Source organism: Tenacibaculum sp. IB213877 (genome assembly GCF_034043975.1).
Lineage (GTDB): Bacteria > Bacteroidota > Bacteroidia > Flavobacteriales > Flavobacteriaceae > Polaribacter.
This window is the reverse complement of record NZ_JAXCHH010000004.1, coordinates 403700-519042: the sequence shown is the minus strand read 5'-3', so window position 1 is coordinate 519042 and position 115343 is coordinate 403700. Positions and strand designations below refer to the sequence as shown.

Sequence of the window (115343 nt, the reverse complement as noted above, 5' to 3'; positions counted from 1 at the left end):
AAAGTTGTTGTTATACCTAACCTAGGTAAGGTAACTTTTAATAAGTTATAGGTGCCCCCGTATAAACTACTTGAAGCTACTATATGATCTCCTGATTTTAATAAAGTTAACAATCCGGTAGCAATAGCAGAAGTGCCAGAAGCAAAAACCACAGCTCCTATACCGCCTTCTAAAGCAGCCAAACGTTCTTGTAAAATTTGATTAGTAGGATTGTTTAAACGGGTGTAAATAAACCCTAACTCTTTTAAAGAGAATAAATTGGCTGCGTGTTCTGAATTGTTAAAAACATACGATGTTGTTTGGTAAATAGGAACAGCTCTTGTTCCGTTTGTTTGGGTTACATCATGCCCTGCGTGCAATGCGTCTGTTGCGAATTTTTGTGTACTCATTTTTCTTACATTTAGAATTAAACATTAAAGATTAAAACCAAAGTCAAATGCATTCATAACAGAATGTACTTAATAGAAAAATGTTAAAAAGAAATGCACAAAAACTTTTAGAAGTAAAAGTTTCAGTTGTGTTATCTATCCATATGCAAAAAAATGCTTGGTAGAATTTAGCACCTTCTTTATTTTTTTAAAAACAAAGGGTTGCTAAGGTTTCAACGGGTCTATTCCCTCCACCTTTCTTGATAACATAGTCAATAAGTAATTGATCTTCGTGTTTACAAATATTCAGTAAGAAAAAATTAAAATCCAAATTTTAACGTATTTTTTTTACAGACTAAATGATTAATTATAAATTTGCAAGCTGAAATAGAGGAGAGATTTGATCTGATTGCAACCTCATTAAAAAATGCTAAAGCGGTAATTTATTACTTCTTTTGCGTGCTATCATTTCAACATCTTACTAAATCAAATAATTAAAAGAAGTAAATATGTCATATTTTTTTACATCTGAAAGTGTATCAGAAGGACACCCTGATAAAGTTGCTGATCAAATTAGTGATGCATTAATTGATAATTTTTTAGCGTTTGATTCAGAATCAAAAGTAGCTTGTGAAACTCTTGTAACTACAGGTCAGGTTGTTTTAGCAGGAGAAGTAAAATCAAAAGTATACTTAGACGTTCAAAAAATTGCTCGTGATGTGATCAACAAAATTGGATATACTAAGAGTGAATATATGTTTGATGGAAACTCTTGTGGAGTTTTCTCTGCAATTCACGAACAATCTGATGATATCAATAGGGGAGTAGATAGAGATAAAAAAGAAGAGCAAGGTGCTGGTGACCAAGGAATGATGTTTGGTTATGCAACAAATGAAACTAAAAATTACATGCCTTTAGCGTTAGATTTATCACACTTGTTATTAAAAGAATTAGCAGCTCTACGTAGAGAAAATGATGCAATTTCGTATTTGCGACCAGATGCAAAAAGTCAAGTAACTATTGAGTATTCTGATGAGAATGTGCCACAACGCATTGAAGCTATAGTGATTTCTACACAACACGATGATTTTGGAACTGATGAAGAAATGTTAGATAAAATCAGAAAGGATATCAAAGAGATATTAATTCCTAGAGTAATTTCAAAATTAGCTCCAGAAACTCAAGCTTTGTTTAATGGAGAAATTAAATATCATATTAATCCAACAGGAAAATTTGTTATTGGGGGCCCACATGGCGATACAGGTTTAACTGGAAGAAAAATTATTGTTGATACATACGGAGGAAAAGGAGCACACGGTGGTGGAGCATTTTCAGGAAAAGACCCTAGTAAAGTAGATAGAAGTGCAGCTTATGCAACGCGTCATATAGCTAAAAATTTAGTAGCTGCTGGTGTAGCTGATGAGGTTTTAGTTCAGGTGTCGTATGCTATTGGTGTTGTAGAACCGATGGGAATTTTTGTGGATACATACGGGACTTCAAAAGTTAATTTAACTGATGGTGAAATTGCACAAAAAGTATCTGAAATTTTTGATATGCGTCCGCACGCAATTGAGAGTAGATTAAAATTACGTTCACCAATGTATAGTGAGACTGCTGCATATGGTCATATGGGGCGTGAGAATGAAGTAGTTTCAAAAACATTTACCCAACCTAATGGAGAAAGTAAAACTTTAGATGTGGAATTGTTTACTTGGGAAAAATTAGATTATGTTGATAAAGTAAAACAAGCTTTTGAATTGTAAACTTTATGTAGTTAAATATATTTAAAAAATGCTCAACTGATCAGTTGAGCATTTTTTTTCTTTATTGAATATTCATAATAAAAGGCATTCGAGCTTGAATTCCTTTTAAGTTTTTCATTTGGTTTATTTTGTTGTATAAACGATAATTTTCATCGCCTAAAGCATCTTTTAAAATTTCTTCTTTTTGTGATTTAGCAAACGGCATCATTTTAAAAGCATCCTTAAAATCTTTCTTGTAACTTGGATAATTTCTAATTCGATAATTATCAACTTCAGCTAGTTCTGCGGCAACTTTAATAGCATCTTCCAGTCCACCTAATTGGTCAACCAATCCTTTTTCAATAGCTTCTTTACCTGTCCAAACTCGTCCTTGAGCAACTGCATCTACTTGCTCAAAAGTCATTTTTCTACCGGTAGCAACCCTGTTTACAAAAGTGGTGTAAATTTGTTCTACTCCCTCTTTGGTCACATCGTAGAATTTTTTATCCATCGGCTCAAATAAGCTGTAATTTGCACTTTTGTTTGTGCTTACTTGCTCTGCATTGATGCCAATATCATTAGAGAATTCATGAATGTTAGGAATGGCGCCAAAAACTCCAATAGAACCTGTTATAGTGGTTGGTTCAGCAATAATTTTGTTGGCGTTACTTGCAATATAATAACCACCTGAAGCAGCTAAATTACCCATAGAAACTACTAAAGGTTTTTCTTTTTTAGCTAGTTCAAGTTCACGCCAAATAAGTTCTGAAGCTAAAGCGCTACCTCCTGGTGAGTTTACACGTAAAACAATGGCTTTTACTTTTTTGTCTTTTCTTGCTTTTTCAATGGCTTTGTTAATAATTCCTTGTCCGATTAAATTCTCATTTCCTTCACCATAAATAATTTCACCCTGCGCATAAATAACGGCAATTTTATCTTTAGCTATAGATGATTTTCTGCCTTTTCCTGATTTGATATAATCTTCAAGACTAATGATTTCTACTTTTGCATTGATAGCAGTTTTAAGTATTTCATCATATTGATCTGCATAAATAACGGCATCAATTAAATTTACTTCTTGCGCTATAGTAGCGTTTCTACCATCAGAATTATCAGCAATTTCATTTAATTTTTCAATAGAAATATTTCTGCTCTTGCTGATATCATTTGTCATTTCTGACCAAATTGATTGCAAGAAAGAAGTAATTTGCTCACGATTTTCATCACTCATTTTGTTGGTTAAAAATGGTTCAACAGCACTTTTATACTTACCGTGTCTTACCACTTCCATTTTAATACCATATTTATCTTCAAAATCTTTGTAGTATAAAATTTCAGAGGATAAACCTTTAAAATCGATAGCTCCTACAGGGTTTAAGAAAAGGCTGTCTGCAACAGAACTTAAGTAGTAATTTTTCTGTGTGTAAATATCATTATAGGCATAAATAAACTTCCCAGATTCTTTAAACTCTTCCAGCTTATTTCTTATAGCTTGTGTTTGAGCGACACCAGCATTTATTAAAGTAGATTTTATACTAATTCCTTTAATGTTTTCATCTGTTTTAGCATTATCAATAGCATTGATTATTTTATCTAAAGCTAATTTTTCTTCATCTAATTCTAAAGCTTGTGCTAATGGGTTTTGGTCTTTAGGAGCATAGTCTTTAATCGGGCTTGATAAATCTAATTCTAAAACTGAGTTAGGTTTTACTACAACAACATCATCAGAGCCAATTATAGCTCCAATGCCTAAAAAGAGTAAAAACAATAAAAAAATTGCGATAAAAAAGCCTAAAATAGCGGCCAATAAATTACGTAAAAAGTTCATTTTTCTTTTGTGAGTTTAAAAGACAAATATACATTTTTACAACAAGTAATTTATCAACGTAATCGCATTCGGTACTTTTGTTCAGCAAACTTAAAATAGTTAAAAAGTTTGTAGTTTACTTCGTACCCATAATCAATATTAGGACTGTAATCAATCACGTTTTCATATATGTTGGGATTGAACTGTAAAGGGTTGCTAGCTCTATAGTTCCAAACGGGAACATAAAAACGATTTTTGTTTTCTAAATAGGTTTGAGAATAAAAACCTTCGGGTTTAGCGATGGCATTTAAGTAATATGTAAATCCCGGATCAATGATTATAATTTCATACTCCAAACTATCATTAGCTATAACTACCGGTTCTTCATTTTTGTTATTGTAATCAATGTTTTTTGATGATGAACATGCCGCAATAAATAACCCTATTATAAAAGCAATAATAAAATGTAAACGTTTCATAATAAAATGGTTTTGTTCTTATAAAGATAAAAAAAAAGAAACGCCTTTTGGCGTTTCTAAATTGATTTTTATGCGAAGAAGGATTTAGTTAATTAAATCGGTAGTGTTAAATAAATTATCTAATGAGTTTCCTGCTTTTTCTTTACCGTCATTCAACCAATCAAGGTAAGCTTCTTCATTAGGTGTGTATCCAACAGGCTCATTTAAAATTTGTTTTCCGTCAGCACTCAATAAAACATAATAAGGTTGTGTATTTGTTTTAAAGAAAACCGTTTGGAAATGTGACCATTTATGTCCGTAATTAGTTAATTGACGAGTACCTCCGTTAATTCTATTCACTACTATTTGTTCTTCTTTAGGAAGTTCTTTTTTATCATCAACATATAAAGAAATTAAAACATAATCGTTACGCAGCACATCATCTACTTTTTTAATAGGCCATACATGTTCTTCCATTTTACGACAGTTTACACATGCATAACCGGTAAAATCTAACATAATAGGTTTGTTTACCTTTTTTGCGTAAGCTAATCCTTCTTTTAAGTCTTTAAAACACGTTAAGTTGTTTGGGCAACTGTTAGGATATACAAAACTATAACCAACAGGAGGTGCAAGACCGCTTAATAAAGAAAGAGGAGTAAATGTATTAGTTTCTTCTTTAACTCTAAATCCAGAAGCTAAATAAATGGTAAAAGCAGCCACTAAAACTCCGAAAGCAATTCTTGGGAAAGATATTTTTTGCAAAGGAGAATCATGCGGAAATTTGATAATTCCAAATAAATACCAGGCTAATCCAGCAAAAATTACAATCCAAAGAATTAAGAAAGGTTCAATTTTTAAGATGTTCCAGTGTGCTACTAAATCGGCATTTGATAAGAATTTAAACGCTAAAGCTAACTCTAAGAATCCTAAAACCACTTTAACCGTGTTCATCCATCCACCAGATTTAGGTAATGATTTTAACATATTAGGAAACATGGCAAAAAGAGTAAAGGGTAAACCTAAAGCAACTCCAAATCCTGCCATTCCAGAGGTTAATTGCCACGCACCACCATCAGAAGATAAAGATCCTGCTAATAACGACCCTAAAATAGGTCCTGTACATGAAAATGAAACGATGGCTAAAGTCAAGGCCATAAAAAATACTCCTAACAATCCGCCAGAGCTTTCTCCTTGCGTAGTTTTATTTGTCCAACTGCTTGGTAAGGTTAATTCATAAAAACCAAAGAAAGATCCTGCAAAAAATACAAACACAACAAAAAAGATAATGTTTAGCCAAATATTGGTTGATATTTCATTTAATATATCCGGATTGATAGAATCTAATAAATGGAAAGGAATACTTAATATTAAATACACTGCCAATATGAAAAGTCCGTATAAAACAGCCTTTGAAACTCCTGCTCCTTTCGTAGAATCTTTTTTAGTGAAAAAACTTACTGTTAACGGAATCATTGGGAACACACAAGGAGTAAGTAGAGCTAATAAACCTCCTAAAAAACCTAATCCGAAAATACTCCATAATGATGAAGATTCATTTTTGGTTTCAACATCTGCATTTACATCAATTTGTTCAATAGTCGCTACTAGATCAGCAATAGGTTGCTGTAAATCTTGTTCAGAAATTCCATATAACAGACGATTAGCTTCTACATTTGATACAGCTGTTGCTTCAGTAGTTGTTTTAGCTGTAGAAGCAGCACCTTTAGGTGCGGTAAAAGATAGCGTTTCTACACGTGGTGGTAAGCAGCGAACATCATCACAAACCATAAATTCTACTTCAGCATCAATAGTTGCTTTTTCATTTAAAAGCTTAATTTTTTGCTTAAAAGTAGCTTTTCCTGCGAAGTATTTAATTCGCATTTTAAAAGTTTTATCATCTTCTGTAATACCAATATCTTCAGTTGTTTCACCAACTAATTCATAGTTTTCATTGGGTTTAAAAGTGAAAACTGTAGGTCTTGGGCCGCCTTTCGGAACTTTTTGAGCATATAAATGCCAACCTCTATCAATAGTGGCTGTTGTAATTAAATTATATTCGGTTTCAGAAATTTTTTCAACGCCTGTTTTCCATGTTACAGGATCAAATACCTGAGAAAAAGAGGAGTAAGAAATAAGTAAAAGAAAGAGAAAAAGTATTTTTTTCATGGTTAAGAACTAAAATTTGTATTTGTTTCAGTAAGACGTAAATGTAAACTTTTTCATACAAAGTACTCTAATATATTTTTCCTAGGCTTGTTTTTTAACGTATAAAACCTAACTTTAACTCAAAATTAAGAGGGATGAAAAATCGTTGTTTTTGGGTGAGTAATGACCCTTTATATGTTGAATATCATGATACTGAATGGGGGGTGCCAGTATATGATGATGATAAATTGTTTGAATTTTTGATATTGGAGACTTTTCAGGCAGGATTAAGTTGGATTACCATTTTAAGAAAGCGAGAAAATTTTAGAAAAGCATTTGATAATTTCAACTACAAGAAAATTGCAAATTATTCGGATGAAAAATATGAAGAGCTGTTACAAAATGAAGGGATTATTAGAAATAGACTAAAAATAAAAGCTACTATTTCAAATGCTCAAGCATTTATGAGAGTGCAAGATGAATTTGGTTCTTTTTCAGAATATATTTGGGGTTTTACCCATGGAAAACCTATTAAAAATGCATTTGAAGATAGAAGTGATGTGCCTGCTACTACTGAACTGTCCGATAAAATATCAAAAGATCTTAAAAAGCGCGGATTCAAATTTGTAGGATCTACTGTAATTTATGCACATATGCAAGCTACCGGTATGGTAAATGATCATACCACCGATTGTTTCAGATACCACGAATGTGATTAATGTTTGATCAAGTATTTTGATAAAAACAAAAGGGCAATAACAGCAATAATACCAATAGCCACATAAAAAGCAGCATTTTGATAATGTTTTTGGTTGTTGGTAGCATCTTTTTTATAACTGTACACCATTAAAACAGTAAAAACAATTACAAAAAAAGCAGCAAAAATTATTCGACCGGTTGTAAACATAAAATAAAGTAAATTAACTCTGATTTAGTTGAGCAAAATTACAAATTAATATTCCATTTGATAGCTAAATGAAAAAACAAAACTTAATAGTTTTAGATATAGATGATACACTAACTAGTAGTGAAGAAAAGCATACAGATTCTTTTTTGTTTGCAATGAATGAAATAGGTATTACCAATGTTGATACCGATTGGAGAAACTACAAAAATGCTACCGATAGTTATATTTTAAAATTCAATTATGAAGCTACTTTTAAAAAAGCTTTTTCGTTGGATATTATCCCGGATTTTGAACAAATTATGACTGAAAAATTCTTAGAGATGCCATCTTCTAAAGAAGTAAAAGGAGCAAGTGCAATTGTAAATTTCTTTTTAAAAGAAACAGATTATGCACTATGTTTTGCAACAGGTTCACTTCAAAAGCCTGCTTATTTAAAATTAGAACAAGCAGACATTAATTTTATACCAGAAGTGTTGGAGGTTTCTAATGCTATTTATGCCAGAGAAGACATAGTAAAATCTGCAGTTGAAAAAGCAAAAAAATACTATAGAATCCAAAAATTTAAAAATATTATTTCTTTTGGTGATGGATTGTGGGATGCTAAAACAGCAAAAAACTTAGGCGTTCATTTTGTAGGAGTAAACCATAAAAATGTAGATGATTTTAAAAAGCAAAATGTAAAATATCACATTAATAATTGGGAAGAATTTGAGCTTGAAAAAGCTGAAGACATATTTAATATTAACTAACATAACATGAAAGAAAAAATTAAAGCAGTATTTGAATTTCACTCAGCTTTTGGCTTAGGAATTAATGAGCAACCTATTGCTAACATTGGAGAGCAAAGAAATTTACTTCGATATAATTTAATGAAAGAAGAAAATGAAGAATATTTAGAAGCTGTTAAAAACAATGACCTAATAGAAACTGCCGACGCTTTGGGAGATATGTTGTACATTCTTTGCGGAACTATTATTGAACACGGTATGCAGCATAAAATTGATGAGGTCTTTGAAGAAATTCAGCGAAGTAACATGAGTAAATTAGGCGAGGATGGAAAACCAATTTACAGAGAGGATGGTAAAGTTATGAAGGGACCAAATTACTTTAGACCAAATATAGAAGCAATATTAAAGAAATAAAAGGCAATGATTTAATTGTAAATCTCTCCACTGCTTTCTAAAAGTTCATCTAATGTAAAAATTAAAGAGTCAACATTATTTACCATTTTAAAAATTTTTCCATCTTGATTTAAAATAATATGTGTTGGGTATTGTTTTACGCCAATTTGATTGTTCATAAAATCCTTTTGTTCGGCAACAACCGGATATCTAAACTCTTTTTTTGCTAAGAATTTTTTTAATTTATCAGGAGTGTCAAATGCTAAACTAATAAAAATAACATTTTCATAACCCTCATATTTATCATATAAATCATTAAGTTGAGGAAATTCTTCTACGCAAACTTTACAATTGATAAACCAACACTTAATAACAGTAATTTTATCTTTGGTGTTTTTATTAGTGTAATTATTTCCATTTAAATCTACAAAATCAAACATAGGAAAATCTCTACCTTCTTTCATAAAATACACATATTGCAAACTAGCATTGCTTTTTATAGATTTGAGTATTTTAGAATTAACACTATTATCAGGTTTTTGCAACTGATACACTATTTCAATCTCGTCATTAATTTTTACAGGTATAAAATCTCCTGTTTTTAAAAAAGATAAAAATTGTTCCTTATCTATTTCTATTCCTTCTTGATTTAACGGAAGGAAATCGGTAGAAAGATCAATATTTTGTTTGTAATAATTTTCCCATGCCTCAGGACTGTTTGTAAAAGGTTTAATATCAACACTATTTTCAATTACTTTTTTTTCTTCTATAATTACATCTACATCATCAGCATCATTTTCTTCCATGTTATTAGTAGTAATGGTAACAGTGCTCTTTTTACTTATTTTTTCAATAATAAAAAAAGTACCTAAAAAAGAAACTGTAATTAATAATATGGATATTAAAATACTTTTCATAAGAATGGATTAAGGTTGATATTGATAGGGACAGAAGAAAGTATTTCGACAAATATATAAAAAAACTTCTCAAGTGTTATCTTGAGAAGTTTATATAGTTGTTTATAACAAGAGGTTATTTATATTTTTACTCTCCAATGGTATGGGTCTTCAGATATGTTGTATTGAATGTTTAGTAGTTTTTCTTTGAAAAAAGAAGCATAGCTTTGTTCAATTTTTGGTAATTTAAAATCTTCTCCTCCATGACCAAATCCAACAATAGGGTTGATAACTGCAGCTGTACCTGATCCAAATATTTCTTTTAATTCACCGTTTCTGGCAGCTTCTTTTATTTCAGCTACAGACACCCTTCTTACCTCAACATCTATGTTGTTGTCTTCAGCTAGGTGAATAATTGATTTTCGTGTTACACCATCTAAAATTCTATCATTATTAGGAGCGGTTATTAGCTTGTCTCCAATTCTAAAAAAGATATTCATGGTACCAGCTTCCTCTAAATATTCATGAGTATTAGCATCTGTCCAAATAATTTGTTGATATCCTTTTTCATTCGCTAATTTAGTTGGGTAAAATTGGGCAGCATAATTACCTGCAGCTTTAGCAAAACCAACACCTCCATTAGCAGATCTGCTATATTTCTCTGCAAAAATTACTTGTACTTCACCTGCATAATAAGATTGTGCAGGAGATAAGATAATCATGAATTTGTATTCATTTGCAGGAGAAGCTGAAATTGCAGGCTGTGTAGCAATAACAAACGGACGGATGTATAATGAATTTCCAACACCTTTTTTAATCCAATCTTTTTCTAAATGTAATAGTTTCTTTAAACCATCAAAAAAGAATTTTTCAGGAAAAGCTGGCATCGCCAAACGTTCTGCTGATTGATTTATTCTTTTAAAATTTTGATCTGGACGAAATAAGAAAATATCTTCATTCTCATCTTTGTAAGCTTTCATTCCTTCAAAAACAGCTTGTCCATAATGAAAAACTCTTGCTGAAGGTTCTAAACTAATAGGTCCGTAAGGTTTTATTACTGGGTTTTGCCATTCTCCATTCTTAAAATCACACTCAAACATATAATCAGAAAAAACAGTGCCAAATGCAAGATTGTTAAAATCTACAGTATTAATTTTTGATTGCTTGATCGGTGTAACTTGAATGTAAGATGTGTCCATTTAATTTTAAAGATTTGAAGTTTCAACAAAAGTAAGAAATCAATATTACTTTTTAAGTTTTAATTCTTACTTCATCCTACCTAATATTGTATCTTTGTTTTTGAATTTATAATTGATTAATAATGAAAAGAGTATTGGTAGTTTTGTTTGTTTTAGTATTAACGTCAATATCTTGTAAAAACAAACAAAAGGAAGATAAAGAACTGAAAACATATGTTTCTTTCGGAGACAAAATTAATGCTGATGGAGCCATAACCAAAACTGAAATGGCTAAAAAATTTGAAGGAATGCAAGTGGGAGATACTGTAGATGTAAAATTCGCTACCAAAATTGATGAGGTTTGTCAAAAGAAAGGTTGTTGGATCAAAGTACCATTAGAAGGTGAAAAACAATCATTTGTACGATTTAAAGATTACGCTTTCTTCATGCCATTTAATTCCGCAGGAAGCGAAGTGGTTTTAAACGGAAAAGCGTTTAAATCAGAAATTTCAGTAAAGCAATTACAACATTATGCTAAAGATGCCGGAAAATCTGACGAAGAAATAGCTAAAATTACTGAACCGAAAGTAACGTATTCGTTCTTAGCAGATGGTGTGTTGTTAGAGGCAAAAGAAGAAGAGCCAAAGGCAAATGAATAAATTACCCATCATATTTTTACTTACTTTTTTGCTGGTTAGTTGTCAAAATAAAAAACCAGCAAAAGAAATTAAAGTTGTTAACGAGGTTCCTGCTAGTTTTGATATGTACAAAACATCAGAAATGGCAGAATTAATGCGAACTATGTTAGCCAAAAACAAAGTGCTAAAAGAACAAATAGTAAACGGTGAAGATATTGGACATTTTAATGAAGCGTATTTAAAAATCCACACTGCAAAACTCACCGATAGTTCAGATTTAGACGAAACCTATCCTGCTTTCGCAAATCATTTTATTAAAGCTCAAAAAGAAATTTTTGCAGCTTCAGAAAAAGAAAGAGCAGAAAAATTTAATGATGTTGTAGATGCGTGTATTGCTTGTCATAAAGATAGATGTACAGGTCCTATACCAAGAATAGAGAAACTGAGAATACAATAATTTGAAACGTGAAATTATTATAACTTCAGATGGTTCAACAACTATTCACATACCAGAATGGAATGAACAATACCACTCAAAACATGGAGCTATTCAAGAAGCATATCATGTATACATTGAAAACGGATTAAAAAGCATTTCAAAAAAAGAGATTTCAATCTTAGAAATAGGTTTTGGCACAGGATTGAATTGTTTTATAACGCTTTTAGAATCAGATAGAGAGATTGATTTTGTTGGTGTTGAAGCTTATCCGGTTACTAAAGATGAAATAGAGAAATTGAATTATGTTTCCGAATTAAAAGTTAAAGATCAGCAAGAAGTTTTTGATAAAATTCATAGAGTTTCTTGGGAAGAAAAACATCAGATTAACAAAAATTTCACGTTAACAAAAAGAAAGCAGTTTTTCAACGAAATTACAGATGAAAATGCTTTTGATCTGATTTATTTCGATGCTTTTGCACCCGATGTTCAACCAGAATTATGGTCGGAAACTATTTTCAAAAAAATGTATACGGCTCTCAAAAAAGACGGAGTTTTGGTTACGTATGCAAGCAAAGGAGATGTAAAAAGGGTAATGAGGGCAGTTGGGTTTGATGTAAAACGTTTACTAGGGCCTATTGGAAAATGGCACATGTTAAGAGCTGCAAAAAAATAATTTAGATAATGAAATTTGAAAAAAAATTTGGCAACAGAAAACGTTCAAATCCTAAAAGAGGATTGTTCTTGGTTTTGTTACTAGCCATTGTATTGTACTTGTTTTTTAACGCTGAAAAAATCTTAGGGAAGTTTTTTTAATGAAGCCTTTTAAATTTAAAGAATTCACAGTTCATCAAGATAAAACTGCCATGAAAATTGGTACCGATGCTGTTTTACTCGGAGCTTGGTGTTCGGTTGATAAATATCCTGATACGATTTTAGATGTCGGCTCTGGAACAGGTGTGATTACCTTAATGTTAGCACAACGTTGTAATGCGATGACTGTTGATGCTGTTGAGGTTGAAGAAAATGCCTACGAACAAACTGTTGAGAATTTTGAGCAATCGGATTGGGGAGACAGATTGTTTTGTTACAATGCTTCGTTCCAAGAATTTGCTGATGAAATGGCAGAAGAGGAAGAAGAGTACGATTTAATTGTGTCGAATCCACCTTTTTACACTGCGGAATATGAAACAGAAAACGATGCTCGTAACAAAGCACGCTTCACCACATCATTATCTTTTGAAAATTTACTACAAGGTGTTTCTAAAATTTTAGCTGAAGAAGGATTGTTCGCAACTGTTATTCCGTATCAAGAAGAAGAAGGTTTTATTGAGCTAGCCGAAAAGCATAATTTACAACTTAACAGAGTTTGTAGGGTAAAAGGCACTCCAACTTCAGAAGTTAAACGTAGTTTACTAGAGTTTTCTTTTACAGCAGAAGAAGTTAAAGAAGAAGAACTTATTATAGAAACAAAAAGGCACCAATACACTGATCCTTATATACATTTAACGAAAGATTTTTATTTGAAAATGTAAATTTCCGCTATTATCTTTTGCATTCTAAGCTTTATTTTTTGGGCTCTATTGGTGCTTTTTTCAGTCTTCCCCAAGCAATAAATATCGCAGAAAGTAACATGAAGATATTGAATCCTATTTCATTTCCTTCACCTCTCATAATGTGAAATATACTTGCAGAAATCATAAGAGCAATAGTTCCGTAGGCTGCATATATTGTTATTTTTGGTTGAATTCGAAGTAGCGAAGGTAAGATCAATCCGAAGCCTGCTAATACATCTAAAATTCCTGTAATTGTTACTAGTTCAGGGTTTTCTTTTGTCCATAACCAAGGTAGTTCATTCGGTTGAAACAATTTCATTGCACCTGCCCAAATAAATGTTACTGCCAAAAGGATTTGAAATATCCATAAGGTAATGTTAAGCACTTTAGAATTTTTCTGATTTGTCATCGTTTTTATGTTTTTTGTTTATACGAAACAAAATTATGTACATTAGCTATCTGTTTGATATTACTTTCCCGTTGGATAGCACTATCCGTTAGGAAAGTAAAGCGTTTAAATTGAAGTTATGTTATCAAAAGGAGGTTGCCCAAAAACAATGTTATCTATCAAAGATGCTCTTGAGGTTCTTGAGGGAAAATGGAAATTATTGATTTTATTTTCTTTGTCTGGTGGTCCAAAACGGTTTAAAGAAATTAGTAGGGAAGTTGTTGGAATAACAGATAAAACGTTGTCTAAAGAATTAAAACATTTAGAAACAAATCAGTTAGTAAAAAGAGAGGTGTTTGATACGTTTCCTCCAAAAGTTCAATATTCAATTACGGAACACGGAATGTCGTTGGAAAAAGTTTTAGACGAATTACACTTTTGGGGCTTATTACATAGAAAACAAATAATTGGGAAATAGTTTTTTTAAATTTTAATCTTAAAAAGATTAGCTATATGATGTTTATAAGAACAATTATATATTTAGCTTAAGATTTAGTAAGAATAAATGACGCTCAAATTGTCTCATGGGTTTTATGGAGGTAGATCTATTATTGTTAATAATCTTTAAAACAAAGTATTAACAATAATAAAGATTAGTTATTTGATAGAAAAGATAATATTTTTTAGATTTGATTAGAATTCTTTCGCGAGAGTATAGACATGAACCTTGAGTGTCTTTAAAATGTTCAGGGATTTAATCAATTTAATTAAATCATTATTATGAAAAAACAAATTTTAAACTTAGGTAAAACACTAAACAGAAAAGAGCAACAAGAAGTTAAAGGGGGAAGGCTATTTTTTGATTGTGACGATTTTTGTAGATCTAGTTGGAGGGATAGAGATTATTATATACAAGACCAGTTAGAGAAATATGGTGTAGATTGGTCTCATTGTGTTTGTTAAGAAAGTTCTAGTATTGTAATTAATATATAGATACATAGGTTGACAGTCAGTGTTTTAAAGCGTTGACTGTCATTTTTTTAGTATATAAAACATCCTTTATTTTAGATATTTTAGATTCGAATTTCAATTATCAATAAAAAGGATATATTACTTCAACCCAAATTCATGAGTTTCATAATTAACTATTTAAAAGTTTAAAAGAAGTGTAAAGATTTAAAATGTTAATGATTATAAATTACAGAATCAAACCTACCCTTTCACACTCTCTGGGTTATACCCTAAATACGGTACTTCTTTTTCAACAAAGGTAATTCCGTAGTCTTCTAACTCTTTTAAAATAGGTTCGTACACTTCTTTGGTAATAGGTAATTGTACTCCAGGAGTAGTAATATCACCATTTAATATACGCAATGTTGCCATAGCTACAGGTAATCCAACCGTTTTTGCCATAGCAGTATACGTTTGGTCATCACCTTTAATTACCATACTACTTTCTATTTGGTGTTTACCAGATTCGTTTTGATAACCAAAAATATGATGCATTACTATCATATCTTTGTCTTCCGGTTGCAATGTCCAAGAATCCATTAATATTTTTTGCAAGATTTGTGCTGGCGTAGCATTTTTCAATCCTACTTTTTTATTCGGATTAAAAATATCTAACTCTACGAACTTATCCCACATCACATCATCTTGATCGATCTTTAAATACGAACGGAATTTTAATTCTACAGAATCAGAAGGAGAATACGCTAAAAACAAATTGGTAAAATCACGGTAACTCATGTTTTCAGAATCTTCAATAGTATAGGTGTCATCTGTCATTCCTAATTGAACAAACACATTCCACGCACGAGAGAAACCTACTTTTCTAATAGTACCACGATACATAGTAGGTATATCATCTAAACCGTAAATACTTCTGTATTTTAATGAATCGCGGTTTGCATAGGCTTCGAATTTTCCGCTACCGTTAATCGTTAAAAATTCAGTTCTTCTAAATAATTTATGATACGGAATGTATTTATACGTACCTTCTTGAATAAACATTGAGGCTCCACCTTGACCCGCTAATACCACGTTTCTAGGATTCCAAGTAAACTTGTAGTTCCAAAGATTTGTGTCGCTTTCTGGGGCTACTAATCCACCACAAAAAGATTCAAATAAAATCATTTTTGAACCATTTTCACGTATTCTATCAATGATTTGCATTGCACTCATATGATCAATTCCCGGGTCTAAACCAATCTCATTCATAAATACCAATCCTTTGTTTTTAACCTCTTTATCTAAAGCTTTCATTTCTTTAGAAATATAAGACGCGGTAACTAAGTGTTTATTGAATTCAACACAATTTTTAGCTACTTCTATATGTAAATGAGCCGGTAACATAGAAATAACTATATCAGCATTTTTAATAGCTTCTTTACGTTGTTTTTCATCAAAAACGTCTAATTCAATTGCAAATGCATTAGGATGATTGTTAGTCTTATCTTTTGCGTGTTGCAAAAAAACGTCTGCTATAGTAATATGTAATTTTTCTTCTGATGATTTGTCTAACAAGTATTTAATTAACGATGAGCTAGATCTTCCTGCGCCAATAATTAATATTTTTCTCATAAAATTATGATGTACTTTTGTTGTAAGTTTAGGTTTGACAATATCGTTAAAAAAGTTTGAAATTTAACAAAAACAATAAAAATGTATAAAAATTTAACAATTACTTCTTTGTTAGGAGCTTTAGGAATAATTTTAGGTGCCTTTGGCGCTCATGCTTTAAAAGGAAAACTTTCCGTCGAGGCTTTACAAAGCTTTGAAACTGCGGTTCGTTACCAAATGTATCATGTACTGGTATTGCTTATTGTGAATATCTATCAAGGATTTTCACCTAAAACAAAACAAGTACTTACTACTTTGTTTGGAGTTGGAATTTTATTTTTTTCAGGATCAATTTATGCTATTCATTTGTTAAAAATCCCTTCAAAATCAATTTGGTTTATAACTCCATTAGGAGGTGTTCTTTTTATTATTGGTTGGATAGTAATGCTTGTTAAATTTGCAAAGACCGAAGCTAAAAAGTAAATACATAACAAAATTTTTTTATGCAAAGGCTGTTTAAACAAAAAGACTTATTTTTGTCGAACATTTAACACAGCTAAAAAAATTAGAGATGACAAATCTTGAAACGAAAACGATTTCGTTGGAAAAATTAGGAATTAAAAATGCAACAGTTCATTACCAATTAACTCCTGATCAACTACAAAACGAAACCATTGAAAAAGGACAAGGAAAAGAAACAGAGTCTGGTGTGCTAGCCGTTAATACCGGTGAGTTTACAGGAAGATCGCCCATGGACAGATTCATAGTAAAAGATGAGGTTACAAAAGATGAAATTTGGTGGGGAAACATTAACATTCCTTTTGATTCAGAAAAATTTGATAAACTTTATGATAAGGTAACAGCATATCTTTCTGAAAAAGAAGTATTTGTTCGTGATAGTTATGCATGTGCAGATGATAATTACAAATTAAACATTAGAGTTGTAAATGAATATCCTTGGAGCAATATGTTTGCTTACAATATGTTCTTACGTCCTACAGAAGAAGAATTAAAAAACTTTTCTCCAGAATGGACTGTAATAAATGCTCCTGGCTTTATGGCAAATCCAGAAGCTGATGGTACACGTCAACATAACTTTGCTATTTTAAATTTTAGTCGAAAAATAGCTTTAATTGGAGGAACAGGATATACAGGTGAAATCAAAAAAGGAATTTTCTCTGCGTTAAACTTTATCTTACCAGTTTATAAAAACACCTTACCAATGCACTGTTCTGCAAATGTTGGTAAAGAGGGTGATACGGCAATTTTCTTCGGGTTATCGGGTACAGGTAAAACAACCTTATCAACCGATCCTAACCGTAGTTTAATTGGTGATGATGAACATGGTTGGACAGCTGAAAATACTGTTTTCAATTTTGAAGGTGGTTGTTACGCTAAAGTAATTAACTTATCTCAAGAAAACGAACCAGAAATTTACGGAGCTATTAAAAAAGGTGCAATTTTAGAAAATGTAATTTTAGATGATAAAGGAAATGTAGATTTTGCTGATACAAGTATTACACAAAATACACGTGTAAGTTATCCTATTTATCATATAGAAAATATTCAAACACCTTCAATAGGTAAAAATCCCAAGAATATATTTTTCTTAACAGCTGATGCTTTTGGAGTATTGCCTCCAATTTCTAAATTAACTCCAGGTCAAGCTGCTTATCACTTTATTTCTGGGTATACTGCAAAAGTAGCAGGAACAGAAGCAGGAGTTACTGAACCACAACCAAGCTTTTCTGCATGTTTTGGAGCGCCTTTTATGCCGTTGCATCCAACCCGTTATGCAGAAATGTTGAGTGAAAAAATTAAAGATACAGGAGTAAATGTTTGGTTAATTAATACCGGTTGGTTTGCAGGTCCTTACGGAGTTGGTAACAGAATGAAGTTAAAATACACTCGTGCTATGATTAGTGCTGTATTAGACGGGACTATTAATTTAGACGAGAGCAACTTTAGAATTCATTCAGTATTTGGATTGGCACAACCTAGAACATGTCCTGGAGTGCCAGATGATATGTTAAGTCAGCGTAAAGCATGGAACAATGATGAGGGGTATTATAAATCGGCTCATAAATTAGCAGAATCTTTTAGAAATAACTTTAAAAAGTTTGAAGAGTATGCAAATGAAGAGATTTTAGGAGGTGCACCTCCAGTAAAAGAATAAAAATTTAAAGCATCCGAAAGGATGCTTTTTTTTTGCTATGAAATGAAGTATTTTAGTTCAAAATTTTCACAGAATGATCATACAAGGAAATATAGTTGATATACAAAACAAACGAATTTTTAAAGGAGAAATTGAAATTGAAAACGGAAAAATCAAAGAAATCCGTGAGGGTAATCATTCTGTTGAAAACTATATTTTACCTGGATTTGTAGATGCACATATTCATATTGAAAGCTCAATGTTGGTTCCGTCTGAGTTTGCAAAAATTGCGGTGACCCATGGTACTGTGGCAACAGTTTCCGATCCGCATGAAATAGCCAATGTATTAGGAGTGAAAGGAGTAGATTTTATGATTGAAAACGGAAAGAAAGTTCCGTTAAAATTCAATTTTGGAGCGCCTTCTTGCGTGCCTGCAACTTCGTTTGAAAGTGCTGGAGCAATTATTAATGCTGATGATATTAAGTTGATGATGGAGAATACTGATATCAAGTATTTAGCAGAAATGATGAATTACCCAGGTGTTTTGTTTGATGATGAAGAAGTTCGGGCTAAAATTCAGCATGCAAAAAATAACAATAAACCTATAGATGGTCATGCTCCAGGATTAAGAGGAGATGCTATTACTAAATATATTTCAGCAGGAATTTCTACCGATCACGAGTGTTTTACGTATGAAGAAGCTCTAGAAAAGTTGCAAAAAGGCATGAAAGTAATTGTTCGAGAAGGTAGTGCAGCCAAAAATTTTGAAGCTTTGATAGATTTGTTGCCTGAACATTATGAAAATATGATGTTTTGTTCTGATGACAAGCATCCAGATGATTTGCTGTTAGGTCATATGAATCAGTTATGTGAGCGAGCCGTTGCTAAAGGGATGGATGTTTTTAAAGTATTACAAGCTGCTTGTATAAATCCTGTAAAACATTATAAATTAGATGTTGGTTTACTACAAAATGGAGATAACGCTGATTTTATTGTACTGGAAGATTTACAAAAATTCAAAGTGTTGCAAACCTATATAAATGGGGAATTAGTAGCAGAAAAAGGAAAATCATTTGTAAAACATGTAGATTTTGAAGTGTTGAATAATTTTAATACCGATAAAAAGAAAATTTCTGATTTTGAATTTCATTCTGCAGCTGAAAAAATAAGAGTTATTGAGGCGCTAGATGGTGAATTGGTAACCAATGAAATTGAAGCTGATTCGTTGATTAAAGAAGGCAATCTGGTTTCTAATACCAAAAATGATATTTTAAAAATGACGGTGGTAAATCGTTATCAAAATTCTGAACCGTCTATTGCTTTTATCAAAAACTTCGGATTAAAAGAAGGTGCTATAGCGAGTTCTGTGGGACACGACTCTCATAATATTATTGCAGTAGGAGTTTCCGATGAAATGATATGTAAAGCAGTTAATTTAATTATTGAAAACAAAGGTGGAGTGTGCGCTGTAAATGCATCCGAAGAAAAAATTGTTTCGTTACCAGTAGCTGGAATTATGAGTGATAAATCTGCTGTTGAAATTGGAAAATCGTATGCCGAATTAGATGCCATGGCAAAACAAATGGGAAGTAAATTAAGAGCGCCTTATATGACACTTTCTTTTATGGCCTTATTGGTAATACCAGCATTGAAGTTGTCAGACAAAGGATTGTTTGATGGAAATACCTTCCAGTTTACTTCAGTGGAAATAAAATAAGTTAGTTTAGAACAATACAAAGCGAGTAAATGTAGTTAATTTACTCGCTTTGTATTGTTGGGTTGTTGTCATTCAACAATTATCTCTCTGCTTTGAGATATGACTTTACCAAACTAGATAATTTCAGATTCCCTTAATTAATGTTGTTACTGTATTGTTTGGTATAATGAATGTTTTTTAATTATTATTGAAGTGTTTTTGAGTATTATGCTGAGGTATCAGCATCAAAGAATGATACTTCAAGGGTATTTACTTTAGCAGGATTTAAAGAAATCTGTACAACAGAAAAGCGATCTGAATACAACCAATTGCGCCAATATTAAATCCGACTAATAAATTACCAGTAATCCATCCGTACTACATCATTAGTAGGGTTTTGTTTAGCTCCTCGGTTTAGGGAGAGCATGATATTAGCTCCTTTGTTAAATTTTTATAGTTAACACACTTATGGTATGTAGTAGTTTGTTTAGTTAAATTAGTTGAGAAAAATAAGCTCTTTACTTTTTTAAAGAGCTTATTTTTGGTTTTATAATTTAAAAATGTCAGCTTTTATAGGAACGTTTTGTTCGTGTTGTCCAAGGAAAGAGAATCCTCCTTCACCATTCCAATCAGCTTTTAAAGCCATGTTTGCTTCAAAAGGTAAAAGAACATTTGAAAATTTATTATCAGTAGGAATATTTCCTTGAATGTTTAACACTCTTACGATATCACCTAATCCTGTTGAATAAACAGCTCCTGTTACTTTTCCAAAATATACTTTCTTATCAATTCCTACATTGATTTTTACGGTACCGCTTACAGTATGTTCTTCAGGATGTACTAGTAATGAAAAGTTAAAGATTGTTGCTAAAAGATTAGGAACGAACCCCATAGTTCCTTTATAGTAAATAGTTTCTACTGCTGTGTTTGCTGTTGTAGCCATAATAAATTTGTTTTAAAGTTTGGTTAGTAGCTTGTTGTTTTAAGCCAATTGAGGTTTTTTTAGAGATTCCGCTTTTGCAGCTTTATATTCTTGTTCGTTCTCTAATACTTTTACAAAAGGATCCCATTTAAAGTACCCTAAACTAGTTCCGTCTTGATTCATGACTTGGAAGACAACGTCGTATTGTGTAGTGCCAGCGCTTTGAACGTGAGAAACATAATCCATTTGTTGTACAACTTGATAGCCATATTGTCCTGCTTGCGTATAAATATGTCTAGTTGTTAGTATAGCTTGTGGAGCACTTAAAGAACCTGGATTTGATTGGTATCCTGGGTGTACTCCAGCAATAATTGCGTTAAATTGTAAACCAGAACCTGGGCAAGTAAGTTCCCATTGGATTGTATCGCCAACTCTGGCATCGATTGTTAATTCTGAGCTTGCTCTTCCTCTATTTTTTAAATCATTTGAATCAACAAATCCTTGAGCTGTAATCATGTATACGTAAGTGTCTGAAACTCCATTTGATCCTAAAGATGTTGCGGATTGTGGTGAGTCACCACCCTTAAGGTTATTGCTTAAAATAGTTTCAACGTCAATAACGCTTAAAATGTTAATTGTATTTGGCATAGTTAATAGTTTTAAGGTTTCCTACTCGTAAGGCTTTTCGGATTCCGCCTCGTTTTTTTAGTGGGGCTGCTCCACAAAAGGTTGGTTAGTTGAAATAAGTATGCTAGCGGTTATCTCTGATGTAAAACTACTGTAAATAAGAAGGTTAAGTTTTTAAAATGGAATAAGAAGGGGTTTCTTTTCCATAAAAACGGAAAAAAAAGGAATAGAAAAAATAGCGATTAGTAAACTAAATCTTATTTAAGCGTACGAACTTTTTTAATCAAATCTTTATAACGTTCGCTTAGGGTGATATGGTGATCGTTTTGTAGCATGATAAGATTATCTGAAGGAATGATTTCTGTAATCTTGTCAATATTGGCAATGTAGTTTCTATGGGTTCTACAGAAAGAATTTGGATTTAATAATTTTAAAATTTTAGTAAGTGATATTAATATCACAAACTTTTCTTTTGCAGTAATAATGTTGCAGTATTTTTCTTCAACTTCTATATAAATAATATCAGCAAGTAATACTTTTTTTAAAGATTTCCCTTTTTTAATGAAAAGATAATCGCTGCTAATAATAGTGTCTTCTTCATCAGTTATAAATACATCATTTTGATCGTAGAACTTTTCAATGGCCATTTCAATGGCGTATAAAACTTCTAATTCATTAAAAGGTTTCATTAAAAAGCTAAATGGCTGTGTTAGCTTAGCGCGTTCAAAAATTTTACGATCGGTAGAACTTGTGAGAAAAACAAACGGTTTAGAAGCATCAGGAACAGTGTTAATCGTTTCAGCAAAGGTAATTCCGTCAGGAACACCATTAAGGAAAATATCAATAATAACAATATCAACTTTTACTTTGTAGAATAAATCAAGAGCTTCTTTAAAGTTTCTTGCAACTCCTGAAATAGTATAATTATTTTCCGTTAAAACCTTAATAAGGTAATCACTTTCTTTAGGAGTGTCTTCAATAATTAAAATATTAACATTGTCCATTTAAAACTGTTTTTGAATAGTAAAAAAGACCATTAAACTTCGATTTTCACTGCGAAAAAACGAAATTATTTAGAGTATTGAGAGATTGTTTTTCTGAAAATTCTAACCCGTAATGATATTTTTTACTAATTGTGATTAACTAATATCGATTTTAGGTAAAGATACAATCATTTTTGTGCCTTTCCCTAATTCACTTTCAATATTGAATTTTCCGTTATTTTTTTTAATCATCGATTTTATCAATTGAATACCTAATCCTGTACCAATTATATCTTCATGTTCTTTTTTATTTAATAATACAGAATCGTCTAAAAGTTTTAATCGAGTAGTTTGACTCATCCCTAAACCTGAGTCTTCAACAATTAAATCGGTATAACCTTTTTGAGTATTGGTACTGTAAATTTTGATGAATCCGTTTGGTTGAGAAAATTTTATAGCATTATCAATAAGGTTTCTCAATACAATTTTTAAAGATTCTTGATCTGCTTGTACAATTTCTTTTTTAGAAATAGAATTTTCGAAACTTAACTCTTTTTTTAATAATAGTGGTTTGTAGTTATAAGCTACATGTTCGGTAATTATAAATAAATGCTGATTTTCAATGCTAAAATATTGCTGCTCTGTTTGTAGTAAGGCCCAGTTTAATAAATTATCCAATAAACCATAAGCTCCGTTTACAATGGTACTGTTTTTATGAAGTAAATTTTCTAACGCATCAAGGTTTTTAGAAGCTAAATTGTCAAGTAAAATTTTATTACTAGATTTTAATGCATTTACCGAAGAACGTAAATCGTGGCTTACAATAGAAAAAAGTTTGTCTTTGGTAGTATTTAGCTCATCTAAAGTTTCTTTTTGAGCTGCAATAATCTGATTAGACTTTACTTTTTCTCGATAAAAATAAACAGCAATAACTAATAGAGCTAACAAGCCTATAGCAGAATATAAGAAGATATTACGCTGAGTTTCTTTCAACTCATTTTGTACCTGTAAAATATCAACCTCATTTTGTTTTTGTTGTACCGCAAATTCTTTTTCTTTTTGGGCAACGGCGTAAATTTTATTTTGATTGTTTAAAGAATCTTTCCATATTTCAGCTTCTTTTCTATACTTTAAAGCTTTTTCAAAATCTTTCCGATTTTCTTCTACTACCGACATGTTTTTAGAAGTAGATCTTCTTAAATTAAAATTGTTTGTTTTTTTTGCTAATTGATAAGCTTTTTCAAAAAAAGGAATAGCTAAATCGTCTTTATATTGTTCGTAGTATAAAGTAGCCAAGTCTCCATAACAACCAACTAATTCTAGAGTGTCTTTTCTGTTTTTGTAAAACTCTAAGCTTTCTATTAAGTAAGATTCTGCTTCTTTAAATTTTTTTAGATGTAAATAAGATAACCCTAAATTATGAATAATTGAGTTTTTGTCAATTAGCTGTTCTTCTTTTGAGTTAGAAAACGTAAGAACTTCTTCAAAACCCATTACAGCTTTTTTAAATTGATTTTGTTCTAAAGCAATTTCTGCAAGAAACATCTTTTTTATTCCTTGATAATTAAAGTTTTTAGATATTAAATTGAACTCTTTTTCCGCTTCATTGAATATTTTTTTTTGTTTAAAGCTAAAACCTCTAAAAAAATGACAATAATCTACAATTATTGGATTTTGATTCTGTTTAGTAATTTGTTTTGCTGAATATACTAATACAGAATCCCAGTTTTTATTTTGAAAGAAAAATAAAACCTTTTTTAAATTTCTATCAGAACGAAAAGAATAAGTTTCCTTTTTAAAATTTAAATAAAATAAACTATCCTTTAAGTTCTCTTGAGAGAATGAAAAATAATTAAGAAAAAAAAATATTAGCGCTAAGTTTATTCTTAAAGATGTATTCATACAGACAGTTATATGAATACAAATATATTTAAAATAGCCAAATTGATAGATTGGCTATTTTAAATAAATCAATAAATTATTTTTCTCCTGCTCCTTGTTTTACAGTGGTTTCTGTTCCTCTAGAACCTTCAGGGTCTTCATCCCAATTAATCACTTCTACTGTTGTAAAATTATTGTTTAACCCAGGGATATCTTTTGGAGAAAAATGAATAGGTACAACGTAAGCGTAAAAAGTTTTAGAAGAGACATATTTATCATCTCTTGCAACATAAATAGTTACCTTACTTTCATTATCTACAAGATACGAAATGTTAAATTGAATATCTTTTGTGTAGTCATTTTCTCCATTGTCATTTTTAGGTATGTGTAAGTCACAAACATAAATAGTACACATAAGTTTGATTTTAGTCTCGTTACCAATTCCATTTGCAATAGCAGATACATTAGTTGGAGCTAAGGGTCTATGAGATGCTATTTCTAATACTTTTTTTGTGTCAGCACTAGTAGAGCTTGAAACATAGGCAAAATGTGTTCCTTTAATTACTTTTGTTTCCATAATAATATATTTTTTAAATGATTAGATAGTAGAAAAGTAGCAAATTAAAAAGAGTTGTTTATGAATTAATCAATAAGAATGAAAATAAATGGAATAAGAGTGGAAATTTGTGGAATAAAGCTAAAACCGAATAGCTAATTTTTTTAGTAAACGCAATACTTCTACATACAACCAAACAAGGGTGATTAAGAGTCCCCAAGTAGCTAACCATTCTCTTTCTTTAGGATATCTTCCTACTTGTCTGTCTATGTAATAAAAATCAAGAAGTAACGAAAAGGAAGCAACAATAGCAGCAAGCACATTAAACCCGATTGCAAACCAAGATGTTCCCCATACATACGGAACATCAATTTCTAAAAACCATAAAATCCAACCAATAAAATAAAACATAAAAATACTGGTAGCAGCAGTAATGATGATAGCTCTAAACTCGCGTGTAACTTTGATGATTTTCCATCGGTATAAAAAAAGCATCACAAAAAAAGTGATGATGGTAACTCCAATCGCTTGAAAAGGTAAATTAGGAAAACGGTTATGTGCCAACGCACTGATTCCTCCTAAAAAAAATCCTTTAGCCAATGCATAAATAGGCAACAAATATTTTGCAGAATTGTGTTTAAAGGATATAAATAGGCTACAAAAAACAGCTACTAACATACCAATAGATGTATACCATTTAATGTTGACTCCGCTAAAAAATAAGTGCCATGTATAGGTTGCTGTAGTAACCACTAAAACCAACATTAATAATGATTTAAAAATGATTCCCCCAATTGACATTTTAACTTTTGAATAACTTGATGATTTATTCCAGAAATAGCGATTAAAAGCAGGGTTTGAGGTTCTTAAACCAAATACACTCATTGATTTTAATTGATTAGATTTGTATTTGTACAAAGTACGATAAAATTTGAAGACAGAAAAAATCATATTAGGTATTGACCCCGGGACTTCTGTAATGGGATTTGGATTGATAAAGGTAGTAGGAAAGAAGATGGAATTCATTCAGATGAATGAATTACTATTGAAAAAATATGATGATCACTACCTAAAATTAAAACTGATTTTTGAACGTACTATTGAATTGATAGATACTTATAATCCAGATGAAATTGCGTTGGAAGCTCCTTTTTTTGGTAAAAATGTACAGTCGATGTTGAAGTTAGGTCGAGCTCAAGGAGTTGCTATGGCAGCAGGTTTGTCGCGTCAAATTCCGGTAACTGAATATGCGCCCAAAAAAATTAAAATGGCAATTACCGGTAAAGGAACTTCAAGTAAAGAACAAGTAGCTTTGATGTTAAAATCATTACTGAATTTAAAACAATTACCTAAAAATTTAGATGCGACCGATGGGTTAGCTGCTGCGGTTTGCCACTATTATAATTCAGGAACTAAAATAGGAGGGAAGAACTACACTGGTTGGGCAGCTTTTGTAAAACAGAATCCAAAGAAAATTAATTAAAGCTATGAATAATTACTGCAGAATGCTATTAATGTTTTTATTTTTATCTATTAAAACTTATGGGCAAATTGATAATAAAGAATGTTCCGATTTTGATATGAAATGGTTGTATAATACCACAACATCTCAAGTTTTTTGGAATTTAAATTCATCAAAAAAGAATAAAAATCTTAAAGCTCTTTTGTTGAAAAAAGATGAAATAAAAAGAATTAATATTAATTCTAGTGGATTAAAAAAAATACCTGAAGTTTTATTTGAATTTAAAAACCTAGAAGAACTTGATATATCTAACAATCGTTTTGAAAATATTGAGAGTTTAGTAGATGATTTAAGTAAGTTTAAAAAGTTAAAAGTACTTAATATTACTTTTTGTGGAATAAAAAGTTTGCCTGATAATTTATACAGGCTTAATAATATAGAAGCTATATCCTTTAAAGGAAATGAACTTGTCGATATAGAAAACATCGGGCTTTTGGATAATTTGAAATTTTTAATATTAAGAAAAAATAAAACACTTGTTAAATTACCTAACTCTATTAGCAAGCTTAGATGTTTGAAAATTTTAGATATTTCAGATACTAATATTGTTGAGCTTAGTGATGAATTATCTAATTGTAAAGAATTAATAAGTATAGTTGCAAATTATTCCAAAATAAGAAAAATAACCAATAAGATTGGAGATTTAATAAGTTTAAGAAATTTAAATCTTGGCGCAAATGAAATTAGAGAGTTACCTTTTACAATAGGACAATTAAAAAAACTTGAAGATTTGAAACTGGGGTCTAATGATATAGAGCGATTACCTAGTTCTATTTCTAATTTAAAACGATTAGATGCTTTAGGGTTGGAATATAATAGGTTTAAGGATTTTCCTAACAGTATTATGAATTTAGAAAATTTAAGACTATTAAAACTTCATAATAATAGTATACTTGAAATACCGACTGAACTTGGCAAACTACCTAAGCTCTCATTATTATATGTTGATCATGAGATAATTTCTCAAGAAAATATTGCGTTATTGAATAACATGAATTCTAAATTAAAAGTTAAGAGACATGATGCAATGAGAAGAGCACCAGAACTTCCGAAAAGAAAAAATTAATTGTGGTAGGAATTTATATCCATATACCGTTTTGTAAACAAGCGTGTCATTATTGCGATTTTCACTTTTCTACTTCCTTAAAAAGAAAAGATGAAATGCTTGAAGCATTAGTTTCTGAGCTAATTATGCGAAAAGAAGAATTTGCTGATGAAATCGTTGAAACTATCTATTTTGGAGGTGGAACTCCTTCAATTTTATCTACAGAAGAAATTCAGTTGTTGCTTAATACAATTTATCAAAATTATAAGGTTGCAGAAAATCCAGAAATAACGCTAGAAGCTAATCCTGATGATCTTTCCGAAGAAAAAATAAATGAGTTGGCTAAATCTCCTGTGAATAGATTAAGTATCGGAATTCAATCGTTTTTTGAAGAAGATTTACAACTAATGAATCGAGCGCATAATGCAGAAGAAGCAAAAAAATGTCTGTCTATGGCGACTCGCCATTTTGATAATATTACGGTTGATTTAATCTACGGAATTCCTGGAATGACCAATGAACGATGGAAAGAAAATATTGTAACTGCATTATCATTCGGAGTGCCACATATTTCTAGTTACGCATTAACAGTTGAGCCTAAAACAGCACTTGAAAAATTTATAGAAAAAGGAAAAGTGTCAGTACCAAAAGATGAAGTAGCGCAAGAGCATTTTACTATTCTAGTTGAAGAATTAGAGAACGTAGGATTTGTGCATTATGAAATATCTAATTTTGGTAAACCTAACTATTTTTCAAAACATAATACTTCGTATTGGCAAGGGAAAAAGTATTTAGGCATTGGTCCGTCAGCACATTCATTTAATGGAGAAGAACGTAGTTGGAATGTTTCTAATAACGCAAAATATATCAAAGCTATTCAGCAGGGAGAATTACCAAATGAAGTTGAAATTTTAACTAAAGAAGATGTGTTTAACGAATACGTTATGACAGGTTTGCGAACCATTTGGGGAGTTTCATTAGTAAAAATTCAGATGGATTTTGGACAAGATTTTGAAAGTTATTTACTGAAACAAGCAGAAAAATTTATTCAACAAGATTTATTGTATATTGAAAACCGAATGCTCAAAACCACCAAAAAAGGAAAGTTTTTAGCAGATGGAATAGCTTCAGATTTGTTTATCTTGAACTTAAAATAAAATGTCATTCCTGCGAAGGCAGGAATCTAATAAGAACAAAATTTAAAAAGATTCCGCAACAAGTGCGGAATGACAAAACAAATGATCGCAACTATAAAACACAACTCAAGAAAATACGAGATAGATTTATCAAAACCTATCGATATTTCTATATCAATTGATATTGACAAACAAAATGTAAATGCTTGGTATATTGATGATCCTAAAATTTTACCACAAGAGTTTGGGTCGCAAAAAATGAAGGTAAGTGAGGGTGCTTCGGTAAATTTTAATAATATTCAATTTAATCCACATTCTCATATTACACATACCGAATGTGCAGGTCATATCACGGAAAAAGTACATTCTGTAAATGAAAATCTAAATCAGTTTTTCTTTTTAGCTGAACTAGTAACGGTTGCTCCTGAACAATTAGAAAATGGCGATTTTGTAATTTCTAAAAAACAAATTCAAAGTTTACTAGGTAATAAAAAGCGAGATGCTGTCGTAATTAGAACGTTGCCAAATTTAGAAGAGAAAAAATCACATAGATACTCAAATACAAATCCGTCTTATTTGTTAGAAGAAGCAGCGGTTTTTTTACGAGAAAAAGGAATAAAACATTTGCTGATTGATTTGCCTTCGGTAGATAAAGAAAAAGATAATGGACAGTTGTTAGCACATAAAGCATTTTGGAATTTGGAAGGTGAATTACGATTAGATGCTACCATTACAGAATTTATTTATGTGCCTAATGAGGTGGAAGACGGAACATACTTTCTCAATTTAATGATTGCTCCGTTTGAAAATGATGCAACCCCAAGTAAGCCTGCTTTGTACAAGATTTTTTAATCGTCAAAAGAATCAGAATCAGGTTCAATATGGATTAAAATATGGCCAATATTCGGAATTTCTTTATGCAGATAATCTTTTAAATTGTGCGAAATTTCATGTCCGTCTTTAACGGAAATGGTACCATCAACAATTACATGTAAATCAACATGGTATCTCATCCCTGATTTTCTGATAAAACATTTTTCGGTATCTAAAACTCCTTCCACGTTTTTAGATTTTTCTCGTATTTCTTCAATAATGTCATCGTATAAATGTTCATCCATTATTTCGCCAAGAGCAGGTCTAAAAATTAAATAACTATTGTAAAGAATAAATCCAGAAGCCAATAAAGCTGCCCAATCATCTGCAGTTTCATAACCTTCACCCATAATAACAGCAATAGAAATTCCAATAAACGCCATGGCAGAAGTAATAGCATCACTTCTATGGTGCCACGCATCAGCTTTAAGTGAAGTGCTGTGGGTTTCTTTACTTTTTCTAATGACAATTTGGTAAGAAATTTCTTTCCATAAAATTATTCCGCCTAATACAAGTAATGTCCAAGATTTTGGAGTTTTATGCGGAGTAAGAATGTTTTCAATACTTTCATACGCAATAATAGTGGCTGAGGTTACTAAAAAAGCGACTACAATAAAGGTGATAAGTGGTTCAATTTTTCCATGTCCATAAGGGTGATTTTCATCCGCAGGTCTTTTAGCATATTTTAATCCGAGAAGCACTAAAAATGAAGAAAAAATATCGGTAGTAGATTCAATAGCATCTGCAATTAATGCATATGAATTACCAAAAAAACCTGCAAAGCCTTTAATCATCGCTAAAAGTACATTACCAATAATACTAAAATAAGTGGTTTTTATGGCTTTTTGTTCGTTGTTCAAAGTTGTATGCTTTACAAATAAAAATTAAAATTACTATATAAATTTCAGATTAAATAATTAAGACAGCTTTATGTTTGAATACGCATTTTTTAACCCTATAAGAAAGAAACTAAATTTGTAACTTCGTAAATTATGGAATTACTATTTATTGGGTTGGCGTTGGGTGCGATAGCATCGTATTTTATTTTTCAAAAATTTTCATCGGTACAAAAGAAACATTTAACAGAAAAACAATCGTTTATTTTGTTAGATAAAATTAAGAAAGTATCAAAGTTAATTACTGTTGAAGGAGAGTTTGCAGAGATTTATCATCATGAAAATAGGCAAGATAAATTTTTAGGGCTGGTATCTAGCAAAAAAAAGGCGATTATCATTATCAATGCCAAAACGCATATTGGATTTGATTTTAGAAAGATAAAAATGCAGGCGGATAACAAGCGTAAAACAATTATTCTGTCTGAATTTCCGCAACCAGAAGTCTTGTCAATTGAACCTAATATCCGTTTTTATGATATTCAAAATGGATTGTTGAATAAGTTTAATTCTGAAGATTTAACTAAAGTAAATCAGGAAGCAAAAGAACATATTTTGCAAAAAATACCTGAAAGTAATTTAATGCAAACAGCCAATCAAGAAGCGTTAGAAGCTATTATGTTAATGCAAAACTTGGTAGAAACCATTGGTTGGAAACTAGATTATTCGGCTTTAGAGCTACCACCAGATGAGCGAAATCTAATAGAATAAAGTTTAAGAAATGAAGCTATTTAATATTTTTAAACTTTCAATCGTTTCAGTAATTTCTTGGTTATTGTTTTTTTGGATCGAGAATTCGAGAGTTATTCAGGAGTTTTCGGATAAGTTAGATAGAGTTAATTCAACTAATGGTTTTGGAGTTTTAGTATTTTTATATTTAGGAAAATACTTTTTACTCCTTACAGGTGTAGTTACAGTTGTTTTTATTATCAGAATAATTTTTAATAAGAAAATCAAAGAATAATGCACATAGAACAACTTCGAGAATATTGCATACATAAAAAAGGTGTGACTGAACATTTCCCTTTTGATGAGGTTACTTTAGTTTTTAAGGTGATGGGTAAAATGTTTGCGTTAGTTGGATTAGATAGTTGGGAAAAAGGGGAAACAAAAATTAACTTAAAGTGTAATCCAGAGCGGGCAATTGAATTACGAGGTGAATATGAAAGTGTAAACCCTGGGTTTCATATGAATAAAAAACACTGGAATACAGTTTCCTTAAATAATGATGTTTCTGATGTTTTTGCGTTTGAATTAATAGATCATTCCTACGATTTAGTGGTAAAAGGATTAACAAAGAAGTTGCGCGAAGAATTAAAATCGATGTAATTCATGCAAAAATCTGAACTACGTAAGTTATACAAGCAAAAAAGAAAAGAGCTAACTAAAGAGGAAATTGAAAAGTTTCAGCAAAGCATCTATAAACAGGTTTTTGATCTCGATTTTTCTTCCATAGAAAACATTCATATATTTCTTTCAATTAAAAGATTAATAGAGATTGATACCTATCCTATTATTGAGTTTTTGCGAAAGCTGAATAAAAAAATCATTGTAAGCAAAAGTGATTTTTCTACAAATACATTGCAACATTTTTTATTAGATGTAAACACACAAATAAAAATCAATAGCTGGGGAATACCCGAACCAGTAAATGCTATAGAGGTTGATGTAAAAGAAATTGATATGGTGTTTGTTCCGTTGTTAATTTCTGATGATCAAAATTACAGAGTTGGCTACGGAAAAGGTTTTTACGATAGGTTTTTGAATGAATGTAGAAAAGATGTAAAAACTATTGGGCTTAGTTTTTTTGAACCAATAAAATTAATAGAAGATATAAATGAGTTTGATGTTTCGTTAGAAAGAGTCATCTTTCCAAAATAAAAATCCCGCCAATAGCGGGATTTTCTTTATATAATTTAATATGAATTATCCGTTCATAGAAATTAAAAATTCTTCATTGTTACGAGTGAATTTAATTTTTTCGTTGATGAATTCCATAGCTTCAATCGGGTTCATATCTGCTAAATACTTACGTAATACCCACATGCGTTGCACCGTTTTATCATCTAATAATAAATCGTCTCTACGTGTGCTCGATTTAATTAAATCAATAGCAGGATAAATTCTACGATTCGCAATGTTACGTTCTAATTGAAGTTCCATGTTACCAGTTCCTTTGAATTCTTCAAAGATAACCTCGTCCATTTTTGAACCAGTTTCAGTTAATGCTGTAGCAATAATGGTTAAAGAACCTCCATTTTCAATATTACGAGCCGCTCCAAAGAAACGTTTTGGTTTATGTAAAGCGTTAGCATCTATACCTCCGGATAAAATCTTACCAGATGCAGGCGCAACAGTGTTATAAGCACGTGCTAAACGAGTAATAGAATCTAATAAAATTACTACGTCATGACCACATTCAACTAAACGTTTTGCTTTTTCTAATACGATATTAGCTACACGTACATGTTTGTCTGCAGGTTCGTCAAAAGTAGAAGCTACCACTTCACCACGAACGCTACGTTGCATATCGGTAACCTCTTCAGGTCTTTCGTCAATTAATAATACAATTTGATATACCTCTGGATGATTTGCAGCAATAGCATTAGCCACATCCTTTAATAACATGGTTTTACCCGTTTTAGGTTGTGCTACAATCATACCACGCTGTCCTTTTCCGATAGGAGAGAACAAATCAATAATTCTTGTTGAAAGTGAGCTTCCTTTTTCTGCTAAATTGAATTTTTCTTCAGCAAATAACGGAGTTAAATGCTCAAAAGAAACACGATCACGAACAATATTTGGATTTAATCCGTTGATTTTTGACACTCTAATTAAAGGGAAATATTTTTCACCTTCTTTTGGCGGACGAACATTTCCACGTACAGTATCACCGGTTTTTAATCCGAATAACTTTATTTGCGATTGCGATACATAAATATCATCTGGAGATGATAAGTAGTTATAATCAGAGGAACGTAAAAAACCGTAACCATCTGGCATCATCTCTAAAACACCTTCACTTTCTATAATTCCATCAAACTCAAAATCAGGATCACGGTATTTATTACCGCTTTTATGATGCTGTTTTTGATTTTGGTTTTTTTGATGTTTACCGTTGTTTTTATGACTCTGTTGAGTTTTTGGATGTCTACTATTTTGAGGCTGCTTATTTTCTACAGCTTTTTTTGGCGCACTATCTGATTTTTCAGCACTACTTGATTCTGTATTTTTTTTACTAGTTGTTGAGATTTTAGCCTCTTTTGATTCAGTTTTGGTAGACGTATTGTCAATACGTCTTCTTTTAGGTTTCTCAACACTTTCTTTAGATACCTTGCTAGTAGATTCTGCTTGCGCATCTAATATTTTGTATACTAAATCTAATTTTTTAAGTTGACTCACTTTAGTCAATCCTATTACTTTGGCAATTTCTTGTAGTTCTGCCAGTTTTTTAGCTTTTAAATCCGAGATTTCGAACATTAGAATGATAAATTAATTTAGAAAATCCTTTATGGGGAAAAAATTTAATGATTGTTAAGTTTAATTTGAATACCTTATAGTATGAGTTATACTATAATTCTGTGAGGTTTAACTGTAGCAAATATATATAAATAATTTAATATGTAAAGTTTCTTTTTAAAAAAAGAAATATTACATTTGCTACCCGAATTAAAAAAATGATACAAAGAATACAATCTATATACTTTTTGTTAGCTGGAATTATTTCTGGAGGAGTATCATTATTGGTAAGTTTATGGACAAATTCAAAAGGAAGTGTTTTTATAACCGATTTGTTTTTTGGTTCATCCATAACTGAAAAGTTAATACCAATTTTATTTTTTTGTTCAGCTTTATTATCGGTTGTCACTATTTTTTTATTTAAAAATAGAAAGCTACAATTTGTAATGGGGCGTATTAATATTTTGATAAATCTTCTTTTATTAGGAGTATTGATTTATCTGTCACAAACATTATCTGGAGAAGCATTAGTTTCTGAGAAAGGTATTGGGATGTTTATTCCTTCTATTATTATTTTGCTGTTATTTTTAGCAAATAAAGCCATTAAAAAGGATGAAGATCTTGTAAAATCTGTCGATAGATTACGATAACCCTAACATCTTAGTATATTTAGTGCGAATAAAACCGAGACATAGTCTCGGTTTTTTGTTATATCATAATTGTTTATTTTTGAGTACATTATCAAAATAAAATAAGGGGTGTCCCTTAAACTCATCTAAGGGTTTACCCTTAGACGCTCAGGGTAAACCCTTAGATGAAATTGAGGGTGTTTGTAATTTGGTAGTAAAAGTTTAACCACATAGTTTTGTAAACGTAACGATGAAGGAAAAAATCAAAGTTCACATCGCTGATGACCATAAGATATTAATAGAAGGGGTTATAGCGTTATTAAACACGGAAGAAAGTATTGAAGTAGAGGGCTTTTCATTAACAGGTAGAGAGGTTGTAGATTGGTCTAGAAATAATTCAGTAGATATTTTAATATTAGATATTAATATGCCTGAATTAGATGGAATAGGAGTTTTGAAAATATTTCAAAAAAGAAATACAGTTCAAAAAACTATAATATTATCTGGGTTAAGTGATCCTAAGTTAGTACAAGAAATGATTGCTTTAGGTGCTAATGGATTTATTGAGAAGAGTTCAGCAAGTGATCATATAATAAAAGCTATTAAAGCTGTTTACAAAGGAGAACAGTATTATAGTGATGATATTAAAAGTAGTTTGTTCGATTTGTATGTAAATGAATCAAAAACAGATGAGTCTATTAAAAGTACGGTTGAAGAACCATTAACTGATAGAGAAATTGAAATTTTAAAATTAATAACACAAGAATTAAGTACTTCTGAAATAGCTGATAAGCTAGATTTAAAAATTAAAACGGTTGAATCGCACAGAAGAAGTTTATATAAAAAATTAAAAGTAAAGAATGTGGTAGGTTTGGCAATGTATGCTGTTAAAAATAATATAGTTTAGAGTCTCCCTTCAATCATTATTTTATAGAAGTTCCCCGAATAAAATAAGCCCTTAAAACTATATATGCATATGTTGCCAAACATTTTTTAATACAGAATAATCCTCTAAATTTAATAAATAATGAAAAAAATAGTAACTTACATACTGTTTGTTAGCGTTGCATTGGTTTCTTGTACATCTGAAGAGCAAATTAATGAGCAAGATAAAACGCTTTTAAAAAAATATGAAATTAAAAAAGATGCTCAGGGTAAGTATTCTATTGATTACAAGGTAGAAGAAAGCTCAACAGTAGAAGTCATTAAAAACTATGAAAATAATTTTAATGAAATTCATTTGCATGACGGGAAAGTTGCTATGAAACAAGACTACTCTCAAGGGCTAAATATTGAAAATGATCAATTAAAAATTGGTTTTTTTGAAAATGGTTCAAATAAAAGAACTATTATTATAGAGGATGAGAATATTGTTTTAGCAAAGAAATCTGAATTTGAGGGTAAAAGGAGCTCTCCTTATTTGGAAAGCTACAGTATTACTGATTTAGGTAATAATGAATATGAATTGAATTTTGTAACTACTAATGGTGTGAGTGTTGTTTTTAATTACAATGAAAATACTCATATATATGAGATTCATTTAAAACCTCTGGGAACTAACATAAATTCAAATACATATTCAAAGAGTTATGTAAAATCAGAAGATATTTTACAAATTGACTTTATTAATTATGTAAATTCTTCATCAACTAAAAATAGTGAGACATATCTGGAAAACGATAAGGTTCCTAGAGTCATAATAAGAGATTAAAAAAGTATTAGAATTGTTATTATTCAGAATTATAATAAAAAAAATAGTCCCCCTTATATTTGTATTTTTATTTTCACAGACAAGAGCTGAGTCGAATGACTTAGCTTTTTCTTATTTAAATTATGATATTAATAAGGATTCACTTGGAGTACATTATAAAAGGTATAAGATTGCTAAAAAACTATATGACACTCAGGAATATACGAAAGCTTTAAAAGTCTTATTTGATATTAAGTATGAAGATGAAAATGACTACATTTTTAAGGCTGAGACTAATTTTTTAATATCTGAAATTTTATTTAAAACTAAGAATTATGAAGAGTGTATAAAATATTCTTTAAGATCCTTAAAGAATCTAAATAAAAATACAATTAATGAAGGAGATGCTAATTTAAATATGGTGTTAAAAAGTAGGGTGTTTCTTAAATTATCTGCTTCATATATTAAAGAAAAGAAAACAGACAGTGCATTGTTTTTTTTAGATAAAATAACAGTTTTAAATTCCTTGAATAGCGAGTTTGTTAAGATTAAAGGGGATGCTTATGGAAATATAGCTGCTATTTATATTAGAGATAATGTAAACTTGGATTTAGCTGAAGATTATTTGAACAAATCAATAGAGATTCACTCAAAATACCAAAATAAGATGGCCCTAGCGGCTAGTTACTCAAATTTAGCTACTATATATATTAGGGAGAAAGATTTCTCAAAAGCAAAAACTTACTATATCAAAGCTCTAAATTTACTAGAAGAAGAAACTGATAAAGAAGCAATAGAATATAAAGAATTATTATATGATAATTTAGCATGGTCATTATATAACTTAAAAGATTATACGGCATATGAGTATGTTACAAAATCGTATTATATTAGAGATAGTTTAAATGAGGATAAATTAAAAGCAGAAATAAAAAAAATTGAACTTAGACATAATATAGACATTGTAAAAAAAGCTGAAGAAAATAAGCGGTTAACATTAGAAAGAAATAATTGGATTATAGGCATAGTAGGTGTTCTGGTTTCTTTATTGTTCTTATACTTAGCTAACTTATACAAACTTCGTCAAAAAGACTTGAGTTTAAAACTCTCAAAAAATGAATTAGAGCAGCAAAGAAAATTAGATAAATTAAAGTCTGAAGCACAGTCAAAAATAATTAATGCAGCTATTGATGGTAAGGAATCTGAAAGAAAACAAATAGCAGAGATTTTACACGATAATGTAAGTGCATTGTTGTCTTCTGCAAATATGCATTTACAAGCTACTCAAAAACAATATGGAGAGGACGTTCCGATTGAAATTCAAAAATCGCAACAAATTATTTTAGAAGCTTCACAAAAAATTAGAGATCTTTCTCATACCTTGGTTTCATCAGTTTTATTAAAATTTGGATTGGAATACGCTATTAAAGATGCTGCAAAAAAATTCTCTAATTCACATCTTAAAATTTACACTGCAATATCCAATGTCAATAGATATACACAAGATTATGAGATCAAAATATTTAATATTGTTCAGGAGCTAATTAATAATATTATAAAGCATAGCAAGGCTCAAAAAGCTTACATAGCTATGGAAGAAGAAGACGGCCTCTTAATAATTATGGTAAAAGATGATGGAGAAGGTTTTGATATTAAAAAGAGTAAAGATGGTATTGGGTTGAATCAAATTAAGGCTAGGATTGATATGTTAAGTGGTACTTTTGAAGTAGAATCCGATAAAAATAGTGGGACTAAAATTATTATTAAAGTTCCTGTAATTAGAAAAAAAATTACTAAAAGCGCTTAGTTAATTCAATCACTTCCATGTTTTTAATATTTCCTTCATCAAGCTCAAATCGTATCATAGTTCTTACTTTATGAAAACCGTGTTTACCAGCAGCACCAGGATTTATATGTAATAAATTTAGCTTTTCGTCAAACTGAACTTTTAAAATATGTGAATGCCCACAAATAAAAAGTCTTGGTGGATGTTTTTTCAATTCTTCTTTAACTCTATGATTATATTTCCCAGGATAACCACCAATATGAGTTATCCAGACCGAAACATTTTCAACTTCAAATTTATTGTCCAAAGGAAATTCTGCACGAGCATCTTTATCATCAATATTTCCATATACAGCCCGTAAAGGTTTTAATTTTTTTATCGTGTCTGTTACATTCAAATCGCCAATATCACCTGCATGCCATACTTCATCAGCTTGATTTACAAATTTTAATATTTGATCATCAATATAGCTGTGGGTGTCTGATAAAAGTAAAATTTTCTTCACAGAGCCAAAGTACAAATAACCAAATAAAATCCGTAGCTTAGCTATTTAAAAAACAACAATTTTTTTGAGGTATTTCTTAAAACTTTCATACAAAGGAAAGAGTTATTTTGGGTGGCAAATTCAACCAGATGTAATTACAGTTCAAGAGCAAATAAATAAAGCAATAAGTACTATTTTACGTCAGGAAATAAATATTGTTGGAGCAGGTAGAACAGATACTGGTGTACACGCATCTGAAATGTATGCTCATTTTGATGTTAATAAAGAATTGAATGAAAATTTCACCTATAAACTCAATGCCATTTTACCTGATGATATAGTGGTTTACAGCACTATTTTGGTTGATGATAAAGCTCATGCACGGTTTGATGCAACAAGCAGAAGTTATGAGTATAAAATATGGTTAGGTAGAAATCCGTTTTTATTAGACACAACATGGCAACTCAATTATAAAAACATCAATATTGATTTAATGAATAAAGCTGCCAAAATTTTATATGATTATGAAGATTTTGAATGCTTCTCAAAAGTAAAAACAGATGTTCATACGTTTAATTGTAGCATAACAAACGCAGAATGGAAACAAAATGGAGCTGAATTAACTTTTTATATTTCAGCAAATAGGTTTTTAAGAAATATGGTTAGGGCAATTGTTGGCACCCTTTTAGAGGTAGGGTTAGGGAAACTTTCTTTAGAAGACTTTAAAAAAGTAATAGAAAGCAAAAATAGAAGTAAGGCAGGAGTTTCAGTTCCGGCCAAAGGATTATTTTTAACAAGAGTAAAATACGATTATATAAATTTTGAGTAAAAACAATACAGGAAACGCATTTGACATGAAAATTTTTGCAAGACTTATGAGTTTTGCAAAAAAATATCGTGTACAATTTTGGGTAGCAACACTTTCAACAATATTATTGTCCATATTTTCAGCGGCAAGTCCAGTAATATTACACAAAGCAGTTGATGATTTTACAGTAAATAAAGATTTAGACAGGCTGTTATTTTTCACTATTTTAATGTCAGGAGTATTGCTAATTCAAGTCATACTACAATTTACTTTTATTTATTACGCAAACTGGGTTGGTCAGCATATTATTCGTGATATGCGAGCTAAAATTTTCCGAAATATTATGCAGTTTAAAATGAGTTATTTTGACACTAACTCGGTGGGAAGATTAGTTACACGTGTAGTTTCTGACATCGAAACCATTGCTAATTTCTTTTCACAAGGCGTTTTTATGATTGTTAGTGATGTTTTAAAAATGCTGGTTGTAGTGGTAGTAATGTTTGTAATTAACTGGAAGTTGGCACTTATTGCTTTAGCCGTTTTACCTATACTAATTTATGCGACTAAAATTTTTCAAATAGCCATTAAAGCAACCTTTCAAGATGTAAGAAATCAGGTAGCAAATTTAAATGGGTTTGTACAAGAGCGTGTCACAGGAATGAAAATAGTACAATTATTCAATAGAGAAAAGATTGAGTATAAAAACTTTATGGCAATTAATGATAAACATAAAAAAGCACATATAAAAACAGTTTGGTATTACTCAATTTTCTTTCCAATAGCAGAAATATTATCATCTATAGCAATTGGTTTAATTGTTTGGTTTGGAGGTTTGCAAGTTATTTCAAGTTATAGTGAATCAAGTACTTTAGTTAATGGAATTGCGCAAGCAGTAAAGAATGATGGAGTAACCGTTGGTGCAATTTTAGGGTTCATTCAAATGTCTCAAATGTTATTTAGGCCACTTCGCCAAATTGCAGATAAATTTAATCAACTTCAAATGGGTATTGTTGCTGGAGAACGTGTTTTTAAAGTTATAGATACCAACAGTTTTATAAACAAGACAGGAACAATATTAGCAGATGATATTCAAGGAAAGATTAGCTTTAAAAACGTTCATTTTAGTTATGTTAAAGAAGAAGAAGTTTTAAAAGGAGTATCTTTTGATGTTAAAAAAGGAGAAACAGTTGCAATTGTAGGATCTACAGGAGCGGGAAAATCTACCATTATTAATTTAATTAGTCGTTTTTATGAAATTGATAGTGGAAATATTTCTATTGATGATATTTCGGTTGAAAACTATGAAATAAACTCGTTAAGAGAAAAAATAGCAGTCGTATTACAGGATGTATTTTTATTTTCTGATAGTATTTTAAATAACATCACTTTAAAAGATGAATCTATTACGTTAGAAGATGTTCAAAGAGCAGCTAAACAAATAGGAATTCATGATTTTATTATGAGTTTACCAAATAATTATCATTACAATGTAAAAGAAAGAGGAATTATGCTTTCCTCAGGTCAGCGCCAATTAATTGCTTTTTTAAGAGCTTATGTTAGCAAACCAAGTATTTTAATTTTAGATGAAGCAACATCTTCGGTAGATACGCATTCTGAGCAAATGATTCAATATGCAACAGATGAAATTACTAAAGACAGAACTTCTATAATTATTGCACATAGATTAGCAACTATTAAAAAGGCAGATACCATTATTGTAATGGATAAAGGTAAGATAGTAGAGAAAGGTAGTCATCAAGAATTACTACAAAAAGAGAGCGGTTACTACAAGAATTTATATGATAAACAATTTAGTGCAGAAGCTGTATAAATATGTAATATTTATTTGATTAGTAGAATCAAAATGTTACATTTGTTATACAATCTTAAACTAAAAAAATCATTAACAATGAAAAAAGTAATTTTATCTGTATTAGTTGCTGGTTCTTTATTAGCAACTTCATGTAAGAAGGCTAAAGAAGCTGGTGACGATGTAAAAAATGCAACTGAAGCTGTAGCTAATGATGCTGCTGAAGCAACAGAAGATGCTGTAGAAGCAACTAAAGAAGCTGCTGAAGACGTAGCTGAATCTGTAGAGTCTGCGATTGAAGGAGTAACTATTCCAGAATTTGAAGATCCTAAAGTAGCTGAACACTTAAAAGCGTATGCTGAGTATGCAAAAGATTACATTGAAGTTAAAGGAGATGTAGTTAAAAACTCTGAGTTAGCAAAAAGAAGTGCTGAATTAGTTGAAGAAGGAAAAGAAATTGTAGCTAATTTAGACGATGAAGCTAAAAAGAAATACAATGAAGTAATGACAGCTATCCAATCTAAAATGGCTCCGGCTAAATAATTTTAGATAATTCATTCAATACATAAAAAAGGTTCTCATTTGAGAGCCTTTTTTGTTATTCAGATACATCTTTTTTAAGTTTTTCGATAAGTTGCTCAATACCTTTATACAGTACAAATTCACCATCTTTAATATAAGAGATTTCTCCTGTTTCTTCAGAAACCAATAAGCAAACAGCATCAGTTCTTTCGGTTACACCAATTGCAGCTCTATGGCGTAAACCAAAACGCCCAGGAATTTTAGTGTTGTTTGAAACGGGTAGAATAACACGGGTAGCAATAATATAATTATCTCTAATAATAGTAGCGCCATCGTGTAACGGACTATTCTTATAAAAAATACTTTCTAAAATAGCTTCATTTATTAAAGCATTCATTTTATCACCCGTATTCACCAAAAAATCTAGCTTGTTTGTTCGTTCTATTACAATTAAAGCTCCCGTTTTTGTTTTTGAAAAAGATTGTAGTGTTTTAATAATAGTATCAACATCTATATCTGCATTAATTTCAGATTGCAAAAATTTAAGTTGAGTTAAAAAACCATTTTTGCTTTTGAAGTTAGTGGTTCCAATCATTAGTAAAAACTTTCTAATTTCTTGTTGAAAAACTATGATTAAAGCTATTACCCCACCAGAAAGTAAGTATCCTAAAATACCACTTAACATTTCCATTTGGAGAGTTTGAGTAACTTTCCAAATTAAGAAAATTAAAGCAATACCAATAACAATATTAATGGCTACTGTACCTTTTAAAAGTTTATAAATGTAGTATAGCAAAATAGCTACAAGAATAATATCAAGGATATCTAAAAAAGAAAAATTAATAAAATCTAAATTCATTATTCTTGGTGCATTTTGGGTAAAAGTAAGGAATTTTTACTGGATGTGTTTTACAATTTTAATAGCTTCCATAGCTTCTTTAACATCATGAACACGTAAAATATTTGCCCCATTCAATAACGCAATAGTATTGGCAACAGTTGTAGCATTTAAAGCTTTTTGAGCAGATATATTAAGGGGTTTGTATAACATTGATTTTCTAGAAATTCCAGCAAGCATAGGAACGTCTAAACTGTTAAAAAAAGAAAGCTTTTTAAGCAGTTCGTAATTATGTTCAAGGCTTTTGCCAAAGCCAAAACCAACATCTATAATAATATCATTTACTTTTAGTTGATGTAATTTAAAAATTTGCTCTGAAAAAAAAGAAATAAGCTCTTTGGTAATGTTTTCATAGTGCGGATTTTTCTGCATGTTTTGAGGAGTTCCTTGCATATGCATAATAATATATGGAACTTGTAATTCCGCAACTGTTGCAAACATATTTTCATCCATTTTTCCTCCAGAAATATCGTTGATAATTGCCGCACCTGCTTCAATTGTTTTTTCAGCTATTTTGCTTCTAAAAGTATCAACAGATATAATAATTTCAGGATAATTTTTAACCAATAATTCAATTACAGGAACAATTCGTTGTAATTCTTCTTTTTCAGAAATATGAGTAGCTCCTGGACGAGATGAATAAGCACCAACGTCAATAAACGTAGCACCATCAGTCAGCATTTTTTCAACTTGAGCAAGAATATCTTTTTCATTTTTATATTTTCCACCGTCAAAAAAGGAATCAGGGGTAATATTTAAAATACCCATAACCTTTGGTGTTGAAAGATTAATTAAAGTACCTCGACAATTAATAGTCATTATTTTTTTAGGCTTTTTAGTAAATTTTTAAGCAAAAATAAATGATAAACTTTTTGTTTTGCTATTTTTACGTGATTTATTCAGAAGAAATACAATGCAAAACACATCAAAACAGTACGATGCAGTTATTGAAGAATGCCGAAGTTTATTTGTAAAAAAAATGACCGATTATGGAAGCGCATGGCGTATTTTACGTTTACCATCATTAACCGATCAAATTTTTATCAAGGCACAACGCATCCGTCAGTTACAAGAAAATGAAGTTAGAAAAGTTAATGAAGGAGAAAAATCTGAATTTATCGGAATTATAAACTATTCTGTAATGGCTTTGATTCAGTTAGAATTAGGAGTTGTAGAACAGCCTGATTTAAACACAGAAGAAGCCACAGAAAAATTTAATAAACACGTAAAAATTACAAAAGAGTTAATGGAGAATAAAAATCATGATTACGGTGAAGCGTGGCGTGATATGAGAGTTTCTTCCTTAACCGATTTAATTTTACAAAAATTATTACGTGTAAAACAAATAGAAGATAACAAAGGAAAAACATTAGTATCTGAAGGAATTGATGCCAATTACCAAGATATGATCAATTACGCGGTATTTGCTATGGTTCATCTTTCAGAAGAAAAAAAATAAATCTTTAATCCCCATAATTATGTTAAAATTATTTACACACATTTCAAGAGTACTTGTAGGAGTATTATTTGTTTATTCGGGCTTTGTTAAACTAGTAGACCCAATGGGAACTCAGTTTAAAATGCAAGAATATTTTAGTGAAGGAGTTTTAAACTTAGAATTTTTAATACCAATAGCATTACCCATTTCTATTCTTTTAGTAGTGGCAGAATTGGTATTAGGTATTATGTTATTAGTAGGATACAAACCAAAAATAACCGTTTGGAGTTTGTTTGCTTTAACCTTGGTTTTCTTGTTTTTAACATGGTATTCATATACTTATAATAAAGTAACAGATTGCGGTTGTTTTGGAGACGCTATAAAAATTTCACCAAAACAGACCTTTTATAAAAATATCATATTTATTGGTTTAATTGCAGTATTAATAGCAGGTTTAAAATACATTAAACCAATTGTTTCTGAAAAAGTAGCTTCTATAACAACTCTTGTCTCTATACTAATTTCATTTAGTATTGTGTATTATGTATTACACCACTTACCAATTATTGATTTTAGAGCGTATGCTATTGGAAATAATATTGAAGAAGGGATGAAATATCAAGGAGATGGAGAAGTGCCTCCAATTCATGATTTCATGATAGAAACAGATGAAGGAGATAAACTAGAAGAAATGCTTGCTAAAGATAAAGCAATGCTTGTAGTAATGTATAATTTCGACAAAACAGAAAAAGAAGGAATTCCAGCAGTAGCAAAAGCAGCTGCAGAAGCGAAAGCCAATGGATATGAAGTGTATGTATTAACTGCATCCTATATTGAAGATTTAGAAGCTACTCAAAAAGAGTATGGCATGCCTTATACTTTTGCTTTTTGTGATGAAACAGCTTTAAAAACAGCCATTCGAGCAAATCCTGGTGTTATTACCGTTGAAAAAGGGACTATTTCTGGGAAATGGAATTGGAGAGATGTTGAAGATATAAAATACTAAATGTCAATAGTTTTTGTATCTTTATAAAAGAACCAAAAACACTTACGTATGAAATTTTTAAGATACCTGTTACTATTCTTTTTAGGGTTTGTAGTGGTAGGTTTGCTATATATATCCATGCAACCGGGTAGCTATCAAGTTTCAAGATCCAAAGTTGTAAAATATCCTATTACGGATGTTTACAATGCGGTAAACGACATCAAAACCTGGGAAAAATGGGGTCCTTGGCATGATGAAGATAGTACTATAGTGGTCACTTATGGAGATACAACTGTGGGTGTTGGTGCTAGTGATAGCTGGACAAGTAAAGAAGGCCCAGGAAGCATGAAAACTATTGCAGTAGAACCTAACAAATCAATCCGACAAGAAATCCGATTTGGAAATAGCGACCCGAGTGATATTTTATGGGATTTTGAAGAAGTACCGGAAGGAACTAAAATAACATGGACAATGAAAGATGAGAAAGCACCTTTTATGTTCAAAATGTTTTCTAGTATGTCTGGCGGATGGGATAAAATGTTAGGGCCTATGCTTGAAAAAGGTCTTTTGAACTTAGATAATGCCATAAAAGAGATGCCTAAAAAATTTCGAATTACTGAAGGAAAGATAGTACTTACAGAAGATAAAATGTTTTTAGGAGTTCCATATAAAATGAAAATAGACCAAGAAGCTATGATGCAGGCTTTTCAAACTTCTATGCCAAAAGTAGGAGAGTATGCAATGCAGGCAGGTTTAAAATATGACGATTTTACTCCGGGTGCTTTATATCATAAATGGGATGAAAAAACAGGTGAAACGGAATTTCATATTGGTGTATTATTAGATAAAGAAATTAATCCCGCAGAAGGGATGGAAGTTATTAAGATACCGGGTTCTAAAACGGTGGTAATTTCAAAATATGGTAATTATGGTGATGGAGATTACGAAGCGCACACCAAAATAGATGAATATTTAAAAGCTAATAATTTAACTTCAAATTGGCCAATTTATGAGTTGTATGTAAATGATCCAACAAAAGTAAAACCAGCAGATATTCAAACAGATATTTATTATCCGATCAAATAAAATTAATTTTATAAAACTATAAAACCTCACAATTTTGTGAGGTTTTCTTATTTTCGGCAAATGAAACAGCTTTTTTTAGTTTTTGTAGGAGGAGGAGCGGGTAGTATTTTGCGTTTTTTAGTAAGTAAAATGCTAAACAGTTCACAAAGTGGTATTCCTTATGGTACTTTTTTAGCCAATATTTTAGGTAGTTTATTTATTGGTGTTATCTTAGGATTGGCAGCTAAAAATGAAGCGTTGACCCAAAATCACACACTTTTATTAGCTACAGGATTTTGTGGTGGTTTTACTACATTTTCAACCTTTGCTTATGAAAATCATGTATTTTTAAAAGCAGGAGATTTTACTTCTTTTGCTTTCTATACTATTGCAAGTTTTGTGGTAGGTTTTTTAGCTGTGTTTGCAGGAATTTTTTTAGTAAAATATATATAAATGAACAATTTAGTACACTATACATCTCAAGACAATTACGCCATTATTAAAATAGAAAATGGTAAAGTAAATGCTATTTCTCATGAAGTAATTGATGAAATTAACGAGTGCTTAACCAAAGCAGAGCAGGAAGAAAAAGTAGTCATTTTAACAGGAAAAGACGGAATTTTATCTGGAGGATACGACTTAAAAGTAATGACCCAATCACCTGAATCAGCAAAAGAATTAGTAAGTAAAGGTTCTACATTAGCACGCAGAATGCTGTCGTTTCCAATGCCTATAATTGTAGCTTGTAATGGTCATGCAGTAGCAAAAGGAGCATTTTTATTATTATCTGCAGATTATAGATTAGGTACAGAAGGTGATTTTAAAATTGGATTGAATGAAGTAATGATTGGTATGACCATGCACCATGCAGGAATTGAACTCGCAAAAAACAAATTGGTTCCGGTATATTTTGAAAGAAGCGTCAATAATTCAGAAATGTATAGTCCTAAAGATGCAGTAACTGCCGGATTTTTAGATAAAATTGTTCCAGAAGAACATTTATTACCTACAGCGACTAAAATTGCACAAATGTTTGGGCAGTTAAATAAAAAAGCCCATGCACAAACCAAATTAAAAGTAAGAAAAGCAGTTTTAGAAAATTTGCAAAAAGCAATTGAATTAGATCTTAAAGAAGAAATATTGTTCAGCGCAAAATAAAGAAATCATAAAAATTAACCCTTAAAATTAATAACTCCTTTTTTTAAGGAGTTATTTTTTTTAATTCGATAAAAATGAGGTAATCATCTCATTTTCTTTTGATTATAATAGAGCTTCTTTTATTTTTGAGAGCATCTAATCAATCTCATTTATGAAAAAAATAGAAGCTATTATCCGCAGATCTACGTTTGAAGATGTTAGAGATGCGTTGCATGAAATTGAAGTAAATTTCCTGACCTATTGGGATGTTACCGGAGTGGGTAACGAAAAGAAAGGTCATGTATACCGAGGGGTAAGCTATAGTACTTCAGAAATTCCTCGAAGAATGTTATCTATTGTTGTTTCCGATCATTTTGTAGAAAAAACACTTAAGGTGTTATTAGAAACTGCATATACCGGTGAGGTGGGCGATGGAAAAATATTTGTACTGCCAGTAGAAGAAGCCTACAGAATACGAACTAAAGAAAAAGGAACAGATTCACTTCAATAAAAAAAACTATGGAAAATACACTATTTACAGTCAATAATTTATGGATGATGTTGTGCATAGCACTGGTTTTTATTATGCACTTAGGCTTTTCTTTATTGGAAATTGGCTTAACCAGAGCTAAAAATACCGTTAATATTCTATTTAAAAACGTAATTATCATCATCATTGGGTTACTAACCTATGCGTTATTAGGGTTTAATTTAATGTATCCCGGAGCGGAATTTGCAGGAGGTATTTTTGGTTTTTCAGGTTTTGGGTTGGAGCTTCCCGCAAACGGATTAACAGCCTCTTATTATAACGGGCAATATACTTATTGGACAGAATTTTTATTCCAAGCAATGTTTGCTGCAACGGCCGCAACTATTGTATCAGGAGCAGTGGCAGAAAGAGTGCAAATAGGAAGTTTTATGATCTTTTCTACACTTTATGTGGGGCTTGTATATCCTATTGTAGGCATGTGGAAATGGGGCGGAGGCTTCTTAGAAAAATTAGGCTTTTATGATTTTGCAGGATCAACCATAGTGCATTCTGTTGGTGGATGGGCAGCAGTAGTAGCTGTTTGGTTGTTAGGAGCAAGAATTGGCAAATTTAGAAAAGGAAAAATTAGTGTTATTCCCGGTCATAATATGCCACTAGCCACAGCAGGAGTATTTTTGTTATGGTTTGGATGGTTTGGATTTAACGGAGGTTCAGTATTATCTGCAGATCCAGGAGCCACTTCTTTAGTATTAGTAACTACATGTTTAGCAGCGGCAGCAGGTGGTTTTGGCGCTTTTTTGGTATCATTTATCAAGTATAAAGAAAATGACTTATCTATGTTGCTAAACGGAGTTTTAGGCGGTTTGGTTGGTATTACTGCAGGAGCGGATAAAATGGGTGTTATTGATGCTATTGTTATTGGTTTTATAGCTGGAGTTTTAATTGTATTGGCTGTAGCAGCAATCGATCGTTTAAAATTAGATGATCCGGTAGGTGCTATTTCTGTACACTTGGTATGTGGTATTTGGGGAACGTTAGCTGTGGGTATTTTTGGTGATTTAGCAGGTTGGGAACAACTATTACATCAATTTTATGGAGTATTGGCAGTGGCAGCTTTTTGTGTGCTAACTTCCGGAATTATTCTTTTTACATTGAAAAAAACAATTGGATTACGCGTAAGCGAGAAAGAAGAATTAGAAGGTTTGGATATTCATGAACATGGAATTTCTGCGTATTCAGACTTTAGAATGAATGAACATTAACTACTACTTTTAATAAAATCGTCATTATAAGGAGAAAACAACGAAGTGATCTTTTTTTAGGATTACTTCGTTATACTCAAATGACGATTTATTTTTTATCATAAGCCATAACGCCAGCGTTTACTTCAATATCTAAATAATTATTTCTGGGTGTAATAGGGCAAGAATATCGGTTACTATACGCACAATACGGATTGTAAGCTTTGTTAAAATCAATAGTAATGGTTCCGTCTTTGTTTTCATCCGAAGTAAAAACTTCAACAAATCTACCTCCAGAATACGAAGTTTTACCGTTAGTTTTATCTAAAAAAGGTAAAAATAAATAATCTTTATACTCTGGTTTAGGTTTTTCATCTTGATAAATATCTAGTTGAAAATCTTGTCCGTTAATGGTAAAATTTACAATTCCGTATTTTTTATAGGTTGCTATTCTATCGGTAGTTGTTGGAAATTTAAAAAGAGGAGCATCCGGTGTTTTTGTAAGTTTAGCTTGTACTTTAAAAGTATCATTGATTGGGAAAAAATCTAATCCTTTAAAGTTTTTTAACCCTTTTTTGGTAAGGGGCGATTTACTTGCATCTTTAAAATCGGCATTTAATTTACGTTGAAATTCAGATTTTCCTAAAGGCGCTCTTTTGTTTTGAGAATTGCAGGATACTAAAACTGAAAAAATCAGTAATGTTAAAAGTTGTTTCATAATTAATTATTAGGAATGATTCCTTGATTGTTGGGTAATTGATAGTTTGATAATAATTTGGTTGATAGCTCTTCAAACTGATTGGTTTCTGAAATTTTTCTCAGCTGATTTGGGTCAAAACTCCCTTTTAAATAAAATACCGAGGTTTTTTCTAATGTAGAGTTAAATACAATAGCTTGTTTTACCACATCTCCAGCTTCAATAACCGATAAAATTTTGGTTCTTTCAGGAGTATTTTGACGTAAAATATCCGTGTAATGGGTTGCAGTAACTAAATTCATTTGATGAATGAGCTCTAGTTGTTTGCTAGGAGTAATTTTGTTAAAAGTCATGAATTTAAAATCATGGATGTTACTAAAAACTCCATTCATTTCGGGTGAAATAGACCCTAACAAGGCTCTCATAAAATTAGGAACCTGAAATGCGGTAACTCCTACATCATTTTTATAATCGTTAAAAAACGATTGAAAACTTTTACTACTTCCGCAAGAAATAAATAGTAAAAGTAAAGTAAGTGTTATAAGTGTTTTTTTCATAGGTTTTGATTTTTTGCTACTACATTGATGTTAACATTTCAATATAGCTATCGTTCGTTAGCTAATTTCATCAAAATTAAATTAACACACAAAACAATTTTTTAACATACAACCAATGTATATTTTAACTATGTTTGTGAGGTAAACAAGAAATAATGAAAGCAATTTATACATATAAGCAATGTACATCGGTGAATTCATCACAGAAATGTTGGGCTTTTTATGTGTAAATGTTATATCTATATAAAATTATACAATACGTAAAAGTCCGACTGAAAAGTCGGACTTTTTATTTTTATACAACCAAACAACTAACTACAACAATGAAAAAAATATATGCAAATTACCTCAGTACTTTTGAAGGTTTATCAAAAGAAGTATGGTGGTTATCACTTATAACACTCATCAATAGGGCGGGTACAATGGTTATTCCGTTTTTATCATTATACCTTACACAAAGTCTAGAATTTACCTTAGTAGATGTAGGATGGATCATGTCTTTCTTCGGATTAGGATCTGTTGTGGGCTCTTGGTTAGGAGGAAAGCTTACTGATAAAATAGGTCCATACAAAGTAATGTTAGGAAGTTTATTTTTTACGGGAGTACTATTTGTGTTGTTACAGTATGTTACCACTTTCGAAGGTTTTTGTGCTTCAATCTTTGTGTTAATGTTAGTAGCAGATACTTTTAGGCCTGCAATGTTTGTGGCTTTGAGTACATATAGCAAACCAGAAAACAAAACACGATCGGTAACTTTAATTAGGTTAGCAATCAATTTAGGGTTTTCGGCAGGACCTGCTATTGGTGGTTTTATTATTACTTCTTTAGGATATCAAGGTTTGTTTTGGGTAGATGGAATTACTTGTGTGTTGGCAGCAATTTTATTACTGAATGTATTAAACCCTAAAAAAGTAAAAGTGTTAGATGAACTTAAAAATGAGAATCCGGAATCGGTGTATGCAGATAAACCGTATTTAATTTTCTTAATTTCAATGATGCTTTTCGGAATTGTGTTTTTACAATATTTTTCTACCATTCCTTTGTTTTACAAAGAAATCCATCATTTATCAGAATTCAATATTGGTTTGTTAATGGGTATGAACGGATTTGTTATTTTCTTGTTAGAAATGCCTTTGGTAAAATGGTTAGAAGGAAGCTCATACTCAAAAATTGGGTTGATGATTTTTGGTGGAATTCTATTAGCAGGAAGTATACTTATATTAAATCTAAGTGTATGGGTTGGAGTATTGATTATTGGTATGTTGTTAATGACTATTGGAGAAATGATAGCTTTCCCATTCTCAAATGCTTTTGCTATGCAAAGAGCCAAAAGAGGAAATCAAGGAGAGTATATGGCGCTGTATAGTGCTGCATTTTCAGTAGCACATATTTTTGGACATAACTCAGGAATGCAAATGGTAGATAAAATAGGGTTTAGCAACACTTGGTATGTTATTTTTTTATTGGCAGCATTAAGTGGCGTTTTTATGTGCATTTTAAAAATGAGAATGGTTAAAGAAACTAAAACTGAATAAGTATCTTTGAATTTTTATAAATAGAAAGAAGAACCATGAATATACAAGACGCACAAAAACAGGTTGACGATTGGATTAAAAACCACGGAGTTCGCTATTTTAATGAGCTAACCAATATGGCACAATTAACCGAAGAAGTTGGTGAAGTAGCGCGTATTATTGCTCGTAGATACGGAGAACAAAGTGAAAAAGAAAGCGATAAACAAAAAGATTTAGGTGAAGAGTTAGCTGACGTGGTATTTGTGGTGTTGTGTTTGGCTAACCAAACCGGAGTAAACCTACAAGAAGCTTTTGATAAGAAGTTAGATTTAAAAACCAAACGCGATCACGATCGTCATCATAATAACGAAAAACTAAAATAATGTCATTAGTAGATAAATTTCAACAAAAAGTATTTTGGGCTAATGTTTTTAGAGTAGCATTACCATTTTTTATTATTGTTACCATTTTTTCATTTTTATTTACCGCTTGGGATGAAGTTACTTCAGGTAACTTTGAAGCAATCAATCAAAAATTGTTTTCAGAAGGAAAATGGATGCGTTTTTGGTTAAGTAAAATAGTAATCAGTTTAGGATACGGAATGTACGTAACCAATAAAAATATGAAGTAATTTTGGATTTATTTTTACAAAAGAATAAACTTATTTCAGGTAAGCATATTACTATTTCAGGCTCTAAAAGTGAAAGCAATAGATTATTGATTTTACAGAAATTATTCCCTGAAATAACCATTGAAAATTTATCTGATTCTGATGATACTGTACACTTGCAACATGCTTTAACTACGGATGAGGAAGAGGTAGATATTGGTCATGCAGGAACCGCAATGCGCTTTTTAACCGCATTTTTTGCTTCACAAAAGGGTAAAACTAAAGTTTTACGCGGTTCTGAACGTATGCACAATCGCCCAATCGGAATTTTAGTTGATGCACTTCGTGATGTAGGAGCCGATATTCAGTATGTAGAAAAAGAGGGGTATCCACCATTAAAAATCACTGGTAAAGAGCTTGCCCAGAGTAAAGTGTCAATCAACGGAAATGTGAGTAGTCAGTACATTTCTGCATTAATGTTGATAGCTGCCAGTTTACCTAAAGGATTAGAAATTCATTTAGAAGGAAAAATAACCTCCGTTCCGTATATAAAAATGACATTGAGTTTACTCAATCAAATAGGAATTAAGGCAAATTTTGAAGGAAACACCATTTTAATTCAGCCTAAAAAAGAAATTAAGAAACAAACTTTGGTAGTAGAGGCTGATTGGAGTTCAGCTTCCTATTGGTATTCGTTAATAGCTTTAAGTGAAGTTGGTTCAAAGGTAACTTTATCCGCTTACAATAAAGAAAGTTTACAGGGAGATAGTTGTTTGGCAGAAATTTATCAACGCTTTGGAGTTCAAACAACGTTTGATAAGAATTCGATCACTTTAGAAAAAGAAGATATTTCTTTTGATGAAAAAACAATTACTGCCGATTTAAAAAACGCTCCGGATATTGCGCAAACAATTGCAGTTACTGCTTTTGGTTTAGGTTTTGCGTGTGATTTAACGGGTTTACATACCTTAAAAATTAAAGAAACGGATAGGTTAGAAGCATTACGTGAAGAGCTAACCAAATTGGGAGCTGATATTACTGTTACCAATGATAGTTTACATTTAAAAACATGTAAAGAAATTAAAGAGAACATTGCAATTAAAACCTATAACGATCATCGAATGGCCATGGCATTTGCACCGTTGGCTTTAAAAGTTTCCATTACTATACTTGAGGCAGATGTAGTAACTAAATCATACAGAAGTTTTTGGCAAAATTTAGACAGCGTTGGCATAATATCTGAGGAAATAAAATAAACACCGATTTGCTTGACAAGCCCTGTTTGGATATCGTATATTTGCCCCCTGTTAATAAATATTACAAATGCAACCGTAAGGTTCATTTAACCTAAAGTACAAGTACTAAATGAAATTATCTGAATTTGACTTTGATTTGCCAAAAGAATTATTGGCAGAATACCCATCAGAACATAGAGATGAAGCACGCTTAATGGTGTTAAATCGTAAAGAGCAAACTATTGAACATAAGTTGTTTAAAGATTTAATAGATTATTTTGATGAAGGAGATGTAATGATGTTGAATAACACTAAGGTTTTTCCTGCTCGTATGTACGGTAATAAAGAAAAAACCGGAGCAAGAATTGAAGTGTTTTTATTACGTGAGTTGAATTCAGAACACAGATTGTGGGATGTCTTGGTAGATCCTGCTCGTAAGATTCGTATTGGTAATAAATTATTCTTTGGTGATGATGAAAGTTTAGTTGCAGAAGTTATTGATAATACTACTTCTCGTGGTAGAACTTTACGTTTCTTATTTGATGGTTCTTATGAAGAATTCAGAAAAAAACTAATTGAATTAGGAGAAACACCGTTACCTAAATACATTAAGCGTGAAGTTGAACCTGAAGATGAAGAGCGTTACCAAACCATTTTTGCTAAAAATGAAGGAGCCGTAGCAGCACCAACAGCTGGGTTACACTTTTCTAAGCACTTAATGAAACGTTTAGAGATTAAAGGTGTTGATTTTGCTGAAATGACATTACACGTAGGTTTAGGTACGTTTAACCCAGTTGAAGTTGAAGATTTATCTAAGCATAAAATGGATTCTGAGCAAATTGTAATACCAGAATCAGCATGCAAAACAGTAAATAGTGCAATAGAAAACAAACGTAAAATTTGTGCAGTAGGTACAACTGTAATGCGTACTGTAGAATCATCTGTTTCCGCAAATGGTAGATTAAATGAATTTGAAGGATGGACTAATAAATTTATTTTTCCTCCATATGATTTTAGTATTGCAAATTGTATGGTTACTAATTTTCATACACCAAAATCTACTTTATTAATGATGGTATCTGCATTTGCAGGTCATGATTTTATGATGAAAGCTTACAAAGAAGCAATTAAAGAAAAATATAAGTTTTATTCGTACGGAGATGCGATGTTAATTTTATAAAATTTTACCTAATAGTAAGTTACAAGCCTCACAGTTGTAGTTACTGTGAGGTTTTTTCATATTTTTATATAGATGAAGCCCAAGAAAAAAGACATACGTGCATTAACCAAAGAGCAATTACGTGATTTTTTTGTAGAAAATGGCGATAAAGCTTTCCGTGGAAATCAAGTGTATGAATGGTTATGGCATAAAGCAGCACATTCTTTTGACGATATGACCAATCTTTCAAAGAAAACTCGTGAAATGTTAGACGAGAACTTTGTAATAAATCATATTGAGGTAGATGCTATGCAAAAAAGTAACGATGGAACTATTAAAAATGCCATCAAATTACATGATGGATTGATAGTGGAGTCGGTATTAATTCCTACTGAAACTCGTACTACGGCTTGTGTTTCAAGTCAAGTAGGTTGTAGTTTAGATTGTAAATTTTGTGCTACAGCGCGTTTGAAGCGTATGCGTAATCTAAATCCGGATGAAATTTATGATCAGGTGGTTGCTATTGATAAACAAAGTAGACTGTACCACAACCACAAACTTTCCAATATTGTATTTATGGGTATGGGTGAACCTTTAATGAATTACAATAATGTAATAAAAGCCATTGATAAAATTACCTCACCAGAAGGGTTAGGAATGTCGCCTAAGCGTATTGTAGTTTCAACATCTGGAGTACCTAAAATAATCAAGAAAATGGCAGATGATGAGGTAAAATTCAATTTAGCGGTTTCATTACATTCAGCTATTGATGAGGTTCGTACTTCAATCATGCCTTTTAATGCTACTTTTCCGTTAACAGATTTAAAAGAAGCTCTGGAATATTGGTACGCTAAAACCAAACGAAAAGTAACCTATGAATATGTGGTTTGGCAAGGAATAAACGATAGAGAAGAAGATATTGATGCCTTGGTACAATTCTGTAAATATATTCCTTCAAAAGTAAACTTAATTGAGTACAATCCAATTGATGATGGTGAGTTTCAACAAGCCTCAGAAAGAGCGTTAAACAATTATATATCTAACCTAGAAATGAACGATATTGTGGTAAATGTGCGTCGCTCAAGAGGAAAGGATATTGATGCGGCTTGTGGACAATTAGCAAATAAATCATAAGTTTAAAAAAGGAATCAAATCTTATACAATCTTTCTTTTTAAAATCTTTCATTCAAAATATATTTTCTACTTTTGATGTCTGAATGAAAGCAGTAGAGCAAATAAAACTTCCAATTGCTAAAGAAATAGAACTCTTTGAGTCTAAGTTTAAAGATTCAATGTTGTCTAAGGTTCCATTATTAAACCGAATTACCTATTACATAGTCCGTAGAAAAGGAAAACAAATGCGACCAATGTTTGTGTTTTTGGTTGCAAAAATGGTATCCAATGGTGGTTTTGATGAGCGAACCTATCGAGGAGCTTCTATTGTTGAGTTAATTCACACCGCTACTTTGGTACATGATGATGTAGTGGATGATAGTAATCGTCGTCGTGGATTTTTTTCTATCAATGCCCTTTGGAAAAATAAAATTGCAGTTTTAGTCGGTGATTTTCTACTTTCTAAAGGATTATTACTTTCTATTGATAATGAAGATTTTGATCTGTTGAAACTCATTTCAATCGCTGTGCGAGAGATGAGTGAAGGAGAATTACTACAAATTGAAAAAGCCAGAAAGCTTGATATTACAGAAGATGTATATTTTGAAATCATTCGTCAGAAAACAGCAACATTAATTGCGGCATGTTGTGGAATTGGAGCAGCATCTGTAGGAGCAAATAATGAAACTGTACAAAAAATGAGAAAGTTTGGAGAATACATTGGTATAGCATTCCAAATTAAAGATGATTTATTTGATTATACAGACGATAAAATTGGTAAACCAACAGGAATTGACATTAAAGAACAAAAAATGACACTTCCACTCATTTATACATTGAACAATTGTTCTCCAAAAGACAAAAGTTGGTTAATCAATTCTATAAAAAAACACAACACCAATAAAAAACGTGTAAAAGAAGTGATTGCTTTTGTAAAAGAAAATGGCGGATTGGAATATACTACCGCTAAAATGCACGATTACAAAAACAAAGCGTTGGCCATTCTTAATAATTATCCAGATTCTGAATATAAAACTTCGCTACTCCAAATGATTGATTATGTGGTTGAACGTAAAATTTAAAATTTTTGTAATTTTTTTTAGTGTATTGATGATCTCCTGTAACACTAAAAAGAAGTATGAAGATTATAATGAGAATGATTTTTATGAAGTACAAGGAGTGGTCACAAAAGTTTATTCAACCTCTTCTGTATTTGATGATTCATACAATAAACTAATGGACTATGTATATTGTGTTAACGATTCTTTGATTTTATCAGGAAAGGAAAAAGAATTTTTTAAAGCATGGAAATTTGGTCAACCTATAATAGTCTTAGTTCATAAAACTAATCCAGAAATTAGTTTTTATGCTAGGAATGGTTTTCTTAATAAAATTACAAAAACTCAAGAAGAAAGTTTATATAAAGTATTGTTAATTGAGGCTGAAAAACAGAAGATTAGTTTTTAAATTAGTATCTTTGTACCAAATATGAAAGCAAATTTCGCTAAAATATCATCGTTACTATTAGCCTTTTTGGTATTGTTGTCTACGTTTTCATTAACGATAGAAAAGCATTTTTGTGGCGATTTTTTAGTGGATGTTTCCTATTTTGGAGAAGCTCAAGGTTGTGATATGACCAAAGGAACGACAGACTGCGAATCTTCTACTACCCTAAAAAAGAAAAAATGTTGTAAAGATGAAATTCAGCAGGTGGATGGTCAAGATGATTTACAAACAGCATCAGCTGAAAAATTTGATTTAGAAAAGCAACAGTTTTTAATAGCTTTTGTATTTTCATATAACGATTTGTTTAAGAATTTAGAAAAACAAATTGTACCTCATAAAGATTACTCACCACCCAATTTAGTCACCGATATACAGGTACTTCACGAAGTATTTATCATATGATTTCATGTTCTAGTATTGTCATTTCCGTATAAACGGGAATCTCATAATTCTTAGATGTGATTAATTTTTGATTCCTGCCTTTGCAGGAATGACAAAGATGATCAAAGTAAAATTTTAATGATAAAACAATAATGAAAAAATATATTTTATTCAGTGTATTTACGCTGATGGTTGTGCCATTATTCGCACAACAAACTTTCCGTGGTATGATCATGGATAAAAACAATTCAAAAGACAATTTAGGAGTTTTTGGAGCCAATGTGTATTGGTTAAATACTTCGGTAGGTACAACAACCAATGAAAAAGGATGGTTTGAAATTCCGTATAAACCAGAATATAAAAAACTTGTGGTAAGTTTTGTTGGATATAAAACCGATACTATAGAAGTTAACAGTTTAAAGCCACTTCATCATTTTATTACCGAAGAAAATACGTTAGATGAGGTTTCGGTTACAACAAAGAAAAAAGCAACAGCAAAATCATATTTACAAACACAGAATGTATTTATAGTTAATAGTGATGAATTGTTAAAAGCAGCTTGTTGTAATTTAGCGGAAAGCTTTGAAACAAATCCGTCAATTGACGTGAATTTTTCTGATGCGTTAACAGGAACCAAGCAAATTCAAATGTTAGGTTTGAATAGTCCGTATTTAATGATTTCGCAAGAAAATATTCCAATGGTTCGAGGAGCCTCACAGGTATACGGACTTACATTTACTCCAGGAACTTGGATTGAAAGTATTCAAATTACCAAAGGAGCAGGAAGTGTAGTAAATGGATATGAAAGTATTTCTGGACAAATAAACGCAGAATTAGTAAAACCGTTAACCGATAACAAATTCTTTGTAAATGGCTACGGAAATTTAAACGGAAGATTAGAATTGAATACGCATTTTAATCAGAAGTTAAATGATAAATGGCAAACTGGTTTGTATGTACATGGAAATTATCGTGGAGAAAAGTTTGATAAAAACAACGATACGTTCTTAGATGCTCCGTTAGCAGAACAGATAAACGTAATGAATCGCTGGCAGTATGCAAATAACGAAATGGGGTGGGTTAGCTTTTTAAATGTTCGCTTTATGAATGATGAAAAGCAAACGGGTCAAATTAATTTTGATCCGGCTACCGATAAAAAAACAACTAATGCTTGGGGTAGTGAAATCAAAACACAACGTTTTGACGCTTCTGCTAAGGTTGGATATGTTTTCCCGGAGTTACCTTTTCAAAGTATGGGGTTACAGTTGGCGTATAGCAATCACGACCAAGAATCGTATTTTGGGTTAAGAGATTATAACATTGAACACCAAAGTGTGTATTCAAACTTTATATTTAACTCAATTATTGGTGATACGCGACATAAATTTAAAACAGGACTAAGTTTTACGCATGATAATTATGATGAGCTAGTAGATATTAACTCATACCAACGTACTGAAAATTCAGTAGGTAGTTTTTTTGAATATGCATACGACAACGCAGAAAACTTTAGCTTAACAGCAGGGTTACGTTTAGATTATCATAATTTATTAGGAACTTTCGTTACTCCGCGTTTACATTTACGTTATGTTCCATGGGAAAAAGGAGTGTTACGTGCTTCAGTAGGACGAGGAAAAAGAAGTGCAAATATCTTTGCAGAAAATCAGCAATTATTTGCTTCTTCAAGAACTATAAATATCAATTCTTCAGGAGGAAATATTTACGGCTTAACACCAGAAACTGCGTGGAATTATGGAGTTTCATACTTGCAAGGATTCAACTTATTTAACAAAAAAGGAGATATTACTTTTGATTTTTACCAAACCAATTTTATAAATCAGGTAGTAGTTGATTGGGAATCCCGAGGAGTCGGGACTCAGGAAATCTCTTTTTATGATTTAGATGGAAATAGCATTGCAAATAGTTTTCAGGTTGAAGTTAATTATGAACCATTTCATCAATTTGATGTAAGAGCAGCATATAAGTTTTTTGACGTTTCTACCGATTATGTTTCGGGTAACTTATCAAAACCCATTCAGCCAAAGCATCGATTTTTTGCAAATGCTTCGTATGAAACAAGTAAAAAAGATAATGGAGGACAATGGAAGTTTGATACAACCTATAATTTTATAGGAGAACAACGTTTACCCAATACAAATGGATTATTAGCTGCATATTCTAAACCATATAGTATGGTGAATGCACAAGTAACCAAAGTGTTTTCAAACAAGTTTGAAGTATATGTAGGAGGGGAGAATATTACCAATTACAAACAAAAAAATCCTATTTTAGGAGCAGATGATCCTTTTGGAGTAAATTTTGATAGTACAATTATATATGCTCCAATTTTTGGCAGCAGTTATTACGCAGGGTTTAGATTTAAAATAAAATAAGTAATCTGTCATTTCGCACTTGATGCGGAATCTCATAATTAATAAACAAGATTCCTGTTAAAGTTTATCTTGAGTGATAGTTGAAAGTCAGGAATGATAAAAAACAATAGAAAAAATGAAAAAATTATTGACCATTGCTGTTATGTTACTGATGGTAGTTTCAGTACAAGCACAAAAAAAGAATAAAAATGCTAAAATAACCGTTGAAGTTGACGGCGTTTGCATGATGTGTAAAAAGCGTATTGAAAAAGCTGCTTTAAATACCAAAGGGGTAAAGTTTGCAAATTGGGATGTAGAATCTCATCAGTTAACTTTAATTATGGATGAACGTAAAACAAGTAAAAAAATGATTTGCGAAAACATAGCTAAAGTAGGGCACGATACTAAAGAAATAAAAGCAACTCAAGAAAATTATGATAATTTACACGGATGTTGTAAATATAGGGATGAAGAAATACAAGAAGAGCATTAAAAAAGAGTTCTAACCACAAAGAATAGATGATATGAAACATACCTACCAAATTACTGGTATGACTTGTCAGAATTGTAAGACCGCTGTTACAGAAAAATTACTAGCTGTTGACGGTGTTACTGAAGTTTTAGTAAACCTAGAACAAGGAGAAGCAGATATAACCATGCAGAATCATGTAGATACTAGCATTTTGCAAAAAGCGTTGCCTAGTAAATATTCAATAAGCTTGCAAAAAGAAAGTGGTGAACCTGATAAAGAATTTACATTTGTAGATGAGCAAAAAAGTAAAATAGAACAGTTAAAACCCTTGTTTTTAATATTATTTTATATTTCAGTTGCAGGAATTTTATTAAACTATAAAAATTGGAGTTGGCAATCCTTCATGCTCGATTTCATGGGGCTATTTTTTATAGTTTTTAGTTTTTTTAAAATGTTAGATTTAAAGGGGTTTCCAGATTCGTTTAGAATGTATGATCCATTAGCAAAGAAAATTCCTATTTACGCTAAAATGTATCCTTTTATTGAAACTATTCTAGGATTAATGTTTTTGATGAGGTTTAATGTACAAATAGCTCTCATCATTACTATAGTTGTACTTGGAGTCACCACTTACGGAGTAACAAAAACACTCGTAGATAAAAAATCAATTCGATGTGCTTGTTTAGGAACAGCTTTAAATTTACCTATGACAGAAGCAACTTTTATAGAAAATTTAATTATGTTGATAATGGCTGTGTTAATGTTGATTTAATTTTAACGGAGATAAACAAAAAAACTCCCAAATATTATTTGGGAGTTTTTTCTTTTTATAATAGAAAATTAAGAAGATTTAATGTTTAACTAACTAGGTTGTTTTAGCAGATGAAAAATAGTAACTTCAAAAGTTAGTATATTATAATTTTAGTTCCATTTGTATGTTACATCTTTCATAAGGAGTTGAATGTCCTACTATTTTTTTAAATCCTAATTTATTATATAAAGCAATGGCAGGTTTTAATATGGTATTACTCTCTAAATACAAGGATTTAGCACCTAAAAATTTAGCTTTTTCAATGATTGATTTTCCTAATAAATAACCAATTCCTTTGCCTCTTGCTTTAGGAGATACGGCCATTTTAGCAAGTTCATAATCGTAATCTATATCATTCATCTTAATTAAAGCACATACGCCTAATATCTCATTATTTTCTACAGCTACTAGTATTTTTCCTCCATTATTTAATATATATTCTTGAGGATTATCTAATGCTTTTCTATCTGCTTCTTCAATTTTAAAGTAAGTTTTAATCCATTCTTCATTAAGTTGTTTAAACGCTGAATGATGTTCTGGTAAATATTCAAGAATTTTAATGTTAGCAGATTCTCTTTTTTTCTTTTCTTCTAAAACCCGTTCATAAAGAGATTTTTGACCCAATAAGTATTCAAATTCTTGAATAGCAAACCAAAGATTGTTTTTTGTTTTACTTAATATGTTTTTAATGGTTTGTTCAACATCTGAATATTGCTCTTGAATTTGTGTGGATACTTTAATTCCTTTTTGAGTTAATGAAATGTTGTTTTTTCGTCCATCATATTCATCCTTTTTTTCTTCAACCAAACCCGCTTTAGACATTTCTTTAACTATTTTAATAACGGAAGGATGAGAGTGACCAATTTCATTGGCTATTATAGTAATAGGCTTTGCTTCTTTGTGGTTTGATAAATAATAAAACACAGGAAACCATTTAGGTTTCAGATCTACATTGTAAAGTTGATAGATTTGCTGAGCATCTTCCGTAACTAAATTACTTAAAGCTCTTAATCTACTACCTAAGGCCATTTCGCCAATTTCATCATAATCCATAATTAATGTTTTAATTTACGTAACCAGTTACAAATATATTGAATTTTGATTAAAAATAAAAAAGCAACCTTACTTAAAGTTGCTTTTTTAATGTATGATTCAGTTTATTATTTAATAAAACCTACTCCCACTGTGTGATTGGTTTTAGCATCTATTAAAATAAAAGCACCGTTAGCTTTGTTATTTTTATAACTGTCAACAAACAAAGGTTTACTCACTTTTAAGCTAATCTCGCCAATTTCGTTTAAAGCTAATTCTTTTGGGTTTTCTTCTTTTCCAGAAAAATCGGTGTGAATTAACGATGTTAAACTGGTAATTTTTGCTTGTGCATCATTAATACCGTGTTTAATGTAGTATTTATTGGAAGCTTGTAATGGCGTTTTATCCATCCAGCAAATGGTAGCTTTTAATTGTTTGGTAATATGAGGTTGCTCTCCGTTTTTAACAATCATATCTCCACGGCTAATATTTACATCATCTTCTAAAGTAAGGGTAATTGAACTTCCACTTTTAGCGGTTGAAAATTCACTGTCAAAAAACTCAATGGTTTTTACTTTTGATGTAGTTTCAGAAGGTAAAATTATAACATCATCGCCAACACTTAAATCGCCACCGTATAATTTACCAGCGTAACCTCTGTAATCGTGATATTCTTCAGTTTTAGGTCGAATTACTATTTGTACAGGAAAACGAGCTTGTGCATTTTCTTGATCATTTACTTCAATGTTTTCTAGATAATCTAACAAGCTTTTTCCGTTATACCAATTAATATTATTTGAGTTGATTACTACATTATCTCCGTGCAATGCAGAAATTGGTACAAAATGAATATTCTGATTTTGATAGTCGCTTTTTTCAGCTAAAGCAAGAATCTCGTTTTTAATACTGTTGAACTTTTCTTCTGAATAATCAACTAAATCCATTTTATTAACGGCTACTACAATGTTTTTTACACGTAAAAGGTTGTTAATAAAAAAATGGCGATAGGTTTGCTCTACCACTCCGTTTCTAGCATCAATTAAAATAATGGATGCTTGAGAGGTTGAAGCACCAGTAACCATGTTACGCGTATATTCTACGTGACCAGGTGTATCTGCAATAATAAAACTGGTGTTATTGGTTGAAAAATAAATATGAGCAACATCAATAGTTATTCCTTGTTCGCGTTCGGCAACTAAACCATCCGTGGCTAAAGAAAAATCTAAATAATCAAAACCACGTTGCTTACTTTTATTTTCTATTTCTTGTAATTTATCTTCCGTTAATGATTTGGTATCGTATAAAATTCTACCAATTAATGTACTTTTTCCGTCATCTACACTTCCTGCGGTTGCTATTTTTAGTACGTTCATATTTTTATGCTGTGAGCCGTAAGCTAATTGCTATAGGCTATTTTTAATTCTTAATTTGTCTTTAAGCACATAGCTTAAAGTGAAATTTTCAAAAGAAAATTTTAAAAATACCCTTGTTGTTTACGTTTTTCCATGGCTGCTTCTGAGCGTTTATCATCAATCCTTGCACCTCTTTCTGAAATTGTTGATGCTTTAATTTCATTAACTACAGCATTGATATCTGTTGCATCAGAAAGTACTGCAGCGGTACAACTCATATCACCTACTGTCCTAAAACGTACTATACGCTCTTCAACTTTCTCATCTTCTTCACGATACACCACTTCATCATTAGCAGACCAAATTAAACCGTCTCTTACAAAAGTTTCTCTTTTATGGGCAAAGTAAATAGATGGAATTTCAATTTTTTCTTTTTGAATGTACGACCAAACATCTAACTCTGTCCAGTTAGAAATTGGAAATACACGAACATTTTGACCTAAATCAATACGTCCGTTTAACATGTCGAATAGCTCAGGACGTTGATTTTTTTCATCCCATTGCCCAAAATCATCTCTTACAGAAAAAATACGCTCTTTTGCTCTAGCTTTTTCTTCATCTCTACGGGCACCTCCAATACAAGCGTCAAAGCCGAATTCTTCAATAGCATCTAATAATGTTTCTGTTTGTAACATGTTTCTGCTGGCATATTTGCCAGTTTCTTCTTTTACTTTACCGGCATCAATATTGTCTTGAACATTTCTAACGATAAGTTCAACGCCTAGTTCTTTGACTAAACGATCTCTAAAATCAATAGTTTCAGGGAAATTATGACCAGTATCAATGTGCATTAACGGAAAAGGTACTTTAGCTGGGTAAAATGCTTTTTGTGCTAGTCTTACTAACGTAATACTGTCTTTTCCTCCAGAAAATAATAACACTGGTTTTTCAAATTGTGCTACTACTTCTCTTAAAATATATATTGCTTCACTTTCTAAGGTTCCTACTCTCAATATATTATTGTTCATAATATTCTTTTTAAATGTGCAAACCACATTCTCTGTTGTTTTCTACTTTTGTGGGGTCAAAATATTTAAATTCGTTTGGTAAATTATTGTCTGTTAGATAAGTATCTAAGTCTTCATCTGACCAATGATAAAAAGGACTTACTTTTATAATACCGTCTTTACTTTTCGAAACGATATCAATACTATCTCTAAAAGCTGTTTGACCTTTACGTAAGTTAGTAAACCAAACATCTGGTTGGTGTTCTGCCATAGCTCTATTAAAGGGCTCCAATTTTACTTGCTCTGTAAATAAAGCATGGTTAGGATCTTCTATGGTTGGTAAACCTAAGGTTATATTTCTATGGGCTACGGTTTGTTTTGGTACATATAGTTGCACATTTAACTGAAGTTGATGAATTACTTCTTCTGCATGACGATAGGTTTGTGGTGTATTATAACCAGTATCACACCAAATAACCTTAATGTTCTCATCTTGTTTTGTTACTAAATTAAGAATAGCAGCTTCATAAGGTCTAAAATTAGTAGTAACTACTGGTTTTTTAGCTATTGATAATGCCCATGTAACAATTTCTTCAGGTGTTTTTTGTTGTAATTCTTTATTGATGTGTTCTAAATTCATTTTACCTCTTTTTATAAGATTCCAATCCCTTTTATGAAAGGGAATATAAGATTGTTTTAGATAGTAATTTTATGTCTCTAAATAACACGATATTTATTATTCCTGTTATTGTTTAAGATATTGTAATAGTATGTATGATTTCTAGTATTTTCCTATTTACCTATTTGACTATGTTTCGTTAAGGGAGATTCAAAGTAAAAATCTTCTTTATATTTTGTCAGCTATTTGGTTTAATATCACTATTAAATATACTTTTTAAAGAATTTTTTGAATCGGTCAAATATACATATAATATGAAAGTAGTAGGAGAATGTGTGGGGATGAAAGTAGGCTTAGAATAATTTTTTTATCACTTTTATAAAATCTACAATTATGAAGTATATTTTTTGAATAATTTAAAAAAAATGAGACTGAATTTTCACTCAGTCTCATTAATAATTTTATGTAAAAAGGTTTTTACATCATCCCAGGCATTCCACCACCCATTGGAGGCATTCCTGCAGCAGGATTTTCTTCTTTAATATCTACCAAAGCACACTCGGTAGTTAAGATCATACCAGCTACAGAAGCTGCATTTTCTAAAGCAACACGCGTTACTTTTTTAGGATCTATAATACCCGCTTTTAACATATCTACATACTCTTCAGATTTTGCATCATAACCAAAATCTTTTTTACCTTCTAACACTTTATTAATAACAACAGAACCTTCACCACCTGCATTTTCAACAATGGTACGTAATGGAGATTCAACAGCTTTATTTACAATTTGAATACCTGTAGCTTCATCATTATTAAGAGCTTTAACGCTTTCTAATACTTTTTTAGCACGTACTAAAGCAACACCACCTCCAGCAACAATACCTTCTTCAACAGCGGCACGCGTTGCGTGTAATGCATCATCTACACGGTCTTTTTTCTCTTTCATTTCAACTTCCGAAGCCGCACCCACATATAACACAGCAACACCACCTGCTAATTTAGCTAAACGCTCTTGTAGTTTTTCACGATCGTAATCAGAAGTTGTAGACTCAATTTGCGATTTGATTTGGTTTACACGAGCTTTGATTAATGCAGCATCACCAGAACCGTTTACCACTGTTGTGTTGTCTTTATCAATAGTTACTGTTTCAGCAGTTCCTAATAAATCTAACGTTGCGTTTTCTAAAGAGAAACCTCTTTCTTCAGAAATTACTGTACCACCAGTTAAAATAGCGATGTCTTCTAACATTGCTTTTCTACGATCACCAAAACCAGGAGCTTTTACCGCAGCAATCTTTAATCCACCACGTAATTTATTAACAACTAATGTAGCTAATGCTTGTCCGTCAACATCTTCAGCAATAATTAATAAAGGTCTTCCTGATTGTGCAACTGGCTCTAAAATTGGAAGAATTTCTTGTAAGTTAGAAATCTTTTTATCGAAAAGTAAAATATATGGATTTTCTAACTCAGCAATCATTTTATCAGCATCAGTAACAAAGTATGGAGATAAGTATCCACGGTCGAATTGCATACCTTCCACAACATCTACATATGTATCCGTTCCTTTTGCTTCTTCAACAGTAATAACACCTTCTTTACCTACTTTACCAAAAGCGGTAGCAATTAAATCACCAATAACCTGATCGTTATTTGCAGAGATAGAAGCAACTTGTTGGATTTTTTCAGATGAATTACCAACTTCTTTGGCTTGTTTTTCTAAATCGGCAGTAATAGCCTCAACAGCTTTGTCAATTCCACGTTTTAAATCCATAGGATTTGCTCCCGCAGCAACGTTTTTTAATCCTTCTTTAACAATTGCTTGTGCTAACACGGTAGCAGTAGTAGTACCGTCACCAGCAATATCATTGGTTTTAGAAGCTACTTCTTTTACCATTTGAGCTCCCATGTTTTCAAGAGCATCTTCTAATTCTACTTCTTTAGCTACTGAAACTCCATCTTTAGTAACATGAGGTGCTCCGAAAGTTTTAGAAATAATTACATTACGTCCTTTAGGACCTAAAGTTACTTTTACTGCATTTGCTAATGCGTCTACACCACGTTTTAATCCGTCACGTGCTTCTACATCAAATTTTATGTCTTTTGCCATTTTTTCTTGTTTTTGTCATTCCTGCGTAGGCAGGAATCTTGTTAATGTTAGTTTTGAATAAAGAGATTCCGCATCAAGTGCGGAATGACAGGTAGATAATTAAATGATAGCCATAATATCAGCTTCACGCATCATTAAATAATCTTTTCCTTCAAATTTTAATTCTGTTCCTGAGTATTTTCCGTATAAAACAGTATCACCAACTTTAACTGTTAAAGGCTCATCTTTTTTTCCATTTCCGATAGCCACTACGGTTCCTTTTTGAGGTTTTTCTTTGGCGTTGTCAGGTATAATAATTCCTGAAGCGGTAGTAGTTTCTGCTGCAGCTGGTTCTACAAGAACTCTATCTGCTAAAGGTTTAATGTTTAATCCCATTTATGTATAAATTTTGATTAATCTATTTAATTTTTACGATATGATTTTTGACAGAAATTATGCCAATACAAAAAAACTGACAATTTTTCGTCGCTCGAATTTACGACTAAAAATTGAGGCAATAAAAAATGCCAACGTGTCATTCGTTGGCATTTTTTTATGTTGTTAGTACAAAGATATTATTGTACAGAATCTTTAGTTGTAGTATCTGGAGTTACTGTTTGTGCAGGGGCAGTAGCTTCAACACCTTCTAAGGTTTCCTCTAATTGAGGAGCATTTGCACCATTGCCTCTGTCAATAGCAAAGTTTGATAATAAAATTAAGGCAAACATAGCAATTGCTAAGGTCCATGTTGTTTTATCTAAAAAGTTATTGGTGTTTTGTACACCACCAATACTTTGCCCACCTGCACCAAATGTTGAAGATAGACCTCCTCCTTTAGGGTTTTGCACCATAACAATTAAAATCAATGCTGCAGCAACGATTAAAATCAATATTAAAATAGGTAAATACATAAGATTTATATTTTTTGTAAAATTTGTATTCTTTTTATTTGGTCTGCAAAGAAACCACTTTTTTCTGGATATTTCAAACTTAAAATTTCATAAGCTTTGATAGCGCTATCGTATTTTTTTTGTTCAAGGTATACTTTTGCCAAAGTTTCAGTCATTAACAAGGGTTGAGACTCGTTTTCTGCTGGCTTTGAATGCAATGTTGTATTCTTTTTTATAGGAGATATTTTAGGATTACTTTCTATAAAACGATTAATGATTTCTTCTTTAATAGATTTTTGTTTGGTAAAAGCGTTGTCTTGTGTTTGAGTCCTAATAATGGGTGTATGGGTAGATAGCTGCAACCATTGTTGAAAAGAATGTGTTTCATGTTTGGTAAAAGGTATAGGCTTACCAATATGTAATTGTTCTTTAACCGTTTCTATATTTGAATTTTGGTGTGTTGTTGCTGTATTTGTAGGTTTTGATTTTGTAACTTTATTAAATGCGAAAGAGGTAATATAATCAAATAAGATAGTTCTATCTGTAGTATAAGCAGCGGTTACTTTTAATTCGTTATTATATTTAAAACTCTCTTGATTTTTTAAGGCTTTCAAATACAAGGCACGTGCAGGTTGAAAATACGGATGTGCATCTACTATCTTTTTCAATTCTTTGGATAGTGATGCTTCAATGTTGTTAGAATTTGAAATAATATTTAAAAAATCTGACTTTACCATTTTGCTACTGAAGCATTAAAAATATCTTGATTAATTCTTTCTAAAATTTCATTTAAGGCACTCTCTAAAACACCACCAGTTAATTGTTCGGTTGCTCCATAATCAAAATAAAAAGAAAAACGCTTTTCAAAATCATCTTCTTCTTTTAATCTATTCATAAAACGCACATTTACTGTAATTGTTAAACGGTTCTGTGCAGCTGTTTGATTTGCAGTAGCACTCATTGGAGTAATTCTGTAGTCTACAATTTCACCTTCAAAATGTAAGTCGCCTCCAGTGTTTACTAGTGTTAAGTTTGTTTGTCGGGTAAAGAGATCTCTTAAATCTTGCGTGAATCGTTGACTTAAAACAGGTTCTACTAAAGGTGCTTGGTTAGGGAAAAAATCTATTTGAATAGTTTTAGCGTCTCCAGTATTACCTCCAGTAAAAGAGTAAGCACCACATGCAACAAAAGCTACAATTGCTACTAATGATAAAAAAAGATTGATAAGTTTTTGCATAAGGTAAAAATAACAAAATTGTTACAACTCGTATTGTTTGATTTTTCGGTATAAAGTACGTTCAGAAATGCCTAATTCTTTAGCAGCTAACTTGCGTTTACCATTATTTTTTTCTAATGATTTTTTTATCATTTCAATTTCTTTTTCTTGCAAGGATAAGCTTTCATCTTCTTCGATAGTTTCAGCAAAATCAAAATTATTTTGAGGGTCATTTTTAGATATTTGCACTACTTCAATATCTTGCTCAAAATCTTCATCTTGATCATTGTAAATACGCTGAATTAAACCTCTATTTTCTTCTTTTACTTCTTTGATATTACCACTTTGCATCAAGTCTAAGGTCAACTTTTTTAGGTCGTTAATATCATTACGCATATCAAACAGAATTTTGTACATAATATCGCGCTCAGTAGCAAAGTCGTTATGAGAATTGTTGTTGCCAACTACAGCTGGTAAGTTTGAAGAATAATTGGGTAAATAATGGGTTAAAATTTCTGGTGATATAATCCTGTTTTCTTCCATGATGGAAACTTGTTCGGCAATATTTTTTAACTGACGAATGTTTCCCGGAAAACGAAAATTTTGCAGCATTCTTGCAGCATTATCATTTAAGCGAATAGCCGGAATTCTGTTTTTTTGAGCAAAATCTGCAGCAAATTTTCTAAATAATAGATGAATATCCTCACCACGTTCACGAAGTGGAGGCAGAGAAATTTCAATAGTACTTAATCGATAGTATAAATCTTCTCTAAATTTCCCTTTAGATATAGCTTGTTGCATGTTAACATTAGTCGCAGCAACAATTCTTACATTGGTCTTTTGAACTTGTGAAGAACCAACTTTTATAAACTCACCATTTTCCAAAACGCGTAATAAACGCACTTGTGTGGTTAAAGGAAGTTCTCCAACTTCATCTAAAAAAATGGTTCCACCGTCTGCTACTTCAAAATATCCTTTACGGGTAGCTGTAGCTCCGGTAAAAGCACCTTTTTCATGACCAAAGAGTTCGCTGTCAATAGTTCCTTCAGGAATGGCACCACAGTTTACAGCAATATATTTAGCGTGTTTACGATGTGATAATTGATGAATGATTCTGGGAATATTTTCTTTTCCCACACCACTTTCACCAGTTACTAAAACCGATATGTCTGTAGGTGCAACACGAACCGCTTTTTCAATAGCACGATCGAGCTGTATATCATTACCAATTATACCAAATCGTTGTTTTACTGCTTGTAAACTTTCCATTTTCTTCTTCTAGAATAGAGAAAAAAGAACAGAGAAATATCGTATCTCTCATTTCTTTTTTCAAAAATTAGTTGTTATCTGAATACCCTACTGCTATTCCTTTTAAGGTAGTAGAAGTACAATCTTCAATTTTAACGTTTACAAAATCACCCATTTTATAGTTTTCTTTTGGAAAGACAACTACGGTGTTTTGTGTGTTACGTCCTTTCCATTCATTAGGGTTCTTTTTAGAAGTCCCTTCAATTAAAACTTCCTGAATTTTACCTACATTTTCTTGTGTTCTATATAAACTGTGTTCTTGTTGTAGGTCAATGATTTCTTGTAAACGACGTTTTTTTATTTCTAAGGGCACATCATCTTCCATTTTTTTAGCGGCTAATGTTCCTGGTCTTTCAGAATAAGCAAACATAAATCCGAAGCTATATTTTACATGCTCCATGAGATCAAGAGTGTCTTTATGGTCTTGTTCGGTTTCTCCACAGAAACCAGCAATCATATCTTGACTTAACGCCATTTCAGGAATGATCTTGTAAATGTTATCCACTAGCTCCATATACTCTTCACGTGTATGTTGACGGTTCATGGCTTTTAACATGGCGTTACTACCACTTTGTACCGGTAAATGAATATATTTACAAATGTTTTTGTGTTTTGCCATAACATGAATCACATCCAAGGTCATATCCTGCGGATTCGATGTTGAAAAGCGGAAACGCATTTTAGGGAACTCAACAGCACACATATCTAACAACTGAGCAAAATCTACCGCTGTAGCTTTTGCCATTTCAGAGGCTTTATCAAAATCCTTTTTTAATCCGCCACCATACCATAAATATGAATCTACGTTTTGCCCTAACAAAGTAATTTCTTTAAAGTTCTTTTCTTGCATAGAACGAATTTCTTGAATAATACTTTGTGGATCACGACTACGCTCACGACCACGTGTAAACGGGACAACACAGAACGTACACATATTATCACAACCACGAGTAATAGATACAAATGCTGAAACACCATTTGAATTTAAACGAACAGGAGAAACATCTGCATAGGTTTCTTCTTTTGATAAAATTACATTTACGGCATCTCTACCGGCATCAACTTCTTCAATTAAATTAGGTAAATCACGATAAGCATCAGGTCCTACTACTAAATCAACAATTTTTTCTTCTTCTAAAAACTTCGCTTTCAAACGTTCAGCCATACAACCTAATACACCCACTTTCATTGTTGGGTTTACTTTTTTTACAGCATTGTATTTTTGCAGTCGGTTACGAACGGTAGTTTCTGCCTTTTCACGGATAGAACAAGTGTTAACGAGTACTAAATCTGCTTCATTAATATCAGAAGTAGTATTAAAACCTTGTTCAGCTAAAATTGAGGCAACAATTTCACTATCGTTCATATTCATTTGGCAACCATAACTTTCAATAAAAAGTTTTTTAGTGTTACCTTGCTTTTGCTCTGTTAATAAAGGCTTGCCTTGTTTTTTTTCGTCAATTACTTTTTCAATCTGTTCCATAAATCGTAAATCGTGCTAAATAGGGCGCAAAGATACAACCAAAAATGTTATTTTGTGACAAATTGTCATAAATTTAACAGGCAAAATGTGGTTTAAATTCGCGTTAATTCTTTTAAAAAGAGTTTCAATAAAAAAAAACTCTCTACTTTTGCAGATTAAAAGCATCATTATATATGGTGTAAAAAAGATAATTTAGAAAAGATACATGGCAAAGAATTTAGTGATTGTTGAGTCACCGGCTAAAGCAAAAACAATAGAAAAATTTCTAGGAAAAGATTTTCAGGTTGAATCAAGTTTCGGACACATTGCAGATTTACCTTCAAAAGAATTAGGGGTTGATGTAGATGGAAACTTTGAGCCAAAATATATTGTTTCTTCAGATAAAAAATCGGTTGTAAAAAAACTAAAAGATTTAGCAAAAAAAGCAGAAACTGTTTGGTTAGCTTCCGATGAGGATCGTGAGGGAGAAGCTATTGCGTGGCACTTAGCAGAACAATTAAAATTGAAAGATGAAAATACGAAACGTATTGTTTTTAACTCAATTACTAAAAACGCCATTTTAAAAGCAATTGAAAATCCACGTTCTATAAATTACGATTTAGTAGATGCGCAACAAGCGCGAAGAGTTTTAGATAGAATTGTTGGGTATGAGCTTTCTCCGGTTTTATGGAGAAAAGTAAAAGCAGGTTTATCTGCAGGTAGAGTGCAATCGGTAGCTGTTAGATTAATCGTAGAGCGTGAACGAGAAATAGAAAATTTTACACCTGTAGCTTCATATCGTATAGATGCAGAATTTGAAAATACAGATGGGAAAAAATTCAAAGCAAAACTTCCAAAGAATTTTGACACAAAAGAAGAAGCTGAAGCATTTCTAAATTCATGTTTGTCTGCCGATTTTAAAGTTGCAGATTTACAAAAAAAGCCTGCAAAAAAATCGCCAGCAGCACCTTTTACTACATCAACGTTACAACAAGAAGCTTCACGTAAGTTAGGTTTTCCGGTTGCTAAAACTATGATGGTAGCACAACGTTTGTATGAAGCAGGACTCATAACTTACATGAGAACAGATAGTGTTAATTTATCTGGAGAAGCAATTGATGCGGCTAAAGAAGAAATTGTAAAGTCCTACGGAAAAGAATATAGTAAGCCAAGAAACTTCAACACTAAAGCTAAAGGAGCACAAGAAGCTCACGAAGCTATTCGTCCTACCAATATGGAGCAACATGAGGTTTCAGTAGATTTTGATCAAAACAGATTGTATAGTTTGATTTGGAAGCGTACGTTAGCTTCTCAAATGAGTGATGCAAAATTAGAGAGAACTAATGTAAAAATTAGTAATAACAAAAACGATAAACAATTTACAGCCAACGGAGAAGTTATCACTTTTGAAGGTTTTTTAAAAGTATATTTAGAAGGGACAGATGATGAAGATGTTGAACAAGATGGAATGTTGCCTGCTATGAAGATCAATGAAACCTTAATTAATGATTATATAACGGCTACAGAAAGATATACGCGTCCGCCTGCAAGATATACAGAAGCTTCTTTAGTTAAGCGTTTAGAAGAACTAGGTATTGGTCGTCCATCAACTTATGCTCCCACAATTTCTACAGTACAAAGGAGAGGTTATGTTGAAAGAGGAACAGCTGATGGAGTTGAGAGAGATTACTCACAATTGGTTTTAAAAGAAAATTCAGTTTCTGAAAAAATATTGACGGAAAAAGTTGGAGCAGACAAAGGAAAATTAATGCCTACAGATATAGGTAATATTGTAAATGATTTTTTAGTAGAGAATTTTTCAAAAGTTTTAGACTACGGATTTACCGCAAAAGTAGAAAGTGATTTTGATCATATAGCCGATGGAAAAGAGAATTGGACATCTGTAATTAAAGATTTTTATAAAGATTTTCATCCAACGGTTAAAGATGTTGAACAAAATGCTGAAAGAGCAAGCGGGCAACGTTTGCTAGGTGAGGATCCAGAAACTGGTAAAAACGTATACGTGCGCTTAGGGCGTTATGGGGCAATGATTCAAATAGGAGAGGCTTCTGATGAAGAAAAACCAAAGTTTGCTAGTTTACAAGCAGATCAAAATATGTCTACTATTACTTTTGAAGAAGCAATGGATCTGTTTAAACTGCCAAAAACTATTGGTACATATGAAGGAGAAGAAGTTGTTGTTTCAAATGGTAGATATGGTCCTTTTGTAAAGTTTGGAAAAATGTATGTTTCTTTAGATAAAGGAGAAAATCCAATGTCAGTAGATACAGATAGAGCAATTGAGTTAATTGAAGCAAAACGGAAAGCTGATGCTCCCATTGGTTATTATGAAGAATTACCTATTCAAAAAGGAGTTGGTCGTTTTGGTCCTTTTATAAAGTGGAATAGTATTTTTATTAACGTTAACAAAAAATATGATTTTGATAACTTGTCACAGTCAGATTTAGAAGAGTTAATTGAAGATAAAAAGAAGAAAGAACGCGAAAAAGTTATCCATAATTGGGAAGATGTTGGTGTAAGAGTAGAAAAAGCACGTTGGGGACGTTTCAATATAATCAAGGGAAAAGTTAAGGTAGAGCTACCTAAAACCACTGAAATTGAAAAACTTTCAAAAGAAGAAGCTGTAAAAATGATTGAAGAAAAAACACCAAAGAAAAAATCGACTAGAAAATCCACTAAAAAGAAATAAATTTTTATATTGCGTTCATTCATAATCCCCAATAATGAATCAAGATTTTTTATCACCAATAGACGAACGAGTGTATGCAAATACTGTTTTGCAGCCCGATAACTGTTTAGGAAAAACGGTTAGGTTGCACTCGTCTCAAAATGGCTTTCCAGATTTAGAAGGAGTTGCCATAGCTATATTGGGTGTAAAAGAAGGGAGAAGAGCGGTAGATAATGAAGGTTGTGGAGAAGGTTTTGCAGTCATTAGAAAAAAACTTTATGAGTTGTTTCCTGGAAATTGGTCTTTACCTATTGCCGATTTAGGAAACATAGAAAAAGGAAATCGGGTAGAAGATACTTATTTTGCAGTTACAGAAACAGTAACATCACTTTTAAAAGAAAATATAATACCTATACTTATTGGGGGAAGTCAAGACTTAACATATGCAAACTATAGAGCATATGACGTATTAGAGCAAACCGTAAACCTAGTTGCTGTTGATAGTCGTTTTGACATAGGTATGTTAGATGATGAATTGAATTCAAGATCATTTTTGAGTAAGATCATCATGCAAAAACCAAATAACTTATTTAACTATAGCAATATAGGCTATCAAACCTATTTTAATGCACAAGAAGAAATAGAGCTTTTAAATAAGCTGTATTTTGATGCATACAGGTTAGGAGAAGTTAAAAACTTAGAATTAGTAGAGCCTATTATGCGGGATGCAGACATTGTAAGTATAGATGTAGGTTGCATTCGACAAAGTGAGGCTCCAGCCAATAACAATGCTTCACCTAATGGTTTTTATGGAGAAGAAGTTTGTGCTGTAGCACGTTATGCAGGAATAAGTGATAAAGTAACTTCTTTTGGTATATACGAGTATAATAATAGACTAGATACAAACCACCAAACAGCAAATTTAATTGCTCAAACTATTTGGTATTTTATTGAAGGAGTAAATCAAAGAGCAAAAGATTATCCCTATTCAACCAAAGAAAGCTATCAAAAGTTTAGTGTAATGTTAGAAGATGATGATCCAATTAATTTTTATAAGAGTGATAAAAGCGGACGATGGTGGATGGAAATTAATTTAATAACAGATAATAAATACAAAAGACATGCGTTAATACCATGTGCATATCAAGATTATAAAAAAGCAACGGAACAAAAAATTCCAGATAGATGGTATAAAGCATTGCAAAAGCTAACGTAAAAAAATTATATTTGCACCTCGTACTTTATTATTTAGTTCCTTAATTTAAAAGGAATTAAAATAAAAGTTACGAACTTTTAAGAAAAAAAATATGAAGAAAGTAGCATTACTTACATTATTGGTAACAATCATTTATAGCTGTGGTTCAAATGGCGATAGAGGAGAGTTAGTAGGCGTAAAATCAAAAAGAAAATGGTTTGCAGAAAAACCATATGGTACGGTTTTTATCAAAGGAGGTTCGTTTACGATGGGTAAACAAGATGAAGATCCGTTAGGAGCAATGAATGCGCCTACAAGAACAGTAACTGTTCAGCCTTTTTATATGGATGAAACAGAGGTTACTAACAGCGAATATAAATCTTTTGTACAATGGGTTCGTGACTCAATAACTAGAACAAAACTAGCTTATCAAGCAGAATTTGCTGTAGGAGTAGGAGATCCTGCAACAGCAGGAAGCGATAAGCCACAAGGTATTCAATTATATGCTTTTGCATCTACAGATACTATAAATGAGTCTGCTTATGAAAAGTATATGAGAGAAAATTATTATGAGTTAGGTGAAGGAATGGACTCTTTAAAACCTTTAAATTGGGAAGAAGAGATTATTTGGGATAGAGAAGAATATCCAGATGCAGATTATGTAGAGGTAATGGACTCTTTGTATATTAAAAAAGATGAAGCTTTAAATGGAGTAAGAACTTTTAATACGAAGCTTTTAAATTATAGATATTACTGGTTTGATAATGAAGAAGCAGCACGTACAGGAAAAAACCGTAAAGATTTCTTAAGAAATGAAGTGTTAAACGTATATCCAGACACAACGGTTTGGATTAAAGATTTTAACTATTCTTATAATGATCCAATGCATCAAGAATATTTTGCACATCAAGCATATGATGAGTATCCAGTTGTAGGAGTTAGTTGGCAACAAGCCAAAGCTTTCTGTCACTGGAGAACAAAAAAGAAAAATGCATATCAAAGAACTAGAAAAAATTTAGGTTTAGTACCAGCATTTAGACTGCCAACAGAAGCTGAATGGGAATATGCCGCTCGTGGAGGTTTAGATTATGCTAAATATCCGTGGGGAGGTCCAAGTACTACGAGTGATAGAGGATGTTTCTTAGCAAACTTTAAACCTGTTAGAGGAGATTATGCAGCAGATGGAGCATTGTACACAGTTGAAGCAATGTCCTACAACCCTAACGGATTTGGATTGTACAATATGGCTGGTAATGTATCAGAATGGACAAATACAGCCTACAATCAAATGTCTTATTATATGGGTTCAACAATGAACCCGAATGTTGAAAACAAAGAAAACCAACGTAAAATTGTACGTGGCGGTTCTTGGAAAGATGTAGCTTACTTCTTAGAAGTTGGTTCTCGTGACTGGGAATATGCAGATACAGCAAGAAGCTACATAGGCTTTAGAACAGTGCAAGATTACTTAGGAACAAAAAAGAATTAATAAAGAATATCATAAATAAATAATTATAAATCCCTTAAATTAAAAATTAAAAATTATGGCACAATCAAAAGCAACTAAGAAAATGTTTAACATGGCTTATGGATTTGGAGCAGCAATTGTAATTGCTGGAGCGTTGTTTAAAATTATGCACTTTCCAGGAGCTAACCTTATGTTAATTGTAGGTATGTCTGTAGAAGCATTAGTATTTGCATTATCAGCATTTGAACCAGTAGAAGATGAACTTGACTGGACTAAAGTTTATCCAGAATTAGCAGATGGAACTTCATCAGGAAAAGGTAAAAAAGTAAAAGAGGCTACACCAGAAGAGGCTCAATCTTTATTATCACAAAAATTAGATAATATTTTACAAGAAGCTAAATTAGATGCGCAATTAGTATCTCGTTTAGGAGATAGTATTAAAAATTTCCAAGGAGCTGTTGAGCCATTAGCATCAGCTTCTCAATCAATTTCAGCAACAAATAGCTATAATGAGCAAATGTCTAAAGCAGCATCTCAAATGGCTTCATTAAACAGTTTATATCAAACTCAAGTAGAAAGTGCTTCTAAACAAGCAGAATTAAATACTGCAATGGTAGAAAATTCTCAACGTTTACAAGAACAAATGCAATCTTTAGCAACAAACTTATCTTCATTAAATGGAGTATATGGTGGAATGCTTACTGCAATGGGTACAAAATAATTAGTCAATTTATTAATCGTTAAAACTAATTAGAAAGTATGGCAGGAGGTAAACAGTCACCAAGGCAGAAGATGATTAACTTAATGTACCTTGTATTCCTTGCAATGATGGCAATGAATATGGGTAAAGAAGTTTTATCTGCATTTGGTTTAATGAATGAAAAATTAACAGATGCTAATCAAAGAGCAACTGAGCAAAATGCTAAATCATATGAAAGCTTAGCGTTAAAAGCGGCAGAACAAGCTAAACAATACGGTGAAGCAAAAGAAAAAACAGATGCTTTAAAAGTAAAAGCTGATGAATTATATGCTTATCTTGATGATTTAAAATCAAAAATGACAGCTGATGTTGAAGATAAGACAGACTATGAGCTTATGGATAAATCTGCATTTTTAGATTCTTACTTTTTTGAAAGTGGTACTATTAGTGCCAAAGGAAAAGAGTTTGTTTCTAAAGTAGATGAGTTTAGAAAATCAGCATTAGAAGTTTTAGGAGATACAGATTTAGCAAGTGTTGTAGAGTCTCGTTTTGATACAGACCCTGTAAAAAATAGAGAAGGTCTTCAAATAAATTGGTTAAATTATAACTATGAAGGATTTCCTTTAATTGCTTCATTAACCAAATTAACTCAAATCCAAGCAGATGTAAAGACCACAGAATCTGATGCTCTATCTACCTTGTTAAGAGGTGAGTTAGAAAGTGCAGTGTCTATGACAAACTATGATGCTATGGTAGTTTTTGAGAAAAATGCATACTATCCAGGTGAAAAATTATCTGGTAAAATTGTATTAGGTAAAAATGACCCTAACTTAACTGCAGAAAAAGTTATTATTAATGGTGAAGAATGGCCAAAAGATAAGATTAAGGCAGGACAAGTTATTTTAGACGGCGCAGCAGGTGGAGTAGGTGATAAGAAAATAGAAGGTACTTTTACCTTTATGGAAAAAGGAGAACCAGTTGACATTCCAATTAAAGGAGGATATTCAGTTATTCCTAAACCTAATGAAGCAGTTATTTCTGCAGATAAAATGAACGTAGTTTATCGTGGTTTATCTAACCCAATTACTATCTCTATGCCAGGGGTGTCTTCAAACAAAGTAAGTGCTTCAGCAAAAGGATTACGAAGAGTTAAAGGAGATAGTTATATGATGGCTCCAGGGTCAGGTAATGAAGTTACTATCAATGTAACAGGTACTTTACCAGGAGGATCAAAAGTTACATCAAGAAAGAAATTTAGAATTAAAGATATTCCACCTGCAGTAGGTATGATTAGAGGTCAATATGGTACAGTGCCAATGCCAAAATCTAGTGCAGCAAATACACGTATTGCTGCTGGTTTACCGGATTTCTTATTCGATTTAAAATTAAATGTATCTAGCTTTAAAATTAAAGTACCTGGTCAAGTAGCAATACCATGTTCAGGAACTACTTTAAATGCAAGAGCAAAACAAGCTTTACAAAAAGCTAGAAGAGGAGATGATGTTACTATTTTTGATATTAAAGCATCAGTATCTGGCTCTTCTTATAAAATTAAAAAGGTATTACCTGTTGTAATTAATATTACAAATTAATAGTTAATTAAAAAATAAGAGTATGAATTGGAAGCGTTTTTATGTGGTTTTAATAGCTTTTGCAACAACCGGATTGGTACATGCACAGGCCAACCTTTTAAATGCTAAAAAGGTAGATAATATTGGTAAAAAAACTCAAGAAGAAATTGATTCTGACGGAGACAAACCATTACCATATGGCTATATTAGTGACAGAGATGTTTTATGGTCTAAAGTGGTATGGGAGTATGTAGATTTAAATCAAAAAATCAATTTACCATACTACTATCCAATTGATACTACCAATGCATTAAATAGCCGTCGTTCCTTATACGATACCTTGCTAAGAGGTATTAAAAAAGGAGAAATAACAGAGGTTTATCAAGACTCTTACTTTACAACCAAAATTGGTTTTGAAGAAGTTAAGTCTATGACTGTAAATACTCGTGAAATTGATGGAGGAGAAGAACAAGGTGGGTATACAGATACATATATGGTTCAAGCTCAAGATATCAAAGGATTCATGTTTAAGGGTATTTGGTATTTTGATAAACGTCAGGGTGAGTTAAAGTACCGTATGCTTGCCATTGCACCTATGGGGCCAGATGTTCAAGTAATGGGAGTTGCAGAGATTGATGATTCTGACAGTGTGTATGAATTGTTTTGGGTATTCTTCCCAGATGCTCGTGAAACGTTACACAGTTCAAAGGTGTTCAATCCTAAAAACTCAGCACACCCAATTTCATATGACAACTTGTTAAATGCACGTCGTTTTAACTCAACTATTATTAAAGAAGAAAACCTTTACGGTGACCGTAAAATTGAAGATTATGTTCGCGGAAATTCATTATTCCAATTGTTAGAAGCAGACAGAATCAAAGAAGGTATACGTAACCGTGAAATGGATATGTGGAACTACTAATTTTCATATATAAATAACACTAAAGCGCTCTGATTTCAGAGCGCTTTTTTTATGATTATTGTGTACTTTTGCTACATGAATGTTGATTATATAATTGTTGGTTTAGGGCTTGCAGGTTTAGCTTTTGCTGAAGAGTTGTTAGAAAATAATAAGAGTTTTATTGTTTTTGAAGATGCATCTCAAACGTCCTCTTTGGTGGCAGGTGGAATGTATAACCCAGTAATTTTAAAACGATTTACACCTGTTTGGAACGGACATCAACAATTAGAATTAGCATTACCTTTTTATCAAAAATTAGAAGAGAAATTTACTGCACAATTTGATACTAAATTTGCTACAAAAAAGATATTTTCTTCCGTGGGCGATGAAAATAATTGGTTTATAGCTTCAGATAAACCTATGCTATCTCATTATATGATCCCCACAGTAAAAAAAGATAAAATTAAGGGAGTTATTGGTGATTTTGGCTATGGAGAATTAAAAGGAACGGGTAGAGTTGATACTGATAAATTATTAAGAGTCTACAGAAATTCTTTAGAAAAAAACCATCAGTTAAGAAAAGAAGCTTTTAACTATGATGATTTAGTAATTACGGATGATTTTCTCAATTATAAAGATATAAAAGCTAAAAAAATAGTTTTCAGTGAAGGTTTCGGACTTAAAAAAAATCCGTTTTTTAATTTTCTTCCTCTCAACGGAACAAAAGGAGAATTAATAACCATTCACGCTCCTGAATTAGATATCGATTTTTTACTCAAATCAACCGTGTTTATTCTCCCTTTAGGAAATCATTATTATAGAGTAGGTGCTACTTTTAATTGGACGGATAAAACTTCTATTCCAACTGAAGAAGGAAAAAATGAGCTAGTTGAAAAACTTAAAAAAGTACTATCGGTACCTTATACAATTGTCAATCAGTCAGCAGGAATTAGACCTACTGTAAAAGATCGCAGACCTTTGGTTGGTGTGCATCCGAATCACTCGCAATTATATGTGTTAAATGGATTAGGTACAAGAGGCGTGATGATTGCTCCCACAGTAGCTAAAAATCTGTATGGGTTTACTGAAAACAATGAAGATTTAGATCCAGAAATAGATATCAAACGTTTTGAATAAAAAAAAGGTAAGTTTTTTAACTTACCTTTTTTGTTTTCTCAGCATATTTTTTGTCATAGCTCACAAAAATATTGATCCAAATAATTCTGGATAAACGTAAAGTAATAGGTCCCAGAATTAAAGAAACCACTATGATAGCAATAAAGCTATGTAAAATATTCAATCCTATAAATACTTTAGCTATAATAAAAATAGCCACAAATAAAGCTACAGCCAAAGCATAATTAACATACATGGCACCAAAGAAAAATGAAGGTTCCATCATGTATTTTAAATCGCAATGAGAGCAATTTTCTTCAATTACAGCAACTTTTTTAGGGTTGTACGATAGTTTGTGTTTAAAAAACTCGCCTTCATGACAACGCGGGCATTTATTATTGAAAATACTGTAAAGTTTAGTTCCTTTTTTAAACATACTTTTTTAAGTAATTATATACGGTTAAAACTGTGTTTTGTAAGTTTGTGCAAATTTCAAGCAAATTATAACAATTGCCTGTAACAACAGTTACAAAATACAATAATTATTTACAGTAATTTATGCTAAACGTACACAATTTAACGGTATCATTTATGGGAACAGATTTGTTCTCAGGCATCACATTTAAATTAAATAAAGGTGATAGAATAGGATTGATAGGAAAGAATGGAGCAGGAAAATCAACTTTATTAAAAGTGTTGGCTAAAGATATTGAGCCAAGTGGCGGTACGTTGGCTTTTGATAAGGAAATAAAAATTGGTTTTTTACGTCAGGATATAGATTTTATTCAAGGAAGAACCATTTTAGAGGAAGCGTATCAAGCGTTTGAAGAAATTAAAGAAATCGAGTTTCAACTTGATGAAATCAACCATCAATTAGCAGAAAGAACCGATTATGAAAGCGAAGGTTATAATCAATTAATTCATGATTTAAGCGATTTAACACACAGGTATGAGTTGTTAGGTGGTTATAATTATAAAGGAGATACAGAGAAAATTTTACAAGGATTAGGATTTCAGAGAGAAGATTTTGATAAGCTTACCGATACGTTTTCCGGTGGATGGAGAATGCGTATAGAATTAGCTAAGTTGCTATTACAAAACAATGATATTTTATTGCTAGATGAGCCTACCAACCACTTAGATATTGAATCGATTATTTGGTTAGAAAACTTTTTAAAGAATTATGCAGGAGCAATTGTATTGGTGTCGCATGATAAAATGTTTTTAGATAATGTAACTAACCGAACGATAGAAATTTCTTTAGGACAGATTTACGATTATAAAAAACCGTATTCTCAGTTTTTAGAATTGCGTGCTGAAATCAAAGAAAAGCAGTTGCAAACACAAAAAAATCAGCAAAAAGAAATTGAGCACACCGAAAAACTAATTGAAAAGTTCAGAGCAAAGGCGAGTAAAGCATCCATGGCGCAATCGTTGATCAAAAAGCTAGAAAAAGTTGAGCGTATTGAAGTAGATCAAGATGACAATGCGGTAATGAATGTACGTTTTGAAGTATCAAAAGAACCGGGTAAAATTGTAGTGGAAGCTGAAAATGCTAGTAAAAGTTACGGAGATAAACACGTATTAGAAAACGTGAATATGATGATTGAGCGTAACGCTAAAGTGGCTTTTGTGGGGCAAAACGGACAAGGAAAATCTACGTTAGCAAAAATGATGGTGGGTGAAATTCCGTATGAAGGAGAGTTAAAACTTGGGCATAATGTTGAAGTAGGTTATTTTGCGCAAAATCAGTCAGAATATTTACCACCAGAAAAAACAGTTTTAGAAATTATGGAAGACGCTGCTAACGATGCTAATAGAGCAAAAGTTAGAGATATGTTGGGTGCGTTTTTGTTTAGTGGAGATACAGTTGATAAAAAAGCAAAAGTACTGTCGGGTGGAGAGCGAAACCGTTTAGCGTTGTGTAAATTACTATTGTCGCCATTCAATGTGTTGATAATGGATGAGCCTACCAATCACTTAGATATTGCTTCTAAAAATGTGTTGAAACAAGCCTTACAAAACTTTAATGGAACCTTAATTGTGGTGTCTCACGACCGTGATTTTTTACAAGGATTGGTAAATAAGGTGTATGGTTTCAAAGACAAAGAAATTAAAGAATATTTGGGCGGAATAGACTTTTTCTTAGAACAACACAAAATGGAAAGTTTACGTGAAGCAGAAATGCGTACCGTGGTGAAAGAAGAAAATAACACCAGTAAAAAAGAAGCTTACAAACTTTCTAAGGAACAAGAAAAAGAGCTTAAAAAACTAAAAAACAGGTCTTCTAAAATTGAAACTCAAATTGCAGATTTAGAAGCAGAAATTGAACAAATTGATTTAGAATTAGCCCAGAATTATGAGGAAGTTTCTTCGCAACCTAACTTTTTTGACAACTATAAAGCTAAAAAAGCAAAACTAGACGATTTAATGGTAGAATGGGAAGAGGTAGAAGAATTGATTGCTGGGTTTTAGAATTTAGTTACAATTATTTTAAAAGGGGAAATAATAGTTATTTATTCCATTTTAAATTTAGATCTTTTATTCCAATTTTTTTTAACCATTTGTTTAATTCAATTTTAAGTTCATCGGTGTTTTTTATAAAAGCCCCATAATTTATCCCTAAACGACTTACATATGGTGAATTTTTTTTTATGCCTAATTCGTCTAATTCTTTTGAATCCAGAATTCTAGAAATATTGATTAAAACAAAGTAGGCCTCCGTTAGAGTCTTAGTGTTTGAAAAGGTAATTTCATCAGAGAAAATATTTCTTAACTTATTTGAAATTTCATTTGGTAGTAAAGGGTTGTGCAAATAATCAGAAATATTAAGTTGATTTACAATTTCTTCTGTTAGATATACAGGAAATTCTATAATATCATTTTGTTTTAGAATAGAAATTTCCTTGCCTTTTTTCTTCTTAGATAATGAAAATATATTTCCGGTGGTGATATAAGTTTCAGAAGAATGTTCTTTAGTTGAGTGTATAAATGATATTAAAAACTCAAATTCCTGAAAATCTTTGATTAATTTTAATACTAAATCAAGTTGTTTTTTTCGAACTTCTCTGAAATAAAAAAGTTTGTAAACTTTAAGGGATATATAGAGAGCTATAACTGAAAATAAAAAGGAAATTATTTTTATAAAATCTAAAATGTAATCCAAATATTCACTCATATTCTAAATTATTACCAATTCTTCAAGAGGTTTATCATTTTTAATGAAAGATACAATAAGACTAAAAGAAGTCTAGCACTTACAGCTAAGTACGCCTTTTTTTATTAAAAAGGCAAATAGTATTTTTGCGTATCAATTTGTCATTCCTGCGAAGGCAGGAATCTATCTATACCTATGAATTTTTTCAACCAAAACATACAAACTCAAAACCAACAAATACTTCTTCCTGTTTTACAGGAAAAAGAAGTAGAACTATGGATTAAAAGAGAAGATAAAATCCATGAGTTTGTATCGGGCAATAAATTCAGAAAACTCAAATACAACATTCAAGAAGCTAAACAGCAACAAAAAGACACCTTACTAACTTTTGGGGGTGCATATTCTAATCATATTGTAGCTACTGCGGTTGCTGGTAAATTATCAGGATTAAAAACTATCGGGATTATCCGTGGTGATGAATTAGCTAAAAATATAGACAAAGTCCTTCAAGAAAATACAACCTTACTCGAAGCATACAAAAACGGTATGCAATTTGAATTTGTAACTCGTGAGCAGTACAGAAACAAAAATGATGCTGATTTTTTACAACGTCTGAATGAGAAATATGGTTATTTCTACTTGGTTCCTGAAGGTGGAACAAATGCATTGGCGGTGAAAGGTTGTGAAGAAATTCTCATAGAAGAAGATGAGAAATTCGATTATATTTGTGTGGCTGTGGGTACTGGCGGTACCATTGCAGGATTGATAAATGCGGCGAAAGAACATCAGAAAATAATAGGATTTCCGGCGTTGAAAGGTGATTTTTTATCCGAAGAAATTAAAAAATTAACCTCAAAAACTCATAATTGGGAGCTGCAAAATAATTATCATTTTGGTGGTTACGGAAAATATACTGAGGAGTTGATTCGTTTTATAAATCAGTTTTCAGCTCAAACTAAAATTCCGCTCGACCCTGTGTATACAGGGAAAATGGTTTTTGGAATTGTAGATTTAATAAAAAAGGATATTTTTGAAGCAGGAAGTAAAATTTTGATAATTCATACCGGTGGTTTACAAGGAATTGATGGATTTAATCAAAAATTACAAAAAAACAATTTACATATAGATAAAGTATGATGAAGTTGCGCGTGTTTTTAATGGTTAGTGTAGGAGTGTTGCTAGTTAGTTGTGGGACTAACAAAAAAGTAGTACATACCAAACCAAAACCAATTATAATTAATGAAGAAGTAGTTATTAACGAGGAAAAACCAGAAGTTCCGCAGTTAGAGCAAATCTCTCGTCCGTTAAAAACCAATGCAAATCATACAGAGGCCTATATTGCAAAGTTTGCTCCTATAGCAGTTAAAGAAATGCACAAGTATAAAATTCCGGCTAGTATAACGTTAGCACAAGGAGTTTTAGAATCGGGTAGTGGTCGTAGTCCGCTATCAATTCGTTCTAACAATCACTTCGGAATTAAATGCCATAAAGGTTGGCAAGGAAAAAGTGTAACACATGACGACGATGAAATTGGTGAGTGTTTTAGAAAATATAAATATCCGGAAACATCGTATGAAGATCACTCAAGATTTTTAGTGACCAGAAGACGCTATGCACGTTTATTTAACTTAAAACACACCGATTATAAAGGTTGGGCGTACGGACTAAAAAGAGCTGGTTATGCCACCGATAAAAAATATCCTGCTAAATTGATTAGTATCATTCACAAATATCAATTGCAAAAGTACGATCGAATAAAACCACATCAAATAGATAAAGGAGGGTTAGCTATTATAACTACTCCTGTGGAAGCAAGCTATCACTTGGTTAGGAAAGGAGATACATTGTACTCTATTGCCAAAAGATACAATACTACTGTCCAAAATCTGAAGAAACTAAACAGTTTACGAAACAATACGTTGAGTATTGGTCAGCAATTAATCATTAACTAATGCCTATTATAAAGTCAGTAAACGGTAAACATCCGCAAATTCCTGAAGATTGTTATGTAGCAGAAAATGCCACTATTGTAGGTGATGTTACTATGGGAAAAGAATGTAGTGTTTGGTTTAATGCGGTTATTCGAGGCGATGTTCATTTTATAAAAATGGGCAATAAGGTGAATGTGCAAGACGGTGCGGTGATCCATGCAACGTATCAAAAATCGCCAACTACCATTGGTAACAATGTTTCCATTGGCCATAATGCCATAGTTCACGGATGTACGATTCACGATAATGTGTTGGTAGGTATGGGAAGTATCATTATGGATGATTGTGTGGTGGAGAGCAACTCAATTATCGCGGCTGGAGCGGTGGTTACTAAAAACACCCACATTGAAAGTGGAAGTATTTATGCTGGTGTTCCTGCAAAAAAAGTAAAAGATATTTCACAAGAATTAATTTCAGGAGAAATTGACAGGATTGCTAACAATTATGTAAAATATTCAAGTTGGTTTCAAGAATAAAAAGAGCTTAATTTTAAGCTCTTTTTTTAAAATATTAATTCGAATACATAAGATATGATAAGTAGTGTTAAAGCAATCATATTTTTATAGTTTTTGTTTTTTACCGGTATGTAAAACCTTGTAAAAGGTGTTGTTTTCTATTAATAAACCTTCTGATTTTTTATTAGGCCAACTTTTTAAATAATCATTAGGATGTTTTACATCAATTGCAAATACTTTTCCGTTGAAATATTTCTTAACTTCAGATTGAATTGTATGTCCAACGACCACAGCTGTCGCATTGAATTTTTTAATCCCTTTTTCAACTTTTTCTTGAGATAGATCGTCTTTAAAATACCCTCTGTACCAGCAGATCCCTTTTTTAGTGGAAAGAATTAGTTGATCTATATTTTTTTCGGGTTTAGGATAATAAGTTTTATAATAATTATCTCTGTTAATTTGGTTTAAATCGTTTAAGGTAATATTTAATTCTGCAATTTCTGGATGTATTCCACCATGTGTAAAAAGTACTCCATTAATTAGTTCTATGGTATTTTTAGTAGACATCCATTTGCCTAAAAAAGAGTTTTGATCATATAAATTGAATTGTTGTTTGCCTAAAATTGAAGCAACAGCATAATATTTTTGTTCAGCAGATTTATATTGCCCTTGGAGGTTTTTTAATTCATGGTTTCCTAAAATAAAATGAACATTTCCTCCATGTTTTATAGCTTCTTGTTCTAATTTGTAAATAAACCAAAGTACTTGAGTAGTAGAAAAACCTCTATCAACAAAATCACCAACCAAAACCAAATGGCCTTTGTTAAAAATCCAGTTTAGTTGTTTGTCTATTACTTTGTTACTAATTAAAAAATCACGAAAAGTTTTATAACTGCTTTCGATATCAGAAATGGCTAAAATTTTATTTCCGTCGTTATAAATAGCTTTTGGAATTTCAAAATTGTACTTGATAGGGAATTGAAAGTTGGATGAATCCAGAGGGAAATAGCAGTTTCCAGTAATAACATCGTTAACTAAATGTCTTTTTTGATCTGTATAAAATCCGTCTGTTTTATTTCCTTTTACATAATTTACTGTTACAATGCTGTCATTTTCATAAAAAATGTAAGGGCCTTCATGAGAAAGATCATATCGCTTTTCGTTTTGTCCATAATTTAAACTTCCGTTTAAATAGACTAATATGCAAACACCTATTGTTAGTAAAATGAGAATGGTTGCAAAAATGTGTTTTAAATACCGTAAGATTCTTTTTTTCATCGATAGTGATTGTTAAAATTTGAGTAACAAACGTATGATGAGCTTATTTGTTAAAAAATTAATAGGGATGAACTGTTATGTATATAAGAGATAAGAAAGATTAAATGTGTTAAGTTTCGTTTGTCACAGTTTTTATATAATTCAACATCATTTTTATGTAGTTTAACAACTTCTTTTTTATAACGGATAAGAGAATGTAATTTTACCGTATGATTTTATCAATAAACAATAAACAAAAGCTTTTTGCGAAGTATTTTATAGGAATTTCAATTATAATTCCAATATTAATTATAGGATATGAAGTTATTATTCTAGGAAAAGATTCAGTAATTCTTTTGGCTAACTACCCGTCCATTTTTAGCATTCTGGTTTTAATATATTACTCTTTACTGTTTTTAGCTGGATTTGCTTGGATCTTATCACAGCTCAAACAGGTTTTAAATCTTAAAAACGAAAAAGTCAAAAACGAGTTACAACATTTAAAAACCCAAGTAAGTCCTCATTTTTTCTTTAATATGCTGAACAATTTATATGGATTGATAGAAAAAGATACTTCAAAAGCTAAAAAGTTAGTGTTAGAACTTTCTGAAATGATGCGTTATAGTATTTACAAATCACAACATGATTATGTAACGTTAAAAGAAGAAATTCAATTCATACAAAACTATCTTAATTTACATAAGATGAGATATCATAAAGAGGTGGATATTAATTTTAGTATTGAGGTTGATAATGAAGATCTAAAAATTATGCCATTACTTTTTATTAATTTAGTAGAAAATGCATTTAAACATGGAGTTGAAAACCTTACTAAGGATGCTTATGTTTACATAAAATTGATATCAAAAGAAGGAAAAATATATTTTGAAGTTGAAAATAATTTCGACGAAGAATTATCACAAGAAGAAGGAGTTGGTTTACAAAACTTATTTAGAAGGTTAGAGTTGACATATCCTAGTAAATATAGTTTGTCAAGTACTAGTATAGGTGATGTTTTTAATACTAAATTAAACTTAACTATTTTATGATAAAATATATCATAGTTGATGATGAAACAGTAGCGCATGATATTATAAAAGAATATTGTGATATGCTACCAAATCTTAAATTTTTAAAAAACTGCTTTAATGCGATTGAAGCTATAGATTTTTTAAATAACAATACTGTAGATCTAATTTTTTTAGACTTAAATATGCCTAAACTAAAGGGCTTTGATTTTTTAAAAACATTAAAAAATCCTCCTAAGGTAATAGTAACAACAGCTTATGCAGAACACGCTATAGAAGGTTATGAGCTTAATATTGTAGATTATCTTTTAAAACCATTTAGTTTCGAACGTTTTTTAAAAGCGGTAAATAAAATTAATGAGAAAGAAAAAAAACAAATAAAGCAAGTAAAAAACGTAGACATTGACAGCTTATTTATAAAGAGCGAAAAAAAAATTATTCAAGTTAAAGTTGATGATATATTATTTGTAGAGGCATTGGGTAATTATTGTAAAATTGTTACTGAAGAAAGCGAGTTCAGCATTAGAGAAAAAATATCAGAATTTAAAAAGATACTACCTGATGATTTTTTTATACAAGTACATAAGTCATTTATTATAGCTAAAAAACATGTGAATGAAATAGAGGGTAATAGAATAAAAATTAATGATTATATAATTCCAATAGGTAAAACATTTAAAATGAATTTGAATGATTGGTTAAAATAAAAAACTCGATTCCGTTTTACCGAAACCGAGTTTTCAATCAACCAAAATAAATAAGTAATCCCCAAAACCTATTACCAGGTATAATTTTTCTTTTTCGCTTGTTTTTTAATAGCTTGAATCATCACACTTTCTAACTGATCTTTTGTAGAGTTTTCACGTTGTTTGTTAGCAACATAATCACGACGCTTTTTGTTTAACTCTTGAATTTTTTGCTGAATTTCTTTTCGTTCATTACTTTTCTCAGTAACATATTTTTTAATTTCTTCGGTAGATTTGTTTCGTAGCTCTTTAGGTAATTGTTTCTTTTTTAGTTTACTGTATTTAAAATCTTTATCTTTTTCAGCATCTACCAAATCCCAAGAAGAATTATTATATAAACGAGAACTTTTAGTAACTGCTCTTTTTACCACTACCACTTCGTCTAATGATTCTGCGTTAAGATCTTCTTTTGCTTGACTTTGGTATTTTGAATAACCTACATCACCATAATAAATGTATGTTTTGTTCAGTTTTTTATTTAAAATAATAATCTCATCATCATACGGAGTTACAATATGCACCACTTTCTTATTATGATTAATGGTCATATAATCACCATCACCACGTCTTGCACCATCTTGCCACATACCGCTAATTCCATTGTTGTAATCACCACAAAAAATAGTATTTACTACCACATCTTTTTCTTTGGCATTCACTACAGCATCTACATAATTGATTTTACCCTGAGTAAAAGGTTCATTTCCGGCAATAAATATCATTTTTAAATCATCTTCATTTTTACCCCATTCCAATTCATCTAAAGAAGTCTGGATTACCGTGCCACAGAACTCACTTCCGCCATTGGTAGTTAATGAAAACAAACGTTCCGAAATTTCATCTAAATCGCTACTAAAACGTAAAACTCTTCTGATGTATCCGTTTCTAGATGATAATCCATCATTTCCATATTCATACAGAGCAATTTGCAGGTTTGGTTTACTGTTTCCGCATTTAGCATATGATAGTTCATTAACGATTTCCCATAATTGTGCTTTTGCTTGATTGATGAGACCGTCCATGCTATTGCTAGTATCCAATAACAAGGCAACTTTAATTGTTTGTTGCTTTTTTAAAGGTTGAGCAGTTTCCTTTTCAGAAGTTTTGGTTGTAAAGGCAGTTAATCCTATAAATAAAAAGGAAAAAATGGTGATTTTAATAAGTTTCATAATTCTTGTTTTTTTGTGATACAAAGTTTCAGTTTGGTGAGTTTCACGATTTAAAACTAAGCTGAACATTCTTCTTAAAAAAAGCAGAATGAGTGAACAGTACTTTTTAATGAGTTAAGAAATAGATTGATTTAGTAAAACCCGTTTTTAAGTGTGTGAATTGGCTATTAATGCCAAAACTCTATTTTTTTGGTAGCTTTTTTGTGTGTATGTTTACATCACAATCGTATTTATGAGGTATTTCACTTACATATTTTATGTTTTCTTGTTACTGTGTAACTTTTCCGGGTTTTCACAGCAAGAACCTATGAATGCTGTCTCAAAGCAATTTGAGGTAAAGGTAAAAGTGATTGATGATCAAACCAATCAACCTATAAAGAATGCTCGAGTGCAGGTAAACGGCTTTGTTACAAATTTATCGAATACGCAAGGAGTATATCTTGTAAAAGCACGAGTAAATGACCAATTAATTGTTGAACATCCCGATTTTGAAACGGTTTATTATACCATAAAATCAGATGAGGATATTAAAATTTCGGTAGAAGGTTTTTCAAACAGCGATTTTAGCTCTAGAAAAAGTAATTACGATTTATATAATCAGCGTATAGATTCTGCAAATTTCTATAAGAAAAAAGACATTGAAAAAAGTATATCTTTTGTTGAAAAAGCACTTAAAACTAATAATTCTAGAAGCCGAAATGCAAACACTTATAAAACCTTAGCAGATATTTATTTTTATTGGAAACAGTACGATTTAGCCATCAGCAACTACAAAATTTCTTTACAAATAGATGATAATATTGAAGCGAAAATACAATTGGCTAACGCTCAATTTTTAGCAAATAAAAATGATGATAGTGAATCAACATATAATGAATTGTTAGGTGAAAGGTTGAGCGATTATCAGCAAATTGTTGTGAATGAAGGTTTAGGAGATGTTTTTTTTGCAGAGCAAGAGTTTACTAAAGCAGAAAACAGTTATAAGAAAGCATTAAGTATTGCTAAAAACAATTTGGTTACACCAAAAATTACTGACTTAAACTCGAAATTGGCAGATGTGTATGCTAAAAAAGGAAATCTTCAAAAAGCAGATAATCTGTATCAGAATTCCTTAAAACTAGCATCGAAAGAAAATAAAAAACGAGCAATCAAAGAGAAGACTAAAGTAGCGGATTATTACAACCAATCTAATCGTTACGATGATGAAATAAAGCTGCGTCAACAAACCCTAGAAGAGGCTGAGGAAATTGCCGAAGAAGAAGCTTCTGAAGTGATAAACGATACTATCAATTCTCAAAAAATAAATTATAAAATTGGGAATGCGTATGTGCTAAAACAAGATTATGATGAGGCAATTCCGTTTTTGAAAAAAAGTATTGAAGAAGCTGATAAAAAAGAGGATTTAGAAGTTAAAAAAGATGCAACGCGTAGGCTTTCTGAGGTATATGCAACGGTTGGAGATTATGATAAAGCTTTAAAAAGTTACCAAGAATATGTAACCGTAGTAGATTCGTTGTATGTTAGAAAAGAACAGGAAATTCAACAAGCAAAAAGGTTTAGTAAAAAGATTGCCGATAACCAAAACCGCATCGCAAGTTTAGAAAAAGACAAAGAATTGAATCAGAGTAAAATAAGTTTAGCGTACAAAGATCAGCAATTAACAAGAGAAAGTAACAAGCGTCAACGATTGATCATTTACTCATTAATTACCGGCTTTTTATTGATGAGTTTGCTGGCGTATTTTATGTACAGAACCAACAAACAACAAAAGTTAGCTAACAATTTATTAGCGCTAAAATCGATGCGCTCGCAAATGAATCCGCATTTTATTTTTAACGCACTGAATTCGGTAAATAGTTTTATTGCTGTAAATGATGAGCGAAATGCGAACAGATATTTATCGGAATTCTCAGTGTTAATGCGTTCAGTTTTAGAAAATTCTGATGAAGATTTTATTCCGCTAACCAAAGAAATTGAGTTGTTAGAATTGTATGTGAAGTTAGAACATAATCGTTTTAAAGACAAATTTGATTATTCAATAACCATTAATAAAAATATTGATTTAGAGCAATTCTCAATTCCGCCAATGTTGTTGCAACCATACATAGAAAACGCTATTTGGCATGGGTTACGCTACAAAAAAGAGAAAGGATTTTTACAAATATCCATCGATAAAAAAAATGAGGATAGTATTTTAATATCAATTCAGGATAACGGAATTGGAAGAAAAAAATCTCAAGAACTAAAGACAGAAAATCAGTTAAAACAAAAATCAAAAGGAATGAGCACTATTAAAAAGAGAGTTGCTATTTTGAACGATATGTATAAAGATCGGGTTTCTGTGGAAGTTTCTGATGTTTTGAAAAGTGGAGAAGGAACAAAAGTTGAATTACTATTGAAAAAGAAATAAAAATGAACATAAAAGCAATTTTAGTTGAGGATGAAGAAATAAGTAGAGATATTTTACGCAATTACTTGTCAAAATATTGTCCTAATGTTGAGCTTTTAGGAGAGGCAAGTAATATTGACGAGGCTTATAGTTTGATTCAAAAAAATGAGTTGGATTTGGTGTTTTTAGATGTAGAAATGCCTTTTGGAAATGCATTTGATTTATTAGAAAAAGTTGAAAACAGAACCTTTGAAACGGTGTTTGTAACCGCGTACGATCATTATGCTATAGATGCGTTGAACAGTCACGCATCATATTATTTGTTAAAGCCTATTTCTATTGATGAGTTGATCAAAGCAGTTGAACATGTAACTTCTATTAAAAGGAAAGAAAAAGAGTTGCAAGATCAGGTGCTAAAACCAAAAACAAATTCGGTTAACGGAAAAATAACCATTCCTCAACAAGACGGATTTGAAGTGGTCAACGTCAACGATATTGTTTTTTGTAAGGCAGATGATAATTACACCGAAATCCATTTCAACAATTCTAAAAAAATAGTAAGTAAAACCTTAAAATATTTTGAAGAAATTTTAGAAGAATATTCATTTGCACGTATTCATAAATCATATTTGGTAAACGTCAACGAAATTGTAAAATATAAAAAAGGAAAGGGCGGAAGTGTAGTGGTTTCTAACGGAAAGGAAATTTTAGTTTCCGCATCTAAAAAAGGAGATTTATTAACGTATTTCAAATAAAAAACTCGATTTCGTTTTACCGAAACCGAGTTTTCCCAATCAAAACTAATCAATCAATTAAACTAATTATTCTTTTTCTTCAGGTTGCATTTTTCTCTTCCCTCTCATACCTTTTTTAAATCTTTTACTCATAGCATGCTTTCTTTTAGCTTGCATTTTTTCAAACTTTTGGTATTGCTCCTCATTTAAAATGCGTTTCATGTCGGCTTTGTAAGCAATTTGTTTGTCTAACATTTTGTTTTTTAATTCAAAACGTTGGTCCGCAGTAAGTTCTTTTTTATTTTCTTTAAACTCCTTACGCTTGTTAAACATTTGCTCACGCTCTTGCATTCTTTGAGCAATTAAAGGCTTTATTTGCGATTGCTGACTCGGAGTTAAATCTAAATTCAAAGTCATTTTTTTTACAGCTAATTCAGTTTGTTGTTCAACTGATAATCTTTCCATATTTTTTCTGTCTCTTTTTTGGGCTTGAGAAGCAAACGTTACTCCAAAAACCAATGCTATTAATGTTATTACTTTTCTCATTATTTTTTTATTAAGATTTTCAGCTATTTGACATTTCATAATCAAAAAGGTTTAAATTTGGAAAACACTTTAACATTTTTTTAAAACTCTATGAAACGTCTAATCAAATCCCTACTCATTATCATTGCGCTATTTATTGTTGCTTTTGTAGTATTTTTTTTATGGGGATCTTCTCCAACCATGAAAGAGAAAGAGTATGCTAAATTAATAACTCATAATTACGAATCGGAAGTAACAAATGATAGTATATATAGTATTGTAACCTATAATATTGGATATTTAAGTGGAATGACAAACAACCGTGCTATCGCTAAACCGAAAGAATTGTTTGATGGAAACATGAAAAAGGTTATTTCTGAAGTAAAAAAAGTAAATCCTGATATTATTGCTTTTCAGGAAATAGATTATAATTCGGCACGTTCTTATGAAATTAATCAAGAAGAAGAAATTGCCAAATTAGGATACAATTATGTAGCTAATGGTGTGAATTGGGATGAGCGTTATGTACCCTTTCCGTATTGGCCACCAAGTATGCACTTCGGAAAAATGATTTCAGGACAATCTATAGTAAGTAAATATCCGTTAAAAGATTATGAGCGTATTGTTTTAGAGCGAGTAGCTGATAGTCCGTATTACAGAGATGCTTTTTATTTAGAAAGATTAGCACAAGTAGTAAAAGTAACTTTAGACGGAAGGGAAGTTGTATTGATAAACGTACATTTAGAAGCTTTTGACAAGCCAACGCGAGTAAAACAATTTCATTTTGTTTTGGATTTGTTTAAGAAATATAAAGATGATTACCCAACAATTCTATTAGGAGATTTTAATTCAAAAGCAAGAGATAAAGAAGCTGTTATTCAAGAAATGTTTGCTTTAGAAGATGTTGGTAATGCTGGGTTTAATGCTGAAAACCCTGATAATACTTTTGATACAAAAGATTTATTTCAACGAATAGATTATATTTTTTATACTAAAAACACTATTGAATATGTTAGTGGGAAAGTGCTGAATGAATTTGGTCAAGCATCTGACCATTTACCAGTAGAGATGAGCTTTAAACTAAAATAATAACAAAAAACCCGAACAGATGTTCGGGTTTTAATGTGGTGCCTCCAGCCCCGAAGCTTCGGGGGAACCAGGAATTATTTTTTCGATAGAATATCATCTAGAATAGAAGTATTGACAATGATTTTTTCTATTAATTTTTTACTTTTCATTCTTTTAATAAACTTTTCTAAATAAAGAGCATTTTCTTTACTTTGACAAGGATATGTTAAAACAAGAGTCCAATCATTAGCAGCTTTAGTATAGTTATATTTAAAATAATGAGTGATGTGTTGTTGTAATCTATTTTCAGGATTTATGCTCTCACCAATATAGTATTTGTCAATACTTTGGCTATGAATTATGTATAGATAGTGCATAGAAACAAAACTAAACAAAAAACCCGAACAACTGTTCGGGTTTTAATGTGGTGCCTCCAGGAATCGAACCAGGGACACAAGGATTTTCAGTCCTTTGCTCTACCAACTGAGCTAAGGCACCAGTTGCATTACAAAAGCGCTTTAGATAATTAAACTCGTAACTTTCGCTACGAGCTTAATTTGTGGTGCCTCCAGGAATCGAACCAGGGACACAAGGATTTTCAGTCCTTTGCTCTACCAACTGAGCTAAGGCACCAGTCAGCTACTTTTGTTTAGCGGATGCAAATATACAATCGTTTTTTAATTTAACAAAGCAATAACTTTAAAAAAATGTATTGTAACTTTGAGGCTTTTATGGGGCTTACTATGAATTTAATAATAGACGTAGGTAATACAAGAGCTAAAGTTGCTGTTTTTGAGGCTGATACTATTCAAGAACTTGTTGTGTTCAACAAATCAAGAATCATTTCAGAAATAAAAAAGATTACCACTAAATTTTCAATTTCTTCAGCAATTATATCATCTGTTGCTAAATTATCAACAGTAAAATTGCAACGATTACATCAATTATTAAAGTTGGTGGAATTAAATCATGAAACCAAAGTTCCGTTTAAAAACTTATACGCTACCCCAAAAACTTTGGGTGTTGACAGAATTGCATTAGCATCAGCTGCTATTCATCATTTTCCTGATACAAATGTGTTAGTGATTGATGCAGGTACTTGTATAACCTTTGATTTTATCACTAAAAAAGGAGAATATTTAGGAGGAGCCATATCACCTGGAATGAATATGAGGTATAAAGCCTTGAATAACTATACAGCTAAACTTCCGTTGTTAAAAGCTATGGTGTCAAATAGTTTTATAGGAAACAATACACAAAATTCAATTCATTCAGGAGTTGTTAATGGAGTTTGTAATGAAATAGATGGTGTTATTAACCAATATAAAAAGAAATTTAACACTTTAACAGTAGTTTTAACAGGAGGAGATACAAATTTCTTGGCTAAACAATTAAAAAATGGCATATTTGCCAATCCAAATTTTGTTTTGGAGGGATTACAAACAATTTTGAACTATAATACAGCGAATGATTAAGAGACTTCTTGTAGCAATACTAGTAATAACTTCTGTAAGCTTATCAGCACAAAGAAACAATTCGTCACCATATTCTTTCTTCGGAATAGGAGAAAATTTTAGACCCAAAACGGTAGAGCAAGCTTCAATGGGAGGAATTGGAGTTGCAATGCCTGATAGCTATCATCTTAATTTTACAAATCCGGCAGCAATTGCAGATTTGCGTTATGCAACTTATGGATTAGGAGGAATGGTTAATTTTTTAACTTTAAAACAAGCTAATGCATCCCAATCGGGTAATTCAACAAGTTTAAATTACATAGCTTTAGGATTTCCAATTGGAGATAAAGCTGGTTTTGGGGCAGGACTACAACCATTAACATCGGTTGGATATTCATTAATTAATGAAATTACAGATGTCGATGGAAATATTCTGGAAGTTACAAGAAATTCTGGTAAAGGAGGTACAAGTAGGTTGTATGCGAATTACGGAATGTATTTATTTGAAGGGTTTTCTTTAGGTGTAGAAGCAGCTTTTGTTTTTGGAAATGTTGATAAAAATATTTTAAATCAAAGAAACCAAGTAGCTTTAGCAACAAAATATCAAGAAGAAGCTACTGTTAGAGGAGGAGAGTTTAAGGCAGGAATTCAATACAAAACAAAATTAAAAGACAATTTACAATTAAGTACTGGGTTAGCAATTAAGTTTTCTAATAAATTAACTCAAAAAGGAACACAGCGTTTATATTCACTTTCTTTTTCTGGTGCTGGATCAGAAATTCCTAGAGATACTTTATATAATAGATCTTTTACAGACAAAGTTACAAGTCCTGTACAAACTATTGCTGGGTTTGGTGTAGGAAAAGAAAATAAATGGTATGTGGGAGTTAATTCAGAATTTCAAAAAGCATTAGAACAAACAAATCTTGATCAAGGATATGCTTATGAAAATGCAATGAGAACTTCTATAGGAGGTTATTATATACCTAAAATGAATTCAATATCTAGTTACTGGAATAGAGTTACTTATAGGGCTGGTTTGCGCTTTGAACGAACAGGTCTACTGGTTAATACTGGACAGGCAACCAATAATAATTTTGAATCAATAAAAGATTTTGGCATAAATGTTGGTTTAGGATTACCGTTGCCAAAGCAACTGTCAAATTTAAACCTAGGTTTTGAATATGGTCAAAAAGGAACAACTAACAATAATTTAATAAAAGAAAATTATTTCAATGTTAGATTAAGTTTATCTTTGAACGCGATAGACTGGTTTAAGAAAAGAGAAATAGATTAACGAAAACTGATAAATGATGAAAAAACTTACGTATTTACTAGCAAGTTTATTTTTGTTTGTAGCTGTTACTAACGTTAACGCACAAGCGAGTCAAGAATGTACATTAAAGTATAATCTCTTCAAAGGAGATGTATCAACCAAAAAATATAATGAGGCAAAACCAAAGTTAGAATGGTTAATGTCTAATTGTCCTACTTTATCGGTAAATATTTATAAGTACGGAGCAAAAGCCGCAGAAAAAACTAAAGATTATGCCTTAGTTAAAAAAGTATATGAAACTAGGCTTGCTAATTTTCCAGATAAAGATGCAGCTAAAGCTCATAGTGATTATGCAGAATACTTAATTGATAATAGTTTAGCTACGGATGATGAGATATTTGCTATTCTAGAAAAAGCATATAAAGATTCTCCAAAGGACATGAGTGTAAAGAACATTTACAGATATTTCCAAGGAGTAACAGATAGATTTAAAGATTCTGATCCACAGAGAGTATTTAATGCTTATGATGATGTAATGGAATCTGTAGGTGAGAAGTTAGACGATTACTCTAAAAAAATTGGAGAATTACAACCAAAAGAAGAAGCAGGTACTTTAGATGCTAAAGAGAAAAAGAGATTAAGAGCTTATACTATTAACTCTAAAGCATTAGGTCAAATTGAAGGTGGGTTAGACAATATCATTTCTGAAATTGCAACTTGCGAAAGGTTAATTCCTATCTATTCAAGAGATTTCGATGCTAACAAAACAGACGGAACTTGGTTACGTAGAGCAGTATCAAGAATGTATAATAAGGGGTGTCAAACAGATCCATTATTTGAAAAATTAGCAACAGCTTATGCTGATGTAACTCAATCTGCAGATGCTTATAACTTCTTAGCAGGAGTATTAGACAAAAATGGAGATTCTAGTGGAGCTACTCAAATGAGAAACAAGGCTTTTAACTTAGAAACAGATCCATACAAAAAAGCAAAATTAAAATTAATCTCTGCTCAAGAAGCAAGAGATAGAGGAAGATTTGGTAAGGCAAGAAGCTTAGCTTATGAAGCACTAAAATACAATCCAAACATGGGTAAAGCATATTTGTTAATTGCTGGTATGTATGCTAAAAGTGCAAACTCTTGTGGAGGAGATGAATTTGAAAAGCGTATGGTTTATGTTGCCGCATTAAATATGGCTTATAAAGCACAAAAAGTAGATCCAAGTTCAAATGCCGGAAGATACATTTCTAGCTATAAAGGAAATGTTCCATCAAAAAAATTAGTATTCACTAAAGGAGTTTCTTCTGGAAGTTCATACAGAATTGGATGTTGGATTGGTGAAACGGTTCGTGTACCATAGTAAATATTGATGAAAATATTTACAAGAAATATAAAAAAAAACATTGCTGCCATTAACTTGGTAGCAATGTTTTTTTCTTGTACTAATGATGCTAAACAGGTACGTGATTTTTTAGCAGATAAAAACAAACCCATCGGCATTGCTAAAAATGCATACCATGTGTATAAAGATTCTGGAAAAATTACCTCTAAAATGATAACACCACTCTTATATGATTTCTCCAACCGGAAAGAACACCCATATAATGAGTTTCCTAAAGGGATAAAAATTGTTACCATTAGCACAGATGGAAAAGATTCTACTACCATTACAGGTAATTATGCTCTTTCCTATAGTAAAACTTCTATTTCAGAAATTTCTGATAATGTGGTGATTACAAATCATACAGATAATGTTAAATTAGAAACAAATCAGTTATTTTGGGATGAAAAAGAAGCTTATTTTTTTACTGAAGATGGTTTTAGATTAACAACCCTTAGAGATACAATAAATGGTTTTGGCTTTGAATCTAATCAAGATTTAACTAAATGGATAGCTAAAGATATTACAGGGAATATTCAAGCTAACCAAAATGAATTATAATGAACAAACTTTGGAAGATCTTACAATATGGCTATTTAGTAGTTGGAGTCATATTTTTGGTTGAAGGAATTTTACAGTGGAATAAAAACAAACAACAAGCATTATTTATGTTTGGTTTTGCTATATTTATCACATTAATTTTCTTCTTTAAAAGAAATTTTAGAAGAAAAATAGAAAAGCGAAATCAACAACGTTAATGAACTACGAATTGCTCATTATTTTCGTTTCCATTTTATTTTCTGCCTTTTTCTCGGGTATGGAAATTGCATTTGTTTCTGCCAATAAATTGCACATAGAACTTGAGAAGAAAAGAGAAGGTTTTTTGCCTAAAATCCTCTCAAAAATTACCGAAAAATCATCAAAATTTATTACTACAATGTTGGTAGGTAATAACATTGCCTTGGTAATTTATAGTTACTTTATGGGTAAGTTATTAATGAATTGGTTTCATTCCTTTTTACCTACTTCATATAGTTTTATTAACTACCTTTTGCAAGATTTACAGTTACTAACACAAACCTTAATTTCTACCATATTAATTTTAGTAACAGCAGAATTCTTACCGAAGGCTATTTTTAGAATTTATGCTAACGAGGCTTTAAAAATATTTGCACTACCGGCATACATATTCTTTGTTTTATTCTACTTTATTACAGGTTTTATCACTAAAATTTCAGACTTTTTTTTACGTGTTTTATTCAAAGCTAAAGAAGATGAGGTGCAAGTAGAATTTAGTAAAGAAGAATTAGGAAATTATATTTCTGAACAACTAGAAACAGGAAATGATGATGATGAAATGGATTCAGAAATTCAGATTTTTCAGAATGCACTTGAGTTTAACAAGGTAAAAGCACGTGAAATTATGGTGCCAAGAACCGAAATTTTAGCAGTTGAGGTTCATGAAACGGTTACCAATCTTAAAAATTTATTTATAGAAAGTGGTTTTTCAAAAATATTGGTGTACAAAAGTTCGTTAGATGATATTTTAGGGTATGTAAATGCCTTTGAACTTTTTAAAAGACCAAAATCTATTAAGTCTATTTTACTGCCAGTAGAAATAGTTCCAGAATCTATGATGATCAATGATGTATTGAATGTACTAATGAAAAAAAGAAAAAGCATAGCAGTAGTTGTAGATGAGTATGGCGGTACATCAGGAATTATTACGGTTGAAGATATTGTAGAAGAATTGTTTGGAGAAATTGAAGATGAACACGATAGTCAAGAATTGTTAGAAGAAAAGATTAATGACAGAGAGTTTAACTTTTCCGCACGTTTAGAAGTTGATTATTTAAATGAAGAATACGGATTGAATATACCTAAAGAAGATGCTTACGAAACTTTAGGAGGATTTATTATCAACCATACAGAAAGTATTCCTGAGCAAGATGAAATTGTTGAAATTGAAAAATTTCATATAAAAATTACTCAATCTAGTTCCACTAAAATAGATTCTATTTACTTCAAAGTTTTAGATAAAGAAGATTAAACTTTTCTTATAAATACTTCTAAAACAAGCTGTAAAACAGGTAAAAAAACATTGCATTATTAAATGTGAAATTGTATTTTCGCACACTGTTAATAAAATAAATCATATATGGCAATTTTATCGAAAATTAGAGAACGTTCATTGTTCTTAATTCTTGTAATAGGTTTAGCATTGTTTGCATTTGTATTAGATCCATCATCTTTATCAGATTTTTTCAATGCAAGTAAAGTAAATGAAGTAGGTGAAGTAAACGGAGAAGCTATTACGCGTCAAGAGTTTGCAGAAGCTTTAGAAAATTATAAAGCTCAAACAGGTAACAGAGTATCTGAAATGCAAGCTGCAAAAGCTGTTTGGAATAACTTATTAAGACAAAAAATATACGAAAATCAATTAACTGAAGCAGGTATTACTGTTGGTGAAGCAGATATTATGAATGCTTTATACGAAGCACCATCTGTACAAGGAGATCCAAGATTTCAAACTTCAGGTATTTTTGATAAAGACAAGTTAAAAGAACATTTGGCAACCATTAAAGCTGATAGAACTGCTGAATGGAGTGCGTGGCAAAACTACATGGCTTCGTTAAAAAATAACTTACAAAAAACAGCTTATGACAATTTAGTTGCGGCTGGCTTAGGAGCTTCTTTAAAAGAAGGAGAAGCACAATATTTAACAGAAAACACCAAAGTAAACAGCAAATTTGTTTATGTGCCTTTTTCATCTGTGTCAGATAGTTTAGTTACTGTTGGGAAAAGTGAAGTTGAAGGGTATATTAATAATCATTCAGATGAATTTGAAGTTGAAGCATCAAGAGATATTAAATATGTAAAGTTTGATATTGTTCCAACAGAAGCAGATGAAGAAGCTATTAAAACTGAAGTAGCTAAGTTGTTAAATGATAGAGAAGAATACAATGCAGTTGCCAAAGGAAATATTACAGTAAAAGGTTTAAAATCTACTACAGATTATAAAACTTTCTTAGATGAAAATAAATCAGATGTTTCTTTAAATGAAAATTTACAGTTTAAAGTTCAAGTTCCTCAAACAATTGCTGAAGATATTTTTAATGGAGAAGAAGGGGATGTTTTTGGGCCATACAAAGACAACGGTTTCTTCAAAATTTCTAAAATTACAGAAATAGCTAGGGTGCCAGACTCTGTAAAAGCAAGCCATATTTTAATTCCATTTATAGGATCTCGTTCTGCAGACGCTGAGATAACTCAAACTGAAGAACAAGCTAAGAAAACTGCAGATAGCTTATTAGCTGTAGTTAAAAACTCACCTTCTAAATTTGCTGATTTAGCAAAAGAGCTGTCTTCTGATAAAGGTTCTGCAGAAAAAGGAGGAGATTTAGGATGGTTTACTTACAATAGAATGGTTCCTGAATTCAGAGATTTCTCTTTTGAAAATAATAAAGGAGATATGGGAGTAGTAAAAAGTGTTTTTGGTTTCCATATCATTAATATAGAAGACCAAAAGAATTTCCAAAATGCAGTTAAATTAGCAACCTTTGGTCGTAAAATTGAAGCTTCAGAAGCTACAGAGAATGCTATTTTCCAAGATGCTGAAACCTTTGCTTTAGAAGTTTCTAAAGGAACTAATTTTGACGAATTAGTTAAAGAAAAAAATGTGTCTTCTTTACCAGCGGTAGGTTTAAAAGCATTAGATGAAAATGTTCCAGGATTAGGTAATGAAAGACAAATTATTACTTGGGCTTTTGACAAAGATGCAGAAGTTGGAGATTATAAGCGTTTTGATGTAAATGGAGGTTACGTAGTGGCAACATTAACTGGTAAAACTGAAAAAGGTTTAATGCCGGTTGATAAAGCTGTAGCAACAGTGCGTCCTATTTTAGTTAATGAAAAGAAAGCTGAAATCATTAAAAATAAATTAAATGGTTCTACTTTAGATGAAATAGCAAAAGCAACCAATCAAACTGTTAGAACTGCAGAAGGAGTTAATTTACAATCACCAACTATTACTGGTGTAGGTTTTGAACCAAAAGTAGTTGGAGCGATGTTAAATGCTAAAGAAAATGAAGTTTTCAATAAAGTGGTTGGAGACAGAGGTGTATTTGCATTCATGGTTACTGGAAAAGAATTACCAACAGAATTACCAAACTATGATTCTTATAGAAAGCGTATTGCTAACCAAAGAAAAAATCAATCGTTTAAAATGTATGAAGCAATAAAAAAAGCTTCTAATATTGAAGATAATATGAGTTCTTTCTACGGAATTCAATAAGAGTTTCTACATAAATTTTTAAAAAACCGAACGAATGTTCGGTTTTTTTTTGTTTCAAGAATAGTGAAGATTAATTTTAGTATAAATTTTATCAATACCATTTTTAATTATATATGGTTAAAAATTATAATTTTGTAAAATCAACACTATTTTTTTGTAGATATGCTATTTTGTTGCTGTCTATTTTATGATATATTCATTTAAATTTTGATGAAAGCAGTTTTTATACATGGAAAACAATATAAAAAAGAACTACTTCTTTCGCATAAAGAAGTAGAAAAACTGCAATCATTCTTACAATCAAGTACACATAATGATGTACTCATACTAAATACTAATTTAGGAGTAGAAATTTATTATTCATGCTCTTTAGATTGTTCAAGTATTATTGTTAATTCTTTTTTAATGTTTTTTTCAAAAACTAATAAATGTAAAGAAGATTTTAAAATAGTTTCCATAAATTCTAATGAAGACTTGGTAAACCGAGCTACCTATATATTTAAAAAACTGGTAACAATGCCCATGATTTTTACCAGCTACTCCAAAAGTACATATAATCAGTTAACTCATCTTTGTGTTAATAATACAAAGCTTGTAAATCAATTATTGGTATTATGGCAAGAGGTTTTATTTCTTGAAGCTCAAAATGAAGAACCATCGTTAAAAAGCAGGAAGTTTTTAGAAAATATACAAAATGTATATGTAGATAACTACTGCAAAAAACCAATGCAAGAGTTGATAAAAATAGCAATGTGTAAATTAAGATATAATTAAAAAAGAAAAGCGACTCATTTAAGTCGCTTTTTAGTTTGTTTTAAGGAGGTTTTTTAGCTATTTAAAGGTTTTCCGTCCCATGCAGCTTTAGCAGCTTCTTTAACTGCTTCTGAATAGGTTGGGTGACCATGACAAATGCGAGCAATATCTTCTGCAGATGCTCTATACTCCATAGCAACAGCCATTTCCATAATTAAATCAGCAACACGAGCACCAACCATATGAACACCTAATATTTCATCTGTATTTTTATCAGCTAATACTTTTACAAAACCGTCAATATCGCCACTAGCTCTAGAGCGTCCTAAAGCACGCATCGGGAACTTTCCAACTTTATAATTTGTATTGGCATCTTTTAATTCTTGTTCTGTTTTACCCACAGCTGCTACTTCTGGCCATGTGTAAACAATTCCAGGAATTAAATTATAGTCAATATGTGGCTTTTCACCTGCTAAATATTCAGCAACCACCACACCTTCTTCTTCTGCTTTGTGCGCTAACATAGCACCACGAACCACATCTCCAATTGCGTAAATATTAGAAACATTTGTTTGTAAATGATCGTTAACATCAACCATTCCTCTTTCAGTTACTTTAACTCCTGCTTTATCAAGAGCTAACCCATCTGTATATGGACGACGACCTACCGATACTAAACAGTAGTCCCCAGTAAAGGTTACTTCTTCACCTTTTTTATTTTTAGCTATTACAACAACTTCATCCCCTTTTCTTTCTACAGAAGTTACTCCGTGACTAACGTTAAACTTCATCCCTTGTTTCTTTAATACTTTTTGAAGTTCTTTAGAAACATCAGCATCCATTGTTGGTGTAATGCTTGGGGCATATTCAATAACTGTCACTTCAGCACCTAAACGCTTGTAAACCGAACCTAATTCTAATCCGATAACACCACCACCAATTACTAATAAATGTTTTGGTACTTCTTTTAATTTTAACGCTTCAGTAGATGTAATTACACGCTCTTTATCAATAGAAATAAAAGGCAATGTTGATGGTTTTGAACCGGTAGCAATAATAATATTTGTTCCTTCAATTACTTCTGATGAACCATCGTTTTTAGTAATTTTTACATGTGTTGCATCTTCAAAAGAACCTAAACCTTCAAAAACATCAATATCATTTTTATCCATTAAAAACTTGATTCCTCCAGTAGTTTGCTCAACAACTTTCGCTTTGCGATCAACCATTTTTCTAAAGTCAAAACTTGGGTTTTCAACCGAAATTCCGTGTTCTTCAAAATGGTGTACAGCATCGTAGTAATGATGAGAGCTATCTAATAAAGCTTTTGAAGGAATACACCCAACGTTTAAACAAGTACCTCCTAATGTTGAATATTTTTCAATAATTGCAACTTTTTTACCTAATTGAGAAGCTCTAATCGCAGCAATATAACCACCAGGACCAGAACCTATAACGATAATATCGTATTTCATGTTTTTGATTTGAATTATACTATACAAAAATACAATTATTTACCTTAAAAAAACAATCAAGATTATTTACTACTTTTGATAAACTAACAAAGAAAATTATGAGCAAATTTGAAAAAGCAGCATTAACGGCTGTAGTTTTATTATTAGCTGTACAATTTATTCAGCCAGAAAAAAACCAAGGAGATTATCAGTTAAAATCTTTTTTAGCAGAAACTCAGCCTTCCAATACAGTAAAAACCATGTTGTTTAATGCTTGTTTTGATTGTCATTCTAACAACACACAATACCCATGGTATTTTCAAATAACACCTTTAAATTTTAGAATAGCTCATCATATTGAAGAAGGAAAGGAGCATTTGAATTTTTCAGAGTGGAGTTCTTATAACAAAGATCAAAAAGATCATGCTTTAGAAGAAATTATTGAGGTGATGGAGAAAAAAGAAATGCCTTTAAAAACCTATGTTTGGTTGCATAATGAAGGGAAATTAACAGATGCGCAATCTCAAATGATTATTGATTGGGCTAAAGAAGCAAAATCAAAATAACATATTGAAAGCGGTTTTAATAATTGGTTATGTTTGGCTTGAAAAAACAACTGGAGCAGGCAATAGAATGTTTCAACTTATTGAGTTGTTTTTAAAAGAAAATTATAGCATTACTTTTGCATCACCTGCACAAAAAACTGAAAACTCTGTAGATTTAACATCGTTGAATATTAATGAAGTTGCTATTGAATTGAATGCATCTTCTTTTGATGATTTTATCAAGAATCTGAATCCTGATTTGGTATTGTTTGACCGATTTATGATGGAAGAGCAATTCGGTTGGCGCGTTGCTGAAAATTGCCCAAATGCACTCCGAATTTTAGATACTGAAGATTTACATTCGTTAAGAAAAACGCGTCATGAAAAACTTAAAAAACATGAGCAGTTTTCTACTGATGATTTGTTGACCTCTGATCTGGCAAAAAGAGAAATAGCCTCCATTTTACGATGCGATTTGAGTTTGATCATTTCTTCTTTTGAAATGGATGTATTGAAAAATCTATTTAAGATTGAAGAAGATCTATTGTTACATCTCCCTTTCTTATTAGATAAAATTGATAAAGAAAAAATTGAAAGTTGGTTATCGTTTGAGCAACGTGAGCATTTTGTGTTTGTAGGAAACTTTTTTCACCAACCCAATGTAGATGCAGTTTTACAGTTAAAAAAACTCTGGAAATCTATTCGGAAACAACTCCCAAAAGTTGAAGTTCATATTTACGGAGCATATGCTTCGCAACAAATACATCAATTACACAAACCAGAAGAAGGATTTATTATTAAAGGTTTTGCTGAAGATGCTCTTGAAGTTGTGAAAAAAGCACGTGTAGTTTTAGCTCCCATCCGATTTGGAGCAGGAATTAAAGGTAAACTTACTGAAGCTATGGTTTGTGGAACACCAAGTGTAACTACTTCAATAGGTGCAGAAGGAATGCGTGCAGATTTACCTTGGAATGGTTTTGTGGAAAATGATTGGAATAATTTTGTTGACAAAGCAGTTGAGTTGCATTCCGATAAAACTATTTGGGAACAATCTCAAAAAAACGGAATTGAGATCATCAACCAACTATACGATAAAATAGAATTAGGTAAAGCTTTTATTGAAAGAATTGAATCAACACAACAAAACCTAACTGAGCACAGAAAGCAAAACTTCCTCGGCAATTTGTTACAACATCAAACGCTACAATCCACAAAATATATGAGTAAGTGGATTGAAGAAAAGAATAAAGATTAGTTTTTAGGAGGTTGATAATCCAACGGAAGCATATTAGCAAAGGATTCAAATCCCCAATATCCTTCGTTGAATACTGCATTAGGGTTCGCTAAAATTCCAGAAGGATCAATTTCAGATTTTCCTTCTAGCAAAACAATATTTGATGTTTGTACACCAGTTGCTTTTTTCTGCTTGCCAAACATTCCCGTTAAATAATTAGCTTCTTCAGGCTCTTTTGTGTACACAACCATTAAATAATCTTTAAAATTTAAATAATGAGAATTTTCTACTGAAGAAAACATATCCTCATAAGGAACATTACTTTTGTATAAAAAGTCTTGATATTTTGGTAGTTTGCTTTTTTGAAAAGTTACTATAGCACTATCTATAGGAGTTTTAGGAAGCGGTATATTTTTAGAAAGATCTATTTGACCACTATGTAGTTGGATTAATTCACGTGCTAATTTTATTTTTTCATCCGAAGGTCTATTAGGATTCATAACACGTTTAAATTTGTTTACAACAAATCCTTCTTGTTTTAAATTTTGATTAAGTAAACTACGTAAAAAATGCATTTGAGAACCATTATATGCTTCTAATCTATTATTTTTCCATTTTTTTCTGATTGACTTTCGTAGATTTTCATAACGTGCATAACCACTAAAAAAAAGCTGATTTTGTTGTAATGTAAAATCTATTAAATCATACGTGATCAAATATCCCAATCCTGTATGCTTTATTTTTAAAGGTCTTTTAGTTGATGCAGAGAGAGTGTTTGTTTTGGTATTATAATTAAAATGAATGTCTTTTTCGTTTAAAATTATACATTCTGATGCTAGCTTGGTTCTTCCCAAAAAAGCTTGTTTAAATCGGGCTAAGTTATGTTTCCAGTTGTCATCATATGTTGTCTTTTCTATTACAACTTCATTTAAAATATTGGTTTCTGGAAGTAATTTTATAGTTATAAATTCAATTTTATTATCTGTATTTATTGGAATTCGCTGGGTTTTGAATCCCAAATACGAAATAACTAAATCATAGTTTCCATTCTTAATTTTTAGTTCAAATTCTCCTTTTTCATTTGAAATAGTTCCAATGGTAGTATTATTTAAAAAGACCGATGCACCTTCTAATACTTCATTTTTGTTAGAAATAATTTTTCCTTTTACGATAGTTTGAGCAATTAGCTCTCCAAAAGAAAATAGCAATAGGGGAATTAATAAGTAGATTTTCATTTTCAATTTATTTCTGTTAAAAATAGTCACAAAAATTATATTGAAAGAATTTTAAGAGTTAATTAGTGTTAAAGCTAATATTTGAAATAATTTATTGAAAAATAAAACATTACAAGCCACAAAATATATGAGTAAGTGGATTGAAGAAAAGAATAAATAATTACGAATTATGAATTTGAAATTGTAAACTCATAATTCGTAATTTATAATTAGTTCATAAGTCCAGCTCTTTTTAGCAAAGCTTCTGGTTTTGGTTCTCTGCCTCTAAAGCGTTTGTACAATTCCATTGGCTCTTCAGTACCACCTTTAGAAAGTACATTTTCTTTGAATTTAGCAGCTACTTCTTTGTCAAAAATTCCTTTTTCTTGGAAATATTCAAAAGCATCAGCGTCTAAAACTTCTGCCCATTTATAAGAATAATAACCCGATGAATATCCGCCTTGGAAGATATGAGAAAAAGCTGTACTCATACAATTTTCTACTACATCAGGATATAATTGGGTGTCTCTAAAAGCTTTATTTTCAAACGTTTTTACATTTTTAATATCTGTGGGATTCCCACCGTGCCATGACATGTCGAGTAAGCCAAAACTTAACTGACGTAACGTTTGCATTCCTTCATGGAAATTGGCTGATTCTTTGATTTTTTCTATGAATTCTAAAGGAATGGTTTCGCCTGTTTCAAAATGTTTCGCAAATAACTCTAATGCTTCTTTTTCATAACACCAATTCTCTAAAACTTGACTTGGTAATTCCACAAAATCCCAATATACAGACGTTCCTGATAAACTTTTATAGGTTGTGTTTGCTAACATACCGTGAAGTGCATGACCAAATTCATGGAATAGGGTAGTAACTTCGTTAAATGTTAATAAAGAAGGTTTGGTTGCTGTTGGTTTGGTAAAGTTGCATACAATTGAAACTTGTGGACGCTCATTTACACCATTTGTAATGTGTTGCGACTTATAAGAAGTCATCCACGCTCCGTTTCGTTTTCCAGGTCTTGGATGAAAATCAGCGTAAAAATGAGAAATGAAGTTTCCTTTCGAATCAACTACTTTATATGTTTTAACATCTTCATGATATTTATCAATGTCAAAAATTTCTTCAAAATGTAAATCATATAATTTACCAGCAATATCAAAAACTCCATCAATTACATTTTCTAGCTTAAAATATGGTTTTAATGCTTCCTGATCTAAATTGAAAAGTTCTTTTTTTAATTTTTCAGCATAATACGCTCCGTCCCATTTTTGTAACTGATCAATATTATCAAGCTTTTTAGCGTAGTTTTCTAAATTTTTAAACTCGCGTTCAGCAGCTGGTTTTGCCTTGGCTAATAAATCTTCTAAGAAGGATAATACCTTTTTAGGAGTTTCTGCCATACGCTCTTCTAATACAAAATCAGCATGCGACTTATATCCTAATAATTGTGCTCTTTTGTAACGAAGATTAACAATATCTAAAACAATTTGTTCGTTGTTAAATTCATTTTGTTGAAACCCTTTTTTACCAAAAGCTAACGCCAATTTTTTACGCAACTCTCTATTGGTTGCATAGGTCATAAAAGGAATATAACTCGGATAATCTAATGTGATAACCCATCCTTCTTTGCCTTTTTGTTTTGCTATTTCTTTAGCAGCTTCTTTTTCATTTTCTGGTAAACCATCAACATCTTTTTCATCAGTTAAATGCATTTTAAAGTTGTTAGTTTCTGCTAATACGTGCTCACCAAACTGTAATGATAATTTTGCTAATTCTGTATCAATTTTACGTAATTCAGCTTTTTTATCATCAGGTAAATTAGCTCCGTTTCTTGAAAAGCTTTTGTAGTTTTTTTCTAACAACATGGTTTGCTCCGGAGTCAAATCTAAGTTTTCTCTTTGTTGGTAAACCGATTTTACTCTAGCAAACAAAGCTTCATTTAGCATCATATCATTTTTAAATTCACTTAACCAAGGAGAAATTTCTTTAGCAATTGTTTGAATTTCTTTATTGGTTTCAGCAGAATTTAAATTGAAGAAAATACTGGTGATTCTATCTAATTTTTCACCTGAAGCATCTAATGCAGCAATGGTGTTTTCAAAAGTAGCTTCTTCAGTACTTGAAGTGATAGCATCAATATCTGCTTTTGCTAATGCAATAGCTTCTTTGATTGCCGGTTTATAATGTTCCTCTTTAATTTTTGAAAAAGGAGGAGTGTTAAAATCTTGTAATAATGGATTCATTTTTCAATTTTTTAGTTTGAAAATTCTTATTTGTCACATCGAGTGAATTTGTGAAGTATGAACAAATTTGTATCGAGATGTTTCATTGGATAAATTCTCGATACGATTTTTATTTCTGTAAATAAAAATCACTCGAACTGACAATGATTTATTTTTTTACTCTTTCTGAAGCTTTTTCTACTTTCAGTTTTAAACCTTCTTTATAGGCCACAATTTTATCAAGTACACATTTATCAGAAGCGCCGATAATTTGTGCGGCTAAAATTCCTGCATTTTTTGCTCCGTCTAAAGCTACTGTTGCTACCGGAACGCCTCCTGGCATTTGCAAAATAGACAAAACAGAATCCCAACCATCAATAGAATTTCTACTTTTTACAGGTACACCAATTACTGGTAACGGACTCATACTTGCTACCATTCCCGGTAAATGAGCAGCGCCTCCGGCACCTGCAATAATTACTTGAACGCCTCTATTATGTGCATTGGTTGCATAGTCAAATAATTTTTCTGGAGTTCGGTGAGCAGAAACAATATCTACTTCAATTTTGATATCAAAACTTTCTAAAACATCAATTGCTTCTTGCATGATTGGAAGATCTGAATCACTTCCCATTATAATTCCTACCATAGTTTATTTTGATTTATCATTACGAGGGATTTACAACGAAGCAATCTGTATTTTATTGAGAGATTACTCCGCTATTGCTCGTAATGACGAGTTGTTGGTTTATGTCATTCCTGCGAAGGCAGGAATCTATATTTATGATAAGATTCCGCATCAAGTGCGGAATGACAGATTTCTTTATTTTGCTATTACTCGTACTGTTTCTTTAACTTTTTGTGCTATTTCTCTAGCGGTATTTACATCTTCATGAACAATGGTTACATGTCCCATTTTACGGAAAGGTTTGGTAAGTTTTTTTCCATAGATATGTGGTGTAACGCCGTCAATTTCTAAAATACTTTCAATGTTTTCATACACAACATCTCCTGTATAACCTTCTTCTCCCACCAAATTTACCATAATTCCGGCAACTTTACTTTCAGTTTTTCCTAACGGAAGATTCAAAATACTGCGCAAATGTTGTTCAAATTGATTGGTATAACTCGCCTCAATACTATAATGACCAGAGTTATGAGTTCTTGGAGCTACTTCATTTACCAAGATTTTATCTTCTTTGGTTTGAAACATTTCCACTGCTAATAAGCCTACAAAATTAAAAGCATCTGCAACTTTTAATGCAATCTCTTGTGCTTTTTCAGCGACTTTTTGATCAATTCTAGCAGGACAAATTACATATTCTACCTGATTTGCTTCTGGGTGAAACTCCATTTCAACCACTGGGTAGATTTTGGTTTGTCCGTTTTTATTTCTAGCAACAATTACCGCTAACTCATTTTTAAACGGAATGAGTTTTTCGGTAATACATTCACCTTTAGGTAAGTTACTCAGATCGTCTAAAGTTCTAACAATTTTAACTCCAGTTCCGTCATATCCAAATCTAGCTGATTTCCAAACAAAGGGAAGCTCTATGGCTTCATTATTAAAGGAATGTTTTAATTCTTCTAACGATGTAAATCGAGAAAAATCGGCAGTAGGGATGTTATTATCTACATAAAAAAGCTTTTGAGAAGCTTTATTCTGTATAGTTTTAATGTTTTTTGGTTTAGGATAGATAGCTAATCCTTCGCTTTCTAATTTTTCAAGCGCTTCAATATTTACATTTTCAATTTCAATGGTAAGAAGATCTACTTTTTTTCCGAAGTTATAAACGGTATCAAAATCTAACAAATCACCTTGATGAAATTCGTTACAAATTTGTGCGCAAGGTGCGTCTTTTGAAGCGTCTAAAATAACCGTGTAAATATCAAATTTTTGAGTTTCGGTAAGTAGCATTCTTCCTAATTGTCCGCCACCGAGAACGCCCAATTTAAAATTTGAAGAAAAATAATTTTTCACGTTGTGTAGTTTGTGTTGTTAGCACAAAAATAACAATCTTATTGGGTTGTTGAAATGATTTTATCGAGTAATTTGAAGAGAGCTTGGACTGGTTTGTGTAACGTTGTACTCAAGAGCAAAACAACCGTCGCCTTCTTGAGGTTTACCTCCTTGTAAATAATTATATTGTTGACCGCTACATACGCATTCAATAATTAAACCATCAAAGTCCATAGCAGTTGTACAGTCTTTTTCAGGACATTGTAAATCAAATGCTTTAAAAGATGAATTGCCACGAATAATTAATATATTTCTACCGCTAATATTAGTTTTTGTATACCCGTTAGGTACTTGTAAATCAATAAACTCCGGATTGCTCAAATTTATGGTTTCATTTACAGAAATACCCGGAAAGCAATCGTTAATAACACGTTCACTACCGCAACTGAATATTGTTAAACAACAAATAATTAAAAAAACTTTTTTCATTTAAATTAGATCTTCTGTTTTAACACAACGTAACGAATTTACAAATATTTTGTACATTTGTTACAGATCTCATTCCGAAAGGGTATGAGATTTTTTAAATTTTAGAGATTATGAGTAATATATCATATTATACCGAAGAAGGATTAAAAAAACTAAAGGATGAATTGGCTCACTTAGAACAAGTAGAGCGTCCTAGAGTGTCACAAGAAATTGCTGATGCACGAGATAAAGGAGATTTGAGTGAGAATGCAGAATACCATGCAGCAAAAGAAGAGCAATCGTTGTTAGAAACAAAAATTGCCAAATTAAAAAATGTGGTAGCTAACGCAAGAATTATTGATGAAAGCCAGTTAGATACCTCAAAAATTTTAATTCATTCCATCGTTAAGTTAAAAAATACTACCAACGGAATGGAGTTTACGTACACTTTAGTTGCTGATAGTGAGAGTGATGTGCGTAACGGAAAATTATCTGTGAATTCACCAATTGGTAAAGGATTGTTAGGTAAAACGGTGGGTGATGTAGCTGAAATTCAGGTGCCAAATGGTATTATGAAGTTTGA

Annotated in this window: 119 protein-coding genes, 2 tRNA genes and 1 riboswitch (2 of these 122 running past the window's edge); of the genes, 74 read left to right on the top strand and 47 right to left on the bottom strand. The window is 31.4% G+C overall.

Annotated elements, in window-relative coordinates; all coding sequences use genetic code 11:
- Nucleotides 1-389, bottom strand: the beginning of a protein-coding gene (locus SLH33_RS05845; RefSeq protein WP_320418134.1) for an O-acetylhomoserine aminocarboxypropyltransferase/cysteine synthase family protein. 910 nt of this gene lie to the left of the window's left edge; the window shows 389 of its 1299 coding nt (coding positions 1-389); it begins with the start codon at nucleotides 387-389; its stop codon lies off the left edge, out of view.
- 128 nt (nucleotides 390-517) lie between these two features.
- Nucleotides 518-638, bottom strand: a riboswitch (SAM riboswitch).
- 239 nt (nucleotides 639-877) lie between these two features.
- Here SLH33_RS05845 and metK point away from each other — a divergent pair.
- The gene (gene metK, locus SLH33_RS05840; protein ID WP_320418133.1) at nucleotides 878-2131 is read left to right on the top strand and encodes a methionine adenosyltransferase; all 1254 of its coding nucleotides are present in this window, start codon (nucleotides 878-880) and stop codon (nucleotides 2129-2131) included.
- Between the two features lie 61 nt (nucleotides 2132-2192).
- Here the strand turns inward: metK and sppA are convergent, their stop codons facing one another.
- The 3 genes from sppA to SLH33_RS05825 form a co-directional block, all read right to left on the bottom strand.
- Nucleotides 2193-3938, bottom strand: coding sequence for a signal peptide peptidase SppA (gene sppA, locus SLH33_RS05835; protein ID WP_320418132.1), 1746 nt, complete (start codon nucleotides 3936-3938; stop codon nucleotides 2193-2195).
- Between the two features lie 53 nt (nucleotides 3939-3991).
- Nucleotides 3992-4396, bottom strand: a complete 405-nt coding sequence (locus tag SLH33_RS05830) for a DUF6146 family protein (protein WP_320418131.1) — start codon at nucleotides 4394-4396, stop codon at nucleotides 3992-3994.
- Nucleotides 4397-4480: 84 nt separating this feature from the next.
- Nucleotides 4481-6544 (bottom strand): protein-disulfide reductase DsbD family protein, encoded by a 2064-nt coding sequence (locus SLH33_RS05825; RefSeq protein ID WP_320418130.1) that lies wholly within the window; start codon nucleotides 6542-6544, stop codon nucleotides 4481-4483.
- A gap of 134 nt (nucleotides 6545-6678) precedes the next feature.
- Between SLH33_RS05825 and SLH33_RS05820 the strand changes: the two genes are divergently transcribed.
- Nucleotides 6679-7242 carry a DNA-3-methyladenine glycosylase I gene (locus tag SLH33_RS05820; protein ID WP_320418129.1) on the top strand — a complete coding sequence of 188 codons (564 nt, stop codon included), beginning with the start codon at nucleotides 6679-6681 and terminating at the stop codon, nucleotides 7240-7242.
- Here the strand turns inward: SLH33_RS05820 and SLH33_RS05815 are convergent.
- A complete protein-coding gene (locus SLH33_RS05815) occupies nucleotides 7239-7430 on the bottom strand; it encodes a hypothetical protein (protein ID WP_320418128.1) in 192 nt (63 codons plus the stop codon). The genes SLH33_RS05820 and SLH33_RS05815 overlap by 4 nt on opposite strands.
- 68 nt (nucleotides 7431-7498) lie before the next feature.
- On the opposite strand from SLH33_RS05815, the gene SLH33_RS05810 reads away from it, so the two are divergent.
- Both SLH33_RS05810 and SLH33_RS05805 read left to right on the top strand, forming a co-directional pair.
- Nucleotides 7499-8179 carry an HAD family hydrolase gene (locus SLH33_RS05810; RefSeq protein WP_320418127.1) on the top strand — a complete coding sequence of 227 codons (681 nt, stop codon included), beginning with the start codon at nucleotides 7499-7501 and terminating at the stop codon, nucleotides 8177-8179.
- Nucleotides 8180-8185: 6 nt separating this feature from the next.
- Nucleotides 8186-8572, top strand: coding sequence for a nucleoside triphosphate pyrophosphohydrolase family protein (locus SLH33_RS05805; RefSeq protein ID WP_320418126.1), 387 nt, complete (start codon nucleotides 8186-8188; stop codon nucleotides 8570-8572).
- 11 nt (nucleotides 8573-8583) lie between these two features.
- On the opposite strand, the gene SLH33_RS05800 is transcribed toward SLH33_RS05805, so the two are convergent.
- Together SLH33_RS05800 and SLH33_RS05795 are read right to left on the bottom strand one after the other, a co-directional pair.
- Nucleotides 8584-9468, bottom strand: a complete 885-nt coding sequence (locus SLH33_RS05800) for a TlpA disulfide reductase family protein (protein ID WP_320418125.1) — start codon at nucleotides 9466-9468, stop codon at nucleotides 8584-8586.
- Between the two features lie 119 nt (nucleotides 9469-9587).
- Nucleotides 9588-10646: a branched-chain amino acid aminotransferase gene (locus SLH33_RS05795; protein ID WP_320418124.1), complete on the bottom strand. Its 1059-nt coding sequence runs from the start codon at nucleotides 10644-10646 to the stop codon at nucleotides 9588-9590.
- 122 nt (nucleotides 10647-10768) lie between these two features.
- On the opposite strand from SLH33_RS05795, the gene SLH33_RS05790 reads away from it, so the two are divergent.
- The 4 genes from SLH33_RS05790 (at nucleotide 10769) to SLH33_RS05775 (ending at nucleotide 13234) form a co-directional block, all read left to right on the top strand.
- Nucleotides 10769-11284, top strand: a complete 516-nt coding sequence (locus SLH33_RS05790; RefSeq protein WP_320418123.1) for a DUF4920 domain-containing protein — start codon at nucleotides 10769-10771, stop codon at nucleotides 11282-11284.
- Nucleotides 11277-11720, top strand: a complete 444-nt coding sequence (locus SLH33_RS05785) for a hypothetical protein (RefSeq protein ID WP_320418122.1) — start codon at nucleotides 11277-11279, stop codon at nucleotides 11718-11720. Before SLH33_RS05790 ends, SLH33_RS05785 begins: the two co-directional genes overlap by 8 nt.
- A gap of 1 nt (nucleotide 11721) precedes the next feature.
- The gene (gene mnmD / locus SLH33_RS05780; protein ID WP_320418121.1) at nucleotides 11722-12375 is read left to right on the top strand and encodes a tRNA (5-methylaminomethyl-2-thiouridine)(34)-methyltransferase MnmD; all 654 of its coding nucleotides are present in this window, start codon (nucleotides 11722-11724) and stop codon (nucleotides 12373-12375) included.
- Nucleotides 12376-12514: 139 nt separating this feature from the next.
- A complete protein-coding gene (locus SLH33_RS05775) occupies nucleotides 12515-13234 on the top strand; it encodes a tRNA1(Val) (adenine(37)-N6)-methyltransferase (RefSeq protein ID WP_320418120.1) in 720 nt (239 codons plus the stop codon).
- Between the two features lie 31 nt (nucleotides 13235-13265).
- Here the strand turns inward: SLH33_RS05775 and SLH33_RS05770 are convergent, their stop codons facing one another.
- A complete protein-coding gene (locus SLH33_RS05770; RefSeq protein WP_320418119.1) occupies nucleotides 13266-13664 on the bottom strand; it encodes a DoxX family protein in 399 nt (132 codons plus the stop codon).
- A 118-nt stretch (nucleotides 13665-13782) separates the two neighbouring features.
- On the opposite strand from SLH33_RS05770, the gene SLH33_RS05765 reads away from it, so the two are divergent.
- Nucleotides 13783-14121, top strand: a complete 339-nt coding sequence (locus tag SLH33_RS05765; RefSeq protein WP_320418118.1) for a helix-turn-helix domain-containing protein — start codon at nucleotides 13783-13785, stop codon at nucleotides 14119-14121.
- Between the two features lie 302 nt (nucleotides 14122-14423).
- Nucleotides 14424-14606 (top strand): hypothetical protein, encoded by a 183-nt coding sequence (locus SLH33_RS05760; RefSeq protein WP_320418117.1) that lies wholly within the window; start codon nucleotides 14424-14426, stop codon nucleotides 14604-14606.
- 249 nt (nucleotides 14607-14855) lie between these two features.
- On the opposite strand, the gene SLH33_RS05755 is transcribed toward SLH33_RS05760, so the two are convergent.
- Nucleotides 14856-16226 carry a saccharopine dehydrogenase family protein gene (locus tag SLH33_RS05755; RefSeq protein WP_320418116.1) on the bottom strand — a complete coding sequence of 457 codons (1371 nt, stop codon included), beginning with the start codon at nucleotides 16224-16226 and terminating at the stop codon, nucleotides 14856-14858.
- Between the two features lie 81 nt (nucleotides 16227-16307).
- Between SLH33_RS05755 and SLH33_RS05750 the strand changes: the two genes are divergently transcribed.
- From SLH33_RS05750 to ade, 3 genes are all read left to right on the top strand, one after another.
- Nucleotides 16308-16688 carry a DUF423 domain-containing protein gene (locus tag SLH33_RS05750; protein WP_320418115.1) on the top strand — a complete coding sequence of 127 codons (381 nt, stop codon included), beginning with the start codon at nucleotides 16308-16310 and terminating at the stop codon, nucleotides 16686-16688.
- A gap of 88 nt (nucleotides 16689-16776) precedes the next feature.
- Nucleotides 16777-18381, top strand: coding sequence for a phosphoenolpyruvate carboxykinase (ATP) (pckA, locus tag SLH33_RS05745; protein ID WP_320418114.1), 1605 nt, complete (start codon nucleotides 16777-16779; stop codon nucleotides 18379-18381).
- 73 nt (nucleotides 18382-18454) lie between these two features.
- On the top strand, nucleotides 18455-20077 hold the full coding sequence (ade, locus tag SLH33_RS05740; protein ID WP_320418113.1) for an adenine deaminase: 1623 nt from the start codon (nucleotides 18455-18457) through the stop codon (nucleotides 20075-20077).
- A 526-nt stretch (nucleotides 20078-20603) separates the two neighbouring features.
- Here the strand turns inward: ade and SLH33_RS05735 are convergent.
- The 6 genes from SLH33_RS05735 to SLH33_RS05710 form a co-directional block, all read right to left on the bottom strand.
- Nucleotides 20604-20999, bottom strand: coding sequence for a DUF1842 domain-containing protein (locus SLH33_RS05735; RefSeq protein ID WP_320418112.1), 396 nt, complete (start codon nucleotides 20997-20999; stop codon nucleotides 20604-20606).
- Nucleotides 21000-21038: 39 nt separating this feature from the next.
- Nucleotides 21039-21626 carry an AidA/PixA family protein gene (locus SLH33_RS05730; protein WP_320418111.1) on the bottom strand — a complete coding sequence of 196 codons (588 nt, stop codon included), beginning with the start codon at nucleotides 21624-21626 and terminating at the stop codon, nucleotides 21039-21041.
- Nucleotides 21627-21862: 236 nt separating this feature from the next.
- Entirely contained in the window at nucleotides 21863-22609 is a 747-nt protein-coding gene (locus SLH33_RS05725) for a response regulator transcription factor (RefSeq protein WP_320418110.1), read from the bottom strand.
- 135 nt (nucleotides 22610-22744) lie between these two features.
- A complete protein-coding gene (locus SLH33_RS05720; RefSeq protein ID WP_320418109.1) occupies nucleotides 22745-24490 on the bottom strand; it encodes a tetratricopeptide repeat-containing sensor histidine kinase in 1746 nt (581 codons plus the stop codon).
- Between the two features lie 76 nt (nucleotides 24491-24566).
- Nucleotides 24567-25046, bottom strand: coding sequence for a hypothetical protein (locus tag SLH33_RS05715; RefSeq protein WP_320418108.1), 480 nt, complete (start codon nucleotides 25044-25046; stop codon nucleotides 24567-24569).
- A 120-nt stretch (nucleotides 25047-25166) separates the two neighbouring features.
- The gene (locus SLH33_RS05710; RefSeq protein WP_320418107.1) at nucleotides 25167-25910 is read right to left on the bottom strand and encodes a Bax inhibitor-1/YccA family protein; all 744 of its coding nucleotides are present in this window, start codon (nucleotides 25908-25910) and stop codon (nucleotides 25167-25169) included.
- Between the two features lie 46 nt (nucleotides 25911-25956).
- Here SLH33_RS05710 and ruvC point away from each other — a divergent pair, with 46 nt between their 5' ends.
- The 4 genes from ruvC to SLH33_RS05690 all read left to right on the top strand — a co-directional run bounded on the left by ruvC (nucleotide 25957) and on the right by SLH33_RS05690 (nucleotide 29580).
- A complete protein-coding gene (gene ruvC, locus SLH33_RS05705; RefSeq protein ID WP_320418106.1) occupies nucleotides 25957-26508 on the top strand; it encodes a crossover junction endodeoxyribonuclease RuvC in 552 nt (183 codons plus the stop codon).
- A gap of 31 nt (nucleotides 26509-26539) precedes the next feature.
- Complete coding sequence (locus SLH33_RS05700; protein ID WP_320418105.1) at nucleotides 26540-27613, top strand: leucine-rich repeat domain-containing protein; 1074 nt, start codon at nucleotides 26540-26542, stop codon at nucleotides 27611-27613.
- A 2-nt stretch (nucleotides 27614-27615) separates the two neighbouring features.
- Nucleotides 27616-28749 (top strand): radical SAM family heme chaperone HemW, encoded by a 1134-nt coding sequence (gene hemW, locus SLH33_RS05695; RefSeq protein WP_320418104.1) that lies wholly within the window; start codon nucleotides 27616-27618, stop codon nucleotides 28747-28749.
- A gap of 81 nt (nucleotides 28750-28830) precedes the next feature.
- A complete protein-coding gene (locus SLH33_RS05690) occupies nucleotides 28831-29580 on the top strand; it encodes a cyclase family protein (protein ID WP_320418154.1) in 750 nt (249 codons plus the stop codon).
- Here the strand turns inward: SLH33_RS05690 and SLH33_RS05685 are convergent.
- Nucleotides 29577-30461 (bottom strand): cation diffusion facilitator family transporter, encoded by an 885-nt coding sequence (locus SLH33_RS05685; RefSeq protein WP_320418103.1) that lies wholly within the window; start codon nucleotides 30459-30461, stop codon nucleotides 29577-29579. The two genes, SLH33_RS05690 and SLH33_RS05685, sit on opposite strands and share 4 nt — an antisense overlap.
- A gap of 132 nt (nucleotides 30462-30593) precedes the next feature.
- On the opposite strand from SLH33_RS05685, the gene SLH33_RS05680 reads away from it, so the two are divergent.
- The 4 genes from SLH33_RS05680 to SLH33_RS05665 are packed head-to-tail and all read left to right on the top strand — an operon-like array spanning nucleotide 30594 to nucleotide 32375.
- Nucleotides 30594-31205, top strand: a complete 612-nt coding sequence (locus tag SLH33_RS05680; RefSeq protein WP_320418102.1) for a DUF4230 domain-containing protein — start codon at nucleotides 30594-30596, stop codon at nucleotides 31203-31205.
- 10 nt (nucleotides 31206-31215) lie between these two features.
- Complete coding sequence (locus SLH33_RS05675) at nucleotides 31216-31458, top strand: hypothetical protein (RefSeq protein ID WP_320418101.1); 243 nt, start codon at nucleotides 31216-31218, stop codon at nucleotides 31456-31458.
- Complete coding sequence (locus tag SLH33_RS05670) at nucleotides 31458-31823, top strand: MmcQ/YjbR family DNA-binding protein (RefSeq protein ID WP_320418100.1); 366 nt, start codon at nucleotides 31458-31460, stop codon at nucleotides 31821-31823. Before SLH33_RS05675 ends, SLH33_RS05670 begins: the two co-directional genes overlap by 1 nt.
- A 3-nt stretch (nucleotides 31824-31826) precedes the next feature.
- A complete protein-coding gene (locus SLH33_RS05665; RefSeq protein ID WP_320418099.1) occupies nucleotides 31827-32375 on the top strand; it encodes a 5-formyltetrahydrofolate cyclo-ligase in 549 nt (182 codons plus the stop codon).
- Nucleotides 32376-32420: 45 nt separating this feature from the next.
- Here SLH33_RS05665 and rho read toward each other — a convergent pair whose 3' ends face one another.
- On the bottom strand, nucleotides 32421-33974 hold the full coding sequence (gene rho, locus SLH33_RS05660; protein ID WP_320418098.1) for a transcription termination factor Rho: 1554 nt from the start codon (nucleotides 33972-33974) through the stop codon (nucleotides 32421-32423).
- A 197-nt stretch (nucleotides 33975-34171) separates the two neighbouring features.
- On the opposite strand from rho, the gene SLH33_RS05655 reads away from it, so the two are divergent.
- The 4 genes from SLH33_RS05655 to SLH33_RS05640 all read left to right on the top strand — a co-directional run bounded on the left by SLH33_RS05655 (nucleotide 34172) and on the right by SLH33_RS05640 (nucleotide 38079).
- Nucleotides 34172-34603 carry a DUF4293 domain-containing protein gene (locus SLH33_RS05655; protein ID WP_320418097.1) on the top strand — a complete coding sequence of 144 codons (432 nt, stop codon included), beginning with the start codon at nucleotides 34172-34174 and terminating at the stop codon, nucleotides 34601-34603.
- A 229-nt stretch (nucleotides 34604-34832) separates the two neighbouring features.
- Nucleotides 34833-35489 (top strand): response regulator transcription factor, encoded by a 657-nt coding sequence (locus tag SLH33_RS05650; protein ID WP_320418096.1) that lies wholly within the window; start codon nucleotides 34833-34835, stop codon nucleotides 35487-35489.
- A 120-nt stretch (nucleotides 35490-35609) separates the two neighbouring features.
- A complete protein-coding gene (locus SLH33_RS05645; RefSeq protein ID WP_320418095.1) occupies nucleotides 35610-36293 on the top strand; it encodes a hypothetical protein in 684 nt (227 codons plus the stop codon).
- Nucleotides 36294-36306: 13 nt separating this feature from the next.
- Entirely contained in the window at nucleotides 36307-38079 is a 1773-nt protein-coding gene (locus tag SLH33_RS05640; RefSeq protein WP_320418094.1) for a sensor histidine kinase, read from the top strand.
- Here the strand turns inward: SLH33_RS05640 and SLH33_RS05635 are convergent.
- Nucleotides 38066-38563: a metallophosphoesterase family protein gene (locus tag SLH33_RS05635; RefSeq protein ID WP_320418093.1), complete on the bottom strand. Its 498-nt coding sequence runs from the start codon at nucleotides 38561-38563 to the stop codon at nucleotides 38066-38068. The genes SLH33_RS05640 and SLH33_RS05635 overlap by 14 nt on opposite strands.
- Nucleotides 38564-38627: 64 nt before the next feature.
- On the opposite strand from SLH33_RS05635, the gene truA reads away from it, so the two are divergent.
- The 3 genes from truA (at nucleotide 38628) to SLH33_RS05620 (ending at nucleotide 41703) form a co-directional block, all read left to right on the top strand.
- On the top strand, nucleotides 38628-39371 hold the full coding sequence (gene truA, locus SLH33_RS05630; protein ID WP_320418092.1) for a tRNA pseudouridine(38-40) synthase TruA: 744 nt from the start codon (nucleotides 38628-38630) through the stop codon (nucleotides 39369-39371).
- A 25-nt stretch (nucleotides 39372-39396) separates the two neighbouring features.
- The gene (locus SLH33_RS05625) at nucleotides 39397-41181 is read left to right on the top strand and encodes an ABC transporter ATP-binding protein (protein WP_320418091.1); all 1785 of its coding nucleotides are present in this window, start codon (nucleotides 39397-39399) and stop codon (nucleotides 41179-41181) included.
- Nucleotides 41182-41259: 78 nt separating this feature from the next.
- Nucleotides 41260-41703: a hypothetical protein gene (locus SLH33_RS05620; RefSeq protein ID WP_320418090.1), complete on the top strand. Its 444-nt coding sequence runs from the start codon at nucleotides 41260-41262 to the stop codon at nucleotides 41701-41703.
- Nucleotides 41704-41758: 55 nt separating this feature from the next.
- Here the strand turns inward: SLH33_RS05620 and cdaA are convergent, their stop codons facing one another.
- Entirely contained in the window at nucleotides 41759-42541 is a 783-nt protein-coding gene (cdaA, locus tag SLH33_RS05615) for a diadenylate cyclase CdaA (RefSeq protein ID WP_320418089.1), read from the bottom strand.
- Between the two features lie 36 nt (nucleotides 42542-42577).
- On the bottom strand, nucleotides 42578-43399 hold the full coding sequence (gene folP, locus SLH33_RS05610) for a dihydropteroate synthase (RefSeq protein WP_320418088.1): 822 nt from the start codon (nucleotides 43397-43399) through the stop codon (nucleotides 42578-42580).
- A 94-nt stretch (nucleotides 43400-43493) separates the two neighbouring features.
- Here folP and SLH33_RS05605 point away from each other — a divergent pair, with 94 nt between their 5' ends.
- From SLH33_RS05605 to SLH33_RS05575, 7 genes are all read left to right on the top strand, one after another.
- The gene (locus SLH33_RS05605; protein WP_320418087.1) at nucleotides 43494-44039 is read left to right on the top strand and encodes a DUF1599 domain-containing protein; all 546 of its coding nucleotides are present in this window, start codon (nucleotides 43494-43496) and stop codon (nucleotides 44037-44039) included.
- Nucleotides 44040-44058: 19 nt separating this feature from the next.
- Complete coding sequence (locus tag SLH33_RS05600) at nucleotides 44059-45024, top strand: DoxX family protein (RefSeq protein WP_320418086.1); 966 nt, start codon at nucleotides 44059-44061, stop codon at nucleotides 45022-45024.
- A 48-nt stretch (nucleotides 45025-45072) separates the two neighbouring features.
- Nucleotides 45073-46089, top strand: a complete 1017-nt coding sequence (locus tag SLH33_RS05595; RefSeq protein WP_320418085.1) for an SRPBCC family protein — start codon at nucleotides 45073-45075, stop codon at nucleotides 46087-46089.
- A gap of 60 nt (nucleotides 46090-46149) precedes the next feature.
- On the top strand, nucleotides 46150-46521 hold the full coding sequence (crcB, locus tag SLH33_RS05590) for a fluoride efflux transporter CrcB (protein ID WP_320418084.1): 372 nt from the start codon (nucleotides 46150-46152) through the stop codon (nucleotides 46519-46521).
- A complete protein-coding gene (locus tag SLH33_RS05585) occupies nucleotides 46522-47226 on the top strand; it encodes a crotonase/enoyl-CoA hydratase family protein (protein WP_320418083.1) in 705 nt (234 codons plus the stop codon).
- 151 nt (nucleotides 47227-47377) lie between these two features.
- The gene (locus tag SLH33_RS05580; RefSeq protein ID WP_320418082.1) at nucleotides 47378-47716 is read left to right on the top strand and encodes a P-II family nitrogen regulator; all 339 of its coding nucleotides are present in this window, start codon (nucleotides 47378-47380) and stop codon (nucleotides 47714-47716) included.
- Nucleotides 47717-47724: 8 nt separating this feature from the next.
- Entirely contained in the window at nucleotides 47725-48957 is a 1233-nt protein-coding gene (locus SLH33_RS05575) for an ammonium transporter (RefSeq protein WP_320418081.1), read from the top strand.
- A gap of 88 nt (nucleotides 48958-49045) precedes the next feature.
- Here SLH33_RS05575 and SLH33_RS05570 read toward each other — a convergent pair whose 3' ends face one another.
- Together SLH33_RS05570 and SLH33_RS05565 are read right to left on the bottom strand one after the other, a co-directional pair.
- A complete protein-coding gene (locus tag SLH33_RS05570) occupies nucleotides 49046-49654 on the bottom strand; it encodes a DUF1684 domain-containing protein (RefSeq protein WP_320418080.1) in 609 nt (202 codons plus the stop codon).
- A 2-nt stretch (nucleotides 49655-49656) separates the two neighbouring features.
- On the bottom strand, nucleotides 49657-50190 hold the full coding sequence (locus SLH33_RS05565) for a DUF4252 domain-containing protein (protein WP_320418079.1): 534 nt from the start codon (nucleotides 50188-50190) through the stop codon (nucleotides 49657-49659).
- Nucleotides 50191-50513: 323 nt separating this feature from the next.
- Between SLH33_RS05565 and SLH33_RS05560 the strand changes: the two genes are divergently transcribed.
- The 12 genes from SLH33_RS05560 (at nucleotide 50514) to SLH33_RS05505 (ending at nucleotide 61324) form a co-directional block, all read left to right on the top strand.
- Nucleotides 50514-51725, top strand: coding sequence for an MFS transporter (locus tag SLH33_RS05560; RefSeq protein ID WP_320418078.1), 1212 nt, complete (start codon nucleotides 50514-50516; stop codon nucleotides 51723-51725).
- A 35-nt stretch (nucleotides 51726-51760) separates the two neighbouring features.
- The gene (locus tag SLH33_RS05555) at nucleotides 51761-52087 is read left to right on the top strand and encodes a nucleotide pyrophosphohydrolase (RefSeq protein ID WP_132792797.1); all 327 of its coding nucleotides are present in this window, start codon (nucleotides 51761-51763) and stop codon (nucleotides 52085-52087) included.
- Nucleotides 52087-52335 carry a hypothetical protein gene (locus SLH33_RS05550; protein ID WP_320418077.1) on the top strand — a complete coding sequence of 83 codons (249 nt, stop codon included), beginning with the start codon at nucleotides 52087-52089 and terminating at the stop codon, nucleotides 52333-52335. The genes SLH33_RS05555 and SLH33_RS05550 overlap by 1 nt, the downstream gene beginning before the upstream one ends.
- 2 nt (nucleotides 52336-52337) lie before the next feature.
- A complete protein-coding gene (locus SLH33_RS05545) occupies nucleotides 52338-53570 on the top strand; it encodes a 3-phosphoshikimate 1-carboxyvinyltransferase (RefSeq protein WP_320418076.1) in 1233 nt (410 codons plus the stop codon).
- A gap of 109 nt (nucleotides 53571-53679) precedes the next feature.
- Nucleotides 53680-54729, top strand: coding sequence for a tRNA preQ1(34) S-adenosylmethionine ribosyltransferase-isomerase QueA (gene queA, locus SLH33_RS05540; RefSeq protein ID WP_320418075.1), 1050 nt, complete (start codon nucleotides 53680-53682; stop codon nucleotides 54727-54729).
- 72 nt (nucleotides 54730-54801) lie between these two features.
- On the top strand, nucleotides 54802-55842 hold the full coding sequence (gene rlmN, locus SLH33_RS05535) for a 23S rRNA (adenine(2503)-C(2))-methyltransferase RlmN (RefSeq protein WP_320418074.1): 1041 nt from the start codon (nucleotides 54802-54804) through the stop codon (nucleotides 55840-55842).
- An 83-nt stretch (nucleotides 55843-55925) separates the two neighbouring features.
- On the top strand, nucleotides 55926-56903 hold the full coding sequence (locus SLH33_RS05530; protein ID WP_320418073.1) for a polyprenyl synthetase family protein: 978 nt from the start codon (nucleotides 55926-55928) through the stop codon (nucleotides 56901-56903).
- 28 nt (nucleotides 56904-56931) lie between these two features.
- A complete protein-coding gene (locus SLH33_RS05525; RefSeq protein ID WP_320418072.1) occupies nucleotides 56932-57288 on the top strand; it encodes a hypothetical protein in 357 nt (118 codons plus the stop codon).
- Nucleotides 57289-57309: 21 nt separating this feature from the next.
- Complete coding sequence (locus SLH33_RS05520) at nucleotides 57310-57729, top strand: HYC_CC_PP family protein (RefSeq protein WP_320418071.1); 420 nt, start codon at nucleotides 57310-57312, stop codon at nucleotides 57727-57729.
- 131 nt (nucleotides 57730-57860) lie between these two features.
- Nucleotides 57861-60101, top strand: a complete 2241-nt coding sequence (locus tag SLH33_RS05515; protein ID WP_320418070.1) for a TonB-dependent receptor — start codon at nucleotides 57861-57863, stop codon at nucleotides 60099-60101.
- A gap of 115 nt (nucleotides 60102-60216) precedes the next feature.
- Complete coding sequence (locus SLH33_RS05510) at nucleotides 60217-60573, top strand: heavy-metal-associated domain-containing protein (protein WP_320418069.1); 357 nt, start codon at nucleotides 60217-60219, stop codon at nucleotides 60571-60573.
- A gap of 31 nt (nucleotides 60574-60604) precedes the next feature.
- On the top strand, nucleotides 60605-61324 hold the full coding sequence (locus SLH33_RS05505) for a heavy-metal-associated domain-containing protein (protein WP_320418068.1): 720 nt from the start codon (nucleotides 60605-60607) through the stop codon (nucleotides 61322-61324).
- Nucleotides 61325-61465: 141 nt separating this feature from the next.
- Here the strand turns inward: SLH33_RS05505 and SLH33_RS05500 are convergent, their stop codons facing one another.
- The 11 genes from SLH33_RS05500 to miaB form a co-directional block, all read right to left on the bottom strand.
- The gene (locus SLH33_RS05500; protein WP_320418067.1) at nucleotides 61466-62416 is read right to left on the bottom strand and encodes a bifunctional helix-turn-helix transcriptional regulator/GNAT family N-acetyltransferase; all 951 of its coding nucleotides are present in this window, start codon (nucleotides 62414-62416) and stop codon (nucleotides 61466-61468) included.
- 107 nt (nucleotides 62417-62523) lie between these two features.
- Nucleotides 62524-63768 carry a sulfate adenylyltransferase subunit 1 gene (locus tag SLH33_RS05495; RefSeq protein ID WP_320418066.1) on the bottom strand — a complete coding sequence of 415 codons (1245 nt, stop codon included), beginning with the start codon at nucleotides 63766-63768 and terminating at the stop codon, nucleotides 62524-62526.
- A 101-nt stretch (nucleotides 63769-63869) separates the two neighbouring features.
- Nucleotides 63870-64775, bottom strand: coding sequence for a sulfate adenylyltransferase subunit CysD (gene cysD, locus SLH33_RS05490; RefSeq protein WP_320418065.1), 906 nt, complete (start codon nucleotides 64773-64775; stop codon nucleotides 63870-63872).
- Between the two features lie 10 nt (nucleotides 64776-64785).
- On the bottom strand, nucleotides 64786-65394 hold the full coding sequence (locus SLH33_RS05485) for a phosphoadenosine phosphosulfate reductase family protein (protein WP_320418064.1): 609 nt from the start codon (nucleotides 65392-65394) through the stop codon (nucleotides 64786-64788).
- A 456-nt stretch (nucleotides 65395-65850) separates the two neighbouring features.
- Nucleotides 65851-67485 (bottom strand): chaperonin GroEL, encoded by a 1635-nt coding sequence (groL, locus tag SLH33_RS05480; protein ID WP_320418063.1) that lies wholly within the window; start codon nucleotides 67483-67485, stop codon nucleotides 65851-65853.
- Between the two features lie 99 nt (nucleotides 67486-67584).
- Nucleotides 67585-67860 (bottom strand): co-chaperone GroES, encoded by a 276-nt coding sequence (groES, locus tag SLH33_RS05475; protein ID WP_320418062.1) that lies wholly within the window; start codon nucleotides 67858-67860, stop codon nucleotides 67585-67587.
- A 179-nt stretch (nucleotides 67861-68039) separates the two neighbouring features.
- Complete coding sequence (gene secG / locus SLH33_RS05470) at nucleotides 68040-68375, bottom strand: preprotein translocase subunit SecG (protein ID WP_320418061.1); 336 nt, start codon at nucleotides 68373-68375, stop codon at nucleotides 68040-68042.
- Nucleotides 68376-68380: 5 nt separating this feature from the next.
- Nucleotides 68381-69091 carry a hypothetical protein gene (locus tag SLH33_RS05465; protein ID WP_320418060.1) on the bottom strand — a complete coding sequence of 237 codons (711 nt, stop codon included), beginning with the start codon at nucleotides 69089-69091 and terminating at the stop codon, nucleotides 68381-68383.
- Entirely contained in the window at nucleotides 69085-69591 is a 507-nt protein-coding gene (locus tag SLH33_RS05460; protein WP_320418059.1) for an LptE family protein, read from the bottom strand. The genes SLH33_RS05465 and SLH33_RS05460 overlap by 7 nt, the downstream gene beginning before the upstream one ends.
- A gap of 21 nt (nucleotides 69592-69612) precedes the next feature.
- Complete coding sequence (locus SLH33_RS05455) at nucleotides 69613-70839, bottom strand: sigma-54 dependent transcriptional regulator (RefSeq protein WP_320418058.1); 1227 nt, start codon at nucleotides 70837-70839, stop codon at nucleotides 69613-69615.
- A gap of 67 nt (nucleotides 70840-70906) precedes the next feature.
- Nucleotides 70907-72361 carry a tRNA (N6-isopentenyl adenosine(37)-C2)-methylthiotransferase MiaB gene (gene miaB, locus SLH33_RS05450; protein WP_320418057.1) on the bottom strand — a complete coding sequence of 485 codons (1455 nt, stop codon included), beginning with the start codon at nucleotides 72359-72361 and terminating at the stop codon, nucleotides 70907-70909.
- A gap of 205 nt (nucleotides 72362-72566) precedes the next feature.
- Here miaB and topA point away from each other — a divergent pair, with 205 nt between their 5' ends.
- The 7 genes from topA (at nucleotide 72567) to SLH33_RS05415 (ending at nucleotide 82001) form a co-directional block, all read left to right on the top strand.
- A complete protein-coding gene (topA, locus tag SLH33_RS05445) occupies nucleotides 72567-75050 on the top strand; it encodes a type I DNA topoisomerase (protein ID WP_320418056.1) in 2484 nt (827 codons plus the stop codon).
- A gap of 34 nt (nucleotides 75051-75084) precedes the next feature.
- Complete coding sequence (locus tag SLH33_RS05440) at nucleotides 75085-76245, top strand: formimidoylglutamase (RefSeq protein ID WP_320418055.1); 1161 nt, start codon at nucleotides 75085-75087, stop codon at nucleotides 76243-76245.
- 91 nt (nucleotides 76246-76336) lie between these two features.
- The gene (gene gldK, locus SLH33_RS05435; protein WP_320418054.1) at nucleotides 76337-77713 is read left to right on the top strand and encodes a gliding motility lipoprotein GldK; all 1377 of its coding nucleotides are present in this window, start codon (nucleotides 76337-76339) and stop codon (nucleotides 77711-77713) included.
- 55 nt (nucleotides 77714-77768) lie between these two features.
- Nucleotides 77769-78413 carry a gliding motility protein GldL gene (gene gldL / locus SLH33_RS05430; RefSeq protein WP_320418053.1) on the top strand — a complete coding sequence of 215 codons (645 nt, stop codon included), beginning with the start codon at nucleotides 77769-77771 and terminating at the stop codon, nucleotides 78411-78413.
- A 38-nt stretch (nucleotides 78414-78451) separates the two neighbouring features.
- Nucleotides 78452-79984: a gliding motility protein GldM gene (gldM, locus tag SLH33_RS05425; RefSeq protein WP_320418052.1), complete on the top strand. Its 1533-nt coding sequence runs from the start codon at nucleotides 78452-78454 to the stop codon at nucleotides 79982-79984.
- 22 nt (nucleotides 79985-80006) lie between these two features.
- A complete protein-coding gene (gene gldN, locus SLH33_RS05420) occupies nucleotides 80007-80885 on the top strand; it encodes a gliding motility protein GldN (RefSeq protein ID WP_320418051.1) in 879 nt (292 codons plus the stop codon).
- Between the two features lie 75 nt (nucleotides 80886-80960).
- Complete coding sequence (locus SLH33_RS05415) at nucleotides 80961-82001, top strand: FAD-binding oxidoreductase (protein WP_320418050.1); 1041 nt, start codon at nucleotides 80961-80963, stop codon at nucleotides 81999-82001.
- Between the two features lie 16 nt (nucleotides 82002-82017).
- Here the strand turns inward: SLH33_RS05415 and SLH33_RS05410 are convergent, their stop codons facing one another.
- Entirely contained in the window at nucleotides 82018-82416 is a 399-nt protein-coding gene (locus SLH33_RS05410; RefSeq protein ID WP_320418049.1) for a DUF983 domain-containing protein, read from the bottom strand.
- Between the two features lie 122 nt (nucleotides 82417-82538).
- Between SLH33_RS05410 and SLH33_RS05405 the strand changes: the two genes are divergently transcribed.
- Nucleotides 82539-84455, top strand: a complete 1917-nt coding sequence (locus tag SLH33_RS05405; RefSeq protein ID WP_320418048.1) for an ABC-F family ATP-binding cassette domain-containing protein — start codon at nucleotides 82539-82541, stop codon at nucleotides 84453-84455.
- 37 nt (nucleotides 84456-84492) lie between these two features.
- On the opposite strand, the gene SLH33_RS05400 is transcribed toward SLH33_RS05405, so the two are convergent.
- The gene (locus SLH33_RS05400; protein ID WP_320418047.1) at nucleotides 84493-85158 is read right to left on the bottom strand and encodes a hypothetical protein; all 666 of its coding nucleotides are present in this window, start codon (nucleotides 85156-85158) and stop codon (nucleotides 84493-84495) included.
- A 174-nt stretch (nucleotides 85159-85332) separates the two neighbouring features.
- Here SLH33_RS05400 and SLH33_RS05395 point away from each other — a divergent pair, with 174 nt between their 5' ends.
- From SLH33_RS05395 to SLH33_RS05385, 3 genes are read left to right on the top strand one after another with little or no spacing between them, the layout of a single operon-like run.
- A complete protein-coding gene (locus tag SLH33_RS05395) occupies nucleotides 85333-86274 on the top strand; it encodes a 1-aminocyclopropane-1-carboxylate deaminase/D-cysteine desulfhydrase (RefSeq protein WP_320418046.1) in 942 nt (313 codons plus the stop codon).
- Complete coding sequence (locus SLH33_RS05390) at nucleotides 86271-87089, top strand: glucosaminidase domain-containing protein (protein ID WP_320418045.1); 819 nt, start codon at nucleotides 86271-86273, stop codon at nucleotides 87087-87089. Before SLH33_RS05395 ends, SLH33_RS05390 begins: the two co-directional genes overlap by 4 nt.
- Nucleotides 87089-87604, top strand: coding sequence for a gamma carbonic anhydrase family protein (locus tag SLH33_RS05385; protein WP_320418044.1), 516 nt, complete (start codon nucleotides 87089-87091; stop codon nucleotides 87602-87604). The genes SLH33_RS05390 and SLH33_RS05385 overlap by 1 nt, the downstream gene beginning before the upstream one ends.
- 84 nt (nucleotides 87605-87688) lie before the next feature.
- Here the strand turns inward: SLH33_RS05385 and SLH33_RS05380 are convergent, their stop codons facing one another.
- The gene (locus SLH33_RS05380; protein ID WP_320418043.1) at nucleotides 87689-88861 is read right to left on the bottom strand and encodes a metallophosphoesterase; all 1173 of its coding nucleotides are present in this window, start codon (nucleotides 88859-88861) and stop codon (nucleotides 87689-87691) included.
- 209 nt (nucleotides 88862-89070) lie between these two features.
- Here SLH33_RS05380 and SLH33_RS05375 point away from each other — a divergent pair, with 209 nt between their 5' ends.
- Both SLH33_RS05375 and SLH33_RS05370 read left to right on the top strand, forming a co-directional pair.
- Nucleotides 89071-89889: a sensor histidine kinase gene (locus SLH33_RS05375; protein ID WP_320418042.1), complete on the top strand. Its 819-nt coding sequence runs from the start codon at nucleotides 89071-89073 to the stop codon at nucleotides 89887-89889.
- Nucleotides 89886-90575, top strand: coding sequence for a LytTR family DNA-binding domain-containing protein (locus tag SLH33_RS05370; protein ID WP_320418041.1), 690 nt, complete (start codon nucleotides 89886-89888; stop codon nucleotides 90573-90575). Before SLH33_RS05375 ends, SLH33_RS05370 begins: the two co-directional genes overlap by 4 nt.
- 71 nt (nucleotides 90576-90646) lie before the next feature.
- Here the strand turns inward: SLH33_RS05370 and SLH33_RS05365 are convergent, their stop codons facing one another.
- Complete coding sequence (locus SLH33_RS05365) at nucleotides 90647-91783, bottom strand: vWA domain-containing protein (RefSeq protein WP_320418040.1); 1137 nt, start codon at nucleotides 91781-91783, stop codon at nucleotides 90647-90649.
- A gap of 307 nt (nucleotides 91784-92090) precedes the next feature.
- Here SLH33_RS05365 and SLH33_RS05360 point away from each other — a divergent pair, with 307 nt between their 5' ends.
- The gene (locus tag SLH33_RS05360) at nucleotides 92091-94193 is read left to right on the top strand and encodes a histidine kinase (protein WP_320418039.1); all 2103 of its coding nucleotides are present in this window, start codon (nucleotides 92091-92093) and stop codon (nucleotides 94191-94193) included.
- A 2-nt stretch (nucleotides 94194-94195) separates the two neighbouring features.
- Complete coding sequence (locus tag SLH33_RS05355) at nucleotides 94196-94927, top strand: LytTR family DNA-binding domain-containing protein (protein WP_320418038.1); 732 nt, start codon at nucleotides 94196-94198, stop codon at nucleotides 94925-94927.
- Between the two features lie 66 nt (nucleotides 94928-94993).
- Here the strand turns inward: SLH33_RS05355 and SLH33_RS05350 are convergent, their stop codons facing one another.
- Nucleotides 94994-95452 carry a hypothetical protein gene (locus tag SLH33_RS05350; protein WP_320418037.1) on the bottom strand — a complete coding sequence of 153 codons (459 nt, stop codon included), beginning with the start codon at nucleotides 95450-95452 and terminating at the stop codon, nucleotides 94994-94996.
- Nucleotides 95453-95542: 90 nt separating this feature from the next.
- Here SLH33_RS05350 and SLH33_RS05345 point away from each other — a divergent pair, with 90 nt between their 5' ends.
- Nucleotides 95543-96520: an endonuclease/exonuclease/phosphatase family protein gene (locus tag SLH33_RS05345; protein WP_320418036.1), complete on the top strand. Its 978-nt coding sequence runs from the start codon at nucleotides 95543-95545 to the stop codon at nucleotides 96518-96520.
- Between the two features lie 74 nt (nucleotides 96521-96594).
- Here the strand turns inward: SLH33_RS05345 and SLH33_RS05340 are convergent, their stop codons facing one another.
- The 3 genes from SLH33_RS05340 to SLH33_RS05330 all read right to left on the bottom strand — a co-directional run bounded on the left by SLH33_RS05340 (nucleotide 96595) and on the right by SLH33_RS05330 (nucleotide 97132).
- Nucleotides 96595-96876: a GIY-YIG nuclease family protein gene (locus tag SLH33_RS05340; protein WP_320418035.1), complete on the bottom strand. Its 282-nt coding sequence runs from the start codon at nucleotides 96874-96876 to the stop codon at nucleotides 96595-96597.
- Nucleotides 96877-96924: 48 nt separating this feature from the next.
- Nucleotides 96925-96997 (bottom strand) — tRNA-Phe (locus tag SLH33_RS05335).
- 62 nt (nucleotides 96998-97059) lie between these two features.
- Nucleotides 97060-97132: transfer RNA gene (locus tag SLH33_RS05330), tRNA-Phe, on the bottom strand.
- 110 nt (nucleotides 97133-97242) lie between these two features.
- Here SLH33_RS05330 and SLH33_RS05325 point away from each other — a divergent pair.
- The 8 genes from SLH33_RS05325 (at nucleotide 97243) to SLH33_RS05290 (ending at nucleotide 105678) form a co-directional block, all read left to right on the top strand.
- On the top strand, nucleotides 97243-97974 hold the full coding sequence (locus SLH33_RS05325) for a type III pantothenate kinase (protein ID WP_320418034.1): 732 nt from the start codon (nucleotides 97243-97245) through the stop codon (nucleotides 97972-97974).
- On the top strand, nucleotides 97967-99250 hold the full coding sequence (locus tag SLH33_RS05320) for a hypothetical protein (RefSeq protein WP_320418033.1): 1284 nt from the start codon (nucleotides 97967-97969) through the stop codon (nucleotides 99248-99250). The genes SLH33_RS05325 and SLH33_RS05320 overlap by 8 nt, the downstream gene beginning before the upstream one ends.
- A gap of 13 nt (nucleotides 99251-99263) precedes the next feature.
- Entirely contained in the window at nucleotides 99264-100589 is a 1326-nt protein-coding gene (locus SLH33_RS05315) for a hypothetical protein (RefSeq protein ID WP_320418032.1), read from the top strand.
- A gap of 9 nt (nucleotides 100590-100598) precedes the next feature.
- Entirely contained in the window at nucleotides 100599-101171 is a 573-nt protein-coding gene (gene lptC / locus SLH33_RS05310; RefSeq protein WP_320418031.1) for an LPS export ABC transporter periplasmic protein LptC, read from the top strand.
- Entirely contained in the window at nucleotides 101171-101368 is a 198-nt protein-coding gene (locus tag SLH33_RS05305) for a hypothetical protein (RefSeq protein ID WP_320418030.1), read from the top strand. The genes lptC and SLH33_RS05305 overlap by 1 nt, the downstream gene beginning before the upstream one ends.
- Nucleotides 101368-102660, top strand: coding sequence for a hemolysin family protein (locus SLH33_RS05300; RefSeq protein WP_320418029.1), 1293 nt, complete (start codon nucleotides 101368-101370; stop codon nucleotides 102658-102660). Before SLH33_RS05305 ends, SLH33_RS05300 begins: the two co-directional genes overlap by 1 nt.
- Before the next feature lie 108 nt (nucleotides 102661-102768).
- Complete coding sequence (locus SLH33_RS05295) at nucleotides 102769-104904, top strand: peptidylprolyl isomerase (protein ID WP_320418028.1); 2136 nt, start codon at nucleotides 102769-102771, stop codon at nucleotides 104902-104904.
- Nucleotides 104905-105114: 210 nt separating this feature from the next.
- Nucleotides 105115-105678, top strand: coding sequence for a hypothetical protein (locus SLH33_RS05290; protein ID WP_320418027.1), 564 nt, complete (start codon nucleotides 105115-105117; stop codon nucleotides 105676-105678).
- A gap of 53 nt (nucleotides 105679-105731) precedes the next feature.
- Here SLH33_RS05290 and lpdA read toward each other — a convergent pair whose 3' ends face one another.
- A complete protein-coding gene (gene lpdA / locus SLH33_RS05285; protein ID WP_320418026.1) occupies nucleotides 105732-107132 on the bottom strand; it encodes a dihydrolipoyl dehydrogenase in 1401 nt (466 codons plus the stop codon).
- 98 nt (nucleotides 107133-107230) lie between these two features.
- On the opposite strand from lpdA, the gene SLH33_RS05280 reads away from it, so the two are divergent.
- Entirely contained in the window at nucleotides 107231-107677 is a 447-nt protein-coding gene (locus SLH33_RS05280; RefSeq protein ID WP_320418025.1) for a heme-binding domain-containing protein, read from the top strand.
- A gap of 4 nt (nucleotides 107678-107681) precedes the next feature.
- Entirely contained in the window at nucleotides 107682-108911 is a 1230-nt protein-coding gene (locus SLH33_RS05275; protein WP_320418024.1) for a glycosyltransferase, read from the top strand.
- On the opposite strand, the gene SLH33_RS05270 is transcribed toward SLH33_RS05275, so the two are convergent.
- The 5 genes from SLH33_RS05270 to SLH33_RS05250 all read right to left on the bottom strand — a co-directional run bounded on the left by SLH33_RS05270 (nucleotide 108908) and on the right by SLH33_RS05250 (nucleotide 114781).
- Nucleotides 108908-110125, bottom strand: a complete 1218-nt coding sequence (locus tag SLH33_RS05270; RefSeq protein WP_320418023.1) for a carboxypeptidase-like regulatory domain-containing protein — start codon at nucleotides 110123-110125, stop codon at nucleotides 108908-108910. The genes SLH33_RS05275 and SLH33_RS05270 overlap by 4 nt on opposite strands.
- A gap of 209 nt (nucleotides 110126-110334) precedes the next feature.
- Nucleotides 110335-112353 carry a M3 family metallopeptidase gene (locus tag SLH33_RS05265; RefSeq protein ID WP_320418022.1) on the bottom strand — a complete coding sequence of 673 codons (2019 nt, stop codon included), beginning with the start codon at nucleotides 112351-112353 and terminating at the stop codon, nucleotides 110335-110337.
- A gap of 148 nt (nucleotides 112354-112501) precedes the next feature.
- Nucleotides 112502-112981 carry a 5-(carboxyamino)imidazole ribonucleotide mutase gene (gene purE, locus SLH33_RS05260; protein WP_320418021.1) on the bottom strand — a complete coding sequence of 160 codons (480 nt, stop codon included), beginning with the start codon at nucleotides 112979-112981 and terminating at the stop codon, nucleotides 112502-112504.
- A gap of 174 nt (nucleotides 112982-113155) precedes the next feature.
- A complete protein-coding gene (locus SLH33_RS05255; RefSeq protein WP_320418020.1) occupies nucleotides 113156-114313 on the bottom strand; it encodes a 5-(carboxyamino)imidazole ribonucleotide synthase in 1158 nt (385 codons plus the stop codon).
- A 60-nt stretch (nucleotides 114314-114373) separates the two neighbouring features.
- Nucleotides 114374-114781, bottom strand: coding sequence for a hypothetical protein (locus tag SLH33_RS05250; RefSeq protein WP_320418019.1), 408 nt, complete (start codon nucleotides 114779-114781; stop codon nucleotides 114374-114376).
- Between the two features lie 110 nt (nucleotides 114782-114891).
- Here SLH33_RS05250 and greA point away from each other — a divergent pair, with 110 nt between their 5' ends.
- A protein-coding gene (greA, locus tag SLH33_RS05245; RefSeq protein ID WP_320418018.1) for a transcription elongation factor GreA crosses the window boundary here: on the top strand, nucleotides 114892-115343 show its 5' portion. 22 nt of this gene lie beyond the right edge of the window; 452 of the gene's 474 nt are visible here — the first part of the coding sequence; its start codon is at nucleotides 114892-114894; its stop codon lies beyond the right edge, outside the window.

Excerpts from the sequence above, each read along its gene's own strand:
- metK (WP_320418133.1), top strand. The coding sequence starts at position 878 with ATGTCATATTTTTTTACATCTGAAAGTGTATCAGAAGGACACCCTGAT.
- sppA (WP_320418132.1), bottom strand. The coding sequence starts at position 3,938 with ATGAACTTTTTACGTAATTTATTGGCCGCTATTTTAGGCTTTTTTATC.
- SLH33_RS05830 (WP_320418131.1), bottom strand. The coding sequence starts at position 4,396 with ATGAAACGTTTACATTTTATTATTGCTTTTATAATAGGGTTATTTATT.
- SLH33_RS05825 (WP_320418130.1), bottom strand. The coding sequence starts at position 6,544 with ATGAAAAAAATACTTTTTCTCTTTCTTTTACTTATTTCTTACTCCTCT.
- SLH33_RS05820 (WP_320418129.1), top strand. The coding sequence starts at position 6,679 with ATGAAAAATCGTTGTTTTTGGGTGAGTAATGACCCTTTATATGTTGAA.
- SLH33_RS05815 (WP_320418128.1), bottom strand. The coding sequence starts at position 7,430 with ATGTTTACAACCGGTCGAATAATTTTTGCTGCTTTTTTTGTAATTGTT.
- SLH33_RS05810 (WP_320418127.1), top strand. The coding sequence starts at position 7,499 with ATGAAAAAACAAAACTTAATAGTTTTAGATATAGATGATACACTAACT.
- SLH33_RS05805 (WP_320418126.1), top strand. The coding sequence starts at position 8,186 with ATGAAAGAAAAAATTAAAGCAGTATTTGAATTTCACTCAGCTTTTGGC.
- SLH33_RS05800 (WP_320418125.1), bottom strand. The coding sequence starts at position 9,468 with ATGAAAAGTATTTTAATATCCATATTATTAATTACAGTTTCTTTTTTA.
- SLH33_RS05795 (WP_320418124.1), bottom strand. The coding sequence starts at position 10,646 with ATGGACACATCTTACATTCAAGTTACACCGATCAAGCAATCAAAAATT.
- SLH33_RS05790 (WP_320418123.1), top strand. The coding sequence starts at position 10,769 with ATGAAAAGAGTATTGGTAGTTTTGTTTGTTTTAGTATTAACGTCAATA.
- SLH33_RS05785 (WP_320418122.1), top strand. The coding sequence starts at position 11,277 with ATGAATAAATTACCCATCATATTTTTACTTACTTTTTTGCTGGTTAGT.
- SLH33_RS05775 (WP_320418120.1), top strand. The coding sequence starts at position 12,515 with ATGAAGCCTTTTAAATTTAAAGAATTCACAGTTCATCAAGATAAAACT.
- SLH33_RS05770 (WP_320418119.1), bottom strand. The coding sequence starts at position 13,664 with ATGACAAATCAGAAAAATTCTAAAGTGCTTAACATTACCTTATGGATA.
- SLH33_RS05765 (WP_320418118.1), top strand. The coding sequence starts at position 13,783 with ATGTTATCAAAAGGAGGTTGCCCAAAAACAATGTTATCTATCAAAGAT.
- SLH33_RS05760 (WP_320418117.1), top strand. The coding sequence starts at position 14,424 with ATGAAAAAACAAATTTTAAACTTAGGTAAAACACTAAACAGAAAAGAG.
- SLH33_RS05755 (WP_320418116.1), bottom strand. The coding sequence starts at position 16,226 with ATGAGAAAAATATTAATTATTGGCGCAGGAAGATCTAGCTCATCGTTA.
- SLH33_RS05750 (WP_320418115.1), top strand. The coding sequence starts at position 16,308 with ATGTATAAAAATTTAACAATTACTTCTTTGTTAGGAGCTTTAGGAATA.
- pckA (WP_320418114.1), top strand. The coding sequence starts at position 16,777 with ATGACAAATCTTGAAACGAAAACGATTTCGTTGGAAAAATTAGGAATT.
- ade (WP_320418113.1), top strand. The coding sequence starts at position 18,455 with ATGATCATACAAGGAAATATAGTTGATATACAAAACAAACGAATTTTT.
- SLH33_RS05735 (WP_320418112.1), bottom strand. The coding sequence starts at position 20,999 with ATGGCTACAACAGCAAACACAGCAGTAGAAACTATTTACTATAAAGGA.
- SLH33_RS05730 (WP_320418111.1), bottom strand. The coding sequence starts at position 21,626 with ATGCCAAATACAATTAACATTTTAAGCGTTATTGACGTTGAAACTATT.
- SLH33_RS05725 (WP_320418110.1), bottom strand. The coding sequence starts at position 22,609 with ATGGACAATGTTAATATTTTAATTATTGAAGACACTCCTAAAGAAAGT.
- SLH33_RS05720 (WP_320418109.1), bottom strand. The coding sequence starts at position 24,490 with ATGAATACATCTTTAAGAATAAACTTAGCGCTAATATTTTTTTTTCTT.
- SLH33_RS05715 (WP_320418108.1), bottom strand. The coding sequence starts at position 25,046 with ATGGAAACAAAAGTAATTAAAGGAACACATTTTGCCTATGTTTCAAGC.
- SLH33_RS05710 (WP_320418107.1), bottom strand. The coding sequence starts at position 25,910 with ATGAGTGTATTTGGTTTAAGAACCTCAAACCCTGCTTTTAATCGCTAT.
- SLH33_RS05700 (WP_320418105.1), top strand. The coding sequence starts at position 26,540 with ATGTTTTTATTTTTATCTATTAAAACTTATGGGCAAATTGATAATAAA.
- SLH33_RS05690 (WP_320418154.1), top strand. The coding sequence starts at position 28,831 with ATGATCGCAACTATAAAACACAACTCAAGAAAATACGAGATAGATTTA.
- SLH33_RS05680 (WP_320418102.1), top strand. The coding sequence starts at position 30,594 with ATGGAATTACTATTTATTGGGTTGGCGTTGGGTGCGATAGCATCGTAT.
- SLH33_RS05675 (WP_320418101.1), top strand. The coding sequence starts at position 31,216 with ATGAAGCTATTTAATATTTTTAAACTTTCAATCGTTTCAGTAATTTCT.
- SLH33_RS05670 (WP_320418100.1), top strand. The coding sequence starts at position 31,458 with ATGCACATAGAACAACTTCGAGAATATTGCATACATAAAAAAGGTGTG.
- SLH33_RS05665 (WP_320418099.1), top strand. The coding sequence starts at position 31,827 with ATGCAAAAATCTGAACTACGTAAGTTATACAAGCAAAAAAGAAAAGAG.
- rho (WP_320418098.1), bottom strand. The coding sequence starts at position 33,974 with ATGTTCGAAATCTCGGATTTAAAAGCTAAAAAACTGGCAGAACTACAA.
- SLH33_RS05655 (WP_320418097.1), top strand. The coding sequence starts at position 34,172 with ATGATACAAAGAATACAATCTATATACTTTTTGTTAGCTGGAATTATT.
- SLH33_RS05650 (WP_320418096.1), top strand. The coding sequence starts at position 34,833 with ATGAAGGAAAAAATCAAAGTTCACATCGCTGATGACCATAAGATATTA.
- SLH33_RS05645 (WP_320418095.1), top strand. The coding sequence starts at position 35,610 with ATGAAAAAAATAGTAACTTACATACTGTTTGTTAGCGTTGCATTGGTT.
- SLH33_RS05625 (WP_320418091.1), top strand. The coding sequence starts at position 39,397 with ATGAAAATTTTTGCAAGACTTATGAGTTTTGCAAAAAAATATCGTGTA.
- SLH33_RS05620 (WP_320418090.1), top strand. The coding sequence starts at position 41,260 with ATGAAAAAAGTAATTTTATCTGTATTAGTTGCTGGTTCTTTATTAGCA.
- cdaA (WP_320418089.1), bottom strand. The coding sequence starts at position 42,541 with ATGAATTTAGATTTTATTAATTTTTCTTTTTTAGATATCCTTGATATT.
- folP (WP_320418088.1), bottom strand. The coding sequence starts at position 43,399 with ATGACTATTAATTGTCGAGGTACTTTAATTAATCTTTCAACACCAAAG.
- SLH33_RS05605 (WP_320418087.1), top strand. The coding sequence starts at position 43,494 with ATGCAAAACACATCAAAACAGTACGATGCAGTTATTGAAGAATGCCGA.
- SLH33_RS05600 (WP_320418086.1), top strand. The coding sequence starts at position 44,059 with ATGTTAAAATTATTTACACACATTTCAAGAGTACTTGTAGGAGTATTA.
- SLH33_RS05595 (WP_320418085.1), top strand. The coding sequence starts at position 45,073 with ATGAAATTTTTAAGATACCTGTTACTATTCTTTTTAGGGTTTGTAGTG.
- crcB (WP_320418084.1), top strand. The coding sequence starts at position 46,150 with ATGAAACAGCTTTTTTTAGTTTTTGTAGGAGGAGGAGCGGGTAGTATT.
- SLH33_RS05585 (WP_320418083.1), top strand. The coding sequence starts at position 46,522 with ATGAACAATTTAGTACACTATACATCTCAAGACAATTACGCCATTATT.
- SLH33_RS05580 (WP_320418082.1), top strand. The coding sequence starts at position 47,378 with ATGAAAAAAATAGAAGCTATTATCCGCAGATCTACGTTTGAAGATGTT.
- SLH33_RS05575 (WP_320418081.1), top strand. The coding sequence starts at position 47,725 with ATGGAAAATACACTATTTACAGTCAATAATTTATGGATGATGTTGTGC.
- SLH33_RS05570 (WP_320418080.1), bottom strand. The coding sequence starts at position 49,654 with ATGAAACAACTTTTAACATTACTGATTTTTTCAGTTTTAGTATCCTGC.
- SLH33_RS05565 (WP_320418079.1), bottom strand. The coding sequence starts at position 50,190 with ATGAAAAAAACACTTATAACACTTACTTTACTTTTACTATTTATTTCT.
- SLH33_RS05560 (WP_320418078.1), top strand. The coding sequence starts at position 50,514 with ATGAAAAAAATATATGCAAATTACCTCAGTACTTTTGAAGGTTTATCA.
- SLH33_RS05555 (WP_132792797.1), top strand. The coding sequence starts at position 51,761 with ATGAATATACAAGACGCACAAAAACAGGTTGACGATTGGATTAAAAAC.
- SLH33_RS05550 (WP_320418077.1), top strand. The coding sequence starts at position 52,087 with ATGTCATTAGTAGATAAATTTCAACAAAAAGTATTTTGGGCTAATGTT.
- queA (WP_320418075.1), top strand. The coding sequence starts at position 53,680 with ATGAAATTATCTGAATTTGACTTTGATTTGCCAAAAGAATTATTGGCA.
- rlmN (WP_320418074.1), top strand. The coding sequence starts at position 54,802 with ATGAAGCCCAAGAAAAAAGACATACGTGCATTAACCAAAGAGCAATTA.
- SLH33_RS05530 (WP_320418073.1), top strand. The coding sequence starts at position 55,926 with ATGAAAGCAGTAGAGCAAATAAAACTTCCAATTGCTAAAGAAATAGAA.
- SLH33_RS05525 (WP_320418072.1), top strand. The coding sequence starts at position 56,932 with ATGATCTCCTGTAACACTAAAAAGAAGTATGAAGATTATAATGAGAAT.
- SLH33_RS05520 (WP_320418071.1), top strand. The coding sequence starts at position 57,310 with ATGAAAGCAAATTTCGCTAAAATATCATCGTTACTATTAGCCTTTTTG.
- SLH33_RS05515 (WP_320418070.1), top strand. The coding sequence starts at position 57,861 with ATGAAAAAATATATTTTATTCAGTGTATTTACGCTGATGGTTGTGCCA.
- SLH33_RS05510 (WP_320418069.1), top strand. The coding sequence starts at position 60,217 with ATGAAAAAATTATTGACCATTGCTGTTATGTTACTGATGGTAGTTTCA.
- SLH33_RS05505 (WP_320418068.1), top strand. The coding sequence starts at position 60,605 with ATGAAACATACCTACCAAATTACTGGTATGACTTGTCAGAATTGTAAG.
- SLH33_RS05500 (WP_320418067.1), bottom strand. The coding sequence starts at position 62,416 with ATGGATTATGATGAAATTGGCGAAATGGCCTTAGGTAGTAGATTAAGA.
- SLH33_RS05495 (WP_320418066.1), bottom strand. The coding sequence starts at position 63,768 with ATGAACGTACTAAAAATAGCAACCGCAGGAAGTGTAGATGACGGAAAA.
- cysD (WP_320418065.1), bottom strand. The coding sequence starts at position 64,775 with ATGAACAATAATATATTGAGAGTAGGAACCTTAGAAAGTGAAGCAATA.
- SLH33_RS05485 (WP_320418064.1), bottom strand. The coding sequence starts at position 65,394 with ATGAATTTAGAACACATCAATAAAGAATTACAACAAAAAACACCTGAA.
- groL (WP_320418063.1), bottom strand. The coding sequence starts at position 67,485 with ATGGCAAAAGACATAAAATTTGATGTAGAAGCACGTGACGGATTAAAA.
- groES (WP_320418062.1), bottom strand. The coding sequence starts at position 67,860 with ATGGGATTAAACATTAAACCTTTAGCAGATAGAGTTCTTGTAGAACCA.
- secG (WP_320418061.1), bottom strand. The coding sequence starts at position 68,375 with ATGTATTTACCTATTTTAATATTGATTTTAATCGTTGCTGCAGCATTG.
- SLH33_RS05465 (WP_320418060.1), bottom strand. The coding sequence starts at position 69,091 with ATGGTAAAGTCAGATTTTTTAAATATTATTTCAAATTCTAACAACATT.
- SLH33_RS05460 (WP_320418059.1), bottom strand. The coding sequence starts at position 69,591 with ATGCAAAAACTTATCAATCTTTTTTTATCATTAGTAGCAATTGTAGCT.
- SLH33_RS05455 (WP_320418058.1), bottom strand. The coding sequence starts at position 70,839 with ATGGAAAGTTTACAAGCAGTAAAACAACGATTTGGTATAATTGGTAAT.
- miaB (WP_320418057.1), bottom strand. The coding sequence starts at position 72,361 with ATGGAACAGATTGAAAAAGTAATTGACGAAAAAAAACAAGGCAAGCCT.
- topA (WP_320418056.1), top strand. The coding sequence starts at position 72,567 with ATGGCAAAGAATTTAGTGATTGTTGAGTCACCGGCTAAAGCAAAAACA.
- SLH33_RS05440 (WP_320418055.1), top strand. The coding sequence starts at position 75,085 with ATGAATCAAGATTTTTTATCACCAATAGACGAACGAGTGTATGCAAAT.
- gldK (WP_320418054.1), top strand. The coding sequence starts at position 76,337 with ATGAAGAAAGTAGCATTACTTACATTATTGGTAACAATCATTTATAGC.
- gldL (WP_320418053.1), top strand. The coding sequence starts at position 77,769 with ATGGCACAATCAAAAGCAACTAAGAAAATGTTTAACATGGCTTATGGA.
- gldM (WP_320418052.1), top strand. The coding sequence starts at position 78,452 with ATGGCAGGAGGTAAACAGTCACCAAGGCAGAAGATGATTAACTTAATG.
- gldN (WP_320418051.1), top strand. The coding sequence starts at position 80,007 with ATGAATTGGAAGCGTTTTTATGTGGTTTTAATAGCTTTTGCAACAACC.
- SLH33_RS05415 (WP_320418050.1), top strand. The coding sequence starts at position 80,961 with ATGAATGTTGATTATATAATTGTTGGTTTAGGGCTTGCAGGTTTAGCT.
- SLH33_RS05410 (WP_320418049.1), bottom strand. The coding sequence starts at position 82,416 with ATGTTTAAAAAAGGAACTAAACTTTACAGTATTTTCAATAATAAATGC.
- SLH33_RS05405 (WP_320418048.1), top strand. The coding sequence starts at position 82,539 with ATGCTAAACGTACACAATTTAACGGTATCATTTATGGGAACAGATTTG.
- SLH33_RS05400 (WP_320418047.1), bottom strand. The coding sequence starts at position 85,158 with ATGAGTGAATATTTGGATTACATTTTAGATTTTATAAAAATAATTTCC.
- SLH33_RS05395 (WP_320418046.1), top strand. The coding sequence starts at position 85,333 with ATGAATTTTTTCAACCAAAACATACAAACTCAAAACCAACAAATACTT.
- SLH33_RS05390 (WP_320418045.1), top strand. The coding sequence starts at position 86,271 with ATGATGAAGTTGCGCGTGTTTTTAATGGTTAGTGTAGGAGTGTTGCTA.
- SLH33_RS05385 (WP_320418044.1), top strand. The coding sequence starts at position 87,089 with ATGCCTATTATAAAGTCAGTAAACGGTAAACATCCGCAAATTCCTGAA.
- SLH33_RS05380 (WP_320418043.1), bottom strand. The coding sequence starts at position 88,861 with ATGAAAAAAAGAATCTTACGGTATTTAAAACACATTTTTGCAACCATT.
- SLH33_RS05375 (WP_320418042.1), top strand. The coding sequence starts at position 89,071 with ATGATTTTATCAATAAACAATAAACAAAAGCTTTTTGCGAAGTATTTT.
- SLH33_RS05370 (WP_320418041.1), top strand. The coding sequence starts at position 89,886 with ATGATAAAATATATCATAGTTGATGATGAAACAGTAGCGCATGATATT.
- SLH33_RS05365 (WP_320418040.1), bottom strand. The coding sequence starts at position 91,783 with ATGAAACTTATTAAAATCACCATTTTTTCCTTTTTATTTATAGGATTA.
- SLH33_RS05360 (WP_320418039.1), top strand. The coding sequence starts at position 92,091 with ATGAATGCTGTCTCAAAGCAATTTGAGGTAAAGGTAAAAGTGATTGAT.
- SLH33_RS05355 (WP_320418038.1), top strand. The coding sequence starts at position 94,196 with ATGAACATAAAAGCAATTTTAGTTGAGGATGAAGAAATAAGTAGAGAT.
- SLH33_RS05350 (WP_320418037.1), bottom strand. The coding sequence starts at position 95,452 with ATGAGAAAAGTAATAACATTAATAGCATTGGTTTTTGGAGTAACGTTT.
- SLH33_RS05345 (WP_320418036.1), top strand. The coding sequence starts at position 95,543 with ATGAAACGTCTAATCAAATCCCTACTCATTATCATTGCGCTATTTATT.
- SLH33_RS05340 (WP_320418035.1), bottom strand. The coding sequence starts at position 96,876 with ATGCACTATCTATACATAATTCATAGCCAAAGTATTGACAAATACTAT.
- SLH33_RS05325 (WP_320418034.1), top strand. The coding sequence starts at position 97,243 with ATGAATTTAATAATAGACGTAGGTAATACAAGAGCTAAAGTTGCTGTT.
- SLH33_RS05320 (WP_320418033.1), top strand. The coding sequence starts at position 97,967 with ATGATTAAGAGACTTCTTGTAGCAATACTAGTAATAACTTCTGTAAGC.
- SLH33_RS05315 (WP_320418032.1), top strand. The coding sequence starts at position 99,264 with ATGATGAAAAAACTTACGTATTTACTAGCAAGTTTATTTTTGTTTGTA.
- lptC (WP_320418031.1), top strand. The coding sequence starts at position 100,599 with ATGAAAATATTTACAAGAAATATAAAAAAAAACATTGCTGCCATTAAC.
- SLH33_RS05305 (WP_320418030.1), top strand. The coding sequence starts at position 101,171 with ATGAACAAACTTTGGAAGATCTTACAATATGGCTATTTAGTAGTTGGA.
- SLH33_RS05300 (WP_320418029.1), top strand. The coding sequence starts at position 101,368 with ATGAACTACGAATTGCTCATTATTTTCGTTTCCATTTTATTTTCTGCC.
- SLH33_RS05295 (WP_320418028.1), top strand. The coding sequence starts at position 102,769 with ATGGCAATTTTATCGAAAATTAGAGAACGTTCATTGTTCTTAATTCTT.
- SLH33_RS05290 (WP_320418027.1), top strand. The coding sequence starts at position 105,115 with ATGAAAGCAGTTTTTATACATGGAAAACAATATAAAAAAGAACTACTT.
- lpdA (WP_320418026.1), bottom strand. The coding sequence starts at position 107,132 with ATGAAATACGATATTATCGTTATAGGTTCTGGTCCTGGTGGTTATATT.
- SLH33_RS05280 (WP_320418025.1), top strand. The coding sequence starts at position 107,231 with ATGAGCAAATTTGAAAAAGCAGCATTAACGGCTGTAGTTTTATTATTA.
- SLH33_RS05270 (WP_320418023.1), bottom strand. The coding sequence starts at position 110,125 with ATGAAAATCTACTTATTAATTCCCCTATTGCTATTTTCTTTTGGAGAG.
- SLH33_RS05265 (WP_320418022.1), bottom strand. The coding sequence starts at position 112,353 with ATGAATCCATTATTACAAGATTTTAACACTCCTCCTTTTTCAAAAATT.
- purE (WP_320418021.1), bottom strand. The coding sequence starts at position 112,981 with ATGGTAGGAATTATAATGGGAAGTGATTCAGATCTTCCAATCATGCAA.
- SLH33_RS05250 (WP_320418019.1), bottom strand. The coding sequence starts at position 114,781 with ATGAAAAAAGTTTTTTTAATTATTTGTTGTTTAACAATATTCAGTTGC.